At 39.5% G+C, this 115,343-nt stretch carries 103 protein-coding genes, 4 tRNA genes and 1 pseudogene (1 of these 108 running past the window's edge); 80 read left to right on the forward strand and 28 right to left on the reverse strand.

Annotated features, from left to right (window positions below):
* Positions 1-184 precede the first annotated feature (184 nt).
* From gyrA to dnaA, 7 genes are all read right to left on the reverse strand, one after another.
* Positions 185-2,713 (reverse strand): DNA gyrase subunit A, encoded by a 2,529-nt coding sequence (gene gyrA / locus ACSU6B_RS16635; RefSeq protein ID WP_410886880.1) that lies wholly within the window; start codon positions 2,711-2,713, stop codon positions 185-187.
* A gap of 26 nt (positions 2,714-2,739) precedes the next feature.
* Complete coding sequence (gene gyrB, locus ACSU6B_RS16640; RefSeq protein WP_410886882.1) at positions 2,740-4,665, reverse strand: DNA topoisomerase (ATP-hydrolyzing) subunit B; 1,926 nt, start codon at positions 4,663-4,665, stop codon at positions 2,740-2,742.
* 67 nt (positions 4,666-4,732) lie between these two features.
* On the reverse strand, positions 4,733-4,981 hold the full coding sequence (remB, locus tag ACSU6B_RS16645) for an extracellular matrix regulator RemB (RefSeq protein WP_088084890.1): 249 nt from the start codon (positions 4,979-4,981) through the stop codon (positions 4,733-4,735).
* A gap of 8 nt (positions 4,982-4,989) precedes the next feature.
* Positions 4,990-6,108 (reverse strand): DNA replication/repair protein RecF, encoded by a 1,119-nt coding sequence (gene recF / locus ACSU6B_RS16650; protein WP_410886884.1) that lies wholly within the window; start codon positions 6,106-6,108, stop codon positions 4,990-4,992.
* Positions 6,109-6,154: 46 nt separating this feature from the next.
* Positions 6,155-6,370, reverse strand: a complete 216-nt coding sequence (gene yaaA / locus ACSU6B_RS16655; protein ID WP_098934341.1) for a S4 domain-containing protein YaaA — start codon at positions 6,368-6,370, stop codon at positions 6,155-6,157.
* 124 nt (positions 6,371-6,494) lie between these two features.
* Complete coding sequence (gene dnaN, locus ACSU6B_RS16660) at positions 6,495-7,631, reverse strand: DNA polymerase III subunit beta (RefSeq protein WP_214997448.1); 1,137 nt, start codon at positions 7,629-7,631, stop codon at positions 6,495-6,497.
* Positions 7,632-7,841: 210 nt separating this feature from the next.
* Entirely contained in the window at positions 7,842-9,188 is a 1,347-nt protein-coding gene (gene dnaA / locus ACSU6B_RS16665) for a chromosomal replication initiator protein DnaA (protein ID WP_214997449.1), read from the reverse strand.
* Positions 9,189-9,855: 667 nt separating this feature from the next.
* On the opposite strand from dnaA, the gene rpmH reads away from it, so the two are divergent.
* From rpmH to ACSU6B_RS16720, 11 genes are all read left to right on the forward strand, one after another.
* Complete coding sequence (rpmH, locus tag ACSU6B_RS16670; RefSeq protein WP_035446353.1) at positions 9,856-9,990, forward strand: 50S ribosomal protein L34; 135 nt, start codon at positions 9,856-9,858, stop codon at positions 9,988-9,990.
* A 50-nt stretch (positions 9,991-10,040) separates the two neighbouring features.
* Positions 10,041-10,382 carry a ribonuclease P protein component gene (rnpA, locus tag ACSU6B_RS16675; protein ID WP_214997450.1) on the forward strand — a complete coding sequence of 114 codons (342 nt, stop codon included), beginning with the start codon at positions 10,041-10,043 and terminating at the stop codon, positions 10,380-10,382.
* A 164-nt stretch (positions 10,383-10,546) separates the two neighbouring features.
* A complete protein-coding gene (gene spoIIIJ, locus ACSU6B_RS16680; protein WP_214997451.1) occupies positions 10,547-11,323 on the forward strand; it encodes a YidC family membrane integrase SpoIIIJ in 777 nt (258 codons plus the stop codon).
* A complete protein-coding gene (gene jag, locus ACSU6B_RS16685) occupies positions 11,320-11,946 on the forward strand; it encodes an RNA-binding cell elongation regulator Jag/EloR (protein WP_410886887.1) in 627 nt (208 codons plus the stop codon). The genes spoIIIJ and jag overlap by 4 nt, the downstream gene beginning before the upstream one ends.
* A 295-nt stretch (positions 11,947-12,241) precedes the next feature.
* Positions 12,242-13,627, forward strand: a complete 1,386-nt coding sequence (mnmE, locus tag ACSU6B_RS16690) for a tRNA uridine-5-carboxymethylaminomethyl(34) synthesis GTPase MnmE (protein WP_410886889.1) — start codon at positions 12,242-12,244, stop codon at positions 13,625-13,627.
* 16 nt (positions 13,628-13,643) lie between these two features.
* The gene (gene mnmG, locus ACSU6B_RS16695; RefSeq protein ID WP_410886891.1) at positions 13,644-15,533 is read left to right on the forward strand and encodes a tRNA uridine-5-carboxymethylaminomethyl(34) synthesis enzyme MnmG; all 1,890 of its coding nucleotides are present in this window, start codon (positions 13,644-13,646) and stop codon (positions 15,531-15,533) included.
* 21 nt (positions 15,534-15,554) lie between these two features.
* Entirely contained in the window at positions 15,555-16,271 is a 717-nt protein-coding gene (gene rsmG, locus ACSU6B_RS16700; RefSeq protein ID WP_410886893.1) for a 16S rRNA (guanine(527)-N(7))-methyltransferase RsmG, read from the forward strand.
* A gap of 148 nt (positions 16,272-16,419) precedes the next feature.
* Entirely contained in the window at positions 16,420-17,283 is an 864-nt protein-coding gene (noc, locus tag ACSU6B_RS16705; protein ID WP_410886895.1) for a nucleoid occlusion protein, read from the forward strand.
* Between the two features lie 306 nt (positions 17,284-17,589).
* Complete coding sequence (locus ACSU6B_RS16710; RefSeq protein ID WP_214997456.1) at positions 17,590-18,351, forward strand: ParA family protein; 762 nt, start codon at positions 17,590-17,592, stop codon at positions 18,349-18,351.
* Positions 18,344-19,192 carry a ParB/RepB/Spo0J family partition protein gene (locus ACSU6B_RS16715; RefSeq protein ID WP_214997457.1) on the forward strand — a complete coding sequence of 283 codons (849 nt, stop codon included), beginning with the start codon at positions 18,344-18,346 and terminating at the stop codon, positions 19,190-19,192. The genes ACSU6B_RS16710 and ACSU6B_RS16715 overlap by 8 nt, the downstream gene beginning before the upstream one ends.
* Before the next feature lie 87 nt (positions 19,193-19,279).
* Complete coding sequence (locus ACSU6B_RS16720; RefSeq protein ID WP_410886898.1) at positions 19,280-19,996, forward strand: DUF554 domain-containing protein; 717 nt, start codon at positions 19,280-19,282, stop codon at positions 19,994-19,996.
* Between the two features lie 45 nt (positions 19,997-20,041).
* On the opposite strand, the gene yyaC is transcribed toward ACSU6B_RS16720, so the two are convergent.
* Positions 20,042-20,662 (reverse strand): spore protease YyaC, encoded by a 621-nt coding sequence (gene yyaC / locus ACSU6B_RS16725; RefSeq protein WP_410886900.1) that lies wholly within the window; start codon positions 20,660-20,662, stop codon positions 20,042-20,044.
* A gap of 160 nt (positions 20,663-20,822) precedes the next feature.
* On the opposite strand from yyaC, the gene ACSU6B_RS16730 reads away from it, so the two are divergent.
* The 3 genes from ACSU6B_RS16730 to ACSU6B_RS16740 all read left to right on the forward strand — a co-directional run bounded on the left by ACSU6B_RS16730 (position 20,823) and on the right by ACSU6B_RS16740 (position 23,991).
* Positions 20,823-21,689, forward strand: coding sequence for a mechanosensitive ion channel family protein (locus ACSU6B_RS16730; protein ID WP_410886902.1), 867 nt, complete (start codon positions 20,823-20,825; stop codon positions 21,687-21,689).
* 14 nt (positions 21,690-21,703) lie between these two features.
* Positions 21,704-21,901 carry a DUF951 domain-containing protein gene (locus tag ACSU6B_RS16735; RefSeq protein WP_026568062.1) on the forward strand — a complete coding sequence of 66 codons (198 nt, stop codon included), beginning with the start codon at positions 21,704-21,706 and terminating at the stop codon, positions 21,899-21,901.
* Positions 21,902-21,984: 83 nt separating this feature from the next.
* Positions 21,985-23,991, forward strand: coding sequence for a molybdopterin-dependent oxidoreductase (locus ACSU6B_RS16740; RefSeq protein ID WP_410886905.1), 2,007 nt, complete (start codon positions 21,985-21,987; stop codon positions 23,989-23,991).
* A gap of 51 nt (positions 23,992-24,042) precedes the next feature.
* On the opposite strand, the gene ACSU6B_RS16745 is transcribed toward ACSU6B_RS16740, so the two are convergent.
* A complete protein-coding gene (locus ACSU6B_RS16745) occupies positions 24,043-26,112 on the reverse strand; it encodes an SH3 domain-containing protein (RefSeq protein WP_410886907.1) in 2,070 nt (689 codons plus the stop codon).
* A 327-nt stretch (positions 26,113-26,439) separates the two neighbouring features.
* Between ACSU6B_RS16745 and ychF the strand changes: the two genes are divergently transcribed.
* From ychF to dnaB, 8 genes are all read left to right on the forward strand, one after another.
* Positions 26,440-27,540, forward strand: coding sequence for a redox-regulated ATPase YchF (gene ychF / locus ACSU6B_RS16750; RefSeq protein ID WP_088084871.1), 1,101 nt, complete (start codon positions 26,440-26,442; stop codon positions 27,538-27,540).
* A gap of 251 nt (positions 27,541-27,791) precedes the next feature.
* Positions 27,792-28,079, forward strand: coding sequence for a 30S ribosomal protein S6 (rpsF, locus tag ACSU6B_RS16755; protein WP_410886909.1), 288 nt, complete (start codon positions 27,792-27,794; stop codon positions 28,077-28,079).
* Between the two features lie 59 nt (positions 28,080-28,138).
* Complete coding sequence (ssb, locus tag ACSU6B_RS16760; protein WP_168241417.1) at positions 28,139-28,657, forward strand: single-stranded DNA-binding protein; 519 nt, start codon at positions 28,139-28,141, stop codon at positions 28,655-28,657.
* A gap of 49 nt (positions 28,658-28,706) precedes the next feature.
* Entirely contained in the window at positions 28,707-28,946 is a 240-nt protein-coding gene (gene rpsR / locus ACSU6B_RS16765) for a 30S ribosomal protein S18 (protein WP_088084868.1), read from the forward strand.
* Between the two features lie 124 nt (positions 28,947-29,070).
* A complete protein-coding gene (locus tag ACSU6B_RS16770; RefSeq protein WP_410886911.1) occupies positions 29,071-30,015 on the forward strand; it encodes a YybS family protein in 945 nt (314 codons plus the stop codon).
* A gap of 25 nt (positions 30,016-30,040) precedes the next feature.
* Positions 30,041-32,014 carry a DHH family phosphoesterase gene (locus ACSU6B_RS16775; RefSeq protein ID WP_410886913.1) on the forward strand — a complete coding sequence of 658 codons (1,974 nt, stop codon included), beginning with the start codon at positions 30,041-30,043 and terminating at the stop codon, positions 32,012-32,014.
* On the forward strand, positions 32,011-32,460 hold the full coding sequence (gene rplI, locus ACSU6B_RS16780; protein WP_214997465.1) for a 50S ribosomal protein L9: 450 nt from the start codon (positions 32,011-32,013) through the stop codon (positions 32,458-32,460). The genes ACSU6B_RS16775 and rplI overlap by 4 nt, the downstream gene beginning before the upstream one ends.
* A 190-nt stretch (positions 32,461-32,650) precedes the next feature.
* Positions 32,651-34,006 (forward strand): replicative DNA helicase, encoded by a 1,356-nt coding sequence (gene dnaB / locus ACSU6B_RS16785; RefSeq protein WP_088084864.1) that lies wholly within the window; start codon positions 32,651-32,653, stop codon positions 34,004-34,006.
* A 73-nt stretch (positions 34,007-34,079) separates the two neighbouring features.
* On the opposite strand, the gene ACSU6B_RS16790 is transcribed toward dnaB, so the two are convergent.
* Positions 34,080-34,259, reverse strand: coding sequence for a nuclease-related domain-containing protein (locus ACSU6B_RS16790; RefSeq protein ID WP_410887040.1), 180 nt, complete (start codon positions 34,257-34,259; stop codon positions 34,080-34,082).
* A 308-nt stretch (positions 34,260-34,567) separates the two neighbouring features.
* Here ACSU6B_RS16790 and ACSU6B_RS16795 point away from each other — a divergent pair, with 308 nt between their 5' ends.
* The 16 genes from ACSU6B_RS16795 (at position 34,568) to ACSU6B_RS16870 (ending at position 49,879) form a co-directional block, all read left to right on the forward strand.
* Complete coding sequence (locus ACSU6B_RS16795) at positions 34,568-35,860, forward strand: adenylosuccinate synthase (protein ID WP_335439251.1); 1,293 nt, start codon at positions 34,568-34,570, stop codon at positions 35,858-35,860.
* A gap of 151 nt (positions 35,861-36,011) precedes the next feature.
* Positions 36,012-36,087 (forward strand) — tRNA-Lys (locus ACSU6B_RS16800).
* 36 nt (positions 36,088-36,123) lie between these two features.
* Positions 36,124-36,195 (forward strand) — tRNA-Glu (locus ACSU6B_RS16805).
* Between the two features lie 65 nt (positions 36,196-36,260).
* A tRNA-Asp gene (locus tag ACSU6B_RS16810) sits at positions 36,261-36,337 on the forward strand.
* A 7-nt stretch (positions 36,338-36,344) separates the two neighbouring features.
* A tRNA-Phe gene (locus ACSU6B_RS16815) sits at positions 36,345-36,417 on the forward strand.
* 393 nt (positions 36,418-36,810) lie between these two features.
* Positions 36,811-38,232, forward strand: a complete 1,422-nt coding sequence (locus tag ACSU6B_RS16820; protein WP_410886916.1) for a peptidoglycan DD-metalloendopeptidase family protein — start codon at positions 36,811-36,813, stop codon at positions 38,230-38,232.
* A 195-nt stretch (positions 38,233-38,427) separates the two neighbouring features.
* Positions 38,428-39,138, forward strand: coding sequence for a response regulator YycF (gene yycF / locus ACSU6B_RS16825; protein ID WP_098934353.1), 711 nt, complete (start codon positions 38,428-38,430; stop codon positions 39,136-39,138).
* Positions 39,139-39,143: 5 nt separating this feature from the next.
* On the forward strand, positions 39,144-40,970 hold the full coding sequence (gene walK, locus ACSU6B_RS16830) for a cell wall metabolism sensor histidine kinase WalK (RefSeq protein WP_410886918.1): 1,827 nt from the start codon (positions 39,144-39,146) through the stop codon (positions 40,968-40,970).
* Positions 40,967-42,289, forward strand: coding sequence for a YycH family regulatory protein (locus ACSU6B_RS16835; protein WP_214997471.1), 1,323 nt, complete (start codon positions 40,967-40,969; stop codon positions 42,287-42,289). Before walK ends, ACSU6B_RS16835 begins: the two co-directional genes overlap by 4 nt.
* On the forward strand, positions 42,276-43,076 hold the full coding sequence (locus tag ACSU6B_RS16840) for a two-component system regulatory protein YycI (protein WP_214730824.1): 801 nt from the start codon (positions 42,276-42,278) through the stop codon (positions 43,074-43,076). Before ACSU6B_RS16835 ends, ACSU6B_RS16840 begins: the two co-directional genes overlap by 14 nt.
* Positions 43,077-43,082: 6 nt before the next feature.
* Entirely contained in the window at positions 43,083-43,877 is a 795-nt protein-coding gene (locus ACSU6B_RS16845; RefSeq protein ID WP_410886920.1) for an MBL fold metallo-hydrolase, read from the forward strand.
* Positions 43,878-44,155: 278 nt separating this feature from the next.
* Complete coding sequence (locus ACSU6B_RS16850) at positions 44,156-45,397, forward strand: S1C family serine protease (protein WP_410886922.1); 1,242 nt, start codon at positions 44,156-44,158, stop codon at positions 45,395-45,397.
* 150 nt (positions 45,398-45,547) lie between these two features.
* On the forward strand, positions 45,548-45,706 hold the full coding sequence (locus ACSU6B_RS16855) for a CxxH/CxxC protein (protein WP_214997474.1): 159 nt from the start codon (positions 45,548-45,550) through the stop codon (positions 45,704-45,706).
* 101 nt (positions 45,707-45,807) lie between these two features.
* Positions 45,808-46,287, forward strand: a complete 480-nt coding sequence (rlmH, locus tag ACSU6B_RS16860) for a 23S rRNA (pseudouridine(1915)-N(3))-methyltransferase RlmH (RefSeq protein WP_214997475.1) — start codon at positions 45,808-45,810, stop codon at positions 46,285-46,287.
* Positions 46,288-46,430: 143 nt separating this feature from the next.
* Positions 46,431-48,635 carry an arylsulfatase gene (locus ACSU6B_RS16865; protein ID WP_410886924.1) on the forward strand — a complete coding sequence of 735 codons (2,205 nt, stop codon included), beginning with the start codon at positions 46,431-46,433 and terminating at the stop codon, positions 48,633-48,635.
* 17 nt (positions 48,636-48,652) lie between these two features.
* Complete coding sequence (locus tag ACSU6B_RS16870; protein ID WP_410886926.1) at positions 48,653-49,879, forward strand: anaerobic sulfatase maturase; 1,227 nt, start codon at positions 48,653-48,655, stop codon at positions 49,877-49,879.
* A gap of 281 nt (positions 49,880-50,160) precedes the next feature.
* Here the strand turns inward: ACSU6B_RS16870 and ACSU6B_RS16875 are convergent, their stop codons facing one another.
* Positions 50,161-51,132 (reverse strand): SMP-30/gluconolactonase/LRE family protein, encoded by a 972-nt coding sequence (locus ACSU6B_RS16875; RefSeq protein WP_410886928.1) that lies wholly within the window; start codon positions 51,130-51,132, stop codon positions 50,161-50,163.
* A gap of 368 nt (positions 51,133-51,500) precedes the next feature.
* Here ACSU6B_RS16875 and ACSU6B_RS16880 point away from each other — a divergent pair, with 368 nt between their 5' ends.
* Together ACSU6B_RS16880 and ACSU6B_RS16885 are read left to right on the forward strand one after the other, a co-directional pair.
* Positions 51,501-51,833, forward strand: coding sequence for a hypothetical protein (locus ACSU6B_RS16880; protein WP_214997477.1), 333 nt, complete (start codon positions 51,501-51,503; stop codon positions 51,831-51,833).
* A gap of 417 nt (positions 51,834-52,250) precedes the next feature.
* Positions 52,251-52,490: a spore germination protein gene (locus ACSU6B_RS16885; protein ID WP_410886930.1), complete on the forward strand. Its 240-nt coding sequence runs from the start codon at positions 52,251-52,253 to the stop codon at positions 52,488-52,490.
* A gap of 104 nt (positions 52,491-52,594) precedes the next feature.
* Here the strand turns inward: ACSU6B_RS16885 and ACSU6B_RS16890 are convergent, their stop codons facing one another.
* The 3 genes from ACSU6B_RS16890 to ACSU6B_RS16900 form a co-directional block, all read right to left on the reverse strand.
* The gene (locus ACSU6B_RS16890; RefSeq protein ID WP_410886932.1) at positions 52,595-53,323 is read right to left on the reverse strand and encodes a class I SAM-dependent methyltransferase; all 729 of its coding nucleotides are present in this window, start codon (positions 53,321-53,323) and stop codon (positions 52,595-52,597) included.
* An 87-nt stretch (positions 53,324-53,410) separates the two neighbouring features.
* Positions 53,411-53,878: a phage tail protein gene (locus ACSU6B_RS16895; RefSeq protein ID WP_410886934.1), complete on the reverse strand. Its 468-nt coding sequence runs from the start codon at positions 53,876-53,878 to the stop codon at positions 53,411-53,413.
* 24 nt (positions 53,879-53,902) lie between these two features.
* Complete coding sequence (locus tag ACSU6B_RS16900; protein WP_410886936.1) at positions 53,903-54,382, reverse strand: GyrI-like domain-containing protein; 480 nt, start codon at positions 54,380-54,382, stop codon at positions 53,903-53,905.
* A 110-nt stretch (positions 54,383-54,492) separates the two neighbouring features.
* Between ACSU6B_RS16900 and ACSU6B_RS16905 the strand changes: the two genes are divergently transcribed.
* From ACSU6B_RS16905 to ACSU6B_RS16925, 5 genes are all read left to right on the forward strand, one after another.
* Complete coding sequence (locus ACSU6B_RS16905; protein ID WP_410886938.1) at positions 54,493-55,455, forward strand: helix-turn-helix transcriptional regulator; 963 nt, start codon at positions 54,493-54,495, stop codon at positions 55,453-55,455.
* Positions 55,456-55,800: 345 nt separating this feature from the next.
* The gene (locus ACSU6B_RS16910; RefSeq protein ID WP_214997490.1) at positions 55,801-56,610 is read left to right on the forward strand and encodes a transporter substrate-binding domain-containing protein; all 810 of its coding nucleotides are present in this window, start codon (positions 55,801-55,803) and stop codon (positions 56,608-56,610) included.
* A gap of 111 nt (positions 56,611-56,721) precedes the next feature.
* The gene (locus tag ACSU6B_RS16915) at positions 56,722-57,384 is read left to right on the forward strand and encodes an amino acid ABC transporter permease (RefSeq protein WP_168241379.1); all 663 of its coding nucleotides are present in this window, start codon (positions 56,722-56,724) and stop codon (positions 57,382-57,384) included.
* Positions 57,371-58,093, forward strand: coding sequence for an amino acid ABC transporter ATP-binding protein (locus ACSU6B_RS16920; protein WP_410886941.1), 723 nt, complete (start codon positions 57,371-57,373; stop codon positions 58,091-58,093). Before ACSU6B_RS16915 ends, ACSU6B_RS16920 begins: the two co-directional genes overlap by 14 nt.
* A gap of 13 nt (positions 58,094-58,106) precedes the next feature.
* Entirely contained in the window at positions 58,107-58,949 is an 843-nt protein-coding gene (locus ACSU6B_RS16925; RefSeq protein WP_410886943.1) for a fructoselysine 6-kinase, read from the forward strand.
* 253 nt (positions 58,950-59,202) lie between these two features.
* Here ACSU6B_RS16925 and ACSU6B_RS16930 read toward each other — a convergent pair whose 3' ends face one another.
* Complete coding sequence (locus ACSU6B_RS16930) at positions 59,203-59,931, reverse strand: UTRA domain-containing protein (RefSeq protein WP_410886945.1); 729 nt, start codon at positions 59,929-59,931, stop codon at positions 59,203-59,205.
* A 225-nt stretch (positions 59,932-60,156) separates the two neighbouring features.
* Here ACSU6B_RS16930 and ACSU6B_RS16935 point away from each other — a divergent pair, with 225 nt between their 5' ends.
* The 15 genes from ACSU6B_RS16935 to ACSU6B_RS17005 all read left to right on the forward strand — a co-directional run bounded on the left by ACSU6B_RS16935 (position 60,157) and on the right by ACSU6B_RS17005 (position 77,322).
* On the forward strand, positions 60,157-61,125 hold the full coding sequence (locus ACSU6B_RS16935) for an SIS domain-containing protein (protein ID WP_410886947.1): 969 nt from the start codon (positions 60,157-60,159) through the stop codon (positions 61,123-61,125).
* A 408-nt stretch (positions 61,126-61,533) separates the two neighbouring features.
* On the forward strand, positions 61,534-62,655 hold the full coding sequence (locus tag ACSU6B_RS16940) for a sugar diacid recognition domain-containing protein (RefSeq protein WP_410886949.1): 1,122 nt from the start codon (positions 61,534-61,536) through the stop codon (positions 62,653-62,655).
* 119 nt (positions 62,656-62,774) lie between these two features.
* Positions 62,775-64,049 carry a GntP family permease gene (locus tag ACSU6B_RS16945; RefSeq protein ID WP_410886951.1) on the forward strand — a complete coding sequence of 425 codons (1,275 nt, stop codon included), beginning with the start codon at positions 62,775-62,777 and terminating at the stop codon, positions 64,047-64,049.
* Between the two features lie 27 nt (positions 64,050-64,076).
* Complete coding sequence (locus ACSU6B_RS16950) at positions 64,077-65,210, forward strand: glycerate kinase (protein WP_410886953.1); 1,134 nt, start codon at positions 64,077-64,079, stop codon at positions 65,208-65,210.
* A 264-nt stretch (positions 65,211-65,474) separates the two neighbouring features.
* The gene (locus ACSU6B_RS16955) at positions 65,475-66,053 is read left to right on the forward strand and encodes a biotin transporter BioY (RefSeq protein ID WP_214997498.1); all 579 of its coding nucleotides are present in this window, start codon (positions 65,475-65,477) and stop codon (positions 66,051-66,053) included.
* 49 nt (positions 66,054-66,102) lie between these two features.
* Positions 66,103-67,569, forward strand: coding sequence for an AMP-binding protein (locus ACSU6B_RS16960; protein WP_410886955.1), 1,467 nt, complete (start codon positions 66,103-66,105; stop codon positions 67,567-67,569).
* Entirely contained in the window at positions 67,565-68,659 is a 1,095-nt protein-coding gene (locus tag ACSU6B_RS16965) for an acetyl-CoA C-acyltransferase (RefSeq protein WP_410887042.1), read from the forward strand. The genes ACSU6B_RS16960 and ACSU6B_RS16965 overlap by 5 nt, the downstream gene beginning before the upstream one ends.
* Before the next feature lie 12 nt (positions 68,660-68,671).
* Complete coding sequence (locus ACSU6B_RS16970; RefSeq protein WP_410886957.1) at positions 68,672-68,989, forward strand: MaoC/PaaZ C-terminal domain-containing protein; 318 nt, start codon at positions 68,672-68,674, stop codon at positions 68,987-68,989.
* Between the two features lie 464 nt (positions 68,990-69,453).
* Positions 69,454-70,716, forward strand: a complete 1,263-nt coding sequence (locus tag ACSU6B_RS16975) for an MFS transporter (RefSeq protein ID WP_410886959.1) — start codon at positions 69,454-69,456, stop codon at positions 70,714-70,716.
* A 155-nt stretch (positions 70,717-70,871) separates the two neighbouring features.
* Positions 70,872-71,894, forward strand: coding sequence for a zinc-binding alcohol dehydrogenase family protein (locus ACSU6B_RS16980; RefSeq protein WP_410886961.1), 1,023 nt, complete (start codon positions 70,872-70,874; stop codon positions 71,892-71,894).
* 21 nt (positions 71,895-71,915) lie between these two features.
* Entirely contained in the window at positions 71,916-73,028 is a 1,113-nt protein-coding gene (gene uxuA / locus ACSU6B_RS16985; RefSeq protein WP_410886963.1) for a mannonate dehydratase, read from the forward strand.
* A complete protein-coding gene (locus ACSU6B_RS16990) occupies positions 72,994-74,631 on the forward strand; it encodes a mannitol dehydrogenase family protein (protein WP_410886965.1) in 1,638 nt (545 codons plus the stop codon). The genes uxuA and ACSU6B_RS16990 overlap by 35 nt, the downstream gene beginning before the upstream one ends.
* A gap of 91 nt (positions 74,632-74,722) precedes the next feature.
* A complete protein-coding gene (locus ACSU6B_RS16995) occupies positions 74,723-75,373 on the forward strand; it encodes a bifunctional 4-hydroxy-2-oxoglutarate aldolase/2-dehydro-3-deoxy-phosphogluconate aldolase (protein ID WP_410886967.1) in 651 nt (216 codons plus the stop codon).
* Positions 75,373-76,386, forward strand: a complete 1,014-nt coding sequence (locus ACSU6B_RS17000) for a PfkB family carbohydrate kinase (protein ID WP_410886969.1) — start codon at positions 75,373-75,375, stop codon at positions 76,384-76,386. The genes ACSU6B_RS16995 and ACSU6B_RS17000 overlap by 1 nt, the downstream gene beginning before the upstream one ends.
* Before the next feature lie 231 nt (positions 76,387-76,617).
* On the forward strand, positions 76,618-77,322 hold the full coding sequence (locus tag ACSU6B_RS17005; protein ID WP_410886971.1) for a GntR family transcriptional regulator: 705 nt from the start codon (positions 76,618-76,620) through the stop codon (positions 77,320-77,322).
* 90 nt (positions 77,323-77,412) lie between these two features.
* Here the strand turns inward: ACSU6B_RS17005 and ACSU6B_RS17010 are convergent, their stop codons facing one another.
* The 3 genes from ACSU6B_RS17010 to ACSU6B_RS17020 all read right to left on the reverse strand — a co-directional run bounded on the left by ACSU6B_RS17010 (position 77,413) and on the right by ACSU6B_RS17020 (position 81,424).
* On the reverse strand, positions 77,413-78,678 hold the full coding sequence (locus ACSU6B_RS17010; protein ID WP_410887044.1) for an MFS transporter: 1,266 nt from the start codon (positions 78,676-78,678) through the stop codon (positions 77,413-77,415).
* Between the two features lie 152 nt (positions 78,679-78,830).
* Positions 78,831-79,844, reverse strand: a complete 1,014-nt coding sequence (locus ACSU6B_RS17015; RefSeq protein ID WP_410886973.1) for a zinc-binding alcohol dehydrogenase family protein — start codon at positions 79,842-79,844, stop codon at positions 78,831-78,833.
* A 74-nt stretch (positions 79,845-79,918) separates the two neighbouring features.
* The gene (locus ACSU6B_RS17020) at positions 79,919-81,424 is read right to left on the reverse strand and encodes a UxaA family hydrolase (protein WP_410886975.1); all 1,506 of its coding nucleotides are present in this window, start codon (positions 81,422-81,424) and stop codon (positions 79,919-79,921) included.
* Between the two features lie 197 nt (positions 81,425-81,621).
* Here ACSU6B_RS17020 and ACSU6B_RS17025 point away from each other — a divergent pair, with 197 nt between their 5' ends.
* The 5 genes from ACSU6B_RS17025 to ACSU6B_RS17045 all read left to right on the forward strand — a co-directional run bounded on the left by ACSU6B_RS17025 (position 81,622) and on the right by ACSU6B_RS17045 (position 88,169).
* The gene (locus tag ACSU6B_RS17025) at positions 81,622-82,506 is read left to right on the forward strand and encodes an AraC family transcriptional regulator (RefSeq protein WP_410886977.1); all 885 of its coding nucleotides are present in this window, start codon (positions 81,622-81,624) and stop codon (positions 82,504-82,506) included.
* A gap of 160 nt (positions 82,507-82,666) precedes the next feature.
* On the forward strand, positions 82,667-84,145 hold the full coding sequence (locus ACSU6B_RS17030; RefSeq protein ID WP_410886979.1) for a tagaturonate reductase: 1,479 nt from the start codon (positions 82,667-82,669) through the stop codon (positions 84,143-84,145).
* Positions 84,146-84,390: 245 nt separating this feature from the next.
* Entirely contained in the window at positions 84,391-85,989 is a 1,599-nt protein-coding gene (locus tag ACSU6B_RS17035; RefSeq protein WP_410886981.1) for a glucose PTS transporter subunit IIA, read from the forward strand.
* 53 nt (positions 85,990-86,042) lie between these two features.
* Positions 86,043-87,230 carry an amidohydrolase gene (locus tag ACSU6B_RS17040; RefSeq protein WP_410886983.1) on the forward strand — a complete coding sequence of 396 codons (1,188 nt, stop codon included), beginning with the start codon at positions 86,043-86,045 and terminating at the stop codon, positions 87,228-87,230.
* Positions 87,231-87,395: 165 nt separating this feature from the next.
* Positions 87,396-88,169: an IclR family transcriptional regulator gene (locus ACSU6B_RS17045; RefSeq protein WP_410886985.1), complete on the forward strand. Its 774-nt coding sequence runs from the start codon at positions 87,396-87,398 to the stop codon at positions 88,167-88,169.
* A gap of 95 nt (positions 88,170-88,264) precedes the next feature.
* On the opposite strand, the gene ACSU6B_RS17050 is transcribed toward ACSU6B_RS17045, so the two are convergent.
* Together ACSU6B_RS17050 and ACSU6B_RS17055 are read right to left on the reverse strand one after the other, a co-directional pair.
* Entirely contained in the window at positions 88,265-89,044 is a 780-nt protein-coding gene (locus ACSU6B_RS17050; RefSeq protein ID WP_410886987.1) for a LysM peptidoglycan-binding and 3D domain-containing protein, read from the reverse strand.
* Positions 89,045-89,408: 364 nt separating this feature from the next.
* On the reverse strand, positions 89,409-90,326 hold the full coding sequence (locus tag ACSU6B_RS17055; RefSeq protein ID WP_410887046.1) for an aldo/keto reductase: 918 nt from the start codon (positions 90,324-90,326) through the stop codon (positions 89,409-89,411).
* A 328-nt stretch (positions 90,327-90,654) separates the two neighbouring features.
* Between ACSU6B_RS17055 and ACSU6B_RS17060 the strand changes: the two genes are divergently transcribed.
* Positions 90,655-92,202: a flavin monoamine oxidase family protein gene (locus tag ACSU6B_RS17060; protein ID WP_410886989.1), complete on the forward strand. Its 1,548-nt coding sequence runs from the start codon at positions 90,655-90,657 to the stop codon at positions 92,200-92,202.
* Positions 92,203-92,293: 91 nt separating this feature from the next.
* On the opposite strand, the gene ACSU6B_RS17065 is transcribed toward ACSU6B_RS17060, so the two are convergent.
* Entirely contained in the window at positions 92,294-92,833 is a 540-nt protein-coding gene (locus ACSU6B_RS17065) for a helix-turn-helix domain-containing protein (RefSeq protein ID WP_088084837.1), read from the reverse strand.
* 44 nt (positions 92,834-92,877) lie between these two features.
* Positions 92,878-93,585 carry a 23S rRNA pseudouridine(2604) synthase RluF gene (gene rluF, locus ACSU6B_RS17070; RefSeq protein ID WP_410886991.1) on the reverse strand — a complete coding sequence of 236 codons (708 nt, stop codon included), beginning with the start codon at positions 93,583-93,585 and terminating at the stop codon, positions 92,878-92,880.
* 287 nt (positions 93,586-93,872) lie between these two features.
* Between rluF and ACSU6B_RS17075 the strand changes: the two genes are divergently transcribed.
* From ACSU6B_RS17075 to ACSU6B_RS17090, 4 genes are all read left to right on the forward strand, one after another.
* A complete protein-coding gene (locus ACSU6B_RS17075) occupies positions 93,873-95,675 on the forward strand; it encodes an LPXTG cell wall anchor domain-containing protein (RefSeq protein WP_410886993.1) in 1,803 nt (600 codons plus the stop codon).
* A gap of 474 nt (positions 95,676-96,149) precedes the next feature.
* Positions 96,150-97,946 carry a hypothetical protein gene (locus tag ACSU6B_RS17080; protein WP_410886995.1) on the forward strand — a complete coding sequence of 599 codons (1,797 nt, stop codon included), beginning with the start codon at positions 96,150-96,152 and terminating at the stop codon, positions 97,944-97,946.
* 119 nt (positions 97,947-98,065) lie between these two features.
* On the forward strand, positions 98,066-98,521 hold the full coding sequence (locus ACSU6B_RS17085) for a hypothetical protein (RefSeq protein WP_410886997.1): 456 nt from the start codon (positions 98,066-98,068) through the stop codon (positions 98,519-98,521).
* 306 nt (positions 98,522-98,827) lie between these two features.
* Positions 98,828-100,015, forward strand: coding sequence for a L,D-transpeptidase family protein (locus ACSU6B_RS17090; protein ID WP_410886999.1), 1,188 nt, complete (start codon positions 98,828-98,830; stop codon positions 100,013-100,015).
* A gap of 154 nt (positions 100,016-100,169) precedes the next feature.
* On the opposite strand, the pseudogene ACSU6B_RS17095 reads toward ACSU6B_RS17090, so the two are convergent.
* Together ACSU6B_RS17095 and ACSU6B_RS17100 are read right to left on the reverse strand one after the other, a co-directional pair.
* Positions 100,170-100,781, reverse strand: a pseudogene (locus tag ACSU6B_RS17095) (protease); the annotation flags it as partial.
* On the reverse strand, positions 100,768-100,917 hold the full coding sequence (locus ACSU6B_RS17100) for a hypothetical protein (protein WP_410887001.1): 150 nt from the start codon (positions 100,915-100,917) through the stop codon (positions 100,768-100,770). The pseudogene ACSU6B_RS17095 and the gene ACSU6B_RS17100, both read right to left, overlap by 14 nt.
* A gap of 1,211 nt (positions 100,918-102,128) precedes the next feature.
* On the opposite strand from ACSU6B_RS17100, the gene ACSU6B_RS17105 reads away from it, so the two are divergent.
* Positions 102,129-103,304 carry an Alp7A family actin-like protein gene (locus tag ACSU6B_RS17105; RefSeq protein WP_410887003.1) on the forward strand — a complete coding sequence of 392 codons (1,176 nt, stop codon included), beginning with the start codon at positions 102,129-102,131 and terminating at the stop codon, positions 103,302-103,304.
* A gap of 13 nt (positions 103,305-103,317) precedes the next feature.
* On the forward strand, positions 103,318-103,923 hold the full coding sequence (locus tag ACSU6B_RS17110; protein WP_214997533.1) for a hypothetical protein: 606 nt from the start codon (positions 103,318-103,320) through the stop codon (positions 103,921-103,923).
* 64 nt (positions 103,924-103,987) lie between these two features.
* On the opposite strand, the gene ACSU6B_RS17115 is transcribed toward ACSU6B_RS17110, so the two are convergent.
* Positions 103,988-104,113 carry a DUF4023 domain-containing protein gene (locus ACSU6B_RS17115; RefSeq protein WP_168241366.1) on the reverse strand — a complete coding sequence of 42 codons (126 nt, stop codon included), beginning with the start codon at positions 104,111-104,113 and terminating at the stop codon, positions 103,988-103,990.
* Positions 104,114-104,275: 162 nt separating this feature from the next.
* Here ACSU6B_RS17115 and ACSU6B_RS17120 point away from each other — a divergent pair, with 162 nt between their 5' ends.
* Positions 104,276-105,217, forward strand: coding sequence for a phosphotransferase (locus ACSU6B_RS17120; RefSeq protein ID WP_410887006.1), 942 nt, complete (start codon positions 104,276-104,278; stop codon positions 105,215-105,217).
* Positions 105,218-105,300: 83 nt separating this feature from the next.
* Here ACSU6B_RS17120 and pepT read toward each other — a convergent pair whose 3' ends face one another.
* Together pepT and ACSU6B_RS17130 are read right to left on the reverse strand one after the other, a co-directional pair.
* Positions 105,301-106,533 (reverse strand): peptidase T, encoded by a 1,233-nt coding sequence (gene pepT, locus ACSU6B_RS17125; protein ID WP_410887008.1) that lies wholly within the window; start codon positions 106,531-106,533, stop codon positions 105,301-105,303.
* 404 nt (positions 106,534-106,937) lie between these two features.
* Positions 106,938-107,906, reverse strand: a complete 969-nt coding sequence (locus tag ACSU6B_RS17130) for a nuclease-related domain-containing protein (protein ID WP_410887010.1) — start codon at positions 107,904-107,906, stop codon at positions 106,938-106,940.
* Between the two features lie 220 nt (positions 107,907-108,126).
* Here ACSU6B_RS17130 and ACSU6B_RS17135 point away from each other — a divergent pair, with 220 nt between their 5' ends.
* The 4 genes from ACSU6B_RS17135 to ACSU6B_RS17150 are packed head-to-tail and all read left to right on the forward strand — an operon-like array spanning position 108,127 to position 111,273.
* Positions 108,127-108,750, forward strand: coding sequence for a TetR/AcrR family transcriptional regulator (locus ACSU6B_RS17135; protein WP_410887012.1), 624 nt, complete (start codon positions 108,127-108,129; stop codon positions 108,748-108,750).
* Between the two features lie 12 nt (positions 108,751-108,762).
* Positions 108,763-109,647: an ABC transporter ATP-binding protein gene (locus ACSU6B_RS17140; RefSeq protein ID WP_410887014.1), complete on the forward strand. Its 885-nt coding sequence runs from the start codon at positions 108,763-108,765 to the stop codon at positions 109,645-109,647.
* Positions 109,648-109,651: 4 nt separating this feature from the next.
* Positions 109,652-110,449, forward strand: a complete 798-nt coding sequence (locus tag ACSU6B_RS17145) for an ABC transporter permease subunit (RefSeq protein ID WP_410887016.1) — start codon at positions 109,652-109,654, stop codon at positions 110,447-110,449.
* A 23-nt stretch (positions 110,450-110,472) separates the two neighbouring features.
* Entirely contained in the window at positions 110,473-111,273 is an 801-nt protein-coding gene (locus ACSU6B_RS17150; protein ID WP_410887018.1) for an ABC transporter permease subunit, read from the forward strand.
* 7 nt (positions 111,274-111,280) lie between these two features.
* On the opposite strand, the gene ACSU6B_RS17155 is transcribed toward ACSU6B_RS17150, so the two are convergent.
* On the reverse strand, positions 111,281-111,535 hold the full coding sequence (locus ACSU6B_RS17155) for a hypothetical protein (RefSeq protein ID WP_410887020.1): 255 nt from the start codon (positions 111,533-111,535) through the stop codon (positions 111,281-111,283).
* Between the two features lie 138 nt (positions 111,536-111,673).
* Between ACSU6B_RS17155 and ACSU6B_RS17160 the strand changes: the two genes are divergently transcribed.
* From ACSU6B_RS17160 to ACSU6B_RS17170, 3 genes are all read left to right on the forward strand, one after another.
* Positions 111,674-112,024 (forward strand): ASCH domain-containing protein, encoded by a 351-nt coding sequence (locus ACSU6B_RS17160; RefSeq protein ID WP_168241356.1) that lies wholly within the window; start codon positions 111,674-111,676, stop codon positions 112,022-112,024.
* A 180-nt stretch (positions 112,025-112,204) separates the two neighbouring features.
* A complete protein-coding gene (locus ACSU6B_RS17165; protein WP_410887022.1) occupies positions 112,205-113,935 on the forward strand; it encodes an ABC transporter ATP-binding protein in 1,731 nt (576 codons plus the stop codon).
* Positions 113,936-113,985: 50 nt separating this feature from the next.
* A protein-coding gene (locus ACSU6B_RS17170; protein WP_410887048.1) for an ABC transporter ATP-binding protein crosses the window boundary here: on the forward strand, positions 113,986-115,343 show its 5' portion. It continues 457 nt past the right edge of the window; the window shows 1,358 of its 1,815 coding nt (coding positions 1-1,358); its start codon is at positions 113,986-113,988; its stop codon lies off the right edge, out of view.

A 115,343-nucleotide genomic window follows, 5' to 3' on the forward strand; every position in this document is an offset into this window, starting at 1 on the left:
GACAATTTCACTATCGCCCGTAAGCGACTTAATTAATATACCATCTGATGAAATTAAAGTCAACAGTTTTTCTATCTTTTTTACTATGAACAATATAATAACTCTTTCTTACTATTACATCTCTATTTTATAATTCATGCACATAAGAAAAGGAGCACATTTATTGTGTGCCCCCTCTACTTTTTTATTCTACATCCTCGTTTGTTTCAACCTCATGATTTTCTTCAGGAGAGTCTCCTTCAGCTTCATTAGGATTATTTTCAAGGTTTTCTTCCTCTTCTTCTTTCTCTACTTTTGCCACAGTGGCAACAAATTCATCTTCGCTTTCCTTCATACTAATGAGCTTTACACCTTGAGTATTACGTCCCATTTTAGAAATACTGCCAACATCCATTCGGATGAGGACACCACCTGTGGTAATAAGCATCAGGTCCTCTTCACCTGTTACCGCACGCATCGAAACAAGGTCGCCATTTTTTTCTGTAACGTGGCAGGTTTTAATCCCTTTACCGCCTCTGCCTTGGATCCGGTATTCTTCCGCTTTGGTACGTTTACCATAACCATTTTTCGTTACAATTAACACATCATTCGTTTCCTCTAATACTTCCATTCCGACAACTTCATCGTCACTATCGAGCGTAATGCCTTTCACGCCAGTGGCTGTTCGTCCCATTGATCGAACATCCGTTTCCGGGAAACGAATCAGCATACCCTTCTTCGTACCGATAATCATATGCTTTGTGCCATCAGTTAAGCGGGCAGAGATTAGTTCATCCCCTTCACGCAAACTTAGAGCAATAAGGCCGTTGTTGCGGATATGTGCAAACGATGTTAACGGAGACCGTTTTGAAATCCCTTCTTTGGTCGTAAAGAATAAGAACCAATCATCTACAAATTCCTCAACAGGAATGATTGCATTGACCCATTCACCCTTTTCGACACCAAGGAGATTGATAATTGGTATCCCTTTCGCTGTTCGGCTGTATTCAGGGATTTCATAGCCTTTAGAACGGTATACCTTACCTTTATTTGTAAAGAAAAGAATCGTATCATGTGTTGAAGTGGTGATCAAGTGTTCAACAAAGTCATCCTCGTTTGTACCCATTCCTTGGATTCCCCGTCCGCCTCGTCTTTGGGCACGATAGGTGGAAACAGGGAGACGTTTAACATAACCGTTATGGGTTAAAGAAATGACGATATTCTCACGAGGAATTAGATCTTCATCCTCAATATTTTCAATTCCGCCAGTTACGATTTCTGTCCGGCGCTTATCATTAAAACGCTCTTTGATTTCAGTCATTTCTTCGCGGATAATTTCAAAAACCTTTTCCTCATCCGCTAAAATTGCCTTTAATTCAGCGATTAGCTTCACAAGGTTTTGATATTCTTCTTCAATCTTTTCTCTTTCCAAGCCAGTTAAACGCTGCAGACGCATATCCAGAATGGCCTGAGCTTGCTTTTCAGAAAGATTAAAGGTTGTCATTAAGCCTTCACGAGCGATGTCTGTCGTTTGTGAGCTGCGGATTAAACTAATAACTTCATCAAGATGATCCAAAGCAATTCTTAAACCATCTAAGATGTGGGCACGTGCTTCCGCTTTACGTAATTCAAACTCAGTCCTTCTACGAATGACTACTACTTGATGATCTAAGTAATGCACTAGGCATTGCTTAAGAGTCAACACCTTTGGATGTCCATTAACTAGGGCTAAGGTGTTAATTCCAAAGCTGGTTTGAAGTGCTGTATGTTTATATAAATTATTTAAAAGGACGTTGGCATTCGCATCTTTACGAACCTCAATAACAATCCGCATTCCTTTACGATCGGATTCATCTCTTAGGTCGGTAATGCCTTCAATTTTTTTATCGCGGGCTAATTCAGCGATTTTTTCAACCAATCTCGCTTTGTTCACTTGGTATGGTAATTCATTAACAATGATAACTTCTTTACCATTTGCCTTTTGTTCGATTACTACTTTTGCACGAACTGTTATTGATCCTCTGCCCGTTTCATACGCTTTACGAATACCGCTCCGGCCTAAGATGATTCCACCTGTTGGGAAATCTGGACCTGGGATAATTTCCATAAGCTCCTGCGTCGAAATTTCAGGGTCACGACTAAGCGCTAACACAGCATCAATCACTTCGCCAAGCTGATGCGGAGGGATATTGGTCGCCATACCAACGGCAATCCCGGTCGACCCATTGACTAAAAGGTTAGGGAACCTGGCCGGTAATACAACAGGCTCTCTTTCTTCGCCATCATAGTTGTCTTGATAATCAATGGTATCTTTGTTTATATCTTTTAATAATTCCATCGAGATTTTAGACATTCTTGATTCTGTATAACGCATTGCTGCTGCTGAGTCACCATCGACAGAACCGAAGTTTCCATGTCCATCTACAAGCATATACCGATAGTTGAAGTCCTGTGCCATCCGAACCATTGTTTCATAAACGGCAGAGTCACCATGCGGGTGATACTTACCGATAACATCCCCAACGATACGGGCAGACTTTTTATATGGTTTATCTGAATGCATACCAAGATCATGCATAGCATATAGAATCCGGCGATGAACTGGTTTCAACCCATCCCGAACATCTGGAAGGGCACGTGAAACGATAACGCTCATCGCATAGTCAAGAAAGGAAGCTTTCATTTCTTTACTAATATTAATCTCTGTAACATGAGAATTTGGGGTTTCAGCCATACTTATTTCCTCCTTTCACCTTTTCTTTATATATCTAAATTCTTCACGTATTGAGCATTCGCTTCAATGAAATTACGACGTGGTTCTACTTTTTCACCCATTAACATATCAAAGGTTTCGTCTGCTTCGATCGCATCTTCAAGACTTACCTGCAGCATACTTCTATTTTCAGGATCCATTGTTGTTTCCCATAATTGTTCAGGATTCATCTCACCTAAACCTTTATACCGTTGGATATTCGGTTTTGGAGCAGCTGGAAGCATGGCAAATATCCGTTCAAGTTCTTTATCATTATAGGCGTACTCAATTCGTTTACCTTGTTGAACCTTATAAAGCGGCGGCTGGGCAATATAAATATAACCGGCTTCTAAGATTTTTCTCATAAAACGGTAAAAGAAGGTTAAGAGAAGTGTCCGAATATGGGCACCATCCACATCAGCATCGGTCATAATGACAATTTTATGATAACGGGCTTTAGCAATATCAAAATCTTCACCAATGCCTGTTCCAATCGCCGTAATCATCGCCCTAACTTCATTGTTAGAAAGGATTCTATCGAGACGGGCTTTTTCTACATTAAGAATTTTCCCTCGAAGTGGCAGTATCGCTTGGAAATGGCGATCACGACCTTGCTTTGCCGATCCACCAGCGGAATCACCCTCTACGATATACATTTCACTTTCAGCCGGATCCTTCGAAGAACAGTCAGCCAATTTCCCAGGTAAACTAGAAACCTCTAAAGCACTTTTTCGGCGTGTTAATTCCCTAGCTTTCTTTGCAGCAAGCCTTGCACGTGCTGCCATTAAGCCTTTTTCGACAATTTTTTTAGCAACTGATGGATTTTCCAACATGAACTTATCAAAGGTACTTGCAAAAACGGTATCAGTGATCGTTCTCACTTCAGAATTCCCTAATTTAGTCTTTGTTTGTCCTTCAAATTGGGGATCAGGATGTTTAATCGAGACGATCGCCGTGATACCTTCACGAACATCTTCCCCAGAAAGATTGGTATCATTCTCTTTGATTAAGCCATTTTTCCGTGCGTAATCATTTATAACCCTTGTTAACGCAGTCTTAAAACCGGATTCATGCGTTCCACCTTCATAGGTGTGGATATTATTTGCGAAAGAGTAAATGTTATCTGTATACCCCTCGTTATATTGGAGTGCGACTTCAACACTAATGCCGTCACGCTCTCCTTCCATGTAAATCGGTTCTTCATGAACCACTTCTTTTGTGCGGTTTAAATGCTCAACATACGATTTAATTCCGCCTTCGTAGTAGTATTCATTGCGTTTATTTTCAACACGCTTATCTTCAATCGTGATTTTTATTCCCCTGTTAAGGAAAGCAAGTTCACGAAGTCTAGTGGCTAGAATGTCATATTCATATACTAATGTTTCTGTAAAAATCTCACCATCTGGTTTAAAGTGCGTAACTGTACCCGTGATATCAGTCGTTCCAATGACTTCTAATTCTTGAACTACCGCGCCGCGTTCAAATTTGATTGAGTAAATTTGACCATCTCTGTGTACATATACTTCAAGTTCCGTGGAGAGGGCATTAACTACTGACGCACCTACACCATGCAGCCCTCCGGATACCTTATATCCGCCGCCGCCGAATTTACCGCCGGCGTGAAGCACAGTCATAATGACTTCAACCGCTGGCCTACCCATTTTTTCCTGAATTCCGACTGGGATTCCACGGCCATTATCCTTTACCGTGATGCTGTTGTCTTCTTCAATAATGACATTGATTTCATCACAGAAACCAGCCAGCGCCTCGTCAATACTGTTATCAACAATTTCCCAAACAAGATGATGAAGACCTTTACCACTTGTTGAACCAATATACATACCGGGTCTTTTTCGAACAGCTTCAAGTCCTTCAAGAACCTGTATCTGATCCGCACCATATGCTTCTTCTACTGCTTTTTGTTCCAAAGTCATGCTTGTTCACCTGCACCTTCTGACAAAAGTATATCTATATCGTTAATTAAAAAATAAATAATAAATATCAAAATTCATGTATATTCATTTGAGTTGATCGTTTCTTTAAAGTTCCTGAAGAAATCGGGGATAAGTATACATTGTCATATGTAATAATGACTGATTTAAAGGGGTTTTTCGATAGATTGATTACCTTTTCTTTACGTTGACTGATGAACTCCTCTACAAGCGGCGAGTTGTTTGCACTCTCTTTATCCAAGATAGAAATAATATCTCTTGCCCTAATATTAATATCTTCCCCGATATGGATATACATGGTTCACCTCAATGAATTTTCTTTATGGCACCAGCTTCAACAATAAATGTGGAAGCTTCCCTTAATGTTTGATGGTCAATTCCTTCGACACTTGTGGTAGTCACGAAGGTTTGAACCCTTCCTTGGATGGTATTAAGCAAGTGAGACTGCCGATAGTCATCTAATTCCGATAAAACATCATCTAGCAGTAAAATGGGATATTCACCAATTTCAGCAGAAATCAATTCAATTTCAGCAAGCTTTACTGAAAGTGCTGTGGTACGCTGCTGACCTTGTGATCCAAATGTTTGAACGTCTCTACCGTTCACATAAAAAAGCAGATCATCACGATGGGGACCGAAAAGCGTAGTACCTCGCTCAATTTCCCTTGTTCTAACCTTGCTGAATTTTTCTTCAAAGCATGCTATCATCTTCGACAAATTTTGATCTTCTAATACCTCTACTGACGGTTTATAGGTAATTTCGAGCGTTTCCAAGCCTCTTGAAATCCCTTGATGAATCGGTTTTGCCCAATTCTGAAGTAAGCGCAGGAATTCAAACCTTTTCGCCACAATTTTCACAGCCATCTGGATAAATTGTTCCGTTAATATCTCAAGCATGGTCTGATCGGTCTGTTTTCTGATCTGTAACATTTTCAAAAAATGATTACGCTGCTGGAGAATTTTTTGATATTGACTCATATCATGTAAATAAATGGGCGATACCTGTCCAATTTCCATATCAATAAATCGCCTTCGGACCTGCGGGCTGCCTTTCACTAAGTTAAGGTCCTCAGGAGCAAACATAACCACATTCATATTGCCTACATATTGACTTAATTTTTGCTGCTCAATATGATTGCATTTTGCTTTTTTGCCCTTTTTAGAAATAAGTAATTGCAGCGGCAATGAGCTGTGTTGTTTTTGAACCCTACCCTCTATTTTAGCATACTCTTGGTCCCAGCGAATAAGTTCTTTATCATTGGAGGTCCGGTGCGACTTCGCCATGGCCAAGACATAAATAGATTCCATGACGTTTGTTTTACCTTGGGCGTTTTCACCCAGGATGACATTTACTTTATTTTCAAATTCTACGAACAATTCTTCGTAGTTTCGATAATTTGTTAGCGCTAATTTTTCGATATACATGCAAACGACATCCTTTAGCCTTGCTACTCGGTAATTATTTTGATAATTACTCGGTAATTACAAACTCCCCAAAACCAGCAATTTGGATTTTGTCACCGGTGCGCAGCTTTCTTCCTCTTCTTTGATCTTGTTCGCCATTAATCAATATATCATGTTCACTTAAAAACCATTTTGCCATGCCGCCTGATTGTATTACTTCAGCCAATTTAAGAAATTGACCCAGCGTAATAAATTCAGTATCGATCTTAATTTTTTCAGGCAAATCGTCACCCTCGTTTCTAAAATGGTCTCAATACTTTATTTTACTAAATATTTCACAGAGATACAAAGGAAACTAAAAGAAAGCCACCAATGTGTGGTGGCATATGGATTTAGGCTCTTTAAATTTAGTATGTTCGAACGGGTAATATTAGCTGCAAAATCGTTTCATCATGAAGCGGGCGAATGACGAACGGGCGCATGGCTCCAGTAAAGCTTACCTTTACATCTGTTCCTTCAAGTGCCTTTAATGCATCCATCATATATTTAGCACTAAAAGAAATCTTTAATTCTTCACCCTCGATGGCTTCGCTTTGAATTTCCTCTACTACCTTCCCAACCTCAGGAGTGTTTGAAGAAATTTCAATAATTCCGCCTTCAATTATCGAAAATTTGACAACATTGTTTCTTCCTTCTCTTGCTAATAAGGAGGCCCGATCAATCGCATGTAAAAATTCCTTTGTATTTACCGTCACATCCGTTTTACTTTCATTGGGAATTAAACGAGAGGTATCCGGATAATTTCCTTCTAACAATCTTGAGAAAAATAATAAGTGCTTCGCTTTAAATAATATTTGATTCTCGGTAATAACAATATCAATTAAGTCATGGCTGTCATCAATAATTTTACTCAACTCATTCAAGCTTTTCCCTGGAATGACCACATTATAATTTTCATTGTTCGCTATTTCGATCTTCGCCTTTCGAAGCGCGAGACGGTGGCTATCTGTTGCAATACAGTTTAGTTCCCCGTTTTCAACCTTCCAGTTTACACCTGTCAAGATGGGGCGTGTTTCTGAGGTGGACACTGCAAAATGAGTTTGGCGAATCATCGCTTTTAAAAGATCTGTTGCAATATGAAATTTATTATTTTCTTCGATCTGTGGAAGGTGAGGATACTCTTCAGCATCCAGGCCAATCAAGTTAAATTCAGATTTTCCAGAACGAATGACAGTTTGAAGAGAGCCTAAGACTTCAATTTCAACCGAATCAGTCGGGAGCTTTTTGACAATTTCACTAAATACTTTTGCTTGGAGAACGATGGCTCCTGCTTGTCTCAATTCAATAATTTCATCACCGGCATCCTCTTTTGGAATAAAAGATTCAATGGAAATATCGGAATCACTTCCTGTTAGGGTAACACCCTCTGAAGTAGCTGTGATTTTAATTCCGGTTAAGATAGGGATTGTTGTTCTTGTAGTGACAGCCTTCATAACGTCTTGAACACTCTGAACTAACCGATCTCTTTGGATAATAAATTTCATCGCATGTAATCCTCCGTTTTAAGCATATTTTTTATAGCAATAACATAATATATTTTTTTAAAAAAAGAGTAGAAGTACTAGTAGGGCCTGTTGATATGTGGATAACTGAATTATTTCAACGGAAACACAGCCTATCCACATGTGGACAGACTGTGTGTAAATGCAAAGAAGTTATTCACATATTTGAAAGAAAAAAACACCAATAACTGCCTAAACTTTTAATAGTTCATGCAGTTCTTTCATTTGCCTTTGCAGCTGGGCATCGGTCTGAAGAAGTTTGGAAATTTTCTCATGAGCATGTATGACAGTCGTATGATCGCGGCCCCCAAATTCTTCTCCTATTTTTGGCAAAGAATAATCGGTTAATTCCCGTGATAGGTACATCGCAATTTGTCTAGGAAAGGCAAGCGACTTTGTCCGCTTTTTTGCCTTAAAGTCCTCGAGTTTTATACTAAAGAGTTCCCCGACAGTCTTCTGAATATCCAGAATGGTTATTACTTTAGGCTTTGAACTTGGAATAATATCTTTTAATGCCTCTGCTGCTAAATTAGCATTAATATCTTTATTGATTAAGGAAGAATAGGCGACCACTCGGATCAGTGCTCCTTCTAGCTCCCGGATGTTTGTATCAATTTGATTGGCGATATAAAGCATTACCTCGTTAGGTATATCTAATCCTTCAGCTCTAGCCTTTTTGCGAAGAATGGCAATTCTTGTTTCCAAATCGGGCGGTGTAATATCTGTAATCAATCCCCATTCAAACCGTGACCTGAGCCGGTCCTCTAACGTTGGAATTTCTCTAGGCGGCCGGTCGCTGGAGATAATAATTTGTTTGCTTTCCTCATGAAGAGCATTGAAGGTATGAAAAAATTCTTCTTGTGTTGATTCTTTTCCAGCTAAAAATTGAATATCATCTATAAGTAAAATATCGACATTTCGATATTTATTGCGGAAACTCTCTGCTTTATTATCACGAATCGAGTTAATAAATTCATTTGTAAATTTTTCTGATGATAAATAAACCACTTTTGCTGCAGGGTTATGATCTAAGACATAATGGCCAATCGCATGCATTAAGTGCGTTTTTCCTAATCCAACTCCTCCATAAATAAAGAGGGGATTGTATGCTTTGGCTGGTGCTTCGGCAACTGCCAGTGATGCAGCGTGGGCAAAACGGTTGCCTGAGCCAATAACAAACGTATCAAAAGTGTATTTCTGATTTAAAATACCCTGAGGAAATTCCCCATGGTCATCGTCCTTTTTTACCTTTTTTGGTGGCAGCAGGACATCACTTTCTCCCTCGTTTTGATTTTGCGGAATGATAAACTTAACAGAAAGCTCTTCTCCGGTAATTTCATAGAGGATCCCAGAGATTAGCTGCGAATAACGTTCTTCCAGCCAATCACGAGCAAACTCATTGGGAGCAGTGATGATTAGCAAATCGCCTTGTAGGGAATGGGCCTTGGTGGACTTAAGCCAGGTATCAAAGCTTGGTTTGCTTATTTTTTTTTCTATATTGCCTAATACAGCATGCCAAAGATCCGCAATATTCTCCAAATAATATCCCTCCTTTGTTGTTTTTTTTTTATAGAATAACGCGCTTTTCTTAATTATACCGTCAGTACAACCTATTAATTTATAAATATACGAAATAGTGAATGTGGATAATAAATAATAAGGAAGTAAAATGGAGTTTCGACAATATCCACCTCTTGTGGACAACTTTCTGCAGTACCCTCGGATAAACTATCCACATGATATCCACAATTTGTGGATAACGTATTCTTGTGGATAAAGTTATTCAGAGTGAAAACACAAATATGATATCAAATAATTGCTTGATATGCAATGCCTTTTCGCAGTTTATCCACAACTGTAACAATATGTGCACAGTAATTGTCCACAAGTAGATGTTTTGTGCAAAACCTGTCAATATCTTGTGTAGAATGTGAAAAAAATGTCGAAAATTTATCCACAGGATATTCGTACCTTCCTGGGGAAAGGGCTGGATGAATTTTTGGAGTTAAAATTAACAATTCCGCTTTTATGGTTCAGATCATTACTTATAGGTATAGAATTTCTGGAAATTAGCAAATTCATGTTCAATAAAATTTGGAAATGGAAACAATAGTGAAGAGTAGTTGACAATTTTATGGTGAGGTCTTTATAATAAGTAAGACTGTCATTTAAACTTGATAGCTATTCCTCAGGGAGGTGTCATATAATGAAAAGAACATATCAACCAAATAGCCGTAAACACAGTAAAGTTCATGGCTTCCGTAGTCGTATGAGCTCAGCTAATGGCCGTAAGGTTCTAGCTCGTCGTCGTCTAAAGGGAAGAAAAGTATTATCAGCATAGACCACTGCAAAGTCAGTGGTCTTTTTTCTAATCCGACTGAAGGTGTTTTTATGAAAAAAGAGCTGCGTATTAAAAAAAATAAAGAATTTCAAGCGGCATTTCAAAAGGGCCACTCATTTGCAAATAGGCAGTTTGTCATCTATTCATTAAAAAAAGAGGGACAAGACTATTTTCGCATTGGGCTGTCAGTGAGTAAGAAGATTGGAAATGCAGTAACAAGGAACAGAATTAAAAGGTATGTAAGACAATCCATTTTTGAACTGAACGAACAGCTAACACCAGGGAATGATTATGTGATTATTGCCAGGAAACCTGCAGCTGAAATGGATTTTTTTGAGGTGAAAAAAAGTTTGACCCATGTACTTAAGGTTGGAAAGGTTTTGAAAAAGTGACTTTAAGGATATAATTTGCAAAGGAATTCGTTGAATATTTGCATCATATTGAAGACAATTCCTTTGCCGAAATGATAAAATACCTTTGAAATCATCCAAAATAAATTGTACATAGATTTGATTCTAGATTGCTCATTATCTTTATTGTAAGGAGGAAAATTTGGTTGAAAAAGCGAATATTACTAGGTATTGGTTTACTTTCTGTATTTATGTTCCTGACAGGATGCAGTGAAATTAAGAAGCCAATCACATCGGAGAGTTCAGGCTTTTGGAATGAGTACATTGTCTATCCTTTATCCTGGTTGATCAAAGAAGGGGCGCATATTCTCGGAGGCAGTTTTGGGTTATCGATTATTGTCGTAACCATCCTGATCCGCCTTGCGATTTTGCCGCTAATGATCAAACAGACAAGAAGTTCAAAAGCGATGCAGGCATTGCAGCCAGAAATGGCCGAACTTAAAAAGAAATATAGTTCTAAAGATCAAAAAACACAGCAAAAGCTGCAACAGGAAACCATGGCACTTTTTTCAAAACATGGTGTAAATCCAATGGCTGGCTGTTTTCCATTAATCGTACAAATGCCAATCTTAATTGGTTTTTACCATGCCATCTCACGAACAAGGGAAATTGCCAACGATAATTTCTTATGGTTTGACCTTGGTGATAAAGATCCTTACTATATTTTGCCGATAGTGGCGGGTATAACCACGTTTATTCAGCAAAAAATTATGATGGCTGGACAAGCTCAGAATCCACAAATGGCGATGATGCTTTGGATGATGCCAATCATGATTGTTGTTTTTGCTTTTAGTTTCCCTGCCGCGCTTTCGTTGTACTGGGTAGTAGGAAATATTTTTATGATTGTGCAGACCTATTTTATTAAAGGACCGGATTTGAAAATGGCAAAAGCATCCGGTAATGCGGGAGGAGCAAAAAAGTGAAACAGGTAACTGCTACAGGACAAACTGTCGAAGAAGCAGTAAAATCAGCTTTAGCTCAATTACAAACCAGCAAAGACCGCACAGATATTGACATTATTGATCAAGGGAAAAAAGGGATTTTCGGTATTTTTGGTTCACGTCCCGCTATTGTGAAGGTAACCGTCATCATTGATCCCATTGAAGAAGCAAAGAAATTTCTAACTCAAGTAAGTGAACAGATGGGAGCGCCCGCAGAAATAGAGATCAAACGCGAGGGTAAACATGTTCATTTTATTATGACTGGTGAAAAGATTGCGTTATTGATTGGCAAAAGAGGTCAAACATTAAATTCGCTTCAATATTTGACGCAATTAGTGCTAAATCGTTTTTCGAATCAGTATTTAACTGTGATCTTGGACGCGGAGGATTACCGAAAAAGAAGAAATGAAACGCTTATTCAATTAGCACATCGTCTCGCCCAAAAGGTGATTAAGTCAGGAAAAGATGTAACCTTAGAGCCGATGCCTTCCTATGAGCGAAAAGTGATTCATGCTGCATTATCTGATAATAAACGCGTCAAAACACTCTCTGATGGATCGGAGCCACATCGCTTTATTGTGATTACTCCAGCATCAAAAAGATAAGAATTTAACTTAAAAACAAAATTACAAAGGCATCCTATTGAATAATAGGGTGTCTTTTTTTGTCGAATTTAAAAAAAGTGAGCCTGTTGATAACATTGAATTTTTTCACATTTTTCGTTTTATTGTTATTCACATGTGGATAAGTTAAAATAATAATGAGATAGAAGTGAACTGTGGATTAATTATTTGGAAGAGGGTTTACTTTTTCCACAGAAAATGATGTGGTATTCTATTGTTTTGGAGAAAAAATCTTTTTTATATAGATGAACCGATTTTTTAATGTGAGGTGAAGGAAATGGAATATGATACGATTGCGGCAATATCGACTCCGATGGGCGAGGGGGCGATTGCGATTGTGCGTTTGAGTGGGGATGAAGCATTCCCGATAGCAGACAAGCTATTTAGGAGTATCGGTGGGAAAAGGCTGACTGAAGCAGCAACCCATACGATCCACTATGGACACTTGATAGACCCTAATACGGGGCAAGTGGTTGAAGAAGTTATGGTGTCTGTCATGAAAGGGCCAAAAACTTTTACAAAAGAGGATGTTGTTGAAATAAACTGCCATGGCGGGATTGTTTCTGTGAATAGAGTTCTTCAGCAGGTGTTAACGAATGGAGCGAGACTCGCGGAACCGGGAGAGTTTACAAAAAGGGCGTTTTTAAATGGACGGATCGATTTATCCCAAGCGGAAGCGGTAATGGATTTAATCAGGGCAAAAACGGACCGCGCGATGAACGTGGCCTTGGGACAAATGGAAGGGCGCCTGTCGAAATTAATTCGACGACTACGGCAGGAGATTTTAGAAATCCTTGCCCATGTGGAAGTGAATATAGATTATCCAGAATATGACGATGTCGAAGAAATGACTCATAAGATGTTAGCAGAGAAGGCCCATTTTGTTCGGGAAGAGATCAAAAAGCTATTGCAAACGTCGGAACAGGGGAAAATTTTACGAGAAGGTCTGTCTACTGCGATTGTTGGCCGTCCGAATGTAGGAAAATCCTCGTTATTAAACAGTCTAGTTCACGAAAACAAGGCGATTGTGACAGATATTCCTGGAACCACAAGGGATGTAATTGAAGAATACGTGAATGTTCGCGGTGTCCCATTGCGACTGTTGGACACGGCGGGAATTAGGGAAACTGAGGATATTGTCGAACGAATTGGAGTGGAGCGTTCCCGTCAAGTTTTACAAGACGCGGATTTGATTTTGCTTGTTTTAAATTACGCTGACAAGTTAAGCATGGAAGATGAGCAGCTTTTTGAAGTGGTCAAAGGGATGGATGTTATCGTTATCGTCAATAAAACGGATTTGCCGCAGCAAATTGACCTGGAGAAAGTGAATGAGTTAGCAAAAGAGCATAAGATTGTCACTACTTCACTCCTTGAGGACCGTGGCGTCGATGAGTTAGAGGAAGCGATTGCTTCGTTATTCTTTGCAGGCTCGATTGATGCTGGCGATATGACCTATGTTTCAAACAGTCGTCATATTGCACTATTGCACCAAAGTTTAAAGACAATCGAGGAAGCAATTGATGGGGTCGAAATGGGTACTCCTATTGATATTGTTCAAATAGATTTAACAAGAACGTGGGAATTACTTGGCGAAATCATCGGTGAGAGTGTCCACGAAAGCCTGATTGACCAACTTTTTTCACAGTTTTGCTTAGGGAAATAGAAAGAGGAGTGACAACATGCAATACGAAGCAGGAAATTATGACGTCATTGTCGTTGGAGCAGGCCATGCCGGCTGTGAAGCGGGCCTTGCGGCTGCGAGACTTGGCGCCAAAACATTAATGATTACCATCAATCTTGATATGGTTGCCTTTATGCCATGTAACCCATCCGTTGGCGGACCAGCTAAGGGGATCGTCGTTCGTGAAATAGATGCTCTGGGCGGGGAAATGGGTCGAAATATTGATAAAACCTATATCCAAATGAGAATGCTGAACACGGGTAAAGGTCCAGCTGTCCGCGCGTTAAGAGCGCAGGCTGATAAATTTGCTTACCAGCATGAAATGAAAAAAACACTAGAAGAAGAACCTAATCTAACCTTACTGCAGGGTATGGTCGAGGAACTGATTGTTGAGGATGGAGTTTCTAAAGGGGTTATCACAAAGACAGGGGCGGTCTACCGCTCAAAAACAGTCGTCATTACAACCGGAACCTATTTGCGTGGGGAAATTATTCTTGGTGAGTTGAAATATTCAAGTGGTCCAAATAATCAGCAGCCATCGATTAAGCTGTCTGAACATTTAGAGGAGCTTGGTTTCGAACTTGTCCGTTTTAAGACTGGAACCCCGCCGCGTGTTAATAGCAATACGATTGATTATAGTAAAACAGAAATCCAGCCTGGCGACGAAGTTCCACGATCTTTTTCCTATGAAACAACGAAATATATTACGGACCAACTGCCATGCTGGTTGACCTATACAAATGAACGCACCCATCAGTTAATTGATGCCAATCTACATCGTTCTCCAATGTATTCCGGAATGATTAAAGGAACAGGACCAAGGTATTGTCCATCGATTGAAGATAAGGTTGTCCGCTTTAATGATAAGCCGCGCCATCAGATTTTCCTTGAGCCTGAAGGAAGACACACAAAGGAAGTCTATGTACAGGGTCTATCCACGAGCTTACCGGAAGATGTACAGCAGGAAATTCTTAAAACCGTTCCAGGACTTGAAAATGTGCAAATGATGAGAGCTGGATATGCGATTGAATACGATGCGATTGTGCCAACACAGTTATGGCCAACCCTGGAAACTAAAGTGGTTGAAGGACTGTATACAGCGGGTCAAATTAATGGAACATCCGGCTATGAAGAAGCAGCAGGACAAGGAATCATGGCTGGTATCAATGCAGGACTAAAAGCGATTGGCCGTGACCAGTTAATTTTAAGTCGTTCCGATGCGTATATTGGAGTTTTAATAGATGATTTGATCACTAAAGGTACAAATGAGCCCTACCGATTGTTAACGTCAAGAGCAGAGTATCGCCTACTGTTACGACATGATAATGCTGATTTGCGCTTAACTGAAATAGGCCATCAAATTGGACTGATTCGTGACGACCGATACGCACGATTTTTAGCAAAGAAAGACGCAATTGAGGCTGAAAAGCAGCGTTTAGAGTCAACGTTCTTAAAACCGACTGCTGAGGTTCAAGAGCTGATTCGAAGCATTGGCGGCAGTGAATTAAAGGATGGAATCCGCGCTTCTGATTTATTAAAAAGACCAGAGATGAACTATGAACTGCTTGAAACCATTTTTCCTAGTGATGTCAGCCTTGATGAAGATGTGAAGGAACAGGTTGAAATCCAGTTAAAATATGAGGGCTATATTACCAAGTCACTACAACAGGTTGACCGCTTAAAGAAAATGGAAGATAAGAAAATTCCTGAGAATATTGATTATGACAAGGTGTCAGGCCTTGCGACAGAAGCCAGACAGAAGCTAAAACTAGTCAAACCGCTATCAATTGCTCAGGCATCCCGGATTTCAGGGGTGAATCCAGCGGATGTTTCGATTCTGCTTGTGTACCTAGAACAAGGCAAAATAGCTAGAGTTTCAAATGAATAATTATGTGAGGAAGATTATTGAATGATCATTGAACAATTTGCAGCAAACCTAAGGGAAAAAGGGATCTCCCTTTCGAGTGAACAGCTCGGCCAATTTGAAATGTACTTTGAGACATTGGTCGAGTGGAATGAAAAAATGAATTTAACCGCCATTACCGATAAAGCTGAAGTGTATCTAAAGCATTTTTATGATTCGATTACGGCTTCATTCTATTTTGATTTTACAAAGCCTTTCCATCTTTGTGATGTGGGGGCGGGGGCGGGGTTCCCTAGTATTCCGCTAAAAATTGTTTTCCCACATATTGAAGTGACGATTGTTGATTCGCTAAACAAGCGCATTTCGTTTTTAAATCATCTCGCGAAGGAATTAAAATTGGAAAATGTTCATTTTATTCATGATCGCGCCGAAACCTTTGGAGTAAATCCAAATTTCCGCGAAAATTTTGAAGTCGTAACGGCAAGGGCCGTGGCAAGAATGTCTGTGTTGAGTGAACTTTGCCTGCCGCTTGTTAAAGTAGGCGGACACTTTATTGCCATGAAGGCTGCCCATGCGAAAGATGAATTAGAGATGGGTCAAAAGGCAATTACCACTCTTGGCGGAAGGTTGGAAGATATGCACACCTTTACACTGCCAATGGAAGAAAGCGAGCGGAATATTTTAATCATTAAGAAGGAAAAACAAACGCCAAAGAAATACCCGCGCAAGCCCGGGACACCGGGAAAGACACCGATTGAATAAGAAAAGCACGCTTCCTTTGCGTGGTGTATTGTAATAAAAACGGATTTGGAGTGCTAACAATTTTTCAATAAACATGTTATTCTAGGCAGGAAGAATGTCTGTATTCAGAGAATAAGTAATAGGGAGTTTCGTAAAGGTGGTGTTGGGGATGAAGCAATCGTTTACACGCTTTTTTGGCCTCGGCGATAAGGGAGAACAAGAGGTTGCGCTTGAAAAAGAGCTAATAGCAGAAAAAAACGAGGAAATAAAAAAGATTCCAATTGACCATATTGTTGCAAACCGATTTCAGCCTCGTACGGTTTTTGATGAAGAGAAAATTGAAGAATTAGCGCGAACTATTCACATTCATGGGATCATTCAACCGATTGTCGTTAGAGAGTTTGCCATTGACCAATATGAAATTATTGCTGGGGAACGCCGTTTTCGTGCGATGAAAAAGCTCGGTTGGACCGAAGCACCAGCCATTATAAAAAATTTATCAGATACTGAAACGGCCTCTGTTGCTTTAATTGAGAATTTACAACGGGAAGAGCTGTCGCCGATTGAAGAAGCGATGGCGTATGGTAAATTGCTGGAATTGCACAATTTAACCCAAGAAGCATTAGCACAACGCCTTGGGAAAGGGCAGTCAACCGTTGCTAACAAGCTTCGTCTTCTTAAATTACCGCAGCCCATTCAAGAGGCATTGTTAAATAAAATTATTACAGAGCGCCACGCTCGTGCACTGATCCCTCTCAAGGATCCAGAAAAACAAGTGGTGCTATTGGCTGAAATTATTGATAAGAATTTTAATGTCAAGCAGACAGAGGAACGTGTGGTCAAACTGCTTGAACAAAAAAGCGAAAAGCCAAAGCCGAAACGGAAGGCTTTCAGTAAAGATATGAGAATCGCCGTAAATACCATTCGTCAATCATTAACAATGGTAACGGACAGCGGGATTAACCTCGATGCTGAAGAAGAAGAATTTGATGAATTCTACCAATTTACGATTCGCATACCAAAGAAAAAGTAAGATCAATAGAATAATAGATACCAGAACCAGACATATACAAATGTTTGGTTCTTTTTTTGACTTAATTTTTTATTATAATGTTTGATGAAATACATCCCTTGACCGCTAAATTAAGAACATCAACGAATTGGAAGTTTGGAATATTTTCAGAAAAAATCCAACAACCTTTCTGTTTCATGCTAAAATAAAGGAATGGAATTTTCCTATCATAAATTCAGTTTAGATTAGCCAAATGACTAGTATTTTAATAGAATTTAATAGAAACATAGAATAAAACTTTGAGAGAATAAAAGGGTAGGTGACATCGTGGGCAAAGTTCTTGCAATCGCGAATCAAAAAGGCGGAGTCGGTAAAACGACTACCTCTGTCAACCTAGGGGCCTGCTTAGCATATATTGGGAAACGTGTCCTGCTAGTCGACACGGACCCGCAGGGAAACGCAACAAGCGGGATTGGTATTGAAAAGGCAGAAGTTGACCAATGTATATATGATGTTTTAGTAGATGATGTAGAAGCAAAGGATGTTATTAAACAAACATCGGTGGAAAATTTGTATGTGATACCAGCAACAATTCAGCTGGCTGGGGCAGAAATTGAATTGGTTCCGACTATTTCAAGAGAAGTTCGTCTGAAACGTGCACTTGGAGAAGTCAAAGAACAATTTGATTATATTATTATCGACTGTCCGCCATCGTTAGGCTTATTGACGATCAATGCGTTAACGGCCTCTGATGCTGTCTTAATTCCTGTTCAATGTGAGTACTATGCGTTAGAAGGCTTAAGCCAATTATTAAGTACAGTCAGACTTGTTCAAAAGCATTTGAACCAGGATTTGAAAATTGAAGGCGTATTATTAACGATGCTTGATGCTCGAACCAATCTCGGCCTTCAAGTAATTGAAGAAGTAAAAAAGTATTTTCAAGATAAAGTGTATAAAACCATTATTCCAAGAAATGTCCGCCTAAGTGAAGCACCAAGCCATGGGGAACCAATCATTACTTATGATTCGAAATCCCGTGGTGCTGAGGTGTATTTAGATTTAGCGAAGGAAGTGGTCTCAAATGGCTAAAGGTTTAGGAAAGGGATTAAACGCAATTTTTACGGATGTTGGCAAGGAAGAAACAGTTCAAGAAATCAAGCTTAAGGAACTGCGTCCCAACCCTTACCAGCCGCGGAAAAACTTCCAACAAGAGGCAATTGATGAATTAAAAGATTCTATTTTAGAACATGGAATCTTACAGCCAATCGTCGTTAGAAAAAGCCTTAGAGGGTATGAAATTGTTGTCGGTGAAAGGCGTTTTCGGGCTGCAAGGGAAGCAAAGCTTGAAACAGTCCCAGCTGTTGTCCGCGACCTTTCAGAGCAGCAAATGATGGAATTGGCCGTTCTTGAAAATCTACAGCGAGAAGATTTAAATCCCATCGAAGAGGGTTTAGCGTATCAAACATTAATGGAAAAGTTAAAGCTAACCCAAGAAGAGGTAGCGAAGCGATTAGGCAAAAGCCGGCCGCATGTAGCGAACCATGTTCGTCTGCTTTCCCTCCCTCCGAACATTCAAGAGTTAATATCCACTGCTAAGATATCAATGGGACATGGCCGTGCCTTGTTAGGACTCAGGGAAAAGGCAAAAGTTCCTGCATTGGTGGAAAAGATCATCAAGGAAGCGCTCAGTGTCCGTCAGTTAGAAAAACTGATTCAGCACTTAAATGAAAATGTTTCACGTGAAACAAAAAAGCCAGAACAGAAGAAGGATGTGTTTATCCAGGAACGTGAACACACCCTTCGTGAACGGTTTGGAACCACTGTAAACATTAAGCAGAATAAAAATAAAGGAAAAATTGAAATTGAATTTTTCTCACAAGATGATCTTGAACGAATTCTGGAAATGCTTGATCAAAATGAATCCTTATAACCATCCTTTCGATGGTTTATTTTTTTGGGTAAATATGATAGTTTATTAGGTATATATTTCGAAGGTCGAAGAAAAAGGTGAAATAGGATGTTTTTATTAGGAACACTTGTAAATGGGCTGTTAATAGTCATTGGAACGCTTCTTGGGAAGTTGTTAAATCGTATCCCAGAAGGAATGAAGGTTACAGTCATGTATGCCATCGGGTTGTCCGTCATGGTTTTAGGGCTGCAAATGGGCTTGAAGAGTGAAAACTTTCTCATTGTTATTATTAGTTTGGTGGTTGGAGCTGTAGCCGGCGAGGCTCTCAAATTAGAGGATAAATTAAATGACTTAGGTATATGGCTTGAGCAGAAAGTCGGCTCTAACAATGGAAAAGGGAGTATCTCAGAAGGGTTTGTCACTGCTACACTCATCTTCGTGATTGGGGCGATGGCGATTATTGGTGCACTTGATAGCGGCATCCGCGGTGATCATGCTGTTTTGTACACTAAATCATTGATCGATGGATTTACTGCGTTAATCTTAACGACAACTTTAGGGATAGGCGTTATTTTTTCTGCGATTCCGGTTGTCCTTTATGAAGGGTTGATAGCCCTGTTTGCAACCCAGATTGACCGGTTTGTTCCCCAAGCATTAATGGATCAGTTTATTGTTGAAATGACGGCCACGGGTGGGATCATGATTTTGGCGATTGGCCTAAATTTAACCGGAATGGTGAAAATTAAAGTTGCCAATCTGCTGCCTGGCATTGTCGTAACGGGACTGATCGTAACCATTCTTTATAATTATCATCACTATTTATAATCAATGGAAATAAAAGAGCAATCGGATATAACACCGTTTGCTCTTTTAATTTGTTTTCTCTTCTTCGAGCCAATTTAAGTTTAATTCCGTCCAGGTTTGTTTAGGGTATAACAGGCTTGCTTGATGGATCCCATTGGCAATCGTTTTTGCCATTCTCATGACAAGATTTAAGCGGGTGTTTTGTAAAACAAAAAACTCCATAAACCCGCTGACATTGACGATGCCGGTGATATGTATATCTCCGACCTCTGGAAGTTCTTTGTTTACTCCGGCTCCTGGTTTGACAGGACCATTTCCTAATTGAATGACTCCGACATTTTTAGTCCTGCCCAAACAAGCATCAATCCCAATAATATAGGGGTCATCATGTTTTGCATGGATTTCCTTTAGTTTTTCAGAAAGATTGACGGCATGAATCGGTTCATCTAATGTTCCGTACACATAAAACGACCTCATGCCCTTTTCTTCCAGCAGTGTCCCAACAAGTGGTCCTAATGAATCCCCTGTGGAGCGGTCGGTACCAATACATACAAAGACAATTGAGCGGTTTGTCAGACTGGGAATCATAGCAAGTAACTCTTCGGCTAGATTTTCAGCCGCATGCAAATCATCGTGGCTGATTCGCATCTTAGCCCTCCTGTCAAAAAAACTGGTCTTCAGATTCATTAAGTCACTCCCTCACCCTTAAGTCTTATTAGTATACGAAATTTTCAGTAAATCTATACATGGACTGGGGAGAAAAAGGAAAATTCATTATGCTATTAACTGCGCAGAATAATTGCTAAAATAGATGTGGAATATGAAGTTATTAGAGGATGGTGTCTGAATGAGTCTCACACAAAAGGGAATGCAAAAATTAATCGATAAATTTCAAAATGAAGATACATGGTTGAATATGGGGGAAGCCCTTCTAAAAATCCTTGTGATTTTAATCATTACCAATATCTTGATTCGAATTGGAAAATTGATGATTCATAACATTTTTAAAATTAGAAACCTCTCTCCGCTTAATACATCAGATCGGCGTGAAGAAACGCTCTCAAGGCTCCTGGATAATGTCCTTTCTTATGTGGTTTATTTTATCGCCTTTATGATGATCCTTTCTGTGTTAGGAATTGATGTAAAAGCACTGATTGCTGGGGCTGGGGTTGTTGGTTTAGCCGTCGGTTTTGGTGCACAAAGTTTAGTGAAGGATATTATTTCTGGCTTTTTTATTATTTTTGAGGATCAATTTTCAGTCGGTGATCATGTTCGCATAGGACAATATGAAGGTAATGTCGAAACTATAGGACTAAGAACCACAAAAATTAAAAGCTGGACCGGGGAACTGCATATTTTACCAAATGGCAGTATCATCGAAGTAACCAATTTCTCTATAAATAATAGTATCGCCGTTGTTGATATTGCCATCGCCTATGGTGAGGACATAGCGAAGGCGGAAAAGGTAATTGAGGATACCATTCAGTTTATGCCTGCCCAATATGAAGAGTTAGTTAAAGCCCCTGAGCTATTAGGGATTCAAACAATGGGTGCAACCGAGGTTGTATTACGGGTTGTCGCAGAAACACAGCCAATGAAGCAAGCGGCCGTTTCTCGAAATATTCGCAGGGATATCAAACTTCAATTAGACGAGAATGGCATTAAAGCTCCAAATCCAAGAGTGGTCATGTATGGGTCTGAACAACCTAAATAAGGGGAGATTTTGCAATGGAAGAAAAAGAATTTGCCTTAAATGATGTTGTCGAGATGAAGAAACAGCATCCTTGTGGAACAAATCGTTGGAAGGTGATCCGCATGGGGATGGACGTTCGGATCAAATGTGAGGGCTGTGGTCACAGTGTCCTCATACCAAGGAGAGAATTTTCAAGGAAAATGAAGAAAATTTTGGTGAAGCATGAGGAGTAGTCTTATGCTTCTTTTTTTTGCCAAATTATATTATTCTTATTAGAAAAGTAGAAATAGAATTTTGCACATAGGGGGTGAGGAAATTGGCACAAATACATCAGGCAGCATGTCCGTTAAATTGCTGGGATAGCTGCGGTTTTAATGTAACAGTCGAAAATGACCGGGTCACTAAAGTAGAAGGAGATCCCTCCCATCCAATCACACAAGGGAAAATTTGCGGTCGGGGACGGATGCTCGAAACAAGGACAAACTCCTCGCAACGGTTGTTGCATCCATTAAAAAAGATAAACGGTCAATTTGTGCAAATTTCCTGGGAACAGGCACTCAATGAGATTGCTGATAAATTAAAACAAATAAAAGAACAGTACGGTTCTACCGCGGTTTTACACAGCCATGACTACGCGAATAATGGCTTATTGAAAAACCTCGACCAGCGTTTCTTTAATTGCTATGGCGGTGTGACCGAGCTTTACGGCTCGCTCTGCTGGGGAGCAGGAATTGAAGCACAAAAGTGGGATTTTGGCGATGCTTACAGCCACAAACCAGATGATCTTTACAACAGTAAAAATATTATTGTCTGGGGACGAAATGTCGCCCGGACAAATATGCACTTTTACGAAAAGCTTTTAGAAGCGAAAAAACGTGGCACGAAACTAGTGGTTATTGACCCTATCTTTAATGCAACGGCGAAAATTGCCGATGACTATATATCGATTAAACCTGGGATGGACGGACTATTAGCGGCGGGAATTATCAAAGAAATGGTCCGCTTAGGAGTAGAAGACCGCAGCTTTATTGAGCAATTTACCGCTGGCTTTGATGAGGTTGAACAGCTCCTTAACAGCATCTCGATCGAAAAAATTAGTGAAATGACGGAAGTCCCTTGTGAAGTGATCACTAAATTAGCTCATGTTTATGCGGACAAACCAACTTCTACCTTTATGGGGCTTGGCTTACAACGCTATAAAAATGGCGGCAATACGATTCGCTTCATTGATGCCCTTGTTGCATGCAGTGGGAATATTGGCATTGCAGGCGGCGGCGCCAATTATGCCAACCTTCAAGTTGGGCAGAGCTTCGTGTTTGAAGACTTGGCCCTGCCAACTCGCAAACAAAAGAAGCGCCAATTTTCAATTATGAAGCAGGCAGAAGAAGTGTTAAAGGCAATAGACCCAGAAATTCAGATGATTGTAGTGACGTGTGGAAATCCCTTGACCCAGGTGCCTGACACCCAAGTGGTTGAAAAAGCCTTCTCTTCCGTAGCGACGCTGGTAGTGATTGAGCAATTTATGACGGACACCGCACAGCTTGCCGATTATGTGTTGCCGACTACAACTGTCTTTGAGGAAGAGGATATTTATTATTCTTCGATGTATCATCATTATGTGAATTATGGCCCTAAGCTTGTAGAAGCACCGGGTGAAGCCAAACCGGATTTATGGATCTGGACTGAATTAGCGAAAAGACTTGGCTTTGGTGAGGATTTTGATTTTACAAGACAGCAATTCCTAAGAATGGCCTTTCAAGCATTGGAAGAAAAGGGTGCATCTCTAGAAACTTTAATGGATAAGCATACATTAGAATTGCCGGTTCTCGCCATCCCATGGCAGGACCGAAAGTTTAAAACACCATCCGGAAAGTTTGAATTCACGGCACAGTTAGGTTCACGTAAACTCAGCGATGGACGGTTAACCTTAGCTGTACCTGCAGAGTCTAAATGGGAAAATCCGAAGCTTGCTGAAAAATATCCATACAGTCTGTTGACCATTCATCCGATGCGCTCCAATCACTCGCAGAACTACCACCTTTACCCAGTGGCACCAAAAGTGAAGGTTGAAGTTGCCCAAAATATTGCTGATGTTCTCGGTTTGCAAAAAGATGATTTTGTAAGGGTCTGGAATGACCGCGGGGAAGTAAAGGGCTATATTTCGATAGCAGCGGCTGTCCATCCGAACACCATTAATATCGATGAAGGAATTTGGAAGCAGTTTGGCGGGTCTGTTAATCACCTGACCTCGAGCGGTGCATCTGATAATGGCCTCGGGAGCACCTTATATGATTGTCTCGTGAATATTGAAAAGGTCCATTAATTTATATGAGAAAAGGGGGCTGCCGAGCGGCCCCCTTTCTCATAATTAGACTTATTTATATTTCGGGATCTCTAGTACTAGTTTATAAGAATCTATTAAATTATATAAATTGTATATTTGGTGGACTTGCTTGGCAGCCCAGCCGATATCTGACGCATAATGATGTGCTGCACGACCGCTTGTTACTGTTGAACCTGGATTCCATCTCATTTTATAGAGGGTATCCTGCCCTGCGTTAATATATCCGTTGGCAATAAATTGAGCACCGCCGAGAATAGCCTTCTCAGGAGAAAACCAACCAGCATTATAAGCAAATTGGGCCCCACTGGTGACCGCAGTTTGATCATAAGCACCAATTCCGAACATATTATAAACAGTTTTTCCATTAATTTGGACGCCTTGAGCCAGTTGTGATTTACCTTTATTTGTTTCTAATAAAGCATGGGATATTAAGTAAAGTTCATTTATTCCATATGTATTTCCAGCCTTGATAAAGGTGGATGCTAATCCTTGCAAACTACCTTTTCCAGACAGAATTCTTTCATTAACCTCTTTACCACTTATATTGGCTGTCACTGACAGTTTAAGAAATTGCAGGGAATCGACCGAATTCTTTTGGAAATTATTAGGATCCGCATAATAGGTAACATCTTCCGGACTCGCATTAACCCAGGTTTTATTAAATTTTACTTGGTACCAATCATACCCATCTGTCCCCTTTAGTTTACCAAGAATTTGTAGAGTATCCTGCTTCTTCACTTGGCCGACTACCCAATAGGCAGGACCAGCACCACCTCTTACATTCCAACCCGATCCATGGACTGTCCCGCTTGTTTCACTAGTTAATGTTAAGCCATCAGCTCTGATGTACGTATCATATGACTTGTCTGTTTGTGGTTTAACTGCCATCTGCTTTTGTACCAAATCAGATAAGGGAATGTCATAGCTTTCAATAACCTTATCAATGGTTCCACTAGTGGTATTGGGATTAAAGGGCGGAGTTAGTGATAAGTATTGCGTGCTGACATATCCCGTTTTCCCATTGGCCGCTACTTTAGCCCAACCATTTCCTTCGGAAAGAATGGTGACAAGGGTTCCTCTTGATAACTTTGTTACGATAGAGGCGCTCCCAGCAGCGCTAGAACGCATATTTAAGCTGGAACCATAAATAACATCCACATATTTTGTCTTCGTAGTTTCTTTACTCGGTTCCGAATGATTATTGTTCGCAGCATCCAATCCGACAGGGGGAGTTTTTTCAAATAAATAGTGAGCTTGGACATATCCCATTTGCCCATATGCTTCTATTTTAGCCCAGCCCTTTGCTTCAGAATGAACGATGACTTTCACCCCGCGAGCTAATTTAATCAAAATGGATGCATTCAATGAGGCACTTTTGCGCATATTTAGAGTGGAGCCTAGGTTGATATTTACATATTTGTTTATGGTCGTTTGTTTATCCGGTATTTCGTTCACAGGAGTAGAGGCTGATGTACTCGTATTAGAATTTTTGCTTGGGCTCGTACCAGATAAAAAAGCAGAACTTACATAGCCCGTTTTTCCATAAACCTTAATTTTCGCCCAGCCATTCGCTTCAGAATAAACCATTACCGCCTTCCCTTTTGCAAGTTTTACAATAATCGATGCACTTGTTGAAGTACCATTCCGCATATTTAACGTGCCACTTTTTACATTTACGTATTTAGTTTTGGCGGTTGTCGTCGGTGATGAGGGGATATTGGTCGGACTTTTGGATGAAAGAAAGCCCGAGCTGACATAGCCATTTTTACCGTTCACACTTACCTTGGCCCATCCCTTTGTTTCAGAATAGACGGTTACAGCCATCCCTTTTGATAGAGTTGTGACGATAGCTGAGCTCATCGAAGTACTTTTCCGCAAATTTAATGTGCCACTGGTTACATTTACATACTTGGTAGTCTGAACACTATTACTACTGATTTGTGTAGAACTTGTTTTTTCTGCAAAAATTGTTTCCTCAAAAGCAACGGTAGACAGCACTGCAAAACAAAAACTCGGAAGTAAGGCTTTTTTTACAATACTTCCTGAAATCCAGGGTCCATCTGACTTTTTAGGTACTTGTTGTGTGTTTGTTTTTTTCATTACTCCTCCTCCATATATCTATTAATCTATTATTCTAGTAAAACTATCAAGTAAAGTTTGTATTAAATTTTACCATATTTACTAAATAATATAGGAAAATTTGTAGAAAGAGGGGGAATTAGTTTGAAATTTCGATCTCTTTTTATCTTTATTTAGCATTTATTGGCATAAAACCAAATCTTCGTACCTGCTTTCTTTAATTGTTGTTACCATTAATCATTCTTGTCTTTTTACATTGAAATGCCTATAATTGTGAAAGACTTGTCTTTTTATTATCAGAACTAATTTTATTTAAAATAGATCTTATTTTTTTGAGGAGTGAAATAAATGGCATTAACAGCTGGTATCGTAGGTTTGCCGAACGTTGGTAAGTCTACTTTATTTAACGCAATTACCCAGGCAGGGGCAGAATCGGCCAATTACCCTTTCTGTACGATTGACCCGAACGTCGGAATCGTTGAAGTACCTGACGCCCGTCTGCAAAAATTAACTGAACTTGTTCAACCAAAAAAGACGGTTCCCACCGCTTTTGAATTTACCGATATTGCCGGGATTGTTAAAGGTGCAAGTAAAGGTGAAGGACTCGGAAATAAGTTCCTCTCACATATTCGCCAAGTGGATGCGATTTGCCAAGTAGTCCGCTGTTTTGCAGACGATAACATTACCCATGTATCTGGTAAAGTCGATCCAATCGATGATATTGAAGTCATTAACTTGGAGTTAATTCTTGCTGACATGGAATCGGTTGAAAAGCGGATTAACCGTGTTGAAAAATTGGCTAAGCAAAAAGATAAGGAAGCAGCGGCTGAATTCGAAGTCCTCTCCATGCTTCGTGATGCGTTTGAAGCAGAGAAACCAGCTCGTACCGTTGATTTTACGGAAGAACAAATGAAACTTGTTAAAGGACTGCATCTGTTAACAATCAAGCCTGTTCTTTATGTGGCCAACGTGAGTGAAGATGATATTGCCGATCCTTCTGACAATGAATATGTTCAAAAGGTCCGCGAATTTGCTGCTGCAGATAATGCAGAAGTGATCGTGATTTGTGCAAAGATTGAAGAGGAAATTGCTGAACTCGAAGGTGAAGAAAAGCAAATGTTCCTATCGGAGTTAGGCATTGAAGAATCCGGCCTTGACCAATTAATCCGTGCGGCCTATCACTTGCTTGGCTTAGCGACCTATTTCACAGCAGGTGTTCAAGAAGTTCGGGCCTGGACCTTCAGAAAAGGAATGAAGGCACCGCAATGTGCAGGAGTTATTCACTCTGATTTTGAACGCGGCTTTATTCGCGCCGAAACCGTTTCTTATGAAGATTTATTAGCCGCTGGCAGTCATACCGCAGCAAAAGAAGCGGGCAAGGTCCGTTTAGAAGGTAAAGAATATGAAGTAAAAGACGGCGACGTCATCCATTTCCGTTTCAACGTATAATATTTCAAGCTCTGCAGAATTTGTAGAGCTTTTTTTAATTGTGTTAAACCTCATTGTTGTTGATTGGAGCGGAAAGCGAAGCGCCTGGAGCGGAAATCAACAGGCAGGTTTAACAGCGCTAGTTGGAAAAATCTCAATCCTGTGAATGAGATTGCTTTTGTTAAATAACTATGCTATAATTTCAACTTGTGAGTAATGAATAATTGCTCCTTGCCCAAATGGGCCGTTTAGACCAAAAGGAGGTGACTGTGATGAATAAGTACGAAATCATGTACATCATCCGCCCAAATATTGAAGATGAAGCTAAAAAGGCTCTTGTAGAGCGTTTTAATACAATTCTTCTTGATAACGGTGCGGAAACTGCTGAAACAAAGGATTGGGGTAAGCGTCGTTTAGCATATGAAATCAACGATTTCCGCGACGGATACTACGAAATCACTAAAACAACATCTTCAGCTGCTGCAGTACAAGAATTTTCTCGTCTTGCAAAAATCAGCGAAGATATCATTCGCCATCTAGTAATTAGAGAAGAAGTTTAATAATAGATTTGAAAATGTTTCATGTGAAACATTTTCTGAAAAAAAAGGAGTTGATTCTGATGATAAATCGTGTTGTTCTTGTTGGCCGTTTAACCAAAGACCCTGAACTGAAATATACACCAAATGGCATTGCGGTTGCTACATTTACTCTTGCAGTAAATCGTCAATTTTCAAATCCCCAAGGGGAACGTGAAGCAGACTTTCTTAACTGTGTAGTTTGGCGTAAGGCTGCTGAAAATGTTGCCAACTTCTTGAAAAAGGGCAGCTTGGCAGGTGTTGATGGTCGAATTCAAGTTCGTACTTACGAGCAGGATGGAAAACGTCAGTATTTTACTGAGATTGTGGCAGATAATGTTCAATTTCTTGAACCTAGGGGTTCTTCAGGCGGCAATGGTAGAAACGACAACAATCAATTCGGTGCTCCACCAAGGGAACCTCAAGGGAATCCTTATGGCGGCGGCAATCAGAATCAACAACGTCAAAACCAAAACACGAATAAAGGTTTCCAAAGAATGGACGAGGATCCGTTTGCAGGTAATGGTCAAATTGATATTTCCGATGACGACCTTCCATTCTAAACAACCTTAAATGAACGATAAAATAAAATTGATAAAGGAGGGAATTTTCATGGCAGGAGGACGTAAAGGCGGTCGCGCAAAACGCCGTAAAGTATGTTATTTCACAGCAAACGGTATCTCTCGCATCGATTATAAAGATGTGGATTTACTTAAGAAATTTATCTCTGAGCGTGGAAAGATTTTACCACGTCGTGTAACTGGTACTAGCGCTAAATACCAACGTAAATTAACAGTTGCAATCAAACGTTCACGTCAAATGGCATTACTTCCATTTGTTGCAGGTGAATAAAAATAGATAAGTAAAAAGGCAGTTAGGGTTATCCCTGCTGCCTTTTTGTTATACTCTAGAGTTGAATAGAACACCTTATATCGCTAAAATTAAAGAATAGCTTTGTAAAATTAGGGGTGAAGTAGTGAAAGATGTACGCAAGCTTACAGAGGGTGCTGTTCTTTTGGCGGCCTTTGCTGCGCTATTATTAATAACGATTTATGTGCCTGTCGTTGGATCAATCCTAAACCTGGTACTGCCGCTGCCATTTATCATGTTTTCTGTTAAAAATAATCTGAAACTGATTGCCGCCTTTTTAGTAGCCGCCATATTTATTGCATTTATTGCAGGCTCTTTAATGGGAGTTGGCTTAATGTTGATTTATGGTTCGGTCGGTGCTGTTATTGGCTATCTGCTCCAAAAGGGCAAGAGCCGGACGTTCATATTAATTGCTAGTTCCCTTACATTTATGGCTGGCCTTGTGATTTCATATGTCGTCATGGTTGCTTTTATGAAAATCGATATTATCCATGAACTTACTGCAGCGTTAAATGAATCAGTTAAAAGCTCTGAGGCAATGCTTAAAGCAATGGGAAGAGAAGACCAAGTTGAACTCTTAAAAAAGCAAAATGCCTTAATGCTTAAGCAAATCGTAACGCTTGCACCAAGTGCACTGATTTTCGCTTCCATCCTTTCCTCTTTTATTACTCAATGGATTTGCTTTCCAATTGCGAAGAGGTTTGGGGTGAACGTACAGCCATGGGGCAGTTTTCGCAATCTTGTCCTGCCTAAAAGCCTTTTATGGTATTATTTAATTGCCTTGGGGATAATGCTGCTCTTTCATCCGCAAGAGGGAACTTACTTATATTCTGTTTTAATTAACGCCAGGTACATATTAGAGACATTTATTATGCTTCAGGGTCTGGCTCTTTTATTTTTTATTTTCTACCAAAAGTCGGTTGCAAAGGGACTTGCTGTGTTAGTTGTAATTCTTACTTTCATGATTCCAATAGTCCGTTATATAATAATGTTATTAGGCATTACTGATTTAGGTTTTGATTTTCGAAAGCGATTTGAAATGAAAGAGTAAGATTCACGACTAGGAGCTGAAAATATTGCCTGCATTTTTAGAAAAGCGGTCGATTCGTTACCCTTTTTATGGGTTAATAGGCGTTACAGTGGTATTGATCATTGCCCTGTCCTTCTATAATTGGACCATTAGTGCAGCCGGGCTGTTTATCATGCTCTTCCCGCTCTACTATATGTTTGTTGTTGACCGCCGCCAAAGAAAAGAAATGGAAGAGTATATCGCGACTCTTTCTTACCGGGTTAAAAGAGTGGGCGAAGAAGCATTGATGGAAATGCCCATCGGGATTATGCTTATTAATGATGAGTATTATATCGAATGGACCAATCCATTTCTTGCCTCTTGTTTCGATGAGGATACCTTGGTCGGAAGATCACTTTATGATGTCGCAGATACGCTGATTCCGTTAATTAAACAGGAAGTAGAAACAGAAATCATTACGCTTCATGAACGAAAATTCCGTGTGATTCATAAACGGGAAGAACGGCTTTTATACTTTTTCGATGTGACGGAACAAAAGGAAATCGAAAAAATGTATCAAAATGACCGAACTGTCATTTCAATCATCTTTTTAGACAATTATGATGATCTTACTCAAGGGATGGATGACCAGATGCGTGGCAGCATCAATAATTTGGTGACGTCAATCCTGAATAAATGGGCGCAGGATAATGGGATCTTTTTAAAAAGAATTTCATCTGAACGATTTATGGCTGTGTTTAGTGAAGGGATTCTTCAGAAGTTGGAAAAAGGTAAATTTACGATTCTTGATGAAGTAAGAGAGATGACTTCTAAACAAAACGTCTCATTTACCTTAAGTATTGGTGTCGGTACAGGTGTTTCTTCCCTGCCAGAACTGGGGGTTTTAGCCCAATCCAGCTTGGACTTAGCCTTAGGCAGAGGCGGCGACCAAGTGGCCATTAAACTGGCAAGTGGCAAGGTGAAGTTCTATGGCGGTAAAACAAATCCAATCGAAAAGAGAACTAGAGTTAGAGCGCGGGTCATTTCGCATGCCTTAAGGGATTTAATTATGGCAAGTGATAAAGTGATCATTATGGGCCATAGACATCCGGATATGGATTCAATTGGCGCTAGCATTGGCATTTATAAAGTAGCCCAAATGAATCAGAAAGATGCTTATATCGTTGTTAACATGCAGGAAATCGACAATGGTGTCAAACGGCTCATGTCGGAGATCCGCAATCAAGAGCAATTATTTTCACATTTTATTGGTCCAGAAGAGGCGCTTGAAATCGCTTCTGATAAAACCCTGCTCGTCGTCGTCGATACCCATAAACCTTCCATGGTCATGGAAGAACGGCTTCTTAATAAAATTGATCATGTCGTTGTGATTGACCATCATCGCCGAGGTGAGGATTTTATTGCTAATCCTTTACTTGTTTACATGGAACCTTATGCTTCATCGACATCAGAACTTGTGACTGAGTTTCTTGAATATCAGCCAAAACGGGGTAAAATTGAAATGATTGAAGCGACCGCCCTGTTAGCAGGAATCATCGTCGATACAAAAAGTTTTACGTTACGAACAGGCTCAAGAACGTTTGATGCTGCGTCCTATCTAAGAGCACATGGAGCAGATACGATCCTCGTTCAAAAGTTTTTAAAAGAAGATGTTGATACATATATCAAACGCGCCAAGTTAATTGAGTCTGTTACTTTTTACCGCGATGGGATTGCCATTGCAAAGGGAACTGCAAATGACTTTAATGACCAAGTGATTATTGCCCAAGCAGCGGATACATTGTTAACAATGGACGGAGTGCTTGCTTCCTTTGTTATCTCCGAGCGCAGCGAAGGGGTCATTGGCATCAGTGCAAGGTCACTCGGAAACATCAATGTCCAAATAATTATGGAAGCCTTAAAAGGCGGAGGGCACCTGACTAACGCCGCCACACAGCTGAGTGGCTTATCGATCGCAGAAACGGAAAGTAAATTAAAGCTAGCAATTGATGAATATTTTGAAGGAGTGAAAAAAGAATGAAAGTAATTTTCTTAAAAGACGTGAAAGGTAAAGGGAAAAAGGGCGAAGTCAAGAATGTAGCTGATGGTTATGCCCATAACTTTTTAATTAAACAAGGTTTAGCAAAGGAAGCCAATAACGCGAATATCAGTACGCTGGATGCACTTAAGAAGAAGGAAGAAAAAGAAGCAGCTGAAGAATTAGCGGAAGCACAAAAATTAAAAGAGGTATTGGATCAAATTACGGTGGAATTAACTGCTAAAGCTGGTGAAGGCGGCCGCTTATTTGGCTCGATTACCACGAAGCAGATTGCTGAAGAATTACAAAAGAAACATGGTATTAAAATCGATAAACGCAAAATGGAATTAGCGGATGCGATTCGTACGCTTGGCCACACAAAGGTTCCGGTGAAGCTCCATCATGAAGTCGTCGCAACGTTAACCGTTTCTGTCACCGAAGTAAAATAAAAATTTTCCCAGTGCGAAATCGCTGCGGAACATGATAGAATATAAAATGTAATCAACGCCATGTGATCGGTCTTAACTGGTCACTTTTTTCTTTTTTGGATAGGATATGATAGTTTAGAACTTTGATAATTGCTGAGCTTATGCTATTTTTATATAAATCATCCTCTTCATAATAGGAGGTTTTTGATAGATGAATGACTTATATGCGGACAGGATGCCGCCGCAAAATATAGAAGCCGAACAGGCTGTGTTAGGGGCGATTTTTTTAGAACCTGCCTCTTTGATTTTAGCTTCAGAAATATTAATTCCTGAGGATTTTTATCGTGCTTCCCACCAAAAAATATTTAATGTCATGCTTAGTCTAAATGATCAAGGGAAAGCAGTTGACTTAGTTACGGTAACTGAGGAGCTTTCAGCTGCCAAACTGATTGAAGATACAGGCGGGGTTAGTTATTTAGGGGAATTGGCTGCCTCTGTTCCGACAGCAGCAAATATTGAGTATTATGCAAGAATTGTAGAAGAAAAGTCATTACTTAGAAGATTAATTCGTACCGCAACAAGCATTGCTTCGGATGGATATTCCCGCGAAGATGAAGTGGAAGCTCTCTTAAGTGAAGCGGAGAAAAGTATTATGGAAGTGGCGCAGCGAAAGAATGCCGGTGCTTTCCATAATATCAAGGATGTACTTGTGCGTACGTATGACAATATTGAGGAAATGCATAACCGTGTTGGGGACATTACGGGTATTTCAACAGGATTTGCGGAACTGGACCGAATGACAGCTGGATTCCAGCGTAATGACTTAATTATTGTTGGCGCCCGTCCTTCCGTGGGTAAAACAGCGTTTGCCTTGAATATTGCAGCCAATGTGGCGACGAAAACGAATGAAAATGTCGCGATTTTTAGCCTGGAGATGGGTGCCGAACAGCTGGTAATGCGTATGCTTTGTTCTGAGGGGAATATCGATGCGCAAAGACTTCGTACAGGTTCCCTGACGGATGAAGACTGGGGTAAGCTGACGATGGCGATGGGCAGCCTGTCGAGTTCAGGGATTTTTATCGATGATACTCCAGGGGTCCGAATCAGTGACATCCGTTCCAAATGCCGCCGTCTCCAGCAGGAGCATGGTTTAGGCATGATATTAATTGATTACTTGCAGCTGATCTTAGGAAGCGGACGATCTGGTGAAAACCGTCAGCAGGAAGTTTCTGAGATTTCACGTTCCCTAAAGCAATTAGCACGTGAATTGAAGGTTCCTGTTATTGCTCTTTCTCAGCTCTCCCGTGGTGTCGAGCAGCGTCAAGATAAACGCCCGATGATGTCCGATATCCGTGAATCCGGAAGTATTGAGCAGGATGCCGATATCGTGGCGTTCTTGTATCGTGATGACTACTATGATAAAGAATCAGAGAATAAGAATATTATCGAGATCATTATTGCCAAGCAGCGTAACGGCCCGACCGGAACAGTGTCGTTAGCCTTTGTTAAGGAATATAATAAGTTCGTTAACCTCGAGACACGGTATAATGATCCGCCGGGTGCATAGATTAAGGCTAGCCAAGTTTTTTTGGCTAGCCTTTTTTGTGTGTAGATTAATAGCGAATATTGGTCGTGGAGGCTTAGATAATGGGGTAAATGGTGTCCTGCAAAATAAGTAAGGTATCAATTTGAAATTTAGAATTGTTATACTCAAGTAATAAATCATGGATAATAAGCCAATCCTCGGAAAGCCCTTCTAACCAGACATCACTCTTTTTTTCCTCTTCGTATCCTTTTTTAAGACTTAAATAGTTAGTTATTTCCTTATCTTATAAACTCATTCGAACATATAATGATCTTAAAATTATTATTTCCGATTGCTCTTGCCGATGTTTAATAATCATATTTTACTTCCTTATCATTATTTTACGAAACTATAATTCTATTTTATTTGAGAAATATCCAAATCTGCAGGATGCGATTTTGATAGATTCCTAAATTAATATTTTACGAACATAATAATATACCCTTATATAAAACGTTCGTGTTTTGTTTGCTTTTAGCCATGAAAGTTGGTAAACTTGTGTATGGAAAAAAGAAAATCGTATTTAATTTGGAGGTGCCTTATATGTCATCAGTAGTAGTGGTTGGGACGCAATGGGGAGATGAAGGAAAGGGTAAAATTACCGATTTCCTTTCAGAAAATGCCGAGGCAATTGCCCGTTACCAGGGAGGAAATAATGCAGGCCACACCATTAAGTTCAATGGAGAAACATACAAATTACATCTAATTCCATCAGGAATATTTTATAAGGAAAAAATTTGTGTAATTGGTAATGGTATGGTTGTTGATCCAAAGGCACTTGTAACCGAACTTGCCTACTTACATGAAAAGGGCGTTACAACCGATAATCTTCGTATTAGTAACCGTGCCCATGTCATCCTTCCATATCATTTAAAACTAGATGCAGTGGAAGAGGAAAGTAAGGGCGCTAATAAAATTGGAACGACTAAAAAAGGGATTGGACCTGCCTATATGGATAAGGCAGCTCGCGTGGGGATTAGAATCGCTGACCTGCTCGAACACGATGTATTTGAAGAAAAGCTTGATCGTAATTTACAAGAGAAAAATCGTTTGTTCGAACGTATTTATGAGACTACAGGATTTACGAAGGAAGAAATCCTAGAAGAGTATTATGAATATGGTCAGCAAATTAAACAATATGTTTGTGATACATCTGTTGTATTGAATGATGCCTTAGATGAAGGCAAACGGGTTCTTTTTGAAGGCGCACAGGGTGTCATGCTTGATATTGACCAAGGTACATACCCATTCGTGACCTCATCTAACCCAGTAGCCGGCGGTGTAACGATTGGGTCTGGTGTCGGACCATCTAAAATCACTCATGTGGTTGGAGTGTGTAAGGCATACACTTCTCGTGTTGGTGATGGACCTTTCCCTACTGAACTAAATGATGAAATCGGCGATCGTATCCGCGAAGTTGGTCGTGAATATGGCACAACAACTGGGCGTCCTCGTCGAATTGGCTGGTTTGACAGTGTGGTAGTTCGTCATGCTCGCCGTGTAAGTGGCTTAACCGACCTGTCCCTCAATTCGATTGATGTACTATCGGGTATTGAGACATTGAAGATTTGTACTGCATATCGTTATAAAGATGAATTGATTACAGAATATCCTGCTAGCTTAAAGGTTTTATCACAGTGCGAACCTGTCTATGAAGAATTACCTGGCTGGAGTGAGGATATTACTGGAGTTAAAACATTAGATGAATTACCTGAAAATGCACGTCATTACGTGGAACGTGTAACACAGCTTACTGGAATTCCGTTAACTACGTTCTCTGTTGGACCAGATCGAAATCAAACAAATGTAGTCCGCAGCCCATGGAGACAAATTTAATTGTTACTTAACTAATGGAGCCCTCTAATTAGAGGGCTTCAAATCTTTTAAAAAGTTTTTTCAAAAAAAGTATTGCATTGAATAGATAGTCCGTGCTATTATAAAAAGCGTCGTCACAGTACGACAAAGTTTTTGAAACGTTTTTTAGTACGAGCCATTAGCTCAGTTGGTAGAGCATCTGACTTTTAATCAGAGGGTCGAAGGTTCGAGTCCTTCATGGCTCACCAAAGTTTTTTGCTTTTGCAAAATAACTTTCAATATATGGCCCCTTGGTCAAGCGGTTAAGACACCTCCCTTTCACGGAGGTAACACGGGTTCGAGTCCCGTAGGGGTCATGGCTTTTGATTGTCAGTAAGAGGCTGGCAAGGACGGTTTCCTTGCTGACAATCAATTAAATATTGGTCTGGTAGTTCAGTTGGTTAGAATGCCTGCCTGTCACGCAGGAGGTCGCGGGTTCGAGTCCCGTCCAGACCGCCATATAAGTGGCTCAGTAGCTCAGTCGGTAGAGCAAAGGACTGAAAATCCTTGTGTCGGCGGTTCGATTCCGTCCTGAGCCATAAAAAGAGAAGCTTGCATTTGCAGGCTTCTTTTTTTAGTTAAAAATTGAAATTGTAATCCCAGTGTAATAAAACCACCTCTTTTTTACAAAAGAACCATGAGTTTTTGTCGATTATTGTAATAATTATTTCCTCCTCCTTCAGAACTAGAAAAACCCTTATTTAATAGGGACTTTCCCCTGCTTTTTAAAAAGAAAAACACGGAAATCTATTTAGAATATTTCACATAAATGTAGGTAAGTGTCAGTAATTATACATTTTTGTTACAGTATAAAGACTGTTAATCTATTTACAAAAAATTATGTTAAAGTATAGAAGGTCTAAAATACTGGGGAATTCTTTTGTGGGTAAACACTAGATTAAGAGGGTTTTACCGTGGTTTAGGGAGGAAAAATGCTGCTTTTCAATAAGGTATCAAAAACAAAAAAGTTATTTCTTAAGATAACGATTGCTACTACAATTGCTTCATCGCTGATTGCATTTAGTAACGGACCGGTTGCTTTTGCAGATACATCAAAATCAACCAAGGATTATGACGTATATCTGGATGGTACATATATTGGAAATATTGCAGATAAGGCTGTTGTAAATAAAATAATTGCTGCAAAAGTCGATGACAGTAACAAAATCGATCAACAGGTGCAAAACATTCCATATCAAGTATTTCCTTCTGCTGCAAACAAGCAAGAAACAGTCCGAACTATTAAGAGTATATTCCAACTTCAAACAGAGGCCTCTGCGATTATTATTGATGGTAAGCCCGTTGTTTACGTAGATAATCAAAATACAGCTGAAGAAGTTATGAAGAAGCTAATCCAACAATACGTGCCGGAGGATCAATTAACCGAACTTAAGGCCCGAAAAGCTTCCGTCAATTCGACATTACCAGAATTAAAAGAAAATGAGTCTCGTCTATTAGACGTTCGATTATCAAAAAATGTTTCCTTTTCAGTAGAAAATATTGTTCCACAAAAAATGATGTCAGCTGAAGAAGCAGTTGCCTGTTTACAAAAAGGTACATTAGAAGAACAGAAATATGTGATTAAAGAAGGCGATGTGCTCGAAATGATTGCACAAGACCACGACTTGACACTGGCGGAGATCTTAGCAGTGAATCCCGGACTAAAAGGGGATACGCTTTTAAAGATTGGCGAAAAAATTAATATTACCGTTCCAAAACCATTTATCGAAGTGATTATTGATAAAGAAGTAAATAAAAAGGAAGAAATTCCATTTAAAAATACAGTTGTTGAAGATTCTTCCTTGCTAAAAGGTGAGAAAAAGGTAAAACAAGAGGGTAAAAGTGGCTCGCGGTCTGTTACCTATAAAATTACTGAACAAAATGGTGTAGCAGTGCAGAAAGTGGAGTCAAATGCGACAGTCCTTGAACAGCCTGTGAATCAGATTGTTATCAAAGGGATAAAAGTCATTCCGTCTCGTGGGGAAGGAAACTTTGCCTGGCCGACTGTAGGTGGGTATGTATCCAGTAAACAAGGGCCTAGATGGGGCAGAATGCACAAAGGTATTGATATTGCCAGACCAAGCAACAGAACAATAAAGGCAGCCGATAATGGCGTCGTTGTTTCTGCTGGCTGGGGCGGCGGTTATGGGAATAAAATTGTCATTGACCATCAAAATGGTTACCGTACCCTATATGGACACATGTCGTCGCTCAAGGTTAGGGTAGGCCAGACGGTTTCAAAGGGTACTAGTATAGGTGTAATGGGAGCTACTGGAGATGCAACAGGTGTACACTTGCATTTTGAAGTGTATAAGAATGGCAGCCTAGTAAATCCACTTTCCTATTTAAGATAAAAGGTAAGTCTCTAGTTGGCACTAGAGGCTTTTCTTTATTCTTAGAGAATTGTCTGGCTTCACGACCCAGATCTTTCCAAATAGTACTTATAGGTGAATTTATGCCAATAACATGATACAGTAATCTAGTATAGTTATGACTTCTAGAGCATTTGTTAAATAGATTAGATCGACTAAATGATAAGGAGATATGGTATGGAAAAGAAAATTCTTGTAGTTGATGATGAAAAGCCAATTGCTGATATCTTACAGTTTAACTTAAAAAAAGAAGGTTATGTTGTCTATTGTGCTTATGACGGAAACGAAGCACTCCAGTTGGTTGATGAAATCGAACCTGACTTAATCCTCTTAGATATTATGCTTCCATTACGAGACGGGATGGAAGTATGCCGTGAAGTCCGCAAGAAGTATGAAATGCCGATTATTATGTTGACTGCCAAAGACTCTGAAATTGACAAAGTCTTAGGTCTTGAACTCGGTGCGGATGATTATGTAACCAAACCCTTTAGTACAAGAGAATTGATTGCGCGTGTAAAAGCTAACTTGCGCCGTCACCAGCAAATTCTGACGCAGCCAGATGCAGAGAACGAAACCAATGAAATTGAAATTGGTTCACTTATTATCCATCCTGATGCTTATGTTGTTTCAAAACGAGGTGAGACAATCGAGCTTACACACCGTGAATTTGAATTGCTTTACTATTTGGCTAAACATATCGGTCAAGTGATGACAAGGGAACACCTCCTGCAAACGGTTTGGGGTTACGATTACTACGGAGACGTGCGGACCGTTGATGTAACGGTTAGAAGATTGCGGGAAAAAATTGAGGACAGCCCAAGTCATCCAACGTGGATTGTTACTCGCCGCGGAGTTGGATACTATTTGCGGAATCCTGAACAGGAGTAAGATGAATGAGAAAGGTTGGTTTCTTTCGCTCTATAAACGTAAAATTCGTTATCATCTATGTCCTCCTTATTTTAGTAGCCATGCAAATTATCGGCGTTTATTTTGTCAAACAGCTTGAAGAAACATTACGGACAAACTTCCAGACTTCGATAAAGCAACGGGTTGATTTGCTTGCCTACAATCTGGTTCAGGAAATGGAGAAAGAGAGAACGCCTGAAGATCCAACACTCGAAGAGGATATCAAAAAAATCCTCAGAGACTTTGATGCAGGTGATATTTCGGAAGTTCGGGTGATTGAAAACAGGTCTCTTAAAATTCTTGGTACCTCACATCCCAGTAACCAAGGGGTGGTTGGACAAAGGACAACAGAGCTCCGAATCAAACAATCAATGGTTTTAGAAGAGGATCAAAGCGCAATATTAATCGACCCACAAACAGGCCATCGGATTTGGGTCCTTTCTACTCCAATTATGTCAGGTAAAAAAGTAATTGGTGCAATCTACCTTGTCGCAAAAATAGAAAATGTCTTTGAACAGATGAAAACTATTAATGGGATTTTTGCTACAGGGACAGCAATTGCCTTATCGATTACAGCTATATTAGGGATATTATTAGCCCAAACCATCACAAGACCGATTGCTGATATGAAGAAGCAGGCCTTAGCGATGACCAAGGGTAATTTTTCACGGAAAGTAAAAGTATATGGCAATGATGAAATTGGGACACTGGCTGTTACGTTTAATAATTTAACGAAAAAGCTCCAGGAAGCACAGGCCATGACTGAAGGGGAACGTCGGAAGCTGTCATCTGTTTTGTCCTATATGACGGATGGTGTCATTGCTACCGACAGGAAAGGCCGGGTTATTTTAATCAATGAACCAGCGGCAGAAATGCTGAATGTTTCACGTGAAACAGTGCTGACCCAGCCAATTGTCTCGTTATTAGATTTAGATGATACCAATTCCTTCGAAGACTTATTGGAGGAAAAGGATTCAATCATCTTAGATTACAGTACAAAAACCGAGCGTTATTTCCTGCGTGCCAATTTCTCTGTGATTCAAAAAGAGACGGGCTTTGTCAATGGATTAATTGCGGTTTTGCATGATATCACGGATCAAGAAAAAATTGACGCCGAACGAAGAGAGTTTGTCGCCAATGTATCCCATGAACTTAGGACACCGCTAACGACAATGAGGAGTTATTTAGAAGCTCTTGCAGATGGTGCCTGGCGGGATGAGGAGATTGCTCCGGAATTTTTAGAAGTGACGCGGACCGAAACAGAAAGAATGATTCGCTTGGTCAATGACTTGCTCCAGCTTTCAAAAATGGATAGTACGGATTACAGACTGAAAATCGAATGGGTAAACTTCGTCGACTTCTTCCACCGCATCATTGACAGGTTTGAAATGTCGAAGGAACAAAACGTCACCTTTAAAAGAAAACTCCCGAATCATGTGATATTTGTTGAAATTGATGAAGATAAAATGACACAGGTCTTATACAATATTATTTCAAATGCCTTAAAGTATTCACCTGAAGGTGGAAATGTAACATTTTCGATTAAAGAGATGGACGATAAAATTATTGTCAGCGTAACAGACCAAGGCATGGGGATTCCGAAAGAGAATATTGGAAAGATTTTTGATCGTTTTTATCGTGTCGATAAAGCGAGAACTCGGAAACTAGGCGGTACGGGCCTAGGTCTGGCGATTGCAAAGGAAATGGTTAATGCTCATGGTGGGGCAATCTGGGCAACAAGTGAGGAAGGGAAAGGAACAAAGATTTCCTTTTCACTCCCATATGAACGTTCTGAAGAGGATGAATGGTCATGAGATACGAAAATATTAAATCAGGAATTTTAACCTTTTTAGTTCTGGTTAGTATTCTTTTAACATGGAATCTTTGGACCTACCAGCCTAATTACGAAACAATGGAAAAGAGTAAAACGGTAGCTGAAGTCACCTTAAGTGAAAAACAAGAGGTCCAAAAGATCGTCAGGCCTGACCAGGTGTTTTTTCACGTTAAGGGTCAGCATTATGGAACCAATAACACAGAAGAGATCGAAAAGGTTCTCAAACAATTAAGCAGTTGGGCCTTTTTTGATGTAAAAAAATATACAAACGATGTGAAAAACATTAAGGAATTAATCCATGGCAGCGGCAATGCGGAAATTATTTTTCCAGGAGAAGTCCCGATTGAGTTATATCGCAGTGTCTTAAATATTGAGGGTAAAAAAATACCTTCTTTCACCTTCAATCGAATCATTGTCAATGTTGAGAATTCAGAAAAGGAAAATGGGATTGTTTATTTTGTTTCCACTGAACATCAGCAAGTATATATAAGTCATATTTCTTCTGCTCATTTAAGTGAATTTAATCGTAATATTTATAAAAATGCAGCGCAGTTCCCACGTCATTTCGCCTATGAAGCTTCTGAATGGCGGACGATTTTTCTTCCAGAAACTGAAACAGAAATGACAACCTATAAATATTTGCCTGTTAATCTTGATTCTGAGGAATTTAAAGAAGCACTTTTCAACGACCCTAGTTTTGTGCAAAAAAGCTTCGTCCCTTCAGGGGAGGAATATACGAACGATTCTAGTAAAATGACGTTGAATTTTGAAAGTAACGTCCTTCGCTATGTCAATCCAACTGTGGAAGAGAATTTTGTTAATAGCTCTTATGATTTAGTCAAACGGAGTATTGACTTTGTGAATGAACATGGCGGCTGGACAGACCCTTATCGCTATGTTGATAAAAATGAACTTAATCACTCCGTAACCTTTCGTTTATACAGCATCGAAGGCTATCCTGTCTTTAATGGAAACGGGATTGCTGAAATTAGTGAGGTTTGGGGCCGTGATGAAATCAATCAATATATTCGGCCAAATATTTCTTTGGAACTTCCCCTTACAACGGAAATGAAAAAGGTCACACGCCCATCGGGGCATGATGCACTGAAATTTTTACAAAACAAAAAGAACTTTAAGCCAAGTCTTCTTGAGGAAATGATCTTGGGCTATCGGATGGAAAGGGATTCAGATGAGAATAAGCTAATCCTTTTAGAACCCGCCTGGTTCTATCGCTATGATAAAACATGGGGACAGATTACGATGGAAGACCTAGGAGGATTGCAGCATGGATTGGAGTAAGATTAAAACAATTTTTATTATAACGTTCTTAATTTTAGATGTTTATCTCTTATTTCAATTCATGAAAGTCCGTGATGCCAATAAATATGAGGTGATTACTGAGGCCTCGTTTGAAGAAAAACTGAAAGCGGATGAAATCAAATTTGTGGACCTTCCCAAGGATCCCATTAAGGCTCAATACCTCAGTGCAAAGCCTAAGATGTTTAATCAAGAAGATATTAAAAAACTTAAGGGACAGACTGTTGTTCTAAGCGGAATCGGGACAACCTCTCTTCATGCCAAATTAGAGAAACCACTGCAGTTAACTAATAAGTTTGAACCGGCAGAGCTTTCTACCTTTTTAACGGATAATGTGCTTTTTGGAGAAGATTATCAATTTGGAGAGAAAAGTAACAAAGATCAAACGATCACTTACTATCAACGATCGGAGAATTTCCCGTTGTTTAAGAATATTAATGGGATGATCACATTTAAAGTGAATGAAGCTGATCAAATTGTTTCTTATGAACAGACCTTCCTGGAGGAAATGGAAACTTTAACAGCAAAAGAAGAAATTCTTAAGCCGTTAAAGGCGATTGAAACCTTGCACCAGAAAGGGATGTTGAAGTCGAAGAGTAAAATTACCAGGGTAGAGCTTGGCTACTCCACACTCATCCAGTTGGCTGCTTCACAAGTATTAGCGCCAACTTGGCGCTTTGAGGTCGATGGTAAGGAGAGCCTGTTTGTGAACGCATTTGAAGGGCAGATTATTCAATTTAACAGCGATGAAAATAGTAAATTGGAGTGAAATAGCATGTCTTTAAGTTATAGCATTCTTGCAAGCGGGAGTACAGGGAACGCCCTTTATGTGGAGTCTGATGAACATTCGTTTCTAGTTGATGCTGGGTTTAGCGGTAAGCAAATGGAGGCACTGTTTGGACAAATTGACCGTGATATTAGTAAACTTTCCGGAATATTTGTCACGCATGAGCACAGTGACCATATTAAGGGAATTGGGGTTCTCGCCCGTAAATATCAGTTGCCTGTATACGCGAATGAAAAAACTTGGCGGGCGATGGAACACTCGGTCGGCGCGATTCCAACGGAGCAAAAGTTTGTTTTCAATATGGAAACAGTGAAGAGCTTTGGTGCTGTTGATATTGAATCATTTGGGGTATCACATGATGCAGCAGAACCCATGTTTTACGTTTTTCATCATGGAGGAAAAAAACTTGTCTTAATTACGGATACAGGCTATGTCAGTGACAGGATGAAGGGGACCATCTCCAATGCAGATGTGTATATTTTTGAATCCAACCATGATGTTCAAATGCTTCGGATGGGCAGATACCCATGGAATATTAAACGAAGAATTTTAAGCGATGTGGGCCACGTTTCTAATGAGGACGCAGCCTTTGCGATGAGTAATGTGGTTGGCGATCAAACTAAGCGAATTTATCTTGCCCATTTAAGCATGGATAATAACATGAAGGACTTAGCAAAAATGGCGGTAACACAGACCCTTCAGGAGCGTGGGCTGATTGTTGGCGAACAATTTGGCCTTTACGATACAGACCCGAAAACACCGACAGCTTTAACAGCTGTATAGTACATTTATAAAAGAATGAAGTACCTTTTTCATAAGGCACTTCATTCTTTTTTTATTGGCAGGGTTAGAGGTTAATAACTATGTTGATTGGAGCGGAAAGCGAAGCGCCTGGAGCGCAAATCAATGGCAGATTATTTGTTAAAAAACTATGAACAAAGTCGTAAGTTTTTATTAATACAAGGTAATTATTTAGTAATTTATAGATGAACGAGTATAATTGTATTTATAAGCCAAAATAAACGATAGCAATCTTTTCGGAAAGTGAGGAATGATGTAAAGTGGGTTATTATGATGATCATTCACAAAACCGCTTCAGGGAACAGAAAGGAAACAGGGGTGGAGTTTTCCTAGCCAGCGTAGTTGGTGCGATACTTGGTGCAATTTTAGTAATCATTGCTATTCCAGCCTTATCCAATCGTGGGTTCCTCCCCTACCAAATTGATACAAATGAAAACAATGCAGTAGAATCAACTAACAATAATAATGATCAGAATTTCATCCATAAACAGGTTGCCTATGATGTGAACACAAATACAACGAAGGCTGTTGAAAAAGCAGCTGATGCGGTTGTCGGAATCAATAATATCCAGTCCACCAGCTTTTGGTCAGATAATCAAGCCGATTCAGAGGAAGAAGCCGCTGGAACAGGCTCTGGAGTTGTCTATAAGAAGGTTGGGGGTAAAGCTTTCGTTGTCACAAACCATCATGTGGTTGAAGGGGCGACAAAGCTGGAAGTAAGCTTGATCGACGGGACAAAGATTCCTGCTAAGCTGCTCGGCAGTGATGTCTGGACTGATTTGGCTGTCCTAGAGGTCGATGCGGACAAGATAAAAAAGGTAGCTGAATTTGGTGATTCCGATAGTTTAAAAATGGGTGAACCCGTTATTGCGATCGGGAACCCGCTTGGTGCAACCTTTTCAGGGTCGGTCACACAAGGAATTATCTCTGGACTTAAGCGGACGATTCCGGTTGATATTAATCAGGATGGATTAATCGACTGGAATGCAGAAGTACTGCAAACCGATGCGGCCATTAATCCAGGAAACAGCGGCGGGGCCTTAATTAATATTACCGGCCAGTTGGTTGGAATTAACTCCATGAAAATTGCACAAAATGCAGTTGAAGGAATTGGATTATCCATCCCAATCAATTCAGCCCGGCCAATTATCGATGATCTTGAAAAGTTTGGAACGGTTAAACGTCCATATATGGGAGTGGATTTAAAATCAGTCTCTGAAATTCCAGCCTACTATCAAGAAGAAGCGTTGAAATTGCCTCGGTCAATCAATTATGGTGTAGCCTTACGACAAGTCGTACCCAATTCGCCAGCCGCTCAAGCAGGCTTGCAAGAGTTGGATGTCATCGTAGAGATGGATGGGCAAAAAATTAACGACGTCATCGATCTTCGGAAACATTTGTACCAGAAAAAGAAAATTGGCGAGCAATTGGAGATTAAATATTACCGTGAAGGTAAGTTGAAGCAGACGACATTAAGATTAGCAGCAGAAACAACTCAATAAAAGCGTAGGCAAAACAGGAAAGTGAACCGTTCACTTTCCTGTTTTTATTTGTGTTATGATGTATTAGTTATTGAGGCAGTTCGTATGACAGAACGTTTTACTGTAAACAATAAAATTAATTATGAAGTGTAAGAAAGGTTGAAGTGAAAAATGATTTATAGCTGTGAGGAACATGTGGAGATTGCTTTAGATGATATTGTGGACCAATATCAAACATATCCAGTATTATCACAAATCCCTGTGGATAAGTCATCAACAGGCTGTGAATATTGTGAAAAACAAGCTGTATATATGGTGGCGAACAAATGATTCCATACAAGATGTGGATAAAAATTGTGAATATGTGGATAACTTCTGTGGATATCTTGTTTGTAAGCTGTTTGTAATCAAGTTGAAAAGGGTTGTGGATTGTGAATATCTCGATTGTTACGGTTGGTAAATTGAAAGAGAAATATTTAAAACAGGGTATTGAGGAGTATTTAAAACGACTAACTGCCTATGCAAAAGTTGATGTCATTGAAGTTGCCGATGAAAAAGCACCTGAAATATTAAGTGAGTTGGAAATGGTGCAAGTAAAGCAAAAAGAAGGCGAAAGAATTTTAGCAAAGATAAGCCAGGATACATATGTAATTGCCTTAGCGATTCAGGGAAAATTAAGCTCATCCGAGGAACTTGCTGATTCACTAGACAAGCTAGCTACCTATGGAAAAAGTAAGATTGCCTTTGTGATCGGAGGGTCATTGGGCTTAAGTGAGGAAGTCATAAAAAGATCGAATGAGCAGCTTTCTTTTTCGCGGATGACCTTCCCCCACCAATTGATGAGGCTCATACTCGTTGAGCAGATATATAGAGCGTTTCGGATTAATCGGGGGGAACCGTACCATAAATAAATGAGGTTTTTTAAGGAGCCGGAAAAGGCTTCTTTTTATTTGTTTTTTTCATATTAAAATTGTCCCTTTAATATAGTACTAAATATATACTTGTCGATTTTTTGGTAGTCCTTGAATGTTGCAGTATGAAGGAGTTGAGGAGATTGCCCAAGAGTTCCGATAAGAAATCTGATCTTAATGTCATCTATATCGTACTGGACGACGTGGGTTATTCAGCATTAGGCTGTTATGGTTCAGAGATTGAAACAGCTAATATTAATTCATTAGCAGAAAACGGTCTTAGGTACAATAACTTTAATGTAACCCCTTTGTGTTCACCTACCCGTGCTTGTCTACTAACAGGCCGTAACTGCCACTCGGTGGGGGTGGGAATCATAACGGATATAGATTGGGGGCCTCAATATCCTAATAAACGAGGAAGAATTTCAAACTCGGCTGCCACCTTGGCTGAAATTTTAAAGTGGAATGGGATGGCTACTTATATGGTTGGAAAGTGGCATCTGGTTCCAGGTCATGAAGCTGCATCGAGCGGGCCATTTGAAAACTGGCCGCTCTCAAAAGGCTTTGAGCGGTATTATGGCTTTTTATTAGCGAATACGGATCAGTATGCGCCAGATTTAGTTTTTGATAATCATCGTGTAGACAAACCTGATAAATCTAATTACCATTTATCAGAGGACCTGGTTGATAAGTCGCTCGAATTTTTGACGGATCATCTCTCTGTTACACCTGACCGTCCCTTCTTTCTGTACTTAGCCTTCGGGGCCACGCATGAGCCCCATCAGGTACCAAAGGAATTGATCGAAAAATATGAAGGGGTATACGATAAAGGCTGGGATCAAATCAGGGAAGAGAGATTCAACGTGCAAAAGCAAATGGGAATCATCCCGCCGTACACCGAACTCGTAGAACGTAATCCAGGAATTAAGCCATGGGATGAACTGACAAAGAAAGAAAAATTATTGTTTACCAAATTCCAACAGACGTATGCTGGATTTCTTACTCACACAGATCAGCAAATAGGGAGATTACTCGATTTCTTGAATTCAAAAAACAAGATGGGTGATACCATTATTGTGTTACTTTCTGATAATGGAGGAAGCCAGGAAGGAGGCTGGAACGGTTCTATTAACGATTCTGCCTACTTCAATGGGATTGAAGAAAGTGTAGATCAGATGTTTACTCAAGTAAATGAAATAGGAGGTCCGTTCACAACCCCCAATTATCCTAAAGGTTGGGCGCAGGTTAGTAATACACCTTTTAAATATTATAAGCAGAATACGTTTTATGGAGGGACTCACGTTCCCCTAATCATCCAATGCCCTCAAAGTATTCTAGATCCTGGTTCCATTCGTTCACAATTTTATCATGCGATTGATATTACTCCTACTATACTAGAACTCCTAAACATTGAAGCACCTAAACTATATGAAGGTGTTCCACAAATGCCGCTCCATGGTGTGAGTATGTTGGATACATTTACAGAACCGCTTGCCCCATCAAAGAGAAAAACTCAGTACTTTGAAATGCTCGGACACCGTGCTATTTGGCAGAATGGATGGGTGGCTGTTACCTATCATGAAAGAGGAGTCCCTTTCCAGGAGGATCAATGGGAGTTATACCATGTAAACCAGGATTTTTCCCAAAAGTATAATTTAGCAAATAAGTATCCAGATAAATTAAAGGAGCTTCAAGCAATTTGGTGGGAAGAAGCGAAGAAGTACGGTGTTCTTCCTTTAAATGACAATCCGTTTATAAAAGGTTATTACGGCTTGCAGGAGGGAAGAACAACGTTCACATTCTATCCTGGAATGGCTCATTTGCCATCAACTGCTGCTCCACAACTAACCCTTTCCTCTTATTCCATCACCATTCCTATCTTTCGTTCCAATCCTTCAGAAGAAGGAGTCTTACTTGCTCATGGAAATCATTCAAGCGGCTATACATTATATATAAAAGATAACTACCTATTCTATGAATATAATTATGTTGGCACCGTCTATAAGATTCAATCGTCCGTACAAGTACCTATTGGGTCTTCAACTGTAAGATTTGATTTTAAACGAAGTCAAGAAACGAGTGGAACGGGTAAGCTTTCTATCAATGGACTGCAAGTTGGTACACGTTACATGCCTCGTACATTATCATTTCTTATTTCTATTGAGGGAATGGATATAGGCCGGGATCGATTAACTTCTGTGAGCGCTAACTACCCAGTTCCGGAATTTCCGTTTACCGGGCAAATACAGAAAGCGGTTATTGAACTGTATAATGACCCGATGTTTTTTAAAAAGAAAAAAAGAGATCCAATCTCCATTAATATAAATGGTTCAATTTCTTATCTTTAGAGAAAGGAGGTAGACAATTGGGGAGTTTTCACATTCTTGCTAAGCCGACAGGTCCAATTTGTAACCTTGATTGCAAATACTGTTTTTACACAGAAAAGGAAGTGTATTATCCGAAAAATCATTCATTCCGAATGTCTGATGATGTTCTAGAGTCGTATATTAAACAATATATTGACTCACAGGATACACAGGAAATTATCTTTGCCTGGCAAGGGGGAGAGCCAACATTAATTGGCTTAGATTTCTTTCTAAAAGCAGTTGCTCTGCAAAAAAAGTATGCTAACGGGAAGCGAATCACTAATACGATTCAAACAAATGGAACATTATTAGATGATCGCTGGTGTGAATTCTTTTCAGCCGAACGTTTTCTGGTAGGTTTAAGCTTGGATGGACCCGAGGCTATTCATGATAAGTACCGGATTGACCGTGGGGGAAAACCTACGTTTGAATTGGTCATGAAGGGCATATCCCTGTTAAAGAAGCATCACGTCGAATTTAACGTCCTAACCTGTGTCACGAGACATTCTGCTTATAAAGCTCTGGAAATATATCATTTCTTTAAGCAGCAAGAAATTCAATATATCCAGTTTATCCCTATTGTAGAAAGGGAAGTGAATGAAGGAGCGGCAGAGCTGTCTCTAAGACATGCGACCCCGCCTTCTTTTTTAGTAGAAGAAGCACAACAAACAGTCACTCCTTGGACGGTAGAACCTGAAATGTATGGAGACTTCCTCATTCAAATATTTAATGAGTGGGTTCTGAAGGACGCAGGTTCCGTTTTTGTCATGAATTTTGAATGGGCGTTAGCTGCTTGGATCGGGATTCCGTCACCAATTTGTATTTTTGCAGAAGAGTGTGGCCGAGCAGTAGCGATGGAACACAATGGGGAGCTGTTTTCCTGTGATCATTACGTGTATCCTGAATATCGATTAGGAAATATTACTGACGGTTTATTAAATAGTATAAATCATCCAGCGCAGCTTGCCTTTGGTCGAAAGAAAAGGGACACACTTCCCTCAGTGTGTAGAAGCTGCCAAGTTCGATTTGCTTGTCAGGGGGAATGTCCTAAACATAGATTTCTCGTTTCAGATCAAAATGAACCAGGATTAAATTATTTATGCGCTTCCTATAAAAAATATTTTACACATATTACTCCGTACATGAAAATAATGAAGCAACTGCTACAAGATGGATTGCCTGCTTCCTATATTAAAGAAATACTTATGAACCAAGGTGGTTTATAAATATCTAAAAAAGGGTTTTTATACCTCATTTTGATTAGTCACGGTGAACCTTACCATAAATAGAGGCAGTTTTACATTTCAAATTTTTTCCATAGAATTCTATCACTTCTAACACCCAATTATAGTGCTTGATTACGTTTCTTTTCTTGATACAACAAAAAAGGGGCTGTCACAATAATGTTCTGTGGCAGCCCTAGAAAACCCGAGAGATTTTTGAAGAAGGGAGAAACTATTATTTTCTGTCTATAAATTATCCATAAAAACCTCTATCATTGTTAGTTCTATTGTAATCCGTAAGGCTGCAAACCATCCTTTTTGACCTCAATACGCCAGACTTCATTTTTCGATGACTCTGTTACATAAAGGTATCCATTATGAAAAGTCAGATTGGTGGTAAATGTCCCCTCATCCTTAGGCAGGCGAATGGTACCGTATTTAAATCCACTTGCATCAAGTACGACAATTTCACCAGCCTGGAAATGGGCTACATAAAGATTGCCCTCCGTATCGACGGCCAAGCCATCTGGACCGATTCCGCCTTCAAATTGACCGAAGACAAACGGCGTTTCACGTGCGTCTTTAGCATTTTTTGAAGGTACGGAGATAATTCGGTTTGTAGCGAATTCAGAGATATATACACGTTGACCGTTAGCTGAAATCGCAATCCCATTTGGATAAGCAATCCCTTCTTGAAAGAGTACTGGTTCTTTACTATTCGGTGGCAAGTAGAAGACACGTCCTGTTGGTTTCGTTGCACTGGATCCCATTGGCTCTGTAAAATAAAGTCCACCATCTTGGTCAAACACGAGGTCATTTAGTCCTTTTAAAGGGCTACCATTGTAAGAATCAACAATGGTTGTGCGATCTCCAGTAGTAGGGTCATAGGCATAGAGTGTTCCAGTAACATCCGTGATAAAAAGGCGTCCATCCTTGTGAAACTTGGCCCCTACAGGGAGGAGCCCTGCATATTTTTCTATGATTGAAATCTTATCGTCTTCGACCTTAATAATTTCACCTGTAGGCGGACTAACCATCCAAATATTTCCGCTGCGGTCGAAATTAATGCCCTCCATAAATCCACTTCCAGCTGCGACCTTTTCCCATTTACTACTAGGACTGACAATTTCTGAAATGGAATGTCTTTCCCCTTTTGGCACCGGTTTTGTTACATATAACGATTTTGCTCCAACAACTGTAACAGTAATAAGGGAGAGGATGATTAATACGGTTAGTGCTAATGCCCTTTTTTTCATTTGATACATTCCTCCTTGTTAACCTATAAAGGTCAAATGATAAAACTTTCATTTATTCAGCTCCCAGAATTTTTACACAGGGAGCCTGTATATCGTTTTAATTTATCATTTTATTATGAATATAAACAATATAGGAAAGTATCTGAATTTAATAAAAAATAAGTAATTTTTTCTTCTATTTAATTAATTTGTAGTTTGTTAGACTAAAAGTTTTAGACTGTAATCCTGGCTGGAATTGTATCTTGCGTTGTTGATGGATAATTCCTAATTAACTGCAGGTATAAATGTGATTTTATTCAAAGTTTAGGTAACACAAAACTTCGTCAAAGAATAGGTTGTAAAGGTAGTGAATTAGAGGAGGTCATTTTATGCAACCATATATTAACCAGGATGCTATATATGCTGAAAGAGATATGGAGAATTTCCATAAAAAGTGCAAAAAACATATCTACCAGTTTGTTCAAGTGGAACTAAATGATGGATCTGTTTACCAGGGCATACTTCATAGCTATGACAGGGAGAAAATGTATATTCTTATGCCGAAGATGGAGCATTCTCATATGCCAACGCACACAATGGATGCAGGCAGCGAAAGCAGCGAAAGCAGACAGTTTTTCCCTTTCTTCGGACCATTTGGGTTATTTGGGTTCCCTTTCTTTGGGATAAGAAGATTTGGGCCATTTTTCCCCTTCTTTATTTAAAAATCTATACAAAAAAGGCCTGTAGTGGATAGGTACCTACAGGCTTTTTCTATGTGTGGGCGGCAAACATCCAGTCTGGGGAACACGAACTTCATACAAGGCTAGGTATCATTGGATAAGTAAGTTCTAAAACTCGTTATGAACCTATGCGTAATTATCCTTATTTTTTATAAAATTTTCATTCGTTTATCCTTACATAATAAATTTAGATAGGTCCTGTATGAACGCACAACAGTATTGATTTGAAATGGTGATATAGATAGAAAAGGATTGAAAAAGCTACGTATGCCGATGAATGAATTTTTGTCGCATTTAAGAGATAGGAAACTATATATATTAAATTCCATGTTTGTCCATTTCTTAATATGCTTGTTTAACATAATTTATATCAAAACCTACGTTTAATTGGAGGCTCTTATGTCTAATCAAATTAATATTTTCAACCTGCACGTAAACGGGATGGCATCAAATGCAAGCATTAATATAGGAAGAATCTTACACAATAGCCATACTGCAAACTTAAAATTATTTGGTGCTAATTTTTCAATGGGAGATTATTCCCCTGCTAATTCCGTGATTATTACGGTGACTCAAGATTCAGATATAAGTGATCAAGGTCAAAACGAAAATCCATCTTCATCAGACAAAAGTCAATGATGGTGGTGTGAGAGGTCGGGGGTTAATCCCCCCTCCTACTCGATGAAAAAAACAATTAAGAGCAATCGCTCATGAATGTTTTCTATAGGGGAGTTTCTAAATAACTATTTAGTACATAAAAATATTCTATAGTCCAAAGCCCCCTGATATTTTACCATTAAATGAAAATGCTGATGTATAACCTCATAAAGTTTAGGTTCAATATGCTCTGAGTACTGGAATTCAGGCATTGAATGGTTTTGAAGGATAGATGGTTTTTTCATAAAAGTATTTATATTTTTAAAACTAGCCTGTTGAAATAAGGTTATCCAATCCTTTTCCGTGAGGATAGAATCTAACCCATAAAATTGTTTAATTTCCTCTTCGGAATTCACCCTAAGACTCCCATTAACGGTAAGTTCATTTGCAATAAACCGACCATCATGCTTTAATAATCGAAATATTTCCTTAAGTGCTCTAGGCTTGTTGACAAAAGAAAGAACAGATTCGGAAATAATAAAGTCATAGTGGCTGTCTTTTAACGGGCATTTTTCTATTGAGCCCTGAATAATGTCCACCGGTAATTGGTATTTTGTCATTCTATTTTTGGCTTTTTCTATCATTATAGGGTTGATATCCAGCCCTGTTACTTTTGCACCATAATGGGCTGCTAAATAGGCAGCTGTTTGGCCGGTACCACAACCCACATCTAAAATTCGAGAAGAATTGTTAATCTTTTCATTCTCGAATATTTTCTTTGTTAGTTTAATACCACCAGGATGTGCACCGCTTACACCAAATTTTGACAAAAAATCTAAATATATTGAAGCCCCAATGACAACCACCTTCTCCATTTATCTTATTTATATAATATGATTATAAAAATAAGATGGTTCCTTTCAAAAGATGGCTGAGGTCCTCCGCATGTCCTTTTGTTTACTTTAATATTCTCCTTTAATAACAAAATACGAGCCCCGAATTGTTCCAGCTAGTTTAGACTTCTGCCTAGCAAACTTAAACTTCCCTTCTAACTCCTTTGGTACCTCCATCCCCTCAGAAAGCTTAAAACCAACAGCTCGCTTCGGCTTAGGGTCATCAACCGTATACATGACGTTGACCCCAAGACCATCCTCATAAAAGACGTAGGCCATTTTGATATTTTCCACTTGAAAACGTGACGTTTCTAAAGGTTTGGCCGCAAACTCAATATCACGTTCTTCCTTTAAAATTCGATTCACATAATCAAGTGTGTCCTGGCTTTCGCTAGCTGGTACAACCGTAAATTCATGTTTGTATTTGTTCATAAAATAACGGGCTTCATTGGCACGTAAACCAGCAAGTGCTTCTGCTACAGGTGAAGACTCTAAACCAACCGTAGACACATTTTTAAAATCAACGATATAGGACAATTCCATCCTCCTCCTTTTAGCTCTTTATTTCCTAACAACCGGAATCCAAATTTCACCAAATACTAAGCCATTTCGCTGCCCCATCTCAACCGTTGCATTTGGCCCGCCAACATAGGCAAAATTCTTTGCTTCTGGCAAGACTTGACCAAAGGCAATGCCGGTAAGCTTATTACTCAACTCATCAGCCGTTTTCGCTTCCCCATTAACAACAAGGTATTCCCCTTTAGGAAATTGGATAACCCTGGATGCTTCTGGTAACGATGTCTCTGTCATGACGCCAGCATAATGCATCATCTTGTTATTCACCGCTTCGTTCACGGCAAAAATGTAGTCATTAGTGGCTAGTGTCTTTAAAGTGTCAAGCCTTCCATCTAGTTTGACGGACCGCCAAAAATCTGACTTTTCCTTACTTATGCCAATATAGTCTGTGTAATCGCTCTTAAGCTCAGTTCCAAAACCTAAAACGGTAAAGCTGTCTTTTTCTTCTAGGGTATAATCTGCCATAATTAAAACCTTCCTTTTTTTAATATTAATCAAATGATTTGTCTTTCCACTTGATAAGTTTATAATAGCCTTAAATCATGTCAAAAAATGACACTGTTTAGGAGGTCCCGATGAAAAAAGTTGAACGGATTAATATCATCATGCGGTATATCAACAATCGCGCCCACTTTACAATTTCTGAAATCATGCGGGAATTTAACATCTCTCGTTCGACAGCTATTAGAGATATCAGAGAAATTGAAGCTATGGGGATGCCGCTTGTCGCTGAAGTTGGTAGGGATGGGGGTTATTTTGTCATGAACAACTCTGTCCTGCCCACTGTTCGCTTTACTGATAATGAAATTAAAGCTCTTTTTATTGCCTTTATGGCCACAAGAAATCAACAACTCCCCTATCTAAAGAGTCGTCAGTCTTTAGCTGAAAAGTTACTAGGCCTCATCTCAGAAAACCAGCAAGATGACCTTGTTCTTTTAAATCAAATCTTGCTATTTGAAGGGACCAACCCGAATAATCCCGACCTGCTTGATCTGTCAGACCTCCCTCATCCCATGTTTGAAAAACTCATCCAAATCCTTCTTTTGGATAGATATTTATTGATCACTATTAAAGAAGAGAAGATAATAAAATCTTATCCCATTTATCTTTTGCACCTTTATCGTGAAAAAAGCCTGTGGCTGATTGAAGGTTTTGACTTAAAGGAAGAAAAGAAGCAGATTTTTAATGTCGACAATCTCACCAATGTCAAACCCCACCCAACGAAAAAAAGATTAAGTAAGAAAAAGATTGTAGAAAAGCTAAGTAAGCAGGAAGAAGTAATCAACCTTGTTCTTGAACTTGGTCCAAAAGCGATTGCTCAGTTTAAAAAATACCACCCTTTAAAAGTATCACTTTCCTATACGAATCCTTACCAAGCCACAGCCATTCTAAAGACTTTTATCAATGTTAATAATCCCGAAGAATTGACCGAAATGACAAGTTGGCTGCTTTTCCTAGGTGGGGATATCAAGGTCAGGGAAGTGCCAGAAGAAGTCTTAGAAGGTTTACAAGAGAGATTATGTTTATTCTGCTCATAAGCAGTGCCAGTTAAACCTAGGGCATGAATACGGTATTGAACCGGCCTCATGCCTTTTAATTCGTTTGTTAATATATTTACTAATATATTCTCTATATCGGAAAAATATAAGATGATCCCACAAAATTGAAAGTTTTATTTGGCAATTATGGTATTTTTTGGAGATAATGTATAAAAAACAAAACGCTTACAAGACTTTTAATTGATAATTTTCAGAATTATTATTGACAATATCCGCCTTAGTCATTAATATGATGTTATATAACGTTATTAAATGTTGTGAACTATAATAATATTCTATAATAGTAAAAAAATTGAAGTGAAATACTAAGGGGGATGGAAAATTATGAAAAAGCGAATTTTAAAATCAGTAACTGGGGTCGCATTAAGTGCTCTTCTCACTATTTCATTAGCAGGTTGTGGATCATCCGAAAAGGCAGAAGCAAAGGAAGGAATAAAGGGAAAAGGGAAAATTGTTGTTGGTATGATGGCCGCTACACCTCCATATGAGTTCCACGCCGTTGACGGTGGAAAAGATAAAATAATTGGTTCTGATATTAAGTTAATCGATGAAGTAACAAAAGATTTAGGTGTTAAATATGAAATTAAAGATATGGATTTCGATGGTTTATTAGTAGCTCTTCAAGCCGGAAAAATTGACATGATTGTTTCGGCTATCAGTCCAACAGAGGAAAGAGAAAAAAATGCAGACTTCACGAATGTGTACTATAAAGATAGACACGTAATGGTAGTCCGTAAAAAAGAACTGGACAAGTTTACATCAAATGACGATTTGAAGAAGGCAAGAATTGCTGCTATTAAATCTTCTGTACAAGAACAAATAGTAGAAAAAGAATTTCCAAATGCGGGGTTAAAATTATTAGGGAAATCTACTGAATTAGCTATGGATTTGGCAGCTAACAAAGTAGACGCAGTCCTAGTGGATCGCCCAACTGCTAAACTTCTTATTAAAAGCAACCCTAGCTTAGCGTTAACTGAACTACTATTTGATGACGATACAGCAGGGGCGGCTATTGCATTGCCTAATGATACAGATAAAGAAGTTATGGATACGATTAATAAAACGATTGAAAGAACAAAACCTGATTATGAAAAGTGGTTAATAGACGCAATGTCAAAAGTAAAACAAAATTAACGGTATTCCAAATAATTGACCCGATATGATACAAAATAAAGTTTATTTCTTACCATTGTATCATATCGGTTTGGTGAGCTCGTAAAAACCATTTTAAAAGGGGGGAGTCAATTGAATTTTTCATTTCTTGGAACCTATTATCAATTTTTTTTAACAGGGATCTATATAACCATCATCCTAGCTGTAATTGCGGTGGTATTAGGAAGTATTCTTGGTGTTGCCTTAACCCTTTTAAGACGTTCCAGATATAAAATCGTTAAGTTAATTGGGGACATTTATGTTGAATTTGTAAGAGGTACACCGCTTCTTGCTCAAATTTATATTATTTATGTTGGAGTACCTGCTCTTTTTAATGGAAGTGATATTCCGGATTTGGCGGTAGGTGCAATCGCCTTATCGCTTAATGCTGCTGCCTATATTTCTGAAACAATTCGCTCCGGTATTGAAGCGGTTAGCAAGGGTCAAATGGAAGCGGCAAGAAGTTTAGGGATGAATCAAAGACAAGCGATGTTTGATATTATTATGCCTCAAGCATTTAAAAACATTTTACCAGCCCTGGGTAATCAGTTTATCGGAAGCATCAAGGATTCTTCTATCGTCTCTGTTATCGGTGTGGCTGAGCTGATGTATAAAACAACCATCGTTAGAGGAAATACGGCATTAGGATTGGAACCAATCCTCGTAGCGTCTCTTGGCTACCTAGTACTGACATTTACTTTGTCGAGATTACTGGGGATTGTTGAAAGGAGGTTGAAGACTAGTGATAACCGTTAAGGATTTACATAAGAGTTTTGGAAAAAATGAGGTTTTAAGAGGAATCGATGTCACGATCAATAAGGGTGAAGTAGTGGTTGTCATTGGTCCTTCAGGCTCAGGTAAAAGTACGTTCCTAAGATGTCTCAACCTATTGGAGACTCCAACAGGCGGAAGCATTCTGGTGAATGGACAAGATATTACAGCTAAGAATGTCAGTATTGACAAGGTGAGGGAAAAAATGGGAATGGTATTCCAGCAGTTTAATTTATTTCCTCACAAAACCGTTTGTCAAAATATCTGCCACGCTCCCATTAAAGTAAAAAAGATGAAGTCAGCCGAAGCAAAGGAATTAGCGGTAGAACTACTAAAAAAGGTAGGTTTATTGGAAAAGATAGACGCTTATCCATCTTCCTTGTCCGGCGGCCAGCAGCAGCGAATTGCCATCGCAAGAGCGCTTGCGATGAAGCCTGAGGTCATGTTATTCGATGAACCTACATCTGCTCTGGATCCTGAAATGGTTGGAGAGGTTTTGGCTGTAATGAAAGACCTTGCTAAAGAAGGAATGACCATGGTCGTTGTCACACATGAAATGGGATTTGCAAAAGAAGTGGGCGATCGAATTCTGTTCATTGATCAAGGAAAGATTATGGAAGAAAATAATCCGAAGGAATTTTTCGAAAATCCAAAGCACCCAAGGACTATTGATTTCCTATCAAAGGTGTTATAAGTGAGGTTTGATTATGAAAGTAATTGGTTTAGGTGACAATGTCGTAGATAAATATGAACATATTCGTACCATGTATCCAGGAGGAAATGCACTGAACTTTGCCGTCTATGCCAAAAGGCTTGGAGTGGATGCGGCCTTTTTAGGTGCATTTGGAACAGACCGAGAAGCAGTACACGTACAGGAAAGTATCCAGCAAATTGGATTGGATATCAGTCATTGTAAGGTTTATGAAGGAGAGAACGGCTGTGCCAGAGTTACCTTAAAAGAAGGAGACCGGGTGTTTTTAGGAAGCAACCGCTGCGGTGTATTAAGGGAACATGGATTAAATTTAACCGCTGCTGATTTGAACTATATCAAAGAATTTGATTTAGTCCACACAGGCCTTTATGGGTTTACAGAACCGGAATTACAGAAGCTTAAAGAAGTGGGTGTCCCCATCGGCTTCGACTTTTCATCCGATTTTACAGAAAATCAAGTGAATGAAATTGTTCCATTTGTAGATTATGCTTATTTTTCCTGCAGTCATTTAAGGATAGATGAGATGCTTAATCTGATGTTAAAGGTGACAAAAATGGGCTGTAAATTAGTGCTATGCACCATGGGGGAAAAAGGGGCTCTATTATTCGACGGTGCCAAATTCTACGTGCAGGAACCAAAGCTTGTTAAAGCAACCGACACAATGGGAGCAGGCGATTCTTTCATTACTTGCTTTATGGTGAACTACATAGGCCAAATCAAAGAAGGCATTTTTGATCAAGACCAAATCATTACAAAGAGCCTGGAGAAAGCAGCCGATTTCTCATCCCAGCAATGCCTGGTTGACGGCTCCTTTGGTTACGGAAAGGTGTATGAGTAAGGACCCATTAATGTAAAGGTTTTATAAAAATAAAGATTATTGGAGGAGAAACAAGTGGAACTAAATTATATCGTGGGACAAATTAAGGAGAAATATATGTGGAAACTAGAATATTAATCTATAAATATTTAATAAAACAGGTATCGTTATGAACGATACCTGTTTTATTAATGGGATAAGGGAACAAAAGATAATTTTTTCTATGGGAATAAGGACACTTCACTGCCATTGACAGAGAAGTGTCCAGATCCATTTAAGTTGTGATCGTTAAAGCAATTAATTCAGTTCGTGTTTTAAAGTTAGAAGTATGAATAGGGATTTTGCTTTCATCGTATATGATTTTATCGATATTAAATACTGTATCACCAATATCACAATCTAAATATTCAGCTTCTAGACTTGTAGCCGGGACAACCGTAATGATTTTATGGGCAGAACTGGAATTCATGTTAACGTTATAAATGTTTTTTAAAACATCATAGGTTGATATATTTTCAAGGAAGTGACTGGCTAAATCAGGGAAGCGCTCTAAGGAGTAATGAGTTTCATCAAGGGTAAAAGGGTAGTCATCCATAAACATTAGTCGGACGAGCCTTAATACAGGTGAGCTAATGGCAATTCGAAGAGATTCCGCTATTTCAGGAGAAGCTTTAATTTCCTCGCAAACAAGAATCCGCTTTGAAGGACTTTTTCTTAACTGTTTGTTAAAGTCAGTAAAACCATCAACTGAAACTAATTCCCTTGCGAGTTTAGTCCGCATGACAAATGTACCTTTTCCTTGTTTGCGTTCTAGAAGACCTTCCTCGGTCAACTCCTGAATGGCTCTTCTAACTGTTATTCGGCTGACACCATAGATCTCACATAATTCTGCTTCGTTAGGGAGCCTCTCACCTTGTTTATAAATTCCTTGCAGAATCGAATCCTTAATGATTTGTTTTAATTGGTCATATAAAGGTGTTGAAATAGAATTGTTTAATTTCATTGTATATGTTCCTTTCAAACAATAAGTCGTTATATAATATTATATAACAAAAATGTTTTTAATGTATATATTGTTTTAATATTCTTAAAATATATTAACCTTTATGACCGTTTGAATTTTATATTACTAATTTTCAGAATTATAGTTGACATTTTTACACTTGAGTATTAATATAATGTTATATAACGTTATAATATATAATAGAACTTAATTGGAGGAGAAAAAATGGAATTAAATTATATCATCTCAGAAATTAAGGAAAAACAACCGGAAATAAAGAGTGTTCATTTTGTAGGCTGCGGTGCTTCTAAAGCAGAATTATATCCTGCAAAGTATTTCCTGGAGGCTAATTCCAAACAGCTTCGTGTCAGCTTATTCACAGCAAATGAATTCAATTATGCGACTCCAGTATCTGTGGATGACACCAGCATTGTTATTACTTGTTCTCTAGGTGGATCTACTCCAGAAACTGTTGCTGCTACAACAAAAGCAAAAGAATTAGGCGCACATGTAATTGCTGTTACATATGAAGAAGGTTCTGCGATTACAAAAGATGCGGATTATGTAGTTTACCATGGCTGGGCTGCTAATTATGGTGCGAAAATGGAGAAGATGACTAAGGTATTAGGTCTAGCAGCTGAAATCCTAAATCAATTTGAAGGCTATGAGCACTACAGCAAAATGCAAGATGGATTTTCTAAAATCTATGACTTAATCGAAAACTCTGTGTCCTCTGTGCTTCCACAAGCAAAGGCATTTGCAGATGCTTACAAAGATGATCAAACCATTTATGTAATGAGCAGCGGTGCAACTCATGAAGTAGCGTACTCTTTCTCGATCTGCTTACTAATGGAAATGCAATGGATCAACTCAGGAACATTCCACGATGGGGAATTCTTCCACGGTCCTTTCGAAATCGTAGACAAAGATGTACCATTCCTACTATTGATGAATGATGGCAGAACAAGGGATATGGATTCACGCGCACTTGAGTTCCTAAATAGATTCGATGCTAAAACAACTGTCGTAGATGCAAAAGACTTTGGCCTAGGATCTGCGATTGCAAAAGAAGTCGTTGATTACTTTAACCCAATGTTAATCTCAGGTGTATTACGTGTGTATGCAGAACAATTAGCTATAGTTAGAAATCATCCACTTACAAAAAGAAGATACATGTGGAAGTTAGAATACTAACCTGATATATTTGTTATAATTTTTCAAGAGACTGGTATTAATATTTAATACCAGTTTTTATATTTTTTATAAATGGCTCTCTTTTTTATAACCTAAAAGGAGAGACTTGATTTATCAAGAGCTTTGATCCTTTTCTACTTAATTAACGAAATATCTGTGTATTATACTCCCAAAGATTCCATCACGTCTTTTCATTGCTTTACTTAGATTCCTAAATCGAATAAGAAAAACTCCTGAAGCTATAAATGATTAAAATATCAAATGAATCCTTGCTATCCCCACAGAGGATTGGTTAAATATTACTTGATAGTTATCAAACATTTTATGATTTTACCAACCGTATTTTTTTATTCCTTAATACTTTAATGCAGTGTGGGGTACTTGCCCCCCTTTAAAAGAGGGTTTTATATGAGATTTTTAGATCAATCCTTGGCTCAGGAAATTGTAAATCGAACGATGAAAATCATCAACCGAAATATTAATGTCATGAATGAGAAAGGGGTTATTATTGGATCAGGTGATAAGAGAAGGATAGATACTATTCATGAAGGTGCTGTAAGAGTTATAGAAACCCAAACAGGATTTGAAATCAGTGAAGACGAAACGGAACAACTTCACGGTGTCAGGGCAGGAATTAACCTTCCTATTAAGTTCCGTGGCAAGGTAGTGGGTGTCATTGGAATTACGGGAGCACCTGATGAAATCCGTAGCTACGGGGAATTAGTAAAAATGGCAGCAGAAATGATCCTTGAACAAGCAGTATTAATCGATGAAATGCAGTGGGATGAACGATTAAAAGAAGAACTTACTGGTCAGCTGCTGCACGGTGTGGATCAGTTAAATTCACTTTATTTTGAAAGGGTAAAGCGGCTTGGAATAGATTTAGACATTCCACGCGTTGCAATTCTTCTAACGTTTGAAAATAATTCAAAGGGATACAAATGGATCCGAGATAAACTGGATAAAGCTGACCTATATGTAATGCAACCGGATCATATGGTTCTATTAAAAAAAGTAAGCATAAAAGAATCAGAGTGGGAATCAGCCAAAACCTTACAGCAAATGGAAAAATGGGCTGAGGGCTTAGAAAAATATCAAAAATTAGACTGTAACATTTCGGTTGGCAGTTATCATCCAACCATTGATGGAATAGCTAAGTCTTATCGGAAAGCAATATATACTTCGAGTGTTGGTGGAAAACTGGACCCAAATAAAAAAATTTATTTTTACGAGGATTATAAACTGCCTGTTTTCCTAGCACGGGTCAATCAATATGGTATTAGCGACGAGATTGGTCCTTATATTGAACAATTGAAACAGCATGATAAAAAAGGAGAACTACTTGATACGTTAAAGGTTTATGTTGAGGAGAATGGAGACAACCATAAAGTGGTTGGACGGTTATTTATACATCGTAACACGCTCAGATACCGTTTGGACCGTATTACAGAACTGACAAACAAGGATCCGCGTAAAGTAAAGGATTTACTTGAGCTTTATCTATCTTTTTTACAAAATCAAGTGAAATAAATTGTGCAAATGCACAAAAAGGCCTAGCAGAACTAGGTCTTTTTTTGATTGGAGGAACAATGTAAACGACTTGGAAAACGCTTACAATAGTGGTACAAACAACAAGGGGGTATAAATAAGTGGATGGACATATTCAAGTAAGCGCTTTAGGTGCAGTTGTAGCATTAGTTATTGCCATCATTTTAATTTTAAAGAAAGTTTCTCCTGTCTATGGGATGATTGCCGGTGCGTTAGTTGGTGGTCTTGTTGGCGGAGTAGATATTACCGATACCGTAACCTTAATGATGGAAGGGGCTAAAGGGATTATTCCAGCCGTATTAAGAATTTTGGCAGCGGGTGTTTTAGCTGGCGTTCTCATCGAGTCTGGGTCTGCCGCTGTTATTGCGGAAACAATTGTTAAAAAACTAGGTGAAACGAGAGCGTTACTTGCTTTAGCTATAGCAACGATGATTTTAACGACAGTAGGTGTTTTCATTGATGTAGCTGTTATTACAGTTTCTCCTATTGCTCTTGCGATTGCCAAGAGGGCTGGCATTTCGAAAACCGCTATTTTATTAGCTATGATTGGTGGAGGAAAAGCCGGAAACATTATGTCACCAAACCCAAATGCTATTGCTGCCTCGGATGCTTTTAAAGTTCCATTAACATCCATTATGGCTGCTGGAATCATTCCTGCAATTTTCGGGCTTGTTGTCACGTATTTTCTTGCTAAAAAACTGGTGAAAAAGGGTTCGACCGTTCAAGCACAAGAAATTCAATCTCATAACGGCGGGCCGCTGCCTTCTTTTTTACCGGCCCTAATTGCGCCAATTGTGACGATTATTTTATTAGCCTTAAGACCACTGTTCGATATTAGTATTGACCCGATGATTGCTTTACCTGTTGGAGGTATTGTTGGTGCAATCGTGATGGGCAGAGGAAGAAAAGTAAACGAGTATGCTATTTCAGGCTTGGGGAAAATGACCGGTGTGGCAATCATGCTCCTTGGAACAGGTACTCTTGCAGGTATTATCGCTAATTCTGGATTAAAAGATGTTTTGATCGAAGGATTAAATGCACTTGGCCTCCCAGGTTATGTTCTTGCACCGGTATCCGGTATCTTTATGTCAGCTGCAACTGCTTCTACAACTGCTGGTACAGCTGTAGCCAGCCAAGTATTTAGTTCGACGATCTTAGGAATGGGTGTTTCCGCTATTGCCGGTGCTGCTATGATTCATGCAGGTGCAACCGTTTTAGACCACTTACCACACGGCAGCTTCTTCCATGCAACAGGCGGAAGTGTCAACATGGAAATTAAAGAACGCCTAAAAGTAATTCCATATGAAACACTAGTTGGTTTAACGTTAGCTATTATTTCTACCTTAATTTATGGTGTATTTCATTTGTTTGGATAACATCAAATAGACAGGAGAGGGAAAAAGATGAAGATTGTCATTGCGCCGGATTCATTTAAAGAAAGTTTATCCGCACTTGAGGCAGCGGAATCGATTGAAAAAGGTTTCAAACGGGTTATTCCTAATGCTGAATATGTAAAAGTACCAATGGCCGACGGAGGAGAAGGCACGGTACAGTCTTTAGTAGATGCAACTCGCGGTGAAATTATTTCTAAAACTGTAACGGGACCACTGGGAGATCCAGTAGATGCCTTCTTTGGAATCCTTGGCAATAAAACGACGGCTGTAATTGAGATGGCTGCCGCTTCTGGTTTACACCTAGTACCAGCTGAGAAACGAAATCCCCTTGTAACAACGACTAAGGGGACAGGTGAATTAATTGCTGCTGCTCTTGATCATGGTGTTAATCATATCATTATTGGGATCGGCGGGAGTGCGACAAACGACGGTGGTGCCGGTATGGCAAAAGCCCTTGGAGCACGTCTGCTTGATAAGAATGGAATGGAAATTGGAGAAGGAGGCGGCGCTCTTTACCACTTAGCCTCTATTAATCTGTCAGAATTTGACCCGCGCTTAGCACCGATTAATATCGAGGTAGCATGTGATGTAGATAATCCGCTAACGGGCGAAAAGGGAGCTTCTGCTATCTTCGGGCCACAAAAAGGAGCTACTCTAGAAATGATAGCAGAACTGGATAAAAATCTTGGTCATTTTGCTGCTGTTGTCGAACGAGATCTTGGTAAAAAAATTAACGACGTACCTGGTGCGGGTGCTGCTGGCGGCCTTGGCGGAGGACTATTGGCCTTTCTACCTTCAGAATTGAAGCGGGGCGTCGAAATTGTTATCGAAGCCACTGGTTTATCCCACATCGTCAAGGACGCCGATTTGGTTATCACTGGAGAAGGGAAGATTGACGGACAAACCATCTTTGGCAAAACTCCAATTGGGGTTGCTAAAACAGCTAAAAAATATGGAGTCCCTGTTGTCGGAATTGCCGGAAACGTTTCGAAGGATAGTTATGTTGTTCATGAATATGGTATTGATGCGATATTCAGCATTGTCCCTGGGGTGATATTAATAGAAGATGCCTTTAAACATGCAGAAGAATACGTCGAGACAACCGCGTCGAATATAGCTGCTGTTTTTAAAATGAAAAAATAAATGGAATTTTAAATAAGTAGTAAAAAGCAGCTGAGTATAGCTGCTTTTTTAATTGGGTAAACCGTATTTAATATGATGCCGTGATTTTTTACATAAATACTGAATTTCTTTGCAGGTAAATTTACTATTAATAACAAATTCATACTATTTTGAATAATAATGTTTTTAATGTTAACTAGATTCAAAATTCGGTTGACATTTAATTTGAGATTCATTAGTATCATAGTTGTAAATAGTACATATTGATTTTAAGGAGATATAAGAATGAAAATTAAGGAAATTACCTTTGTAGCAGTGTTTGCCGCTGTCATGGGCGCTCTAGGAGTAGTTCCGCCTATTATGCTTTCTTTTACACCCGTTCCCATTACATTACAAACACTAGGTGTCCTTCTTGCGGGAGGAGTATTGGGAGCAAGATTAGGGGCGATGAGCCAAACAATCTTTTTATTACTTCTCGCTGCTGGAGTACCTCTTCTATCTGGAGGAAGAGGTGGACTAAGTGTATTTGTCGGACCAAGTGTTGGTTATATAATTTCATGGCCTATTACGGCTTTCTGTATTGGTTATCTACTATCACGTTTTCAAACTTTAAAAATACAACATATTTTATTTATTAATCTGACAGTTGGAATTCTATTAATCTATTTAATTGGAATTCCTGTCCAAGCATTTATGATGAACATTCCTCTTTTAAAAGCTGTTCAGTTAAGTTTAATTTATATCCCAGGGGATGTCTTAAAAGCCATACTAGCTTCCATTTTAGTTTACAGACTAAGAAAACACCCATTTTTTTCACGCTCATTAGCAACAAGTTATTCCAATCATTTATCTAAAAATATCTAAATCTTAAGAGGCACTAGAATGTGTCTCTTTTTTATAGAGGAGATATATCATGGGAAATATTACAGAATCATATAAGACTTTCGAAAAAATATCCCCAAACAAAATCGCGATCCATACGAATCATCAACAAATCAGTTATCAAGAATGGTATGAATTAATTAATCAAACAGCGAACTGGCTTCATTCTCTTCATTCAGAAAATAAAACAATAGGAATCCTTTTGCCAAACGGTATCCCTTTCCTTCAGCTCTTTGCAGGAGCTTCCAAGGCAGGTTGGATTGCTGTTCCATATGATTTGAAATGGAAGATAACCGAATTGGAAAAAAGGGTGATACTTTCGCATCCTTCTATCATTGTCACAACTAGAGAAATTTACTCTCAAATCAAACAAATCATTCCTAATGTAACGATTTTAGATGATTGTTTACAGGAAATTTCTCAATTTGATCCTACAACTGTAAGAAAAACGGAAGAAAATCTGCCTTTTTACATTGGATTTACTTCTGGTACGACAGGTAACCCAAAAGCTTTTGTTCGCTCTCAAGATTCGTGGGTGGCTAGCTTTGATTGCAATCGTTTTGATTTCGGATTAGATGAATCCGATCAAGTTCTTATTCCTGGTGCCTTAATTCATTCTCATTTTCTGTATGGAGCTATAAGTACCTTGTATTTAGGTGGAACCGTTTTTCTTTTAGAAAAGTTTTCTCCTATTGAAGGACTATCATGGATACATTCCTTTCCAATTACAACGATATATGTAGTTCCGACAATGGTAGAAGCATTCTTGAAAGAAGGAATCCAAGTCGATAAATCTATAAAAATTATTTCATCTGGTGCAAAATGGTCGGATAGATCGAAATTAGAAATCCGTCATATGTTTCCTAACATGACCATGTACGAGTTTTATGGAGCTAGTGAATTGAGCTTCATTACTGTACTTTCTGATAGAGAAGGTATTCAGAAAGCAACATCTGTCGGAAAGCCTTGTTATGGTGTAGAGGTACAAATACGGCGTCCAGATCAGAAATTAGCAATGCCAACTGAGACCGGAAAAATATATGTAAGAAGCAAATTTATGATAAATGGGTACTTTGATTATGAGGGAAGTACCATTCATTCAATACATGATGAAGAGGGATGGGCCACGGTCCATGATATGGGCTATTTTGATGAGGATGGCTTTTTATATATTGTAGGCCGTGAACAAAGTATGATTTTATATGGGGGAATTAATATTTTTCCTGAAGAAATTGAAAAAGTGATTTCCTTGCATCCAGATGTCGAGGAAGTTGCTGTAATAGGCCTTTCAGATTTGTATTGGGGTCAGGTTGTTGCTGCGGTGGTGAAAGGAAAGGGTAGCCAATTAGAGTTAAAAAGATTTTGTAAGACGCATTTATCTTCTTATAAAATTCCACGTAAGTGGTTTTTTCTATCTGAAATGCCATATACAACGAGTGGCAAGATAGCTCGTGCTGAGCTTATAAAACGATTGGAAAGCAAGGTGAGCAGTGATTAAAAGGGCAGTAATTGTCAAAGCGAAACGAACACCAATTGGAAAAACGGGTGGAATGTTACGAGACATTCTGCCACATGAGCTTGCAGCTCCACTCCTCCAACATTTAGCGAAAGGATTGGAAGATAGGATAGATGACATCATTTTGGGAAATGTAGTGGGACCAGGTGGAAACGTAGCTCGAGTTGCTGCGTTAGAAGCAGGACTTCCTATTTCAGTAACGGGAATCACCATTGACCGTCAATGTAGTGCAGGGTTAGAAGCGATTCGAATGGCATGTTACTTTGTCCAAGGTGGAGCTGGCCTTTGTTATATTGCTGGTGGTGTAGAAAGTACGAGTACCTCCCCGTTTCCTTCTAGAGCAAGATTTTCTCCTGAAAAAATTGGCGATCCAGATATGGGCGTTGCAGCAGAATATGTGGCTGGAAAATATGCTATTTCAAAGGAAATGCAGGATGAATATGCGCTATTAAGTTATAAACGCAGCTGGGAAGCTTATGATAAAGGATATTTTAATCAAGAGATCATTCAAATTGGGGATCTCCACCAAGATGAAGAACTTTTTAAGAAAAGAAAGATGGAAGTACTTTTAAATAGGGCAAAGCCTATATTTAAAAAGAACGGTACGGTTACTGCAGCGAACAGTTGTGGGATACATGACGGGGCTTCAGCTGTACTTGTCATGGAAGAAAACATGGCATTGAATAATGGATTCCAGCCTATTTTACGATTTTTGGATAGTGAAGTCTCAGGTGTACTTCCGAATTATCCAGGAGAAGCCCCTATTCCGGCTATTCAAGCCTTAATAAAAAGAAACCAGTTAACCATTGAGGACATTGACCTAATTGAAATAAACGAAGCTTTCGCCTCTAAGATTGTTGCCTGTACAAAAGAACTTTCCATTTCTTATGACAAGTTAAATGTCGGCGGAGGAGCTTTAACGCTAGGACATCCTTATGGAGCTTCGGGAAGTATCATGATCACGAGGCTTTTCTACGAAGTACAAAGACGAAAGGATATCAAATATGTACTGGCCGCGATTGGGAGTGGTGGAGGAGTTGGAGTAGCAGTCCTATTCGAGGTGGTAACATGAAAACTAAGGAACATGAGATTATTTTTCATTTCTGGTGATTACAATCCATTTCATTTAGATATGGAGGCAGCGAAACAACAAGGATTCACTAATAAAATTACCCATGGAATGTTAACAGTGGCCAAAGTGTTAAGTGTACTTTCGAATGAATCTCTCATTCCTCAAGAGTTGTTGAGTCAGTATGAATTTACCTTTATCTCCCCTGTTTATGTGGGAAATCTAGTAACACTGACTATCAAACAAGCGGAGAATGAAATAAGAGTAGAAGGAAAATGTGGAGAAAAGATAGTCGTAAAACGATGTTTGATAGTAGTTAGAGGAAATCCCTGAATAGGGGCAGTTTTTAGTTGCTGGTAATGGTTTTTCAACTAATAGATTCGAATTAAATTTTAAAGAGGCTGACAATTTCTGAACCTTTCAGATTTGTCAGCCTCTTTATTTCAGTGGATGTAACCCCCCTCTTTTACAATTATTCACATCCATTTTTTCAACTATGTATGGAATAAAAAGCTTCTTATATTTATTGAGGTTAGCATTTTATTGTAATTTCGGTTAAAATTTCGCATGTCATAAAAAGGATAAAAAATAATATAAAAAACACTAGTATACTAGTATATGTATGTGTTAATATCTCTATGTAGACATCCTATATTAGAAAATGAAGGGGCTTACATTCAGTAACTTAAGGAAGTGATAAATTATTAAATATTAAGAAGCAATACGAACTTATTATTTTTTTTATTTAAAAGAAAACGGTTTCATTTCAGCCAAAAACATTATAAGGAGGTAGAAATATGTTTTCAAAAGGAAAAACTGTTGTATTAGTAATGCTTTTCTTGGCAGGCGTGGTGAACTACCTAGACAGATCTGCTCTCTCTATAGCGGCACCTTTTATTACCGAAGATTTACATTTATCACCGACACAATTGGGAATCGTCTTTAGTAGCTTCTCTGTTGGGTATGCCATTTTCAACTTTATTGGCGGAATGGCGTCTGATAAATACGGGGCAAAACTTACTTTGTTCGTAGCCATGGTTGTTTGGTCTCTATTCAGCGGTGCGATTGCGCTAGTATTCAGCCTTGCCAGCTTGATTGTTATTCGGGTACTTTTTGGAATGGGCGAAGGCCCGTTATCGGCAACTATCAATAAAATGATAAACAACTGGTTCCCTTCAGATAAACGGGCCACTGCGATTGGGCTTGCTAATAGCGGTACACCACTAGGGGGAGCGATCGCCGGTCCTATCGTTGGGATAATTGCCTTGAATTATGGCTGGAAAATCTCTTTCGTCCTCATTATGATTATTGGAATAGTTTGGGCAGCATGCTGGTGGATTTTTATTAAAGATAAACCTGCTGGGGAAAGTAACGAAAATAATGGCTCTGCAAAGCCAGGTCAAAATCAGTCAGGTGAAAAAATACCTTTGACTTACTATTTAAAACAAAAAACGGTGTTATTTACTGCTTTTGCGTTCTTCGCGTATAACTATATTCTATTTTTCTTCTTAACTTGGTTCCCAAGTTACTTAACCGATGCACGCGGCCTAAGTATTAAAGAAATGAGTGTCGTAACCGTTATTCCTTGGGTGTTGGGTTTCATTGGTTTAGCTTCAGGCGGTATGGTTTCTGATTTTGTGTATAAAAAAGTAGGAAAAGCATTATTTGCTCGTAAAGTAGTATTGGTATCTTGTCTGTTTACATCTGCAGTTTGTATTGGGATTGCCGGTCTTGTTACTACCACAGTGGCTGCTGTAAGTTTAGTAGCATTATCAGTTTTCTTCTTATATTTGACAGGTGCGATTTATTGGGCGATCGTCCAAGACGTTGTCGACCAAAAGAACGTGGGATCTGTTGGAGGATTCATGCACTTTTTGGCTAATACCGCTGGAATCATTGGTCCTACATTAACTGGTTTCCTTGTGGAGAAATCCGGCACCTACACCGCCGCATTTTTATTAGCCGGAGGGTTAGCGGTTTTTGCTTCGTTGTCAGTAATTAAGTTTGTTAAACCTATTACTAAAAAATATAAGGCTGAGTTGACAGAGAAAGCGATGTAATAGCGTGTTAGATAACTTGTATGCTAGTATACAAATATAGTATTATCAAGCTATTCCAAATGAATCAAAATTTATGCCCTATCTTGTATACTAGTATACTCAATTTTTAGTATACTAGTATTTAAAAGAAAAAGGGTATTGAGGAGTATGAATTAATGAAAGCGATACAAGTGGTTAAACCAGGGCAGCTTGAAATAATTGAAAAAGAAATGCCACAGATTCAGCATGAAAATGAGGTTCTGATTCAAGTGAAGATGGCTGGTATCTGTGGTTCAGATGTCCATATCTATCATGGAACCTCACCAGTCGCTACCTATCCGCGAGTAATCGGACATGAAGTCACTGGCCAAGTAGTAAAGACTGGTGAAGACGTTACCTCCCTTAAGGTAGATGATCATGTTGTCATCGAACCGATTCTCACTTGTGGAGAATGCTATGCGTGCCGATCTGGACGGCAAAATGTCTGTCAAAATTTAAAGGTTTTTGGAGTCCACATTGATGGTGGTTATCAGGAGTATGTAGTTGTCCCTGAAAAAATGGCTCACAAAGTTGACCCAACATTAGATTGGAAAGAATCGGTTTTAGTGGAACCCTTTACAATTGGGGCACAAGCCAATTGGCGGGGGGATGTCAGGCAGGGAGATGTTGTGTTTATCATGGGCGCCGGCCCGATTGGGATTTGTGCCTTGCAGGTTGCAAAGTATAGAGGGGCAACATGTATTATTTCAGATTTAAGTGAAGAAAAGCTGTCCTATGCCCAAAGCCTTGGTGCCGATTTTACGATCAACCCGTTGAAAGAAGATATTTTTCAAAAAGTAAATGAATTAACCGAGGGAATGGGAGCGAATGTTGTCATCGATGCCGTATGTACAACAAAAACATTCGAACAAGCTGTCCAACTTGCATCGGTTGCTGGAAGAATTGTTGTATTAGGATTTAGTGAAGAAAAGTCAGGGATTCCGCAGCTGGAGATTACGAAAAAAGAACTGACAGTCAGTGGATCCAGATTGCAAACGAATCAGTTTCCAGAAGTAATCGATCTTTTTAATAATAGAAAAGTAGATATAAATAGCTTTGTAACGCATACGTTTCCTTTCGAGCAAGTGAAAGAAGCGATCCAATTAATCGAAACAAATCCAGATGCAGTAAGAAAAGTTCTTTTAGATTTTTCACGATAAAAATAGAAGGAGTGGATATCGGTGCAAATGACATGGAGATGGTATGGTGAAGGGAACGACTCGATTACACTTGACCATATACGGCAAATTCCGGGTGTAATGGGAGCCGTTTGGTCTCTGCATGATAAGGTTGCAGGGGAAGAATGGGAAATGGAAAGAATTCAAGAAGTTGCGGACCAAATTCGGAGTAAAGGATTCAGCCCGGCTGTAGTAGAAAGTGTGAACATTCATGATGATATCAAAATCGGATTGCCTACCAGGGATAAGTATATCGATATTTATATCGATACCATTAAAAAGCTTTCTAAAGTCGGAGTTAAAGTGATTTGCTATAATTTTATGCCGGTTTTTGACTGGACAAGAACGGATCTATATATGGATTTACCTGACGGTTCCAATGCCCTGTTTTATGAAAAAGCTGCGATTACCGATGATCCAAAAGATATGGTTAAAAAAATCCTCGAGGGGGCCGGTAATTTTACCTTGCCTGGCTGGGAACCGGAGCGTTTAGCCCAGTTGGATGACTTGTTTAAAGCCTATGAGAGTGTGACAGAAGACATTCTTTTCGACAACTTGAAATACTTCCTAGAACGAGTGATACCTGTATGTGAAGAATATGATGTGAAAATGGCAATCCACCCGGATGATCCAGCTTGGCCGATTTTCGGATTGCCGCGTATTATTCGCAATCGAGATTATATCAGTAGATTCCTTAATCTTGTAGATAGTCCATACAATGGGTTAACCTTCTGCACAGGCTCATTGGGATCTAATACAGAGAACGATTTACCTGCCATGATTCGCGAATTCCATGATCGAATTCACTTTGCACATATCCGAAATGTGAAAGTGTTTGAAAATGGCGATTTTATTGAAGTCTCTCATCGCGGGCAGGATGGAAGCGTAGATGTAGCCGAAGTCATCAAAGCGTACCATGAAAATGGATTTACAGGTTATGTTCGTCCGGATCACGGTCGTCACCTTTGGGGCGAAGAGAAACACTGCAGACCTGGTTATGGGCTGTATGATAGAGCGCTTGGAATCATGTACATGCTGGGTGTTTGGGACAGCCTGGAAATAGAGAAAGGAAGAGAGCTAAGTGCTACAGTTAAAGAGAAGCAGTATAGTAAATGAAGCTGAAGCATGGAAAGAAATCGGAGTCGAACTTCCGCAATTTGATTTTAACCAGGTCGCCGAAAATACGATAGAAAAGCCGCAGTGGGTCCACTTTGGTGCCGGAAATATTTTTAGGGGCTTTGTTGCCAATGCTCATCAAAAACTGTTAAACCAAGGACAAGCCGAGACCGGAATTATCGCAGTGAAAACGTATGATTTTGAAATGATCGACCGGTTAAATAAGCCGTATGATAACCTGACCCTGCTTGTGACCATGAAAGCAAACGGCTCTTTTGAGAAGACCGTCATTAACAGCATTGTCGACACTATTGCAGCTGATTTTAACAGGAAAGATGAATTTAAGCGACTTGTCGGGATTTTTGAAAATCCAAGTCTACAGATGGCCAGCTTTACGATTACGGAAAAAGGCTATACCTTGACGAATCCATCCGGAGAGTTCATAGGCATTATTAAGAAAGATTTTGAAACTGGATTGGATAACCCGGTCCATGCCATGAGCATTGTAACATCGCTTGCCTACCGCAGATATTTGAAAGGCCAATATCCGATGACTTTCGTCAGTATGGATAACTGTTCACATAATGGCGACAAGCTCAAAGCTGCCGTCTTATCGATCGCAAAGGAATGGTTCAAAAGGGGATATGTGGAGGAAGGCTTTATTGCTTATCTCGAGGATGAAGGCAAGATCACCTTCCCTTTCACCATGATTGATAAAATTACGCCAAGGCCATCTGAAAAGGTGAAAGAAGCTCTTCTTGACCAAGGGATTATCGGCATGGACATCATAGTCACACCGAAAAATACGTATACGGCGCCTTTTGTCAATGCAGAAGTAAGTGAATATCTTGTCATAGAAGACAAATTCACGAATGGCCGTCCAGCCATGGAGCAGGCGGGAATTATTTTTACGGACAGGGAAACGGTGAACAAAATTGAAACGATGAAGGTAACCACTTGCCTGAATCCGCTTCATACAGCATTGGCTGTTTCCGGCTGCCTGCTCGGCTATACTTTGATTGCAGATGAAATGAAAGACGAAACACTGAGAAAATTTGTAGAAATGATCGGTTATCAAGAAGGATTGAAGGTAGTGGTCAACCCTGAAATTATCAGCCCGAAAGCCTTCCTGGATGAAGTTTTGAACGAACGCTTTTCCAACCCTTATATCCCGGATACGCCGCAGCGCATCGCGTGCGACACATCCCTAAAAGTAGGAATCCGCTTCGGTGAAACTTTGAAGTCCTATGTAAAAAGTGAGGACCTGAATCCGGCCGATTTGAAAGCTATCCCACTGGCAATTGCAACGTGGTGCCGCTATCTCCTCGGCATTGATGATGAAGGAAAGCCCTTTACTCTAAGTCCTGACCCGCAGCTTGAGACCCTGAAAGCGGCTCTTGAGGGTGTTGCTTTGGGTGACCGAACATCTAACATAAATTTAATCCTGTCCAATGAAGCTATCTTTGGAGTCAATTTGTATGAGATAGGGTTGGGCGAAAAGATTGAGTCCATGTTTTATGACATGCTTACAGGTACCGGTGCCGTCCGCCGTACTTTGGAGAGGTATTGTCTTTCAGATAAGAAAAAAATCACGGTTGGTTAGGAGCGGATGGGCTATGAGAAGTTTCTCATGCCCATTTCCTATTATTAATATCTGTCGTTGGAAAAGGAATAAATTAAAGGTGGGGAAAATAATGAAAAAACTAAACGTATTATCGAGAATATCCGAATGTGGGGTAGTAGCTGTTGTAAGAGCAGATTCCAAGGAGGAAGCCATTAAAATATCAGAAGCATGTGTAGAAGGCGGCATTCAAGGGATTGAGGTTACCTTCACTGTACAAGGTGCTGATGAAGTAATCAAAGAATTAGTTTCTATTTATGGTGAAAATCATGATGTCGTCATTGGAGCCGGAACGGTTCTTGATGCAACGACAGCGAGGATCGCGATTCTTGCCGGTGCACAGTTTGTCGTTAGTCCGGCATTTGATGCAGATACAGCAAAACTATGTAATCTCTATCAAATACCATATATGCCGGGATGCATGACTATCACTGAAATGAAGCATGCTTTAGAAGCCGGGGTCGATATTGTTAAGCTATTTCCTGGAAATGCATTCGGTCCTGACTTTGTCACAGCTGTAAAAGCTCCTCTTCCACATGTGAACATTATGCCAACTGGCGGAGTCAACCTTGATAATGTGGATAAATGGATAAAAAATGGCTGTGTCGCTGTCGGTGTGGGTGGAAATTTAGTGGCACCAGCCAAACAAGGGAATTATGACAAAATTACTGAATATGCAAAGCAATATGTCCAAAAAGTACAAGAAGCAAGAGGGAACTACTGATGAAAAAAATAGTTACACCTGGTGAAATTATGCTTCGCTTTTCCGTAGAAAATGGTGAACGGCTTTTTCAAGCTGATCAGCTAAAGATGCATTATGGCGGTGCAGAAGCGAATGTAGCCATTTCACTTTCAAACCTTGGACATGACGTCTATTTTGTTAGTAAAGTACCGGAAAATCCATTGGGAATAGCTGTTGAGAGACATTTGAAATCTTACGATGTCCATACTGACTATCTGATTAAAGGCGGGGAACGGTTAGGTTCCTACTATTTGGAAACTGGAGTAGGACAAAGAAATTCCCAAGTGACGTATGACAGGAAGTACTCCAGTTTTTCGATGCTTAGACCAGATGAAATTGATTTTGATGGAGTTTTTTCAGGGGCGGAACTTTTTCATGTTACCGGAATCACCCCGGCACTATCCCCAGGCTTAAAGGAATTTACATTGCAAGCGCTAAAAAAAGCGAAGGAAAAAGGGGTTCTTACCAGCTTTGATTTTAATTACCGGGCAAAACTTTGGAGCCAGCAAGAAGCAGCAGATACGTTTAAAACATTACTTCCATTTGTTGATATATGCTCCTTCGGCGAATTGGATGCCGTTTATATTCTCGGCCTAGATCAAGCCGACCCTTCCTTGTTCAAAGAGGATAGATTGAGGTATTACTACTCAAAAATGATTGAATTGTATCCAAACATTCAGTCGATCAGTTCAACGTTCCGAACTATTATTTCTGCTTCAACTAATACTCTTCAAGGAAACTATTTCACTGGCGGGAAGTTATACCAATCAGAGATTTTCCAGATTGATCACATCGTTGATCGCGTAGGCGGCGGTGATGCATTTGCGGCAGGTATTTTACATGGAATCTTAGAAAATAAGCCTTCCCAGGAACTAATCACATTTGCGACAGCAGCATCTGTCTTAAAACATACAATACATGGTGATTGTAATGTGTTTTCAGTAGATGAGGTAGCTGCTTTTGCAAATAATGGTCCAGGGAAAATAGCCCGCTAAAAGTTGAAGTCAATTGATCGAGGGACTTTCGAAATGCCTATTTCACTGCTTTTGGTGGAGTAGGTTATTTATTTATGTTATCCAATCTATAATTAAATAGTTTACTATCGCATTAAATGAAAAATCATTTATTGGGTAAGAGTTCTGTTGCTCTGTTGACTTCAGTAACTTGCAGAAGTAAAATTTTGTATATAAGAATACTAAATAACAAAAGAATAAAGGGGTTTCATATTGAGTCTTAAAAGTATCACCACAAATGACAGAAAAACACTTGGAAAAAAAGCCTATACTAAAATCCGGGAAGAAATTATTACGTTAAACTTTAGGCCTGGGCAAATGTTATCAGAAAGTGAACTTGCTGCTACTTTAGGAGTAAGTCGTACGCCTGTTCGCGAAGCTTTTTTAATGCTTCTGCAAGAAGAATTACTTGAAATAATTCCACAGCGAGGTGCACGAGTTGCTTTAATATCAGTAAAGAAAGTGGAAGAAGCCCGGTTTGTAAGAGAAAGTTTGGAAATAAGTGCTTTCAAATCAGCAGCCAGAAACTGGAATTCTGATGATTTACGTCAAAAAGATATTGAAGCAAAAGCGATTGAATTAATTAAAAAACAACAAAAAGCCGCTTTAAAGGGAGAAAGTATAGAATTCTTGCAGTTGGATGAGATATTTCATCAACTTTTTTTGGAACTAGTTGAAAACCAAACATTAATTTCTGTTGTGTCACAAATGAGGGGTCATTTGAATCGGATGCGATACTTAGAGTTAAAGACACCAAACCATATGGAAAATGTGGTAAGTCAACATCAAAGTATTCTTAAAGCCGTTTTTTCCAATAACGAGGAGGAAACAGAGAAATTATTGCAGTACCATTTTAGCCATAAAAAAGACGAATTACCAGTAGTAATAGAAATGCATTCTGACTATTTTACTTCTTAACTAGACCTCATAGGGTACCTAATCATTTAGCGAAAAAATCGACAGGCTGCACCTGTCGATTTTTTTTGGAACTTAATGTCTCTTTAAATGTTATACTGTTATTTTTACGGATTTCGTGTTAGTGCTGGGATACTTAATGGGACGAACAAAACGGATTACAGATAAGGAAGCACAGATTGCCAATCCGCCTGCAAGTAAAAACGCAGATGTAAATGAACCGGATCTATCAACAAGGTATCCAGTTAAAGCCGGTCCTATAATTCCAGCTGTGTTCGCTAAAAAGTGCATAAATCCACCTACAGATCCAACATTGCTTTGCTCAACAACATCCTGGACAATTGCCCAGTATATTGCACCTGTCAAATATAGGAAGAATACTGAAAACGCAACCAATGTTACCGCACTGACTGTTGTTGTTACAAGACCAGCACCTCCGATACAAACAGCTGAAATAAATAGACAAGTTACAAGTACAACTTTTCTCGAGAATAATACACCTTTATTTGCAAATTTTTTGAAAACAAAATCTGAAACAAATCCGCCAGAGGCTAATCCGATAAATCCGACAATCCATGGAATCATTGTTATAACACTCATTTCCTTAACATCCATGTGACGAGCATCTACCAAATAACTTGGAAACCAAGTTAAGAAGAAGAATAAAATGTAGTTATAGGAAAAGAATGCAAACGCTGTAAATAATACTGTTTTTTGTTTCAAATAAAAGGTTAATGGACGTTTTTCCTGTGGAACCTGGTCGGTTTTTACAACAGTTGACTTTTCCGCAGATGCAGCAGGTTTTTCTTTAACAAATTTCCACCAGAATATTGCCCAAACAAGACCTAAAACCATAATAAAAAGGAAGGATATCTTCCAGCTGAATGTAATGGCGATAAAACCTACAATTGGTCCGGAAATGGCTCCACCAAGAGGTGTTCCACTATTCGTCAAACCAACAGCAGACGCACGTTGGTCAGCTGGGAACCAGTTATTGACCATTTTACTGATGGTTGCCGAAAGCGGGCCCTCACCCATTCCAAATAAAACACGAATGACAATTAAACTTGTAAATCCAACGGCTAATGCAATAGCACCACTAAATAATGACCAAACGATCATGGCAACAAACAAAGTAAGTTTCGCACCGTATTTATCAGAAGCCATTCCCCCAATAAAGTTGAAAATGGCATATCCAACAGAAAAACTACTAAAAATGATTCCCATCTGTGTTGCTGATAATGATAAATCCTCCTTAATAAATGGAGCACCAATGGATAATGCAGAACGGTCTAAATAATTGATTACGCCAGCTATGAATAATAAAATCATTACAGGTAATTTATCTTTTGTGAACATTTTTGATAACATTCATTTACCCCCTAAAATTTTGTTAACGCTTTCTCGTAATATCTAAATCATTCCACTTATTCTTTTAAATGATTTTCTAATTTACTTGATCATGTGCAAATGATTCCTTATGGGAATCATTCGCACCCCCAGATCACCTTTTACACTTCAACAATAGCCTTAATTACCTTTGCCTCTGGAGTTAACCAGCCTTCAAATTGATTGATCAGCTCATCGAAGCTTGCACGATGTGTAATATACGATTCGATGTCCACTCCGCCATTTTGTATTGTCTTCACTACATATTCAAAATCTTCCCGTGTAGCATTGCGGCTTCCCATTAATGTAAGTTCTTTTTTATGGAAATCAGGGTCATCGAACAAAATATTACCCTTAGTTAAACCAACATAGATTAATTTTCCTCCATGTGCAGGATAGTTGAATGCATCGATCATGGATTTAATATTTCCTGTCGCATCAAATACAACTGTAGGCATTTCTCCATTAGTAATTTCCTTCAAATTCTCAATCGGGTTTTCCAAGGCGTTCACAGTATAATCCACACGGGCCCATTCACGGCAAAACGCTAAACGTTCTTCGTTTACATCCATTGCGATCACTTTTGCCCCTTCATGCTTAGCAAAAGCCATGACACCTAAACCAATAGGACCTGCACCGATTACTAAAACGAACTCTCCCTGCTTGAGTTCAGAACGTCTAATGGCATGTGCCCCAATACTTAAAGGTTCTATCATCGCAGACTGGTCCAGTGTCAGCCCTTCTGTTTTGACTAAATGATTGTAAGGGACTGTGATCCATTCACTCATTCCGCCTTCAATGTGGACACCCAACACTTTCATATCTGTACAGCAATTCGTTTTTCCATTTCTGCAGGCAATACATTCACCACATTCCATGTACGGAATGACTGATACTTGATCCCCTGCCTTTAAGCCAGCAGGGTTCTCACCGATCGATTCAATTTCACCAGAAAGTTCATGACCGAGTGTACGGGGATAGCTGAAAAAAGGCTGGTTTCCTCTGTACGCATGGTAATCAGTTCCGCAAATACCAATGCGGCGGATGCGGACTAAAGCTTCTCCCGTTTTAAGCTCAGGCCGTTCAACTTCAACCATTTTGAATTGATTCGGTTGTTCACAAACAATACTTTTCATTGGGAATTACACTCCTTAAATTTAATAGATAATTTAAATCTATAATACTTCCTATTTTTAGAAATTTATTTATCTTATAGAATTACACCGTCTTTAAAAATACTAATTTCTTTAAAACCAAACCTCTCATTATTAGTTTTCTTTTCTCCTGATGCGACTTCAAGAATATATTGGAATAAATCGACTTTCAGTTCATCCATGGTTTTTCCCTCAAGCAACTGTCCAGCATTATAGTCAATCCAATTCTTTTTGCGATTGGCTAAATCGGAATTTGTCGCTAATTTTACTGTTGGTACCGGTCCACCAAATGGTGTTCCCCTTCCCGTCGTGAACAATACAATATGAGCCCCAGCTGCAGCCAATGCTGTAACAGAGACAAGATCATTTCCGGGCGCGTTGATTAAATTCAATCCAGGTTTTACTACACGTTCACCATAAGAACTTACATCAACAACGACTGCGTGTCCCCCTTTTTGAGTACAGCCAAGAGATTTTTCCTCAAGTGTACTAATTCCACCTGCTTTATTACCGGGTGAAGGGTTTTCATAAATTACCTGTTCATGACGAATAAAATATTGTTTAAAATCATTAACTAAGTGAACAATCTTATTAAAGATTTCCTCATTTTCCGCGCGATTCATCAAGATTGTTTCCGCCCCAAACATCTCAGGGACTTCTGTCAAAATCGTTGTTCCGCCATCTGCAACAATTAAGTCAGATACCGCTCCTACTAAGGGATTTGCTGTAATACCAGAAAACCCGTCAGAGCCGCCGCATTTCAATCCTACTTTCAGCTTTGAAACGGGTACCGGCTGGCGTTTAAATTGTTCTGCATACTCCACTAATTCTTCCATTAAACTTAAACCAGTCTCTAATTCATCTTCCACTTCCTGGGACTTCATGAACTTCATGCGATTTGGAGGGTATTCACCAATAACCTCTTTAAAAGATTCAATTTGGTTATTTTCGCATCCCAGCCCAACAATCAAGACACTGGCTGCATTTGGATGTTGGGCCAAAGCAGCTAACAGCTTTTGTGTATTAGACAAATCATCCCCTAATTGGGAACATCCGAATGGATGGGAGAAATGATAGATTCCATCAATTCCGCGATCCTTAAACTTTTCACTCGCCATTTTAGCAAGTACTTCACATGTTTTATTAATGCAACCAACCGTATTAATAATCCAGATTTCATTGCGGATTCCAGCTTCCCCGTTTTCACGAAGATATCCCTGGAAGGTATGCTCCGATTCTTTCATTCCATTCTGTTGACTTAATGGTTGATACGAGTATTCCAAAATACCTTGTAAACCAGTTTCTAAATTATGTGTATGAATCCATTCCCCTACGGAAATATCCCTTTTTGCTTTTCCAATCGAATATCCGAACTTAAGAACATCCCCTTTCTCTTTTACAGGGCGAACTAAAATTTTATGTCCTTTTGGAATATCCTCTAAAACATTGATATTTAGTATTTCTTTTTCTTCCGTTTGAATCTGAATATTTTCCCCTTTATGGATTTCTTGCAAGGAAATAACAACGTCATCTTTTGCATTCAATTGAAATACATTATTCATTTCATTTCCTCCAACTTTTTTAATTGTCAGTACAATGTATTAACAATCGTTCGTCATATTAACGAACATATAACAATAGAAAACCCTTTCATTTTCAATTCCTCTTCATCTTACCATCAATATTTGAAATGAAAATTACATTTTTTGCTTCATTTATACCTTTTTTTGATATAAGATACAATTGGGTGATGAGCTATATGAAAACGATAACAAAAATTTCAAACAGTAACTTACTGTTTCCTTTTTCTTTTATTTATCAAGATACCAAAAGTCCACAAAAAGAACTGGCTGACCATATTCACGATTATTATGAAATTGTTTATGTATATAGTGGAAAAGGGACTTTTTTCATCGATGATATTTTTTATGACATGAAACAAGGTGATGTATTCCTTATCCCGAACAATATCATTCATCGGGCCATGCCTGACAAGGATGAACCTATAACATCGACCATTATTTTTTTCAGCCCAACATTAATTTATAATGTCTTACTTGATGATTCTTTCTCTTATTTAAATTTGTTTGATATGGCAAAAAAAATGAAAACTTATAAAATATCCCTAGAACTAGAGAATCAACAGAAGACGGAAGAAAAACTCTTAAATATTTTTCAAGAAACGGTAAAAAATGAACTGGGATCTAGACATGCTTCATTGCTATTCGTTCATCAGATCATACTTGACTTATATCGTGCCCAAATGGATAAAAAACAGCACTTAATCGAAACGAATACCTATGGACCAGATTGGGTCAAAGAAATTTTAGTCTATATTAATCAAAATTTAAGTCATCCATTAGCCCTGACCGAACTTGCTAAAGAGGCCCTTGTCAGTACCTCTCATTTTAGTAGAGTATTTAAACAAATAACCGGAATGGGCTTGACCGTGTATCTAAATAATAAAAGAGTCATTAAAGCCAAAGAACTTTTATTGGAAACGAATTATACAGTTTCCTTTATTGCCGAAGAATGTGGATTTGAAAGCATGACTCATTTTCATAGAATCTTTAAAAAATATATGGATATGACTCCAGCTAATTATCGAAAAGAAAATAAAATGTTCCACACTCCTAACATTTAAAAATCAAAACACCACAGGATCAAAATATCCTGTGGTGTTTTAGTATCAAAATAAGGTATAAATATAGCAAAAACTGTGATTTTTATTCCGTTTATTGATGATACAATATTTTTATAAATATGTTAACGTTTTCATATGGATTTAAGAGGAGGCTTATAACATGCAAAAATTAACGAAGGAAACATGGGCTGATTACAGAGAATATCCGGAAAAGGTCATACAGTTTGGTGAGGGAAATTTTTTAAGGGCCTTTGTTGATTGGAAAATCGACAAAATGAATAAAGAAGCAAATTTTAATGGAAGTGTAGTAGTCGTTCAGCCAAGAGAACATGGAACGGTTTATAAATTAAATGAACAAGACGGGTTATACACACTTTACCTGCAAGGAATCAAGAACAAGCAGGCTGTTAGGGAGCATAGCGTGATCAATTGTATCAGCAGGGGAATTAACACGTATACAGATTACTCCCAGTATTTAGAGTTGGCAGAAAACCCTGAATTGAGATTTATCATTTCCAACACAACCGAGGCTGGAATTTATTTTGAGGAAAATGATAAATTGGACGATCAACCGCAGAAAAGTTATCCGGGGAGATTAACAGCTCTTTTATATCACCGATTTAAAAGATTCGAAGGAGAAAAAAACAAAGGATTTATCATTATTCCTTGTGAGTTAATTGATCGAAATGGCGAAAAACTGAAGAAAATCGTCCTTCAACATGCGCACACTTGGAATTTGGGAGAAGAATTTGTTCATTGGGTCCATGAAGCCAATACATTCTGTTGTAGCCTTGTTGATCGAATTGTTCCTGGTTATCCAAGTGACACCATTAATGAAATCACGGAAGAATTAGGATATCAAGATGATCTTGTTGTCGTAGGAGAACAATTCTACTTATGGGTCATTGAAGGTCCAGATTGGATTAAAGAGGAATTTCCAACTAATAAAGCAGGTCTTGATGTTAAATTTGTCAGCGATATGACTCCATATCGGACAAGTAAAGTCAGAATTCTAAATGGTGCCCATTCTGCCATGACTCCTGTCGCTTATTTATACGGATTAGAAACAGTGGGTGAAGCCGTTACAAATAAAATAACCAAGAAGTTTGTGGAAGAGTTAATTTATGAAGAAATTATTCCAGTTTTAGATTTGCCGGAACAAGAATTGAAGCTTTTTGCAGAAGCTGTGCTTGAAAGGTTTATGAATCCATTTGTAAATCACTATTTGAGCAGCATTGCCTTAAACTCGATGTCTAAGTTTAAAACAAGAGATTTACCGTCATTGCTTGAATATCTGGACAAGAAGAAGGAACTTCCCAAAAAATTAACCTTCTCCCTTAGCGCCTTAATCAGTTACTACAAGGGAAAAAGAGGGGAAGAAGAAATACAACTGCAGGATGATCAAGATATTTTAGATTTATATAAATCCTTATGGGAAAACTATGGCGATACAGAGAGTGGTCTAAAACAAATTGTTATGTCTGTACTTGCATATGAAAAAGTTTGGGGTATGGACCTAAATAGTGTGCCAATGTTAACAGAGGCTGTGACAAATTATCTCATTAAAATTGAAAATGATGGGATGAAAGAAGCTATTAAAGAGGTTACTAAATTGAATGCCACAATTGAAGTTGGCTGATCCTTCTAAGGAGAATGTTATTGAGTAAGAACAAGGGGAACTTTACTTTCACACCCAGCGATAAATAACTGCTAAAATTTGAGCCTCTCGTTTGGTAATGAGAGGTTCTTTTATATATTTTAAAAAATTTTTAAAAAAAGATTATCTTCGTTTGAATTCTACCTTTTCGGAAATCATAAGATAAGGTTTCTGCTTATAAAAAATCGTTTTATCTAAGGTGAAATTCCAAACAAGGAGATCAAAAAATGAATGCGATTAATACGAATGATGCTTCTATAGAAAAAAAAGAAACAGTCATGAATAAAATTTTAGGAGCAATCAGTGGAAGTTTCGCGCCTATTTTAGGGGTACTCGCTGGATCCGGATTAATTTCAGCCTTATTATCTATTTTATCGACATTAGGATGGTTGTCTGCTAAAAGCGGAACCTATGCCATTCTTTCTGCAGCTGGACATGCTGTTTTTTATTTCTTCCCCGTTTTTCTAGGGATTACATTAGCCTTAAAACTTGGAGCCAACGGCTATGTTGGTGGTGCGATCGGTGCAGCACTTTTGGAACCGCATTATACGGGTTTAGTTGAAGCAAATGCTCAAAACGTAGATTTCTTGGGGATTCCGGTTATATTAGCGAATTATTCTGCAACCGTTTTTCCAATATTAATGGCTGTTTCCATATATTCCGTATTAGATAAGTTTTTGAAAAAAGTAATTTATAAAGACTTACAAATGTTTCTAAATCCACTTATCTCATTAATGGTGATTGTTCCTTTAACCGTACTCGTATTTGGTCCTTTTGGTACATATGTGGGCGGGGCCTTAGCTGTGGTTATCAAATTTTTAAGTTCAAAAAGTGGAATGTTAACGGGAACGGTGATGGGAGCTGCATGGTCATTCCTGACTATATTAGGCCTCCACTGGGCCATAATTCCAATATTTATTGCAAATCTTGCGACTGGCGGTGATCCGCTTAGTGCGATGATATCAGCAGCTCCTTTTGCTCAAATCGGGATGGGGCTTGGGGTGTTCTTTAAAACGAGAGATAAAAATTTGAAAACGCTAGCTGGATCAGGGCTTATCCCTAGTGCCTTGGCAGGTACAACAGAAATCATCACATACGGTATCCTAGTACGTTACAAACGAACGATGCTTTTTGTTGCAGTAGCCGGAGCAATTGGCGGAGCAATAAATGGGGCATTTGAAGTAAAAGGGACGGCATTCGCTCTCCCAAGTTTCTTGTCGATTCCTGTATTTACACCAATCGGACTATATTTAATGGGGACTTTAACGGCTTTAGTTATCGCTTTGGTTCTGACACTTGTATTTGGATATGAAGGGAAAAGCGACGCAGTCCCTGCCAAAACGGCGAAAGAATTTGGACTAGCGAATGTAAAGAGAGAAACCATTTTAAGTCCATTAAGCGGGGAAATTGTTCCATTAAGTGAAATTAGCGATCCGCTTTTTTCAACTGAGACGGTAGGTAAAGGAATTGCGATTGAACCCACAAACGGTGAAGTGATCTCACCCGTTGATGGAACGGTTACCACTCTATTTCCAACCGAGCATGCCATTGGGATTACATCAGAAGGTGGGGCTGAAATCTTAATTTGTATTGGGGTTGATACCATTAATTTAAAAGGACAATTTTTCACATCTCAAGTAAAACAATGGGATACAGTGAGAAAGGGCGACTTGCTAATTCAATTTGACATTGAAAAAATTAAAGCTGCAGGCTTTGATGTAAAAACTCCTGTAGTCATCACTAATACCAATCAATATGTTGATGTTGTCCCAGCCATAGATGGGAAAGTCCAGGCAAAAGGTGAATTAATCAAGCTGGTTGTATAAATGGAATATATTTATTCCGACTCTTTTTGCCATCAAAAAAGGAGACGAACAGGATGAAAAGTGAATTAATAAGCATGTTAGAATCACGTAAGGAAGAAATAATCGAAATCCGCCGCCACTTACATGAAAATCCTGAGATCTCTTTTAAAGAGGAGAAAACGGCTCAGTATATTGCAGATTTTTATAAAGGGAAAGATGTTGACATCCAAACGAATGTTGGAAATGGTTATGGTATGATTGTAACGATTAAAGGTGGAAAACCTGGAAACACCATTGGTCTTCGCGCTGACTTTGATGCACTTCCAATTGTAGAAGAAACGGATGTACCGTTTAAATCAAAGAATGAAGGCGTTATGCATGCGTGTGGACATGATGGACATACAGCTTACCTGTTAGTTTTAGCTGATTGCTTAATTCAATTAAAAGACTCCATCCCAGGTACCATCAAAATTATTCACCAACATGCAGAAGAAGTTCCGCCAGGTGGGGCAAAAAGTATTGTCGAATCTGGCTTGATTGACGACTTAGATGCCATTTATGGCATTCATTTGCTACCGATGGGACCTGCGGGAACAGTAGGATATCATGCGGGGTATTCCTTCAATGGACGAGCTTACATGAAATTGAAAGTTCAAGGAAGAGGTGGACATGGTTCCTCTCCTCATTTAGCTAACGATGCCATTGTTGCTGCTGCACATTTTGTTACAGCTGCTCAAACCATTGTTAGCCGCAGATTAAGTCCATTCGATGTCGGTGTGATCACAATCGGATCTTTTGATGGAAAAGGTACATTCAACGTGATCAAGGACAGCGTCGAACTTGAAGGTGATATTCGGTATATGACTGTAGAAACAAAAGAAACGATTGAGAAAGAAGTTAAACGGATTGTAAAAGGAATTGAAGAAGAATTTGGTGTAACATGCGAGCTTACTTATGCTCCAGATTATCCACCTTTATACAACAACCCTGAGCTTACGGCAATGGTTGCAGAAAGTTTACGAAGCATGAATGATAAAGATATAAAAGAAGTAAACGAATTTCCAGCCATGTCTCCATCCGAAGACTTTGCTTATTATGCTGAAAAATTCCCTGCCTGTTTCTTTTACATCGCATGTACACCAAAAGGAGTAGAAAATCCTTATTTCAATCATCATCCAAAATTTGATATCGATGAAGATGCACTCCTAGTAGCTGCTAAAGCTGTTGGACAAGTGGTTTGCAGTTATTATCAATTAGATTAAAAAATTAAAAAAAACCTATGACATCCGCCATTAGATTCAGTATGTGATAGGTTTTTTTGCATGGACAGTGACACTATATTAGTACCACCTTTGTAGAAACTGGATGCCATTTGACCAATTTCAGTTATAATAGAATGAATAGATTGGAGGAAGGAGTTCATATTTTTGAACAACGATAAACAGGATCAAACGAAAACATCCAATATTCAAGTGATCTCTCGTGCGGCTAAAATACTAAGGGCTCTTAGAGACCATCCAAAAGGATTAAGCCTATCGAAAATTGCTAAAGAAGTAGGTCTGGCCAGATCGACGGTTCAAAGAATTGTGACTGCTCTTGAACAGGAGAGGTTAGTTGCAGCAGCTTCCGCTAATGAAGGTTTCTGTCTTGGGCCAGAGATTGCATTGCTAGCGGCTGCGGTCCAGAGTGATTTAAGAGAAGAAGTCAGGCCATTTTTAATAGAACTATCACGTCAAGTTAATGAAACGGTAGACCTGTCCGTTTTAGATAACAGTAAGGTGCTTTTTGTGGATCAAATAATCGCACCGCATCCATTGCAAGCAACTTCACAACCTGGTGCGTCTTTTCCATTACATTGCACGGCAAACGGAAAGGCGATATTGGCCTCCTTACCTATAGCTGAGGTTGAGAAATTGTTACCGGTGGATATGCAACAGTTCAATGATCAGACCATTACAAGCCGGTATGAACTGCTAAAGGAATTAGAAGTGGTTCGTAAAGAGGGAGTAGCTTTTGCCAGGGAAGAGCACATTCAAGGAATTTGTGCAGTGGGCGCAGTTATTTTTGATCGAATGGGAAATTTAAGCGCTATCTCGATTCCGCTCCCCTCCATTCGTTTTTATGGCAATGAAGAGAAGCTAGCGGCTGCCCTCCTTCATACATGTCAAACAATTAACCAGCACTTTAATAACAAATATTGAAGAATGGACATATTGATCTTCGTTATGTTAAATGAAAAAGGACCGCGAAATGATATTTCGGGTCCTTTGAATCTTCTGGCTAACTTACGGGTATGTTAGTTTAAAATGGTTACCTTTAATTGTTTTACCCCAAAATTGATGGCATCTTGTTCAGCAGGAATAAAGACATCAATTCGATTGCCTTTAATGGCTCCACCTGTATCCCCAGCGATTGCTTCACCATAGCCTTCTACATAAACTTTACTGCCAAGCGGTATAACAGATGGGTCAACGGCGATGACCTTTTTATTTGGGTTATCAATAAGGTTAATTCCAGTTGCCGTAGTACCAGAACATCCCTCACACGAAGCTGTATAGGCTGTAGCTTTCACTGTAATTTCCCTTGAACTTGTATTAGTAGTTGATGCAGCTTCTACCGCGGGTTCACTTTCCTTTGGTGCTTGCGCTGCAGGCTTTGCTGATGCTGTAGGTGCAGCAGGCTTCGTTTGTTTTTCTGTTACCGTAGTATTAGTCGTATTTAAACCTTCATAGATTAATAGATTTAATCCAGGATGGATGAGATCGGTAGTTAATTTGTTCCATTCTTTAAGTTGCGAAACAGTTACCTGATAATCCATGGCAATGTCCCATAAAGTGTCACCTTGTTTAACAGCATAATGTTTTTCTGGTGCAATGGTTAGTACGTCTCCAGGGTGAATTAGGTCCGTAGTAAGATGATTCAACTTTTGTATATTTTCTAAAGATGTATTATTTGCGCGTGATAGATCCCAAAGGGTATCTCCTTTTTGTACTGTTACTGTTGCAGCTTGTACATTAGCACTTACAGTTACTGAGAGTACAGCAACTGCTATTATTGATATAATTCTTTTAAGCATTCTTTTACCCTCCATGTTCTTTGGTTGCTAAGTTTTTATCATCGTAACATAGAATTTTCTGACACAAAGAACAGGGAGATGTTAAATCGTTTACATCCGTGGCAATATTATTGCGATAATATTTCTAAATTCATCTAATAATTTGAAAATACCACCCTTCAAGGCTCCTAAAATGCAAAAGACCCAGTAGTAGTCCTATCTGGGCGCGTTACTTCTATTTTTACAATAGTGTTACATAAAATGAATTTGAAGTTTATATCATCCTATTATTTTCCTTAAATACCATTTATTTTTTGCTTTAAAAACTAATTTCCCATCTAAACAAGGCACAGCATTCGCTGTGCCTGTTTTTTGGAGTGTTTATTTACGGGAGAATATTGCCTGCTGCACGATAGATACGGTACCATTCTTCACGTGTTAACTGAACTTGGCTTGCATTACAGCAGTCCTTTAACCTGTCGATATTCATCGTTCCGATCACAGGCTGCATGTGGGCCGGATGACGTAAAAGCCAGGCGGTAGCGATGGTCGTGTTGCTCACTTCATATTTGGCCGCAATTTCATCGATCTGCTGATTCAATTCTGGGAATTTGTCGTTTCCAAGGAATACTCCTTCAAAGAATCCATATTGGAATGGAGACCAAGGTTGAATGGTAATATCATTTAGTCTGCAAAAATCGAGGATGCTGCCGTCCCGGTTAATTGCAGAATCATTTTCCATGTTTACATTGATCCCATTAGAAATCATATTGGCGTTGGTAATACTTAATTGCAGTTGGTTAGCCACAAGTGGTTGCTTTACAAATTTCTGGAGCAGTTGGATCTGCATCGGATTCTGATTGGAGACACCAAAATGGCGCACTTTCCCCGATCTCTCAAGGCTATCAAAGGCCTCTGCCACCTCTTCAGGTTCGACCAGTGCATCAGGGCGGTGCAGAAGGAGAACGTCAAGATATTCGGTGTTCAGCCGTTTCAATATTCCGTCAACTGATTCTAAAATATATTCTTTCGAAAAATCAAACATTCCCTTGCGAATACCGCATTTGGATTGCAGGATGATTTTTTCACGAATTTCCGCGTTCATGTGGATGGCATCTGCAAAAATTTCTTCGCATGTTCCGCTGCCATAGATGTCCGCATGGTCGAAGAAGTTAGCCCCTTCTTCTAGTGCGGTTTGGACAAAGCGCTCAGCCTCAGGCTGTTCTAAAGAGTTAATACGCATGCAGCCAACAGCTACGACAGGCACCTCTAGTGAACTGCTTCCTAATTTAATGGTTCTCATCATTTGTTTCCTCCAATTTGTAGAACTTGGCGAATGATGTCGGTATGTAATTAGACTTCGACTATTTCTTCCAACATCATTACCAGAATGAGTGAAACTATTATTACCTATTCTTCCCTATTTTGACACATGGGTTTAGTAATAGGCAATTTTTAAACAGTAGCGGCAACAGCCATATCGAAGTAGCGGTAAAAAATAAATCTGGAAACAGGCTTCTTGCCTCAAGCAAATCAACAGACCATGCATATTTTATTTGTAATTACTATTACACGATAGTTAATCGATCATTTAGCATGGTTTTATTTTTGCATAAAGGGGCTGGTTTTTCTTGGCACGAACGCCATTGGCAAGTATCCTGCAGAAATCTTTTTTGTTGGCAGGTACTGAAATGAAGAAACCATTATGTACTGGACAAGCTATTACACTAGATAATAATCATTTACAAAAGGCTCTACTCACGCCACAAAAGTATACGAATGAGGGTGGAAAGGCTGCCCCTAGGATCGTCATTGTAGGAGCGGGATTGGCAGGTCTCACGAGTGCGTATCGACTTAAACAGGCTGGGATCACATCAACTATTTATGAAGCGACCGATCGGGTTGGGGGACGTTGTTGGACAAGAAGAGGGTACTTCAACGACAAGCAAATTGTCGAGCGTGGCGGGGAATTAATAGATACCTGCCATATCGAAATTCAAGAACTCGCCAAAGAGTTGGGATTAGAATTAGATAATTTAATCATGGCAGAACCGGTTGACACCAAACCATTTTATTTTTTTGATCAACGCCCTTATTCCTTTGATGAAGTAACGAATGATTTTATAAGAATCCTCCCTAAACTACAAAAGGATCTGAAAGCAGTGGGTGAAACGACCCTTTATAATAGTTATACTGAGCGAGGATTTGAACTCGATCATATGTCTATAGTCGATTATATCAATGAAACCGTACAAGAAGGCATCCATTCAAGATTTGGTAAATTACTTGCCCTTGCCTATTCCATTGAAAATGGAGCTGATGCTCACCAGCAAAGTGCCTTAAATCTACTTTATATGTTAGGATTTGCACAAAATGAGCCCTTTCGAATGTATGGTGATTCAGATGAGTGCTTTCATATAAGGGGTGGGAATGACCAGCTCCCTGCTTTATTAGCAAAAAAACTTCATGGTCAAATCGTATGTAATGCCCAATTGATTAAGATTGAACAGTCCATTCAAAATCAAATAACGCTCGTTTTTCGAAATAAAGAAAGGGAATGGAAGGTCATAGCCGATAAAGTTATTCTTGCTCTCCCTTTTAGTATTTTAAGAACGATAGATTATCAGAATGCAAGATTTCGTCCGTTAAAAGAAACAGCAATTGAAGAGCTCGGAATGGGGGTAAACACAAAACTTCATGTACAATTTGTTAATCGGTTCTGGAATGTGCTTGGAAATAATGGTGAAACATTTGCGGATACAGGCTATCAACAGACCTTTGAATCCTCTCGATCTCAACCAGGTAATTCAGGAATTCTTGTTAACTTCCTAGGAGGTGAAACAGCGGCGCAACTGCTTGCTTACACAGATCGAGAATTAGAAGAGAAGACGAAAGAATTTTTGGACAAGCTTGACCCTGTATTGCCTGGAAGTAATAATAAATGGAATGGTTTAGCAACCGTAGACCATTGGCTAAGTAACCAATGGAGTAAAGGAGCTTATTCCTATTGGAAAGTTGGCCAATATACGAAATTTGCTGGTATTTTGGGAGAGCGGGAAAGCAATATCCTCTTTGCCGGTGAGCACACTTCGATTAAGTTTCCTGGTTATTTAAATGGGGCGGTCGAGACTGGTGAGAGGGCAGCACATGAAGTAATCAATGATATGAAAGTAGATTAGGGAAAATAAAAAAGGATGAGAAATATGGAATCTGTTGTTCCTCTTTGTCAGCCTTTTTTATTGTGAATTTCTAAGGGAAAGCTAACCGTTTTTAGAAAATGTCATTTAATTCGCTATCAGAATAGATGGAAATTAACACAACAGCTTTACCATCACCAATATTTTTTACGAAATGCGGGACACTAGCGTTCCAACTGAAGGAATCGCCTTCGTCAATGATCATCGAGTCTTCGCCTTGTTCGGCCAGGACTTTTCCCTCCAAAACCAAATGACATTCTTCTCCTTCATGGGCATTTAATTCACCCATGGAAGCACCAGCAGGGAATTCGACCAGCATCATTCTTAATCCACCTTTGGAGGTTAGATGCTCAACCTTCAAATGGTTAAAGGTGGAGTGAGTCCTTTCAGCCTTTCGAACGACGCGCATATGCTGCTTCTTTTCTAATAATAAATAAGGTAAAGGGATACCAAGAAAGGTTGCAATGGTTTGCAAAGTACTAATCGATGGTGAGGTGTTATTGTTCTCGACATTTGAGATAAATCCCTTTGAAAGTCCAGTCCCCTCACACATTTGCGCAATGGTGATTTTTTTTCTATTTCGTATTGCACGGATTTTTGATCCAATATCCAAATGATCCACCTCAAAGGTTTCCAAATAAAAAACATAATTCTATTTTACCATTCTTTCGGCTGATAGTTTAATTCTGCAAACAATTGATTGCGTTCTTTCTTAGATAGGTCGCGCCACTGTCCGATCGGTAGATTGCCTAAATGAATATTCATGATTCGCGTCCGCTGCAACCTGACAACTCCATAGCCAAGGGCAGAACACATTCGGCGGATTTGCCGATTTAGCCCCTGTGTTAAGATGATTTGAAATACATATTTAGACAATTGCGTTACTTTACATGGTAATGTCTTTGTATCTAGAATTTCCACACCCGCTGCCATCCTCTTTAAAAATTCAGGTGTAATCGGTTTGTCGACTGTCACGATATATTCTTTTTCGTGCTTATTTTCGGCACGTAAAATCTCGTTAACGATATCTCCATCATTCGTTAAGAGAATTAACCCATCTGATTCTTTATCTAAGCGGCCAATATGGAAAATCCGTAAGGGATGATTGACCAAATCAATGATGTTTCCCTTTATATGCCTTTCTGTAGTGCTGGTAATCCCAACGGGTTTATTTAAAGCGATATAGACATAGTTTTTAGCCACTTTAATTGGGCTGCCGCTAATACGGACATCATCCCCGGGCTCAACCTGGCTCCCGATCACCGCAACTTTCCCATTAATCGTAACTCTTCCTTCACTAATTAACTTATCTGCTCCTCTTCTAGATGCCTTGCCAGACTCGCTAATAAATTTATTAATACGCATGATACACACCCTTAAGTGGAGAATTGTAAGTTTACCATACCCAACTGCTGGCCTTTTTTCAAGTCCTCGGTGCCTGACACCGTTTTATGTTTTTTATAGAATATGATCTTTTAAACCATTGATTTTAAAAATTGAAAATATAAGAAAATGAAAGAAAAACGTATTATAGTGAACAAAAAGTGTTCTTTATAGTGGAAAACGCCAAAAAACAGGGATTTTATTTTTAAATTCTGTTCCATATAATGAACCTAACGTTCGATATATTTTATTTGAAGGGAGGGAAAAGGATGCTTAAAAAGCTCGTTCTTGCTATTTTATTATTCCAATTCTCTACAATGGGATTACATACTGGGTATGCAGCTGCAGATGAAATAGTTGCTGCTAATGATGGCATTGCTGGGTACGCAGAGGCTACTATTCCATCAGATTCGCCGGAGGAAGTTGTAGATGTCGAATTAAGTCAGACATCGACACTAGCAGAAGAACCAATTGGATCTACCGAACAGCAAAATGAAAATACGGCTGGGCAGGATCAAGTTGCACCATCAGATGCAGGACAAGATATGCCTGCCACAAGTGAACAGAAAGATGCCGTTTCTGAAGATACTATGGATCAGAACCAATCAACAGACACATACGGTAATCAATCACAAGTTGTAAATGGTGAGGCAGAGGTTGTCCAAAACCAAGTGGCGAATGATGCAGTTTGTCAAGAGCAATCCGTCAGTGCATCTGTTTCCTGTAATGACAAACTTGATAGTGATGTAAATGGAGACTTAGACCAAAGCCAAATCACTAAAATAGAGGCTGGTCAACTGCAATCAGGTATTTCGTCTGAAAAAGTAGACGCAGACCAAAAGCAGGAGATCGATGTAACATCTGGTCAAACTCAAGAGGTCACTTTACCTTTAGGAGATCCTCTATCACAAAATCAAGGGACAAATACTCAGACAAGCCAGTCACAATCAATAACCGCAGAAGAACAAGCTGTTTTCTTCCAGGAGCAGTTAACAGGCGTGGGCATCAACCAAAGACAGCAGCTTAGCGCCTCTGAAACAAAGGTGGATGATCAGAAGCAGCAAACCACAATAGAAGCACTGCAAAATCAATATTTGAGCACTTCTGGTTCTGCAAAGGTGGAACAAACCCAAACAGCAGAGGTCAAAAGTAAAGTGGTCGATACATTAAAGAAAATCGTAGAAACTGGAGTGAGTGTAACAACCAGAAACTATGTTGAGATTGTCAAGGATTCCGTTAGCAGTATGGTAAAACTATTCCAAGAAATTGTCGTAAATAATGAGTTGGTTGATTTGTATTATCATCAGTTTAAATTAGATGGTACAGAAATCAGCGATGCACCTCAACATAAATATGAGAAGCAATTTGATTGGGGAAATCTTGTTGTTGAAAATTCAGCAATGGTTCATTTTAATGAAGAATTACAAAGTTTTGAGACAACAATGAGCAGTTTTTTAGGGATTACATTTTTTGTGAATTTGTTTAATAATGATGACAAGCCAGATCCAAATAATGGAGGAGATCCAGTAACACCACCTCCAGGGGAAAATGAAAATCCGCCACAAGGCGGAGATAATGGAGGAGGCCCGGTAACACCGCCTCCAGGAGAAAATGAAAATCCGCCACAAGGCGGAGATAATGGAGGAGGCCCGGTAACACCGCCTCCAGGAGAAAATGAAAATCCGCCACAAGGCGGAGATAATGGAGGAGACCCGGTAACACCGCCTCCAGGAGAAAATGAAAATCCGCCACAAGGCGGAGATAATGGAGGAGACCCGGTAACATCGCCTGCAGGAGAAAATGAAAATCCGCCACAAGATAGCGGTAATGGAGGAGATGTAGTAACTTCACCTCCAGTTGAAAATGGGCAAGTACCATCGCCAACCACTGAAACAGAAGTACAAAAACTGGCTGAATCTAAACCAGAAAATGTAATTTATACAGCTGCAGTGTCAGATAAGGCAAATTCACTGCCGATTACAGCTTCAAATACCTATAATTACCTTATCTTTGGGTTGCTTTTGGTTACAGCGGGCTCAGTATTCGTATTAATTAGAAGGAAAAGGGTTTAACCGTTCCTTAAAAAGAGAATACAAGATTACCAGTTTAAAATGGATGTTATATGAGCGTAATATTGACACTGTCAATATTACGCTCATTTTTTTTACCGAATTATTCAGTTCATTAAATTTCATAAATAAATCGCAAATTTTTCCCAACTTAACAGCAATTAACCAGAGCTTCCTGAGATCACATGTTAATTTCTTTCTAGGGTGTATGATATCAATGTTTTTGTTCTCTATATAGAACAAAAAGTTCTTCTAATCACTATATATCGGTAGTTTTATCGGTAGTTAAGCTATATTTTCATTTTGTGGTAAAAAAATGAAAAATAAAGAAAAAGAGAGATACACCTTAATAACGAACGAATTTTGTTCTTTATATGGAAAAAATGGACGAATATGGGGTTTTTCTTACGACATAGGAAGGTCGTATACTAAGTTTGGGAAACAAATTTCCAAATATTTATAGTGGAGGAATGAAAGGTGAAAAATTATTTGAAAATTAAAAACGTTCTTAACATGAAGAAGGTAGTAAGCGTAGGTGTGATTGCAGGAACTTTACTTGGTTCTACCTCTGCTTTTGCATCTTATGGTGTAAACCAAAAACATGTCGCCAATTCTAACCAATATGGAGCTAGTGCTGCGTTAGGGTCATTTATATCGCAGAATCAAGGAGCTGGTGATGCAACAGGCCAATTCCAAACGGCTGCACATTCCTTTAAAACAAAGGAAAAACAAAAGGCGTCAAAAACATCTGTTCAACTTCAAGGAGCAGCTGGTGCCCTTATTAGCCAAAATCAAGGGGCATCAAAACTATCGATTCAAGATCAAAATGCAGCCAATGATTTTAAATCAAAACAAAAACAAAGTTCTAAAGATACTTCACTTCAAGGCCAAGGTGCATTGGGCGCGCTAATTTTGCAAGCTCAAGGCTCTGGAAGCGGGACTGCTCAATATCAAAATACAAGCGGTGCATTTAATAACCAAGACCAATCTAGCAAGAATAAAAATGCTCAACTTCAAGGTGCATTGGGTGTTTTAATTGGTCAGGGTCAAGGATCAGGAAATTCTAATGTTCAAGATCAATCAGCTGGCGGTTTTGGCAACAGCCAAGGTCAAGCTTCTGTCAATAAAGGGGCGCAAGCTCAAGGTGCTTTAGGTGCGCTTATCGGCCAGCTTCAAGGTTCTGCAAATGTTGGCGACCAAACACAAGTGGCAACTGGAGCCAAGAATGATCAGGCTCAAGCGAACGTTAATGTTGGCTCTCAAGGTCAAGCAGCAGCAGGCCTATTGATTGGTCAATTACAAGGTTCTGCTAACAGTTCATCACAATATCAAGACGCTTATGGGTATAAAAATGATCAAGCCCAAGTAAATGCAACAGTAACTGAACAAGACCAATTAGCGCTAGGTGCAGGCATTCTTCAAGCTCAAGGATCAGCAAATGATTCAGTGCAAAATGCTGTTGCCGATGGCAAAAAGAATGATCAAGTTCAAGCTGCTGTAGGTGTTACTGAACAAGACCAAGCTGCCGTTGGAGTAGGCGTAGTTCAAGGTCAAGGTTCTGCTAATAGTACAGAACAAGATGCATGGGCTGAAGGAAAAAATAACGACCAAGCACAAGTATCAGTGGATGCCACTTCCCAAGCTCAAGAAGGAGCTTTCGGTGCAAGCCAAGGTCAAGCTGCTGGAAACGAAACTACCCAAGTGGCTGATACAACCGGTGTAGCCAATGATCAAGTTCAAGTAGCAGCTAATGGAACAACTCAAGAACAAGCTGGTGCATTAGGCACTGATCAAGAGCAAGCTTCTGGTAATGAAACAGCTCAAGTTGCAGTTTCAACAGGCGCAGCAAATGACCAAGAACAAGTAGCAGCTAATGAAACAACTCAAGGTCAAGCAGCAGTCTCCGGTGCGGACCAAGAGCAAGCTGCCGCTACTGCTACATCTCAAGAAGCTGATGCTACAGGCGTAGCTAACGACCAAGCTCAAGTTGCAGCAGCTGAAACTACTCAAACTCAAGCTGGAGAAGGCAATGTTGAACAAGACCAAGCAGCTGCTGAGGCTACTAGCCAATCTGCTACTACTGCAGGGGTAAATAATGATCAAACTCAAGCAGCAGAAACTACTACTCAACAGGCACAAGCTGCTTCTGGTAGTGCAAAACAAAGACAGGCTGCTAGCAGCACTAAAAATCAAACAGCAACTGCGGTTGGTGCTAACATCAGCCAAACTCAAGGTTCTAGTTCAGTTGTCATTCAAGGACAAAGTGCACATTAATTTATAGACTTTAAAATGAATTCAGCTCCATCTGGTACTTTGCTGGATGGAGCTTTCTGTTAAAAAATGGTGCAGTCATTATTTCTTGATTATATTAGAAAACTTTGGAGGGTTTGGTTATGTTGAAAAAAAGCGTAGGTTCTTTATTGGCAGTTGGATTATTAACTGCAGGTATAGGCAGTGCTGCTAGCGCTGCAGAGGTTTCTCAAACTCAAAGTGTTACTCCATCTCGGAGTAAGTATTTTGGAATCCAATCAACCACTAGCCACAGTTCAAGTGGAGTAAATGCAGGAAGCGCCAATGGTGCACAAGTACAAGCTGCAAATACTTCAGGACCTGCAACTGCAACGCAATCAGGTTCTACTTCTGTAGACCTGGGTGATAATAGTGCAAGTGGTGGTGTGGATCAAACAGCTGCTACTTTAGAGCCAAGCCAAGTGATCCAGGCATCAGGAAGCCATTCGGTCGCAAACAGTGTTGATGTAACCCTTCGTAACGGCAAAACCATTCAGCACCAAACTGCGCATACAACAAATGTACAGTTTTCATCTGTGGTGAAATTGCCTAGCAGATAAGGATGAGTTACAACTTGAGTTTGTAAGATTATGTCAATGAAAGAGAAGTAGGGTAAAGTTTTTTTCTTTGCAGTGACAATACTTACATAATCTTCATAGCTAGAGAAGAGAGATTACCTCTCTTCTCCTTTTTTATAGGATTTATTAAGAGATGGAATGAGAAGTAATATGTCGAAAAAGTAAAGATTTACAAACTAAATTTCTAAATAGACAGGAAATTATCACCATTTTATCTCCAATTTTTGACAAAATATTCTGATTACATATGTTACTTTTAGTAAAAACTACATAATTGGGGAGATTACGATGAAAAAACTATCTATTATTTTTGTTTTGCTGTTCAGTGTATTCTTATTTACAGGCCAAGCAGATGCAAGCAGTGGGTCACAGTTAATTATTATTAATAAAAAGACAAATACCCTTGCATTCTATGATAGTGGTAAATTAGTTAGAACATTCAGCGTTGCTACTGGAAGATCAAGGTCTCTTACACCGGAAGGAACTTTTAGAATTGTAACTAAGATCGTTAATCGCCCCTATTATAAATTGAAAATTCCGGGTGGAGATTCTCGCAACCCGCTAGGTAATCGTTGGCTGGGATTAGAAGCAAGGGGCACCTATGGTACCACCTATGCTATTCATGGGAATGCAAATGAAAATTCAATTGGTACTTATGCAAGTTCAGGTTGTGTACGGATGCACAATTCGGAAGTACGTTGGCTTTATAGCCATGTCAATAAGTATACATTGGTAGTCATCACCCATTCAAATAGCAGCTTTGATTCGATTGCAAAGGCCAACGGTTATGGCAGTGGCTGGGTGGAACTTAGCGGCAATAAGTATTATTATGTGGATGGCCAAGTAAAAACGGGCTGGCAGTCGATAGACGGAAAAAGGTATTTCTTTGATGAAGCTGGTGTAATGAAAACCGGTTGGATAACCCAGGGTGATAAGAAATATTATCTCGATAACAAAGGTGAAATGAAAACGGGATGGCTGGACGATGATGGAAATAAATATTATCTCGATCAAACAGGTGCGATGAGAACAGGCTGGGTCGCAGACGGTGGGAAGGAATATTATCTTGATAACAAAGGTGTAATGAAAACAGGTTGGTTATCTATGCTTGAGAATCGGTACTATCTTGATAGCAGTGGAGCCATGAAAACTGGCTGGCTAGCAGATGCTGGAGAATGGTACTATCTCGATAATTCAGGATTGATGAAAACGGGCTGGGTCAATTCGGAAGGCCGTTGGTTCTATCTCAATGGTAGTGGTGTCTTGAAAAATACTCAGGCTCTTGCCAACAATAGTCAGTGGGATTACCTCGGCAAAAATGAAGAAGTAACGGCAAATCGGTCCAATTTATTAGAGGAAAAATACAAACTTAGCAGTCAAGAGTCGGTAGTGACTGGTTGGTTGAATTATAAGGAGAAATGGTATTACCTGTATGTAGGTGCTGACATGGTTGCTAGCGCGATGAGTGAAGGGTAAATAGGTTGGCAGGATATAATGCCTCATAGATTAATAGATACCTTAAAGTGCCTCTTGCAGGTGCTTTTTTTTGCAGTAAAGCCTGAATATTTAATGGACATAGACAAGCAAAAACCTACCCTCAGAAGCTTCTGAAGGTAGGTTTTTTATTAGTTTATTTGAAGATTAAGACTTTACCTACTGTACCATCAGGACTTTCCCCAACCACACGGAATTTTAATCCGTAATTTGGCACCTTACGGCCAGCATCAACGAGTCCAGAGTTACTGTAGTTTGCGCTGTCATCAAATAATGGGTTACGTTGAGAGAAGTTATCTTTCATTGTGACACCAAATCCTGGGATATTAGAATAGTCTAAGAACATTTTATCTGTTTTGCTAAGCCCAAATGCCGCATCATGGACTTGGTAACGAGTAGCCGCAACGGCTTTATCACTCCAATAGGTTGTATGCTGGTCGGCGTCTACGACTCCTAAGAAGCCGTCTCCTGGGTGTATTCCAGTCCAGTTGTTGTCATAGGTTTCATCAACATACCAGACAACAAGACCTGGATCATAGGACATTAAGCTTGCTCCACGACGGATATGAGCTAGGCCTTGGTCAACACCGTTATGGGTTCTCCATTCTAGTAAATAGTAATGTTTAGAAAGGAATTTACCTTTGTCTTTAGTAAAACCATCTAATGTGAATTTAGATACGCCTTCAGCATCATCATCAAGAACAGTGTTAGTACCTGCTGTAATTGAGATATCATCAATGTATAGTCCACGTTTTTGTAGCTGCTGCTGCGGACTTTGGTGCTAAGGTAGAGCCTCCCAGCGTTCCAACAAACAAGCTGGAAGCAACAATCGTACTTGCGGTAATACTAGAAAAAACCTTCAGTGCTCGATTTTTCTTTACCAAACGTATTCTCCCTAATTAATGTGTATATTGTGCATTTTTAATCATACAATAGTGACTGAATGTTGTGAATATTAAAATTATATTACGACAAAAATAGTGATAATCTTCAATTCTTCGCTAATTAATAACAAATTTATAGATTAAATATTTACAAGAAGGCTGGTTTAATAGTTTAATAGTTAACGATTTTAGAAGAGGGGAGGGGAACATAAATCTATGTGAGAGCGGACTGTGGGGGTAAATCGAAAAGTTTACATTTTCGTATACATGTTTACGTTTTGTATACTTCGTGTTTACAAATGTGTAAACTTGTATACAAACTCGTACACATCGCGTAATGGCGCAGTGTATACATGTTTGTAATCATTGTTTACAAAAAATTTGATAACAGGAATACCTGAAACCAGGCTGGCTAGCGGACGGTGGGGAATGTTGTTGTTTGGATACTCCTCGTCTCATGAAGACTGGCTAGATAAGCTCTGAAGGCAGATGATGCGTTCTCGATGATATAACATGAATAATAATCCTCAAGCTCTTGTCAGCAACAATCAGTGGGATTATCTCGACAAAGAAGAGGCTGTTGATTCAAATAGTTCCAATTTGTTAGAGGAATACAAACTTAATAGTAAAAATGAAGTAGTGACGGGTTGGTAAAATTACAAGGAGAAATGGTAGTTCTTTATATGTAGGAAAAGATATGGTTGCCAATTCGATGTTTGAAGAGTAGGGGACCTGTGTCCTTCTTCCTCCCTCATGAGAAATTAATAGTTAAAGTGCTCCTTATGGTGTGCTTTTTTTCTAAGGAAAGTAATGATTAAAATAGGGTGGATCGGACAGGGTGTCATTGGCAAGTATACAATTTTGCATACATGTTTACGTTAATTGTATGATTGTATACATTATCGTATACATGTTTGCAGTTTATGTGTACTTGTTTACAATTTGTATACTTTGTGTTTACGAAAGTGTTTACATGTATACAAAATCGTGTACATTTTGGAAATGCAGGATGTTTACAAATTTGTTATCGTTGTATACAATAATGTTTACATCTTCCTGAAGTTTACATGTTGTTTACATTTTTACAGTTATATTTTTTTTACTTATAAATCATTGAAGAATCTATCAATCTTCTATACCCTTAAAGGTGTAACTAAAATTACATAACTTCTATAAAAAAATAAATCTATAAATGAAGAGGAATGATGTTTATGACTAAATCCAGAGTTGCAGCTATTGATGTTGGGAATGACTCCATTAAGGCCATTTTCGGAGAACTGGACTATGAATTGAATATTCCTAACATTATTGCTAGGGATACAGAAGATCGACCTGTTATTGGGATTGAAGAACTTGATAATAAAAATCCATTGGATGGAATTCACATCAAAGTCCACTCCCCTGCTTTAAAAGAGAACAACGGAATTTATCGTATTGGTAATTTAGCTACTAAAAGTATTAACGCCACAGAACTAGACCCTGGCAGCAGCAAATCAGAGGAAGATCAAACGTTAATTATGCTTTTTGCAACATTAGCTTTAGACGCAGTAAAGGAAAATAATTCACATGCTTTCCCACGAACTAAAAATGTGATTGATGCTAACTATACATTGGGAACAGGTCTTCCCCTTCGTGAAGTAAAAGAAGGCAAGGATGCTGGCTATCGTTCTAAATTAGTTGGTTCCGTTCATCAAGTTGAATTCCTTGTCACACCAAAGTACCAAGGATTGAAAGTAAATATTAAATTTGAAGAAGTAAAAGTATATCCTGAAGGATTCGCTGCATTTATTAACCTTGTTTTGGACAACAGCGGGAAAATAATCAATAAGGAACTTATTGATAAGCGTATCTTAATTCAAGATATCGGCGGATTATCAACTGATATTGCAGTCATCAAAAATCGTAATGTTGATGATGATAAAGCACAAGGGTTTAATCTAGGGGTTTCAGAATCATTAGAAGCCATTCGCGAAGAGATTAGAACAAAGCATGGAGTCGAACTTGATAGCCGTCGTGATGTGGTTGAGATTATCACTAAGAAAAGCGATCGTAATCATATTATGGTTAAAGGAAGCCGTACAAGCGTTCATGATATTACCGATCGAATCCTGCTTGATTTAGCTAAAAAGCAATATCGTTTATTACGTAATGTTTGGCAGAGAAACTCGCAAACAGAAATTTGCTACTTTGTGGGTGGCGGAGCCAATGTCTTAAAGGAATATCTTAAAACGTTAAATAATAATTTAGAAGGTTATAATATAGATTTCTTTGAAGATGAAAAAGAGAGTATTTGGATGATGGCCAATGCTTATTATAAACTTATCAACGACTTTGTTCGTAAAGCAGAGAAACAAAAACCAGTTAGAGTTGAACCTGTAAAAAGCTAAGTAAGGTGATTATATGAAAAAAGCAGCCCAAAATGAGGTTCAGCGGGGTCAAGCGATATCCTTTCGTATCCCCTCTGATACACCTGACCATATTTTAAAACATTTACAAAAGTTGAAGGATACAGAAAGAAGGAATTTTTCCAGTAAAATTGCTGAGTTTGTGATGCAAGGTGTGAGTAGTTCTGTTTCGAGGGAAAAGGAGACAATTACGATCCCCCTCCCCCAGAAGTTAACGAAAGCCCAGCGAAATTGGTTAAAGCATGAGCATTCAGAAGCCTTGCTGGGAAGTATTCTTTATCAGCTGATTTCTGACCCAGTCCGTTCGACTTCGCTGCTTGCTTCATTAAATAGTCATTCAATCGATATCGACGAAGCTTTGTACCTTCAGGAAGAAGTATTTCCCGAGGAACTTCAAAGAGATGAAAGTTATCTGCAGGTCGCTGTAGGTAAGGAGGTCCCGACCTCCCCTATCGACTTAAGTGATATGGAAGATGACCTCAGTGAGTTTGATTGGGAAAGTGCAAAAGAAAAGCAACCGTTAATTGAAGAAGAGGAAAACGAAGTCGAGCCGGATATCGACGACTTACTTGGCGGTTTTCTTGCAAACATGAATAAGTAATTTAAAAGGGCCAGACCTCACACACCGCCTATGCGCGGCTGAGAGGTTTGGTCCTTTTTCGTAATTAATGCTGTTTATTAGGCATCCTTTGACTTTTTTGGCCTGTTGCTTGCCGTTCTTTATTTTTCTTATCTTTTTCCTGTTTTTCATGCAGCTGTTCTACAAATTCGTGTGTACTTCTGTTATCCATTCTGCCTAACCTCCTTGAAAAATCGAACCAATGTTATTTTGACCAAACAAGTCGGAAATATTCTGTAATGCATTTCATTTGTTGTGAATAAGAATAAACATTATAGTCATAGTTGAAAATAAATAAATCTATGAAACTATTAATAGATACGGTGGTGAGCCGATGGTAATGCCTAACAATATTGTCCGGGCCAACGGGAAATTAAATGAGGAGATCATCCTCAAAAAAGAAATCCTCTATAAGGGGATGAATGGGAGATTTGTGGAGAGATTCTATCTAACTCCATCAACTAGCTATATTTTTAAACCACTGACAAACGATGGCCAGTTAGGCAAAGAGGTCTGGGTCCATGAACATATTCTTCCCATATTTCCAGCAATTTATCCAAAAATTATCTCCTGCTCGATAAGTGAACGGACTGAATTAAATTGGATGATCCTTGAGGATCTTGGCCCACTCTCCCACGAATTTAATGAAGAAAGTGTACTAGGTGTGATCAAATGGGTGGCGTGGTGGCATTCGCTCCCAATTGAGGAATTAGGAAATGTCCCGTTAACAGGATTGAAGCCAAAAATAGAGCAAATAGTATCAGCTGTTTGTGTGAAAAAGAAGGAGTTTTACCGTTTATTGCCTTCGTTAAAAATCGAGGAAGAGCTCATCGATGCTATTTTCTCACAAATTAATCACTTAGAATTTTTGGAAAAAAAGGTATTAACTCATGGCGATTTACATACGGGGAATTTTGCAATCGTCGGCGATGAATTGAAGATTTTGGACTGGGAGCATACTCATATTAATTCACCGCACTGGGATTTGTACCATCTCATCGATATGTCGCATCCCCTCTTCCCGAAAAAAATAACGAGTCCACTTAGGGATCGAATCTTGGAGTCCTATCTAAATCTGGTTAAGTTTGAGATCGATCGAGATTGTTTTTTCAAAGAGTATTATTTATTTGCGTCTGTGTTTTCGATGTGGATGATCCTGCTGATTCAGAAGGACCTAGTGGAGAACGGCGGGAAATGGTCTGTTGAGCAACTAAACACCCAGCTTGAAGAAACTGTTTCGAGTCTTCAACAGTGCGCAGCAGCTCTTATTTTATGAAAAAGCTAACCTTGGTTCATGCAAGGTTAGCTTTTTTGTGTATAGTAAGCATGGTTCATGTAAGGTTAGCTTTATTGTGTGATTTACGCTTTTTGTTCTGTCAATTTTATGATTTCAATGACGGTGTTGGTAGCTTTGATCATATTATCCACGGAGATAAATTCAAATTTGCCGTGGAAATTTTCGCCGCCTGTAAAGATATTTGGGGTTGGCAGTCCCATGTAAGAAAGCTGGGAGCCATCGGTGCCGCCGCGGATTGGTTTAACAATTGGCTTAATGTCTAAGTTCACCATCGCTTCATGGGCAATGTCGACAATTTCAATGACCGGCTTGATTTTTTCACCCATGTTGTAATATTGATCGTTCAATTCAAGATTGATGGTGTCTGTGCCGTATTTGGCCTTGAGTCCATTGACGATGTTTTCGATCAACGCTTTTCTCGACTTGAAGGTTTCCATGTCATGATCTCTGATAATATAGTGGAGCTTTGTTAGTTCGACATCACCATTGAATGATAGCAGATGGAAGAAGCCTTCGTATCCTTCAGTATGTTCTGGAGCTTCCTGTGCTGGAAGTTGGCTATGTAATTCCATCGCAATTTTCATTGAGTTGACCATTTTGTCTTTTGCGGAACCGGGGTGAATATTGTTACCTTTGATCGTGATTTTCGCTGCTGCCGCGTTGAAGCTCTCGTATTCTAACTCCCCTAGCGGACCGCCATCGACGGTATAAGCATGCTTCGCATGGAAGGCCGCAACGTCAAACTTATGTGGACCTCTGCCAATTTCCTCATCTGGGGTGAACGCAACGCGGACCTTACCGTGCTTAATTTCCGGATGGTTAATCAGGTAAGCCATTGCTGTCATGATTTCAGTGATGCCAGCTTTGTTGTCCGCTCCAAGCAATGTGGTTCCGTCAGTTGTGATTAGGGTGTGTCCTTTATAGTCGGGTAGGCTTGGAAAATCCTTCGGAGACATCACAACTTTTAGCGCCTCATTTAAGACGATTTCGTTGCCATCATAATTTTCGACGATTTGCGGGTTAACGCCTTTTCCGGTAAAGTCCGTGGCAGTGTCGACATGGGCCAGGAAGCCGATGGTGGGCACTTCTTTTTCTGTGTTTGACGGTAAGGTCGCCATCACATAGCCGTTCTCGTCGATTGTAACTTCTTGCATCCCGTTGGATTGTAATTCCTCGACAAGCATGCGAGCTAATGTCCACTGCCCCTCTGTTGATGGACAAGTTTCGTTGTTTTCATTGGATTGTGTGTCCACTTTTACATAGGAAGTAAATCTTTCAATGAGTTCGTTTTTCAATTGCACTACACTCCCCTTTTTTGGATGAATTCATGATTATCATATCACTATGAGAGAGCGGTTACACGCTTTCAGAAACTTTTTGAGTGGTGTGGTTTACTGGCGGATAAGAGCCAATTACTGGCGGATGAACACACTTTACTGGCGCAAGCCGAAATAACTGGCGGATACGCATCCAATACTGGCGGGTAGGCGCTATTTACTGGCGGATGAGCACACTTTACTGGCGTAAGCCGAAATAACTGGCGGATAAGCATCCAATACTGGCGGGTAGGCGCTATTTACTGGCGGAATGAGCACACTTTACTGGCGTAAGCCGAAATAACTGGCGGATACGCATCCAATAATGGCGGGTAGGCGCTATTTACTGGCGGATAAGTCCACTTTACTGGCGAAACTACTCCTCACTTGCGAATTATTATGGTTTCCTGGTTCTGGCTGAGGTTTTTACAGCTAAAATCCATAAAATAACAACGATCTCGATAAGTCCCTTGGCTTCGCAAATTCATACTTAGCAATATGCGTTTGGCCGTATGGATATCATCAACTCCCAAAAACTCCCGGCATTCCTTATTCGTGATGGTCCTATTACAAATCAAAAACCACTCTCGTAAAGTCCTAAGGTGGGCAAGATGATCATTCGCTCCACAATATGGGCAGCACCAGGTCCGGGGCAGCTTCACCATGCCAAACCTGCCGCATGGCAAGCACCTCACCCCAGAACGAAAATCCTCTAAAGGAATACCGTAGGCCGCGCATATCGGTTTTGGGATAAATGGTTGATGACTTTTTAGAAGTTCGGCAGACAGCCAATGAAGGGTTTCTTGGTCCAACTTATTTGCTTGTTGTGGGATGCTTTTCATAAATGAGGGGATTAAGCTGGGGAACAAGATTTTAGTCTTTGCAGGGGGAACGGTAACCATTTGTTTCGGGTAAGCCAAAACGACTGCCCCGTAGATTGGGAGCGAGATGTTTCGATTCAGAAACCAATCACTAATTAACCCACGATTTCTTTCCAATTGGACAACAGGATTCTCAAAACCATCCTTGTGTCCATCCTCACGTGTTCGAATTAATTGAGGAGGATTGTCCTTGAACTCCAGGCTTCCGCCAATATTTTTTACCTCTAAAACCACACCACCCCAAGGAGTCAGCCCAAACGTATCCATTTGAAAATTTTCAGACCATGCGGGAGATAAATCGTGGAAAACTTGATGTTCTGCTGAAAATGAGTGCTTCCGGAAGACTTCTGCTACTCTTTCCTCTCCGCCAATACCCGCCTCAACGGACGCTCGTTTAGCTGCCAGTACTGGCTGGAGGGAATGGCCAGCTGATAACCGCTGCTGAGCTGCAATTAATCCTTCTAACGTCAATGATACATCTCTGTCTTTAATAATAATCTTCGATCACCTCCTTAAAATCTATCCGTCATCTTGCATCGTAGCACGTCCCCGAAGGCCATACTATACATCAAACAACTATTTCATATTTTTGTAAAAAAATAGGGCTTGATTGCTATTGACCGAATGGGTCAACGGGAGTACAATGTGGTTGACTGATGTGGTCAATAGCCGAAAAAGGAGGGCAGCGACAATGTTTTCAAAATTTCTCAACTTAGATAAAGAAAAACAAGACAGAATTATTAATGCCGCCATAAAGGAATTTGCTGAGAAAGGATATGACCGAGCATCGACCAATGAAATCGTCAAAGAGGCGGGTATTTCAAAGGGATTGCTCTTTCATTATTTTCAGAACAAAAAGCAGCTGTTCTTATTTTTATTTGATTATTGCTACGAACTCGTTACCGACGAATTTTACAAGAAAATTAATTTCAAAGAGACTGACTTTTTTAGGCGTATGAGCCATGCCATCATGATCAAAGCGGATATGCTTGGGACGTATCCAGATATCTTTAAATTTATCCAAGAAGTATTTTTGGAGGAATCTGCTGAAATTAAGGTTGAATTTGATAGAAAAAAATCAGAACTAACACAGATCAATATGGAAAAAGCGTATGAGGGCATTGATTTCTCGAAATTTAGAGATGATGTCGATCTGACAAAAATCATAAAAATCATCAACTGGACGTTTGAAAAGATGAGTGATGAAGCAATTGAAAAAGCTAAGTTGTCGCCAACCCACGAGTTTAATTATCAAGCGATCCAAGCCGAAGCAAAGGAGTATTTTGAGGTTTTAATTAAATGTTTCTACAAATAGGAGGCTGTCACGATGAATGTAATTGAAATCAAAAATCTGACAAAGACGTATGGCAAGTCAAGGGGGATCACGGACATTAGCTTTCATGTCGAAGAAGGCGAGATTTTTGGTTTCATTGGCCCAAATGGTGCCGGTAAATCAACCACGATCCGGACCCTTTTGTCCCTCATTTACCCTACCAGCGGCAGTGTGACCATCTTTGGCAAAGACTGTGTTCAATTTGCACCTGAAGTTAAAAAGGAAATCGGTTATTTGCCTTCTGAAGTTTTTTACTATGACAATATGAAGGTTAAGGACCTATTAAAATATTCAGCTAGTTTTTATAAAAAAGATTGCAGTAAGAGAATTATAGAATTAGCAAACATCCTGGATTTGGATCTTAATAAAAAAATCGATGACCTCTCCCTGGGAAATAAAAAGAAGGTTGGCATTGTTCAGGGACTTCTCCATGAACCGAAGCTGATTATCCTTGACGAACCAACGAGCGGACTTGACCCGCTCATGCAGCAAAAATTCTTTGAGCTCTTAGAGGACGAGAACAATAAAGGGGCAACCATCCTTTTTTCCTCGCACATCCTCAGCGAGGTCCAACGACTATGTAACCGGGTCGCCATCATTAAAGAAGGTAAAATCGTTACGGTTGAAAAGATTAGTACCTTACAAGAAAACAACTATAAAAAGTTCAAAATTGAAACGAAAGCGCCGCTCGATCCAAGTTGCTTCAACATCAACGGCGTCAATAATTTAGAAGTTAAGGACACGACGACTAGCTTTTTATTTAGAGGAAACATCAATGCCATCTTGAAAAAGATTGCTGACATTGAACTTGTGAATCTGTGGATTGAAGAGCCAGACCTTGAGGAGATCTTTATGCATTACTACGAAAAGGAGGCCTAAGACTATGAATATCTTTTTTCATGAATTGAAGGCTTATCGGAAGTCGACGATTATTTGGTCTGTTTCGTTAGTGTTGATCATCGCTCTATTTATGTCCTTCTATCCTGCCTTTGCTAAGGATGCAGAGGATTTCCAAAAAATCATGGAAGGCTATCCCGAGGCAATCAGGAATGCCATCGGCTTTAATCTTGGGAATTTCTTTACCATTCTGGGCTTCTATTGCTTCCCGTTATCGTTTATTACGTTGTGCGGGGCGATTCAGGGGATGAATCTTGGCACGAGCATTGTCAGTAAGGAAGTCCGCGAAAAGACAGCCGATTTTTTATTAACGAAGCCTGTTACCCGGACAACTGTATTAACAGCCAAACTGATGGCAGCCTTTGTCTCAATCATCATGACTAATATTGTCTACCTAGCTGTAACAATAATCCTGGCATTTCAAGTCAAGACAGATGACTTTAGCCTGAAGGTACTTATTATGCTCTCACTGACGATTTTTTTTATCCAGCTGATTCTCCTCGCCTTAGGGGTGTTGATGTCGGTGATTGTTCCTAAGATTAAGTCTGTATTGACCGTCTCCCTTACGACCGTGTTTGCGTTCTATTTTCTGGGGATGTTTAGCAGCACAACGGGTGAGGAAGCGAAACGGTATATCTCGCCGTTTAAGTATTTTGACACCGCCCATATCATCAAACATGAAAGCTTCGAAGCATCCTTTTTAGTGGCTGGCGCCGTTATTGTCATTCTGGCCATCGCGGCGAGTTATTTTGTTTATCTCAAAAAGGATATCCACGCTGTATAGCTGCGAAATGGAGGGGTTTGGTCATGAATATATTTTTAAAAGAACTGAAATCTTATCGGAAATCGCTGATATTTTGGAGCATCGGTGTCTTCCTCATGGTGGCATCAGGCATGGCTAAATATGAGGCCTATTCCTCATCGGGCCAATCGATTAATGATCTGATTGCTGATCTGCCCAAATCGATGAAGGCAGTCATGGGTTTCGGTGTCGTTGATTTATCAAAGATTAGCGGTTATTATTCCTTGCTGTATATTTATTTATTATTAATGGCAACGATCCATGCAGCAATGCTCGGGGCCTCGATTATTGCCAAAGAAGAACGGGACAAAACAGCGGAGTTTCTCTTTGTCAAACCAGTTTCCAGAAATACCATTATTAGCGCAAAATTATTGGCTGCCTTCACGAATCTTGTCATCTTCAATCTTGTCACCTGGGGTTCGTTGATTATTCTGGTTGGAAAATACAACCGCACTGGTGAAGCTGTGAATGGCGGTATCACCCTTACCATGGCAGGCATGTTTATTTTACAGGTCTTGTTTCTGGTCATCGGGAGCGCGCTTGCAGCTGTAAAAAAGAAACCGAAAACGGCTCCATCTCTAGCAACTGGTATCCTTCTACTTACGTATATGTTATCGATTGCGATTGATATGAATGAGAACATTGAAGGCATGAAATACTTCACCCCCTTTAAATATTTTGATGCAAAAAATGTGATGTTTGGGGGTGGACTCGAGGCGATTTTCATCTTCATATCCGCGATTATCATTGCCGCATTATTAGTAGTGACCTTCACTTTTTATAAAAAGAAGGATTTAAATGCATAAGGAGAGACTATTTTTCCCGCATCATTTTAACAAGGGTATTGATATCGCTTGATAGCTTGCTATAGGAAGGAGTATCTAACTTAATATTTGCCTTTATCCCATCAATGAGCGGTAATGCTTTTGGGTTTGTAATTGTAAAAATTTGAACATGGCCGTTAAAGGCTTTGTCCATCAATTCTTTGGCTCGATCTAAATTGTCATTATAGCTTGATTGGCAGTTCCAGCCTCCATGACGGCGGGATTTCTTCCCATTTGGAATCACGCCTATCTGGAGAGGCTGAAGGAATCATTAAATACCATGATAAAGGCGGACAGGTTGTATAATTTTCCTTGAAAATGGATTTAATGATAACGATAGTGATAATATAGGTTAATGAATTGGAAATAGGAGGAGAAGCGAATGACAACTCAAAATGAAAACAATACCTTGCCGCCAAAAACTTGTTCCGTGGAACGCTTAGTGACACTAGAAGAAGATGTGAAAAAAGTACTCTCAGGTGAAAAAACAGCGACACGACGGAATGGGCGATATGCGGACCCAGGTGAAGTCATGACATTGGAAGGCCGTGACTTTGTGGTAGACCGTGTCTATTCCCAGTCATTAGGTGAATTAACGGATGATGATGCACGCCGTGAGGGCTTCGAAAATGTGGAAGCCTATAAACAATCGATTCTAAGTATTCATCCTGGAATGCCATGGCTGCCGCAAATGCGTGTATGGGTTCATGAGTTTAGCCCTGTTCAAAAATAGTCTATAAATGCTCGAGGCCCACTTTTAAAAGTGGGCCCTTTTTTTATAGAATTTTCGATGATAATCCCAAAAAAGCCTTCGAAATATACCTTTACGTTTGCAGGTCAATTAGTTGGTTAATCGAAGTAAAAAATTTATAATGTTCCTAGAGAAGGATTTCCGAGAGGCTGGGGTGAGTGGATGAAATTTTTATCAAAATACATAAAGAAGTACTGGAAATCTTTTAGCATAGCGGTTTTATTCCTTACCATTGAGGCGATTAGTGATTTGATGCAGCCAACTATTATGGCGAAAATTATTGATGTAGGTGTGGCCAACAAGGATATCAACTATGTTTTGAAAATGGGCGGTTTGATGCTGCTGATTACGGCTTGTGGGGCGATTGCTGCTTCCGCCAGGAGTGTGGTTGCTAGTATTGTTTCACAAAACTTCGGGACGGAGTTAAGGTCTGACTTATTTAAAAAAATTCAAACGCTCACTTTTAGGAACGTCGATAAATTTGACCGCGCCTCCCTTGTTACCAGATTGACGAATGATGTGACCCAAGTTCAGGTGTTTGTTAATGGATTGATGCGGGTTTTTGTCAAAGCCCCGTTGCTAGCCATTGGCGGTTTGATTATGGCCACACGGTTAAACCTGCAGCTTTCCGTGGTCCTGGCGGTTGTGGTTCCAATTGTTGCGCTATTAATCATCTTTAATATGAGATTGGGCTTTCCCCTCTTTTCCCGTGTTCAAAATGGATTGGACCGGGTGAATAGTGTCATGCGGGAGTACCTATCCGGGGTCCGAGTTGTGAAAGCATTTAATCGCTTTGATGTCGAGGTTGGTAAGTTTACGAAGGTAAATGACCAATATAAAAATCAAGCCATTTCAGCAAATCGACTGATGTCCTCCTTCAGTCCAGCGGTTATGCTCATCGTTAATCTTGGGATAGTTGTTGTCCTTTGGATCGGCGGAAATGGTGTGAATACGGGCGATATTCAGGTCGGCCATATTATTGCCTTTATCAACTATATGACGCAAATACTATTTTCATTGATGATAATCTCGATGGTTTTTACGATGTTTGTCAGAGCAAAGGCCTCGGCAGGAAGAATCGATGAGGTATTTTCTCAAGCGGATAACGTTTATTGGAATGAGGAACTTAGAGTAAATTCTATTGAAAAAGGCCGAATCGACTTTGAAAATGTTTCTTTTTCCTATGAACTAGCAACAGGCGAGCCAATCTTAAAAAATATTAATCTTACCATCCTGCCAGGAGAGACAGTAGGAATCATCGGCTCAACAGGATCAGGGAAAAGCACGCTTGTCGGACTCATCCCCCGCTTCTACGATACGTCGGGCGGTACGATTAAAGTAGACGGTGTTGATAGTAAACAGGTCAGTCCGAAGAAATTGCGTGAGAAAATTGCGATCGTGCCGCAGAAGAATATTTTGTTTACGGGGAGTGTCGCGGAAAATATTCGCTGGGGTAATGAAGAGGCAACGGATGCAGAAGTGGTTACGGCAGCGAACATGGCCGGGGCACATGATTTTATTGAGAGGTCACCGGAAGGCTACCAAACAAGGATTGGCCAAGGGGGCGTCAATTTTTCCGGCGGACAAAAGCAACGGATTTCCATTGCTAGAGCCTTAGTAAAGAAACCAGAAATTTTGATATTAGATGATAGTACAAGTGCCGTTGACGTCGCAACCGAGGCGAAAATCAAGGAGGCCTTGAAGAAATATGCCAAAGGGCTTACCTGTTTATTAATTGCCCAGCGAATCACCTCGATTATCGATGCCGATAAAATTGTCGTCCTCGACCGCGGCGAAGTTGTTGGGGTTGGTACACATCAGGAACTATTGAAGGATTGCCGTGTTTATCAGGAAATCTACCAATCTCAAGTCGGCAAGGAGGTGCATCCGTAGTGTCAAAGGGAAACGTACAGACTGGGAATACCCCCCCTGCCCCGCCGCCGATGAGACCAGCGGGCTTTGGTGGAGCCCAACGCCGTGGGCCTGTTGTCAAGCCAAAGAACTTTAAAGGGACATTGCAAAGACTTTGGCAATACTTCGGCAAAGAGCGAAAAATGCTCACGGTTATTTTTATTTTTATAGTAATGGACGCAGCCCTGATGCTGCTGGCCCCCTTCCTGATTGGAAAAGCGATTGATGCGATGCGAATGAATGGTGGAAAAGTAGATTTTGGATTTCTTGAGGTGATGATCTGGATCTTGGTTGCAGCGTATCTGACTGACAGCCTGTTAACCTTTTTACAAGGATGGCTGATGGCCGGCGTCTCCCAGCGAATTGTCAAAAGCTTAAGGGATGCCCTCTTTAAAAAATTACAAAAGCTGCCGGTATCCTTTTTTGATTCTCGTTCACACGGTGAGTTAATGAGCAGGCTATCGAACGATGTCGATAATATTAGTAATACAATCTCGCAATCAACGACGCAATTAATGTCCGGGGTGGTCATCATTACCGGGTCATTAATGATGATGTTACTATTGAGCCCTATCTTGACGCTCGCCAGCTTAATAACCGTACCGCTTGTCTTTTTACTCACAAAAACGATCGCCAAACGGACGAGTGTCCTGTTTAAAAACCAGCAAGTGGAGCTGGGAAAATTAAATGGTCATATTGAGGAAACAATCTCTGGAATTGAAATTGTCAAAGCCTTTAATCACGAGGAAAAGGTCATCGAAGAATTTGAAGTGGTCAATACGAGGCTGCGTGAGGTCGGCCTCAAGGCGCAAATTTGGTCCGGATTTTTGATGCCGATCATGAACGTCATTAATAACCTTGGCTTTGCAGTGGTCGCGGTGGTTGGAGGAATCCTTGCGGTCAAAAGCATCATCACGATTGGGGCAATTGCCAGCTTCATCACCTACTCCAGGCAATTTGTCAGGCCGCTTAATGACCTGGCGAATATTTTCAACATTCTTCAGTCTGGCGTTGCTGGGGCCGAACGTGTCTTTGAAATCATCGATGAACAAGAGGAGCCAGAAGATCTGCCAGAGGCAATCGCCTTAGAAAACCCAAAAGGACATGTCATATTTGAGAAGGTAAGTTTTGGTTACCGTCCGGATGTGCCGATTCTAAAAAATGTCAGCTTTGAAGCGAATATCGGGAGCAGTACGGCCTTCGTCGGACCAACCGGCGCTGGAAAAACGACGATCGTAAATCTCCTGACGAGATTTTATGACGTGACAGACGGAAGAATTCTCCTCGATGGCCATGATATTCGGGAATACACAAGGGACAGCTTAAGAAGGTGCTTTGGATTTGTCCTCCAGGATACCTATTTATTCTCAGGGACAATCAAGGAAAATAT

Source organism: Neobacillus sp. C211 (assembly GCF_051842875.1).
Classification (GTDB): domain Bacteria; phylum Bacillota; class Bacilli; order Bacillales; family Cytobacillaceae; genus Neobacillus.

Excerpts from the sequence above, each read along its gene's own strand:
- gyrA (WP_410886880.1), bottom strand. The coding sequence starts at position 2,713 with ATGGCTGAAACCCCAAATTCTCATGTTACAGAGATTAATATTAGTAAA.
- gyrB (WP_410886882.1), bottom strand. The coding sequence starts at position 4,665 with ATGACTTTGGAACAAAAAGCAGTAGAAGAAGCATATGGTGCGGATCAG.
- remB (WP_088084890.1), bottom strand. The coding sequence starts at position 4,981 with ATGTATATCCATATCGGGGAAGATATTAATATTAGGGCAAGAGATATT.
- recF (WP_410886884.1), bottom strand. The coding sequence starts at position 6,108 with ATGTATATCGAAAAATTAGCGCTAACAAATTATCGAAACTACGAAGAA.
- dnaN (WP_214997448.1), bottom strand. The coding sequence starts at position 7,631 with ATGAAATTTATTATCCAAAGAGATCGGTTAGTTCAGAGTGTTCAAGAC.
- rpmH (WP_035446353.1), top strand. The coding sequence starts at position 9,856 with ATGAAAAGAACATATCAACCAAATAGCCGTAAACACAGTAAAGTTCAT.
- rnpA (WP_214997450.1), top strand. The coding sequence starts at position 10,041 with ATGAAAAAAGAGCTGCGTATTAAAAAAAATAAAGAATTTCAAGCGGCA.
- mnmE (WP_410886889.1), top strand. The coding sequence starts at position 12,242 with ATGGAATATGATACGATTGCGGCAATATCGACTCCGATGGGCGAGGGG.
- mnmG (WP_410886891.1), top strand. The coding sequence starts at position 13,644 with ATGCAATACGAAGCAGGAAATTATGACGTCATTGTCGTTGGAGCAGGC.
- rsmG (WP_410886893.1), top strand. The coding sequence starts at position 15,555 with ATGATCATTGAACAATTTGCAGCAAACCTAAGGGAAAAAGGGATCTCC.
- noc (WP_410886895.1), top strand. The coding sequence starts at position 16,420 with ATGAAGCAATCGTTTACACGCTTTTTTGGCCTCGGCGATAAGGGAGAA.
- ACSU6B_RS16715 (WP_214997457.1), top strand. The coding sequence starts at position 18,344 with ATGGCTAAAGGTTTAGGAAAGGGATTAAACGCAATTTTTACGGATGTT.
- ACSU6B_RS16720 (WP_410886898.1), top strand. The coding sequence starts at position 19,280 with ATGTTTTTATTAGGAACACTTGTAAATGGGCTGTTAATAGTCATTGGA.
- yyaC (WP_410886900.1), bottom strand. The coding sequence starts at position 20,662 with ATGAATCTGAAGACCAGTTTTTTTGACAGGAGGGCTAAGATGCGAATC.
- ACSU6B_RS16730 (WP_410886902.1), top strand. The coding sequence starts at position 20,823 with ATGAGTCTCACACAAAAGGGAATGCAAAAATTAATCGATAAATTTCAA.
- ACSU6B_RS16735 (WP_026568062.1), top strand. The coding sequence starts at position 21,704 with ATGGAAGAAAAAGAATTTGCCTTAAATGATGTTGTCGAGATGAAGAAA.
- ACSU6B_RS16745 (WP_410886907.1), bottom strand. The coding sequence starts at position 26,112 with ATGAAAAAAACAAACACACAACAAGTACCTAAAAAGTCAGATGGACCC.
- ychF (WP_088084871.1), top strand. The coding sequence starts at position 26,440 with ATGGCATTAACAGCTGGTATCGTAGGTTTGCCGAACGTTGGTAAGTCT.
- rpsF (WP_410886909.1), top strand. The coding sequence starts at position 27,792 with ATGAATAAGTACGAAATCATGTACATCATCCGCCCAAATATTGAAGAT.
- ssb (WP_168241417.1), top strand. The coding sequence starts at position 28,139 with ATGATAAATCGTGTTGTTCTTGTTGGCCGTTTAACCAAAGACCCTGAA.
- rpsR (WP_088084868.1), top strand. The coding sequence starts at position 28,707 with ATGGCAGGAGGACGTAAAGGCGGTCGCGCAAAACGCCGTAAAGTATGT.
- rplI (WP_214997465.1), top strand. The coding sequence starts at position 32,011 with ATGAAAGTAATTTTCTTAAAAGACGTGAAAGGTAAAGGGAAAAAGGGC.
- dnaB (WP_088084864.1), top strand. The coding sequence starts at position 32,651 with ATGAATGACTTATATGCGGACAGGATGCCGCCGCAAAATATAGAAGCC.
- ACSU6B_RS16795 (WP_335439251.1), top strand. The coding sequence starts at position 34,568 with ATGTCATCAGTAGTAGTGGTTGGGACGCAATGGGGAGATGAAGGAAAG.
- ACSU6B_RS16820 (WP_410886916.1), top strand. The coding sequence starts at position 36,811 with ATGCTGCTTTTCAATAAGGTATCAAAAACAAAAAAGTTATTTCTTAAG.
- yycF (WP_098934353.1), top strand. The coding sequence starts at position 38,428 with ATGGAAAAGAAAATTCTTGTAGTTGATGATGAAAAGCCAATTGCTGAT.
- walK (WP_410886918.1), top strand. The coding sequence starts at position 39,144 with ATGAGAAAGGTTGGTTTCTTTCGCTCTATAAACGTAAAATTCGTTATC.
- ACSU6B_RS16835 (WP_214997471.1), top strand. The coding sequence starts at position 40,967 with ATGAGATACGAAAATATTAAATCAGGAATTTTAACCTTTTTAGTTCTG.
- ACSU6B_RS16840 (WP_214730824.1), top strand. The coding sequence starts at position 42,276 with ATGGATTGGAGTAAGATTAAAACAATTTTTATTATAACGTTCTTAATT.
- ACSU6B_RS16845 (WP_410886920.1), top strand. The coding sequence starts at position 43,083 with ATGTCTTTAAGTTATAGCATTCTTGCAAGCGGGAGTACAGGGAACGCC.
- ACSU6B_RS16855 (WP_214997474.1), top strand. The coding sequence starts at position 45,548 with ATGATTTATAGCTGTGAGGAACATGTGGAGATTGCTTTAGATGATATT.
- ACSU6B_RS16875 (WP_410886928.1), bottom strand. The coding sequence starts at position 51,132 with ATGAAAAAAAGGGCATTAGCACTAACCGTATTAATCATCCTCTCCCTT.
- ACSU6B_RS16880 (WP_214997477.1), top strand. The coding sequence starts at position 51,501 with ATGCAACCATATATTAACCAGGATGCTATATATGCTGAAAGAGATATG.
- ACSU6B_RS16885 (WP_410886930.1), top strand. The coding sequence starts at position 52,251 with ATGTCTAATCAAATTAATATTTTCAACCTGCACGTAAACGGGATGGCA.
- ACSU6B_RS16890 (WP_410886932.1), bottom strand. The coding sequence starts at position 53,323 with ATGGAGAAGGTGGTTGTCATTGGGGCTTCAATATATTTAGATTTTTTG.
- ACSU6B_RS16900 (WP_410886936.1), bottom strand. The coding sequence starts at position 54,382 with ATGGCAGATTATACCCTAGAAGAAAAAGACAGCTTTACCGTTTTAGGT.
- ACSU6B_RS16905 (WP_410886938.1), top strand. The coding sequence starts at position 54,493 with ATGAAAAAAGTTGAACGGATTAATATCATCATGCGGTATATCAACAAT.
- ACSU6B_RS16910 (WP_214997490.1), top strand. The coding sequence starts at position 55,801 with ATGAAAAAGCGAATTTTAAAATCAGTAACTGGGGTCGCATTAAGTGCT.
- ACSU6B_RS16925 (WP_410886943.1), top strand. The coding sequence starts at position 58,107 with ATGAAAGTAATTGGTTTAGGTGACAATGTCGTAGATAAATATGAACAT.
- ACSU6B_RS16930 (WP_410886945.1), bottom strand. The coding sequence starts at position 59,931 with ATGAAATTAAACAATTCTATTTCAACACCTTTATATGACCAATTAAAA.
- ACSU6B_RS16935 (WP_410886947.1), top strand. The coding sequence starts at position 60,157 with ATGGAATTAAATTATATCATCTCAGAAATTAAGGAAAAACAACCGGAA.
- ACSU6B_RS16940 (WP_410886949.1), top strand. The coding sequence starts at position 61,534 with ATGAGATTTTTAGATCAATCCTTGGCTCAGGAAATTGTAAATCGAACG.
- ACSU6B_RS16950 (WP_410886953.1), top strand. The coding sequence starts at position 64,077 with ATGAAGATTGTCATTGCGCCGGATTCATTTAAAGAAAGTTTATCCGCA.
- ACSU6B_RS16955 (WP_214997498.1), top strand. The coding sequence starts at position 65,475 with ATGAAAATTAAGGAAATTACCTTTGTAGCAGTGTTTGCCGCTGTCATG.
- ACSU6B_RS16960 (WP_410886955.1), top strand. The coding sequence starts at position 66,103 with ATGGGAAATATTACAGAATCATATAAGACTTTCGAAAAAATATCCCCA.
- ACSU6B_RS16970 (WP_410886957.1), top strand. The coding sequence starts at position 68,672 with ATGAGATTATTTTTCATTTCTGGTGATTACAATCCATTTCATTTAGAT.
- ACSU6B_RS16975 (WP_410886959.1), top strand. The coding sequence starts at position 69,454 with ATGTTTTCAAAAGGAAAAACTGTTGTATTAGTAATGCTTTTCTTGGCA.
- ACSU6B_RS16980 (WP_410886961.1), top strand. The coding sequence starts at position 70,872 with ATGAAAGCGATACAAGTGGTTAAACCAGGGCAGCTTGAAATAATTGAA.
- ACSU6B_RS16995 (WP_410886967.1), top strand. The coding sequence starts at position 74,723 with ATGAAAAAACTAAACGTATTATCGAGAATATCCGAATGTGGGGTAGTA.
- ACSU6B_RS17000 (WP_410886969.1), top strand. The coding sequence starts at position 75,373 with ATGAAAAAAATAGTTACACCTGGTGAAATTATGCTTCGCTTTTCCGTA.
- ACSU6B_RS17010 (WP_410887044.1), bottom strand. The coding sequence starts at position 78,678 with ATGTTCACAAAAGATAAATTACCTGTAATGATTTTATTATTCATAGCT.
- ACSU6B_RS17015 (WP_410886973.1), bottom strand. The coding sequence starts at position 79,844 with ATGAAAAGTATTGTTTGTGAACAACCGAATCAATTCAAAATGGTTGAA.
- ACSU6B_RS17020 (WP_410886975.1), bottom strand. The coding sequence starts at position 81,424 with ATGAATAATGTATTTCAATTGAATGCAAAAGATGACGTTGTTATTTCC.
- ACSU6B_RS17025 (WP_410886977.1), top strand. The coding sequence starts at position 81,622 with ATGAAAACGATAACAAAAATTTCAAACAGTAACTTACTGTTTCCTTTT.
- ACSU6B_RS17030 (WP_410886979.1), top strand. The coding sequence starts at position 82,667 with ATGCAAAAATTAACGAAGGAAACATGGGCTGATTACAGAGAATATCCG.
- ACSU6B_RS17035 (WP_410886981.1), top strand. The coding sequence starts at position 84,391 with ATGAATGCGATTAATACGAATGATGCTTCTATAGAAAAAAAAGAAACA.
- ACSU6B_RS17040 (WP_410886983.1), top strand. The coding sequence starts at position 86,043 with ATGAAAAGTGAATTAATAAGCATGTTAGAATCACGTAAGGAAGAAATA.
- ACSU6B_RS17050 (WP_410886987.1), bottom strand. The coding sequence starts at position 89,044 with ATGCTTAAAAGAATTATATCAATAATAGCAGTTGCTGTACTCTCAGTA.
- ACSU6B_RS17055 (WP_410887046.1), bottom strand. The coding sequence starts at position 90,326 with ATGAGAACCATTAAATTAGGAAGCAGTTCACTAGAGGTGCCTGTCGTA.
- rluF (WP_410886991.1), bottom strand. The coding sequence starts at position 93,585 with ATGCGTATTAATAAATTTATTAGCGAGTCTGGCAAGGCATCTAGAAGA.
- ACSU6B_RS17075 (WP_410886993.1), top strand. The coding sequence starts at position 93,873 with ATGCTTAAAAAGCTCGTTCTTGCTATTTTATTATTCCAATTCTCTACA.
- ACSU6B_RS17085 (WP_410886997.1), top strand. The coding sequence starts at position 98,066 with ATGTTGAAAAAAAGCGTAGGTTCTTTATTGGCAGTTGGATTATTAACT.
- ACSU6B_RS17090 (WP_410886999.1), top strand. The coding sequence starts at position 98,828 with ATGAAAAAACTATCTATTATTTTTGTTTTGCTGTTCAGTGTATTCTTA.
- ACSU6B_RS17105 (WP_410887003.1), top strand. The coding sequence starts at position 102,129 with ATGACTAAATCCAGAGTTGCAGCTATTGATGTTGGGAATGACTCCATT.
- ACSU6B_RS17110 (WP_214997533.1), top strand. The coding sequence starts at position 103,318 with ATGAAAAAAGCAGCCCAAAATGAGGTTCAGCGGGGTCAAGCGATATCC.
- ACSU6B_RS17115 (WP_168241366.1), bottom strand. The coding sequence starts at position 104,113 with ATGGATAACAGAAGTACACACGAATTTGTAGAACAGCTGCATGAAAAA.
- ACSU6B_RS17120 (WP_410887006.1), top strand. The coding sequence starts at position 104,276 with ATGGTAATGCCTAACAATATTGTCCGGGCCAACGGGAAATTAAATGAG.
- ACSU6B_RS17135 (WP_410887012.1), top strand. The coding sequence starts at position 108,127 with ATGTTTTCAAAATTTCTCAACTTAGATAAAGAAAAACAAGACAGAATT.
- ACSU6B_RS17140 (WP_410887014.1), top strand. The coding sequence starts at position 108,763 with ATGAATGTAATTGAAATCAAAAATCTGACAAAGACGTATGGCAAGTCA.
- ACSU6B_RS17145 (WP_410887016.1), top strand. The coding sequence starts at position 109,652 with ATGAATATCTTTTTTCATGAATTGAAGGCTTATCGGAAGTCGACGATT.
- ACSU6B_RS17150 (WP_410887018.1), top strand. The coding sequence starts at position 110,473 with ATGAATATATTTTTAAAAGAACTGAAATCTTATCGGAAATCGCTGATA.
- ACSU6B_RS17160 (WP_168241356.1), top strand. The coding sequence starts at position 111,674 with ATGACAACTCAAAATGAAAACAATACCTTGCCGCCAAAAACTTGTTCC.
- ACSU6B_RS17165 (WP_410887022.1), top strand. The coding sequence starts at position 112,205 with ATGAAATTTTTATCAAAATACATAAAGAAGTACTGGAAATCTTTTAGC.